Source organism: Glutamicibacter sp. PAEs-4, from assembly GCF_051161755.1.
Taxonomy (GTDB): domain Bacteria; phylum Actinomycetota; class Actinomycetes; order Actinomycetales; family Micrococcaceae; genus Glutamicibacter; species Glutamicibacter nicotianae.
Genome location: NZ_CP195017.1, coordinates 3,091,690 through 3,205,519, shown reverse-complemented (window position 1 = coordinate 3,205,519; position 113,830 = coordinate 3,091,690). Strand labels below are relative to the sequence as shown.

103 protein-coding genes, 3 pseudogenes and 2 riboswitches (2 of these 108 running past the window's edge) are annotated in these 113,830 nt (G+C 61.9%); of the genes and pseudogenes, 59 read left to right on the top strand and 47 right to left on the bottom strand.

What is annotated here, in order from left to right; translation table 11 throughout:
• On the bottom strand, positions 1-118 hold the 5' portion of the coding sequence (locus ACR9WD_RS15095) for a GntR family transcriptional regulator (RefSeq protein ID WP_434922378.1). 419 nt of this gene lie to the left of the window's left edge; 118 of the gene's 537 nt are visible here — the first part of the coding sequence; the start codon lies at positions 116-118; its stop codon lies beyond the left edge, outside the window.
• A 32-nt stretch (positions 119-150) separates the two neighbouring features.
• On the opposite strand from ACR9WD_RS15095, the gene ACR9WD_RS15090 reads away from it, so the two are divergent.
• Both ACR9WD_RS15090 and ACR9WD_RS15085 read left to right on the top strand, forming a co-directional pair.
• Entirely contained in the window at positions 151-285 is a 135-nt protein-coding gene (locus ACR9WD_RS15090) for a FeoB-associated Cys-rich membrane protein (RefSeq protein ID WP_434922377.1), read from the top strand.
• Positions 286-415: 130 nt separating this feature from the next.
• On the top strand, positions 416-970 hold the full coding sequence (locus ACR9WD_RS15085; protein WP_141356144.1) for a type 1 glutamine amidotransferase domain-containing protein: 555 nt from the start codon (positions 416-418) through the stop codon (positions 968-970).
• Positions 971-1,326: 356 nt separating this feature from the next.
• Here the strand turns inward: ACR9WD_RS15085 and ACR9WD_RS15080 are convergent.
• Together ACR9WD_RS15080 and ACR9WD_RS15075 are read right to left on the bottom strand one after the other, a co-directional pair.
• Positions 1,327-1,793: pseudogene (locus tag ACR9WD_RS15080) on the bottom strand (DUF4383 domain-containing protein).
• Between the two features lie 222 nt (positions 1,794-2,015).
• Entirely contained in the window at positions 2,016-2,810 is a 795-nt protein-coding gene (locus tag ACR9WD_RS15075) for a YsnF/AvaK domain-containing protein (protein WP_434922376.1), read from the bottom strand.
• A gap of 420 nt (positions 2,811-3,230) precedes the next feature.
• Between ACR9WD_RS15075 and ACR9WD_RS15070 the strand changes: the two genes are divergently transcribed.
• Both ACR9WD_RS15070 and ACR9WD_RS15065 read left to right on the top strand, forming a co-directional pair.
• A complete protein-coding gene (locus ACR9WD_RS15070; RefSeq protein ID WP_434922375.1) occupies positions 3,231-4,316 on the top strand; it encodes a carboxylate-amine ligase in 1,086 nt (361 codons plus the stop codon).
• Positions 4,288-4,932, top strand: a complete 645-nt coding sequence (locus tag ACR9WD_RS15065) for an MFS transporter (protein WP_434922374.1) — start codon at positions 4,288-4,290, stop codon at positions 4,930-4,932. Before ACR9WD_RS15070 ends, ACR9WD_RS15065 begins: the two co-directional genes overlap by 29 nt.
• Positions 4,933-5,430: 498 nt before the next feature.
• On the opposite strand, the gene ACR9WD_RS15060 is transcribed toward ACR9WD_RS15065, so the two are convergent.
• Entirely contained in the window at positions 5,431-6,261 is an 831-nt protein-coding gene (locus tag ACR9WD_RS15060) for a hypothetical protein (RefSeq protein ID WP_434922373.1), read from the bottom strand.
• Between ACR9WD_RS15060 and ACR9WD_RS15055 the strand changes: the two are divergent.
• From ACR9WD_RS15055 to ACR9WD_RS15035, 5 genes and pseudogenes are all read left to right on the top strand, one after another.
• Positions 6,206-7,378: pseudogene (locus tag ACR9WD_RS15055) on the top strand (ATP-binding cassette domain-containing protein). The gene ACR9WD_RS15060 and the pseudogene ACR9WD_RS15055 overlap by 56 nt on opposite strands.
• Positions 7,375-9,036, top strand: coding sequence for an amino acid ABC transporter ATP-binding/permease protein (locus ACR9WD_RS15050; protein ID WP_434922372.1), 1,662 nt, complete (start codon positions 7,375-7,377; stop codon positions 9,034-9,036). Before ACR9WD_RS15055 ends, ACR9WD_RS15050 begins: the two are co-directional and overlap by 4 nt.
• A gap of 570 nt (positions 9,037-9,606) precedes the next feature.
• Entirely contained in the window at positions 9,607-10,614 is a 1,008-nt protein-coding gene (gene sbnA / locus ACR9WD_RS15045; protein ID WP_434922371.1) for a 2,3-diaminopropionate biosynthesis protein SbnA, read from the top strand.
• On the top strand, positions 10,611-12,239 hold the full coding sequence (locus tag ACR9WD_RS15040; RefSeq protein WP_434922370.1) for an FAD/NAD(P)-binding protein: 1,629 nt from the start codon (positions 10,611-10,613) through the stop codon (positions 12,237-12,239). The genes sbnA and ACR9WD_RS15040 overlap by 4 nt, the downstream gene beginning before the upstream one ends.
• Positions 12,236-13,654, top strand: a complete 1,419-nt coding sequence (locus ACR9WD_RS15035; RefSeq protein ID WP_434922369.1) for an alanine racemase — start codon at positions 12,236-12,238, stop codon at positions 13,652-13,654. Before ACR9WD_RS15040 ends, ACR9WD_RS15035 begins: the two co-directional genes overlap by 4 nt.
• A 152-nt stretch (positions 13,655-13,806) precedes the next feature.
• Here ACR9WD_RS15035 and ACR9WD_RS15030 read toward each other — a convergent pair whose 3' ends face one another.
• Genes ACR9WD_RS15030 through eat form a run of 5 tightly spaced genes read right to left on the bottom strand, consistent with a single transcriptional unit; the run spans position 13,807 to position 19,729 of the window.
• On the bottom strand, positions 13,807-14,607 hold the full coding sequence (locus ACR9WD_RS15030) for a 3-oxoacyl-ACP reductase (RefSeq protein WP_073706995.1): 801 nt from the start codon (positions 14,605-14,607) through the stop codon (positions 13,807-13,809).
• Between the two features lie 55 nt (positions 14,608-14,662).
• A complete protein-coding gene (locus tag ACR9WD_RS15025) occupies positions 14,663-16,063 on the bottom strand; it encodes an aldehyde dehydrogenase family protein (protein ID WP_073706994.1) in 1,401 nt (466 codons plus the stop codon).
• A complete protein-coding gene (locus ACR9WD_RS15020) occupies positions 16,060-16,830 on the bottom strand; it encodes a gamma-glutamyl-gamma-aminobutyrate hydrolase family protein (RefSeq protein WP_223308810.1) in 771 nt (256 codons plus the stop codon). Before ACR9WD_RS15020 ends, ACR9WD_RS15025 begins: the two co-directional genes overlap by 4 nt.
• Positions 16,831-16,849: 19 nt before the next feature.
• On the bottom strand, positions 16,850-18,241 hold the full coding sequence (locus tag ACR9WD_RS15015) for a glutamine synthetase family protein (RefSeq protein WP_434922368.1): 1,392 nt from the start codon (positions 18,239-18,241) through the stop codon (positions 16,850-16,852).
• Between the two features lie 51 nt (positions 18,242-18,292).
• Positions 18,293-19,729 carry an ethanolamine permease gene (eat, locus tag ACR9WD_RS15010; RefSeq protein WP_073706993.1) on the bottom strand — a complete coding sequence of 479 codons (1,437 nt, stop codon included), beginning with the start codon at positions 19,727-19,729 and terminating at the stop codon, positions 18,293-18,295.
• A gap of 228 nt (positions 19,730-19,957) precedes the next feature.
• Between eat and ACR9WD_RS15005 the strand changes: the two genes are divergently transcribed.
• Both ACR9WD_RS15005 and ACR9WD_RS15000 read left to right on the top strand, forming a co-directional pair.
• Positions 19,958-20,629, top strand: a complete 672-nt coding sequence (locus tag ACR9WD_RS15005) for a FadR/GntR family transcriptional regulator (RefSeq protein WP_223308809.1) — start codon at positions 19,958-19,960, stop codon at positions 20,627-20,629.
• 231 nt (positions 20,630-20,860) lie between these two features.
• Positions 20,861-21,073 (top strand): annotated as a pseudogene (locus ACR9WD_RS15000) (IS110 family transposase); the annotation flags it as partial.
• Positions 21,074-21,090: 17 nt separating this feature from the next.
• On the opposite strand, the gene ACR9WD_RS14995 reads toward ACR9WD_RS15000, so the two are convergent.
• Entirely contained in the window at positions 21,091-22,758 is a 1,668-nt protein-coding gene (locus ACR9WD_RS14995; RefSeq protein ID WP_434922367.1) for an alkaline phosphatase D family protein, read from the bottom strand.
• Positions 22,759-22,865: 107 nt separating this feature from the next.
• Between ACR9WD_RS14995 and ACR9WD_RS14990 the strand changes: the two genes are divergently transcribed.
• From ACR9WD_RS14990 to ACR9WD_RS14980, 3 genes are all read left to right on the top strand, one after another.
• Positions 22,866-23,312 (top strand): polyketide cyclase / dehydrase and lipid transport, encoded by a 447-nt coding sequence (locus tag ACR9WD_RS14990; protein ID WP_434922366.1) that lies wholly within the window; start codon positions 22,866-22,868, stop codon positions 23,310-23,312.
• An 886-nt stretch (positions 23,313-24,198) separates the two neighbouring features.
• Entirely contained in the window at positions 24,199-26,508 is a 2,310-nt protein-coding gene (locus ACR9WD_RS14985) for an AAA family ATPase (RefSeq protein WP_143181080.1), read from the top strand.
• A 13-nt stretch (positions 26,509-26,521) separates the two neighbouring features.
• Positions 26,522-27,712, top strand: coding sequence for an McrC family protein (locus ACR9WD_RS14980; RefSeq protein ID WP_434922365.1), 1,191 nt, complete (start codon positions 26,522-26,524; stop codon positions 27,710-27,712).
• A gap of 385 nt (positions 27,713-28,097) precedes the next feature.
• Here ACR9WD_RS14980 and ACR9WD_RS14975 read toward each other — a convergent pair whose 3' ends face one another.
• Together ACR9WD_RS14975 and ACR9WD_RS14970 are read right to left on the bottom strand one after the other, a co-directional pair.
• Positions 28,098-29,075 carry a hypothetical protein gene (locus ACR9WD_RS14975; RefSeq protein WP_073706987.1) on the bottom strand — a complete coding sequence of 326 codons (978 nt, stop codon included), beginning with the start codon at positions 29,073-29,075 and terminating at the stop codon, positions 28,098-28,100.
• Between the two features lie 1,126 nt (positions 29,076-30,201).
• Entirely contained in the window at positions 30,202-30,867 is a 666-nt protein-coding gene (locus ACR9WD_RS14970) for a hypothetical protein (RefSeq protein WP_434922364.1), read from the bottom strand.
• Positions 30,868-31,031: 164 nt separating this feature from the next.
• Between ACR9WD_RS14970 and ACR9WD_RS14965 the strand changes: the two genes are divergently transcribed.
• The 6 genes from ACR9WD_RS14965 to ACR9WD_RS14940 all read left to right on the top strand — a co-directional run bounded on the left by ACR9WD_RS14965 (position 31,032) and on the right by ACR9WD_RS14940 (position 39,654).
• Positions 31,032-34,184: a DUF3427 domain-containing protein gene (locus ACR9WD_RS14965; RefSeq protein WP_190264130.1), complete on the top strand. Its 3,153-nt coding sequence runs from the start codon at positions 31,032-31,034 to the stop codon at positions 34,182-34,184.
• Positions 34,185-34,258: 74 nt separating this feature from the next.
• Positions 34,259-35,356, top strand: coding sequence for a nucleoside hydrolase (locus tag ACR9WD_RS14960; protein WP_434922363.1), 1,098 nt, complete (start codon positions 34,259-34,261; stop codon positions 35,354-35,356).
• A gap of 116 nt (positions 35,357-35,472) precedes the next feature.
• Positions 35,473-36,279 carry an ECF transporter S component gene (locus ACR9WD_RS14955; RefSeq protein WP_434922362.1) on the top strand — a complete coding sequence of 269 codons (807 nt, stop codon included), beginning with the start codon at positions 35,473-35,475 and terminating at the stop codon, positions 36,277-36,279.
• A gap of 7 nt (positions 36,280-36,286) precedes the next feature.
• Entirely contained in the window at positions 36,287-37,045 is a 759-nt protein-coding gene (locus ACR9WD_RS14950) for an energy-coupling factor transporter transmembrane component T family protein (RefSeq protein WP_190264127.1), read from the top strand.
• Positions 37,042-38,436 (top strand): ABC transporter ATP-binding protein, encoded by a 1,395-nt coding sequence (locus ACR9WD_RS14945; RefSeq protein WP_190264126.1) that lies wholly within the window; start codon positions 37,042-37,044, stop codon positions 38,434-38,436. Before ACR9WD_RS14950 ends, ACR9WD_RS14945 begins: the two co-directional genes overlap by 4 nt.
• A gap of 144 nt (positions 38,437-38,580) precedes the next feature.
• Entirely contained in the window at positions 38,581-39,654 is a 1,074-nt protein-coding gene (locus tag ACR9WD_RS14940; RefSeq protein WP_434922361.1) for an alkene reductase, read from the top strand.
• Between the two features lie 85 nt (positions 39,655-39,739).
• Here the strand turns inward: ACR9WD_RS14940 and ACR9WD_RS14935 are convergent, their stop codons facing one another.
• The 4 genes from ACR9WD_RS14935 to ACR9WD_RS14920 form a co-directional block, all read right to left on the bottom strand.
• Positions 39,740-40,402: a GntR family transcriptional regulator gene (locus ACR9WD_RS14935; protein ID WP_073706979.1), complete on the bottom strand. Its 663-nt coding sequence runs from the start codon at positions 40,400-40,402 to the stop codon at positions 39,740-39,742.
• A 123-nt stretch (positions 40,403-40,525) separates the two neighbouring features.
• A complete protein-coding gene (locus tag ACR9WD_RS14930) occupies positions 40,526-41,518 on the bottom strand; it encodes a transketolase family protein (protein ID WP_434922360.1) in 993 nt (330 codons plus the stop codon).
• Entirely contained in the window at positions 41,519-42,403 is an 885-nt protein-coding gene (locus tag ACR9WD_RS14925) for a transketolase (protein ID WP_434922359.1), read from the bottom strand.
• Positions 42,404-42,456: 53 nt separating this feature from the next.
• Positions 42,457-43,794: an MFS transporter gene (locus ACR9WD_RS14920; protein ID WP_434922358.1), complete on the bottom strand. Its 1,338-nt coding sequence runs from the start codon at positions 43,792-43,794 to the stop codon at positions 42,457-42,459.
• 245 nt (positions 43,795-44,039) lie between these two features.
• Between ACR9WD_RS14920 and ACR9WD_RS14915 the strand changes: the two genes are divergently transcribed.
• Positions 44,040-44,813, top strand: coding sequence for an SDR family NAD(P)-dependent oxidoreductase (locus tag ACR9WD_RS14915; protein WP_434922357.1), 774 nt, complete (start codon positions 44,040-44,042; stop codon positions 44,811-44,813).
• Positions 44,814-44,917: 104 nt separating this feature from the next.
• On the opposite strand, the gene ACR9WD_RS14910 is transcribed toward ACR9WD_RS14915, so the two are convergent.
• The 7 genes from ACR9WD_RS14910 to ACR9WD_RS14880 form a co-directional block, all read right to left on the bottom strand.
• Positions 44,918-45,757 carry a transporter substrate-binding domain-containing protein gene (locus tag ACR9WD_RS14910; RefSeq protein ID WP_073706974.1) on the bottom strand — a complete coding sequence of 280 codons (840 nt, stop codon included), beginning with the start codon at positions 45,755-45,757 and terminating at the stop codon, positions 44,918-44,920.
• A gap of 68 nt (positions 45,758-45,825) precedes the next feature.
• Positions 45,826-47,364: an ABC transporter ATP-binding protein gene (locus ACR9WD_RS14905; RefSeq protein WP_434922356.1), complete on the bottom strand. Its 1,539-nt coding sequence runs from the start codon at positions 47,362-47,364 to the stop codon at positions 45,826-45,828.
• Positions 47,357-48,208 (bottom strand): ABC transporter permease, encoded by an 852-nt coding sequence (locus tag ACR9WD_RS14900; protein ID WP_423299311.1) that lies wholly within the window; start codon positions 48,206-48,208, stop codon positions 47,357-47,359. Before ACR9WD_RS14900 ends, ACR9WD_RS14905 begins: the two co-directional genes overlap by 8 nt.
• A complete protein-coding gene (locus tag ACR9WD_RS14895; protein WP_254589369.1) occupies positions 48,201-49,154 on the bottom strand; it encodes an ABC transporter permease in 954 nt (317 codons plus the stop codon). Before ACR9WD_RS14895 ends, ACR9WD_RS14900 begins: the two co-directional genes overlap by 8 nt.
• A 1-nt stretch (position 49,155) precedes the next feature.
• On the bottom strand, positions 49,156-50,700 hold the full coding sequence (locus tag ACR9WD_RS14890; RefSeq protein WP_434922355.1) for an ABC transporter substrate-binding protein: 1,545 nt from the start codon (positions 50,698-50,700) through the stop codon (positions 49,156-49,158).
• 216 nt (positions 50,701-50,916) lie between these two features.
• The gene (locus ACR9WD_RS14885) at positions 50,917-52,200 is read right to left on the bottom strand and encodes an MFS transporter (protein WP_434922354.1); all 1,284 of its coding nucleotides are present in this window, start codon (positions 52,198-52,200) and stop codon (positions 50,917-50,919) included.
• A 74-nt stretch (positions 52,201-52,274) separates the two neighbouring features.
• Positions 52,275-52,877: a very short patch repair endonuclease gene (locus ACR9WD_RS14880; RefSeq protein ID WP_434922353.1), complete on the bottom strand. Its 603-nt coding sequence runs from the start codon at positions 52,875-52,877 to the stop codon at positions 52,275-52,277.
• Positions 52,878-52,994: 117 nt separating this feature from the next.
• On the opposite strand from ACR9WD_RS14880, the gene ACR9WD_RS14875 reads away from it, so the two are divergent.
• Positions 52,995-54,056, top strand: a complete 1,062-nt coding sequence (locus tag ACR9WD_RS14875; RefSeq protein ID WP_434922352.1) for a 2,3-butanediol dehydrogenase — start codon at positions 52,995-52,997, stop codon at positions 54,054-54,056.
• A gap of 59 nt (positions 54,057-54,115) precedes the next feature.
• Here the strand turns inward: ACR9WD_RS14875 and ACR9WD_RS14870 are convergent, their stop codons facing one another.
• From ACR9WD_RS14870 to ACR9WD_RS14860, 3 genes are all read right to left on the bottom strand, one after another.
• On the bottom strand, positions 54,116-54,790 hold the full coding sequence (locus tag ACR9WD_RS14870) for a hypothetical protein (protein WP_434922351.1): 675 nt from the start codon (positions 54,788-54,790) through the stop codon (positions 54,116-54,118).
• Positions 54,787-55,197, bottom strand: a complete 411-nt coding sequence (locus ACR9WD_RS14865; protein ID WP_038993038.1) for a DUF4383 domain-containing protein — start codon at positions 55,195-55,197, stop codon at positions 54,787-54,789. The genes ACR9WD_RS14870 and ACR9WD_RS14865 overlap by 4 nt, the downstream gene beginning before the upstream one ends.
• 424 nt (positions 55,198-55,621) lie before the next feature.
• The gene (locus ACR9WD_RS14860; RefSeq protein WP_434922350.1) at positions 55,622-57,016 is read right to left on the bottom strand and encodes a cryptochrome/photolyase family protein; all 1,395 of its coding nucleotides are present in this window, start codon (positions 57,014-57,016) and stop codon (positions 55,622-55,624) included.
• 313 nt (positions 57,017-57,329) lie between these two features.
• On the opposite strand from ACR9WD_RS14860, the gene ACR9WD_RS14855 reads away from it, so the two are divergent.
• Positions 57,330-58,706 (top strand): NAD-dependent succinate-semialdehyde dehydrogenase, encoded by a 1,377-nt coding sequence (locus ACR9WD_RS14855; protein WP_434922349.1) that lies wholly within the window; start codon positions 57,330-57,332, stop codon positions 58,704-58,706.
• A 145-nt stretch (positions 58,707-58,851) separates the two neighbouring features.
• On the opposite strand, the gene ACR9WD_RS14850 is transcribed toward ACR9WD_RS14855, so the two are convergent.
• Positions 58,852-59,175 carry a hypothetical protein gene (locus tag ACR9WD_RS14850; protein WP_434922348.1) on the bottom strand — a complete coding sequence of 108 codons (324 nt, stop codon included), beginning with the start codon at positions 59,173-59,175 and terminating at the stop codon, positions 58,852-58,854.
• Between the two features lie 623 nt (positions 59,176-59,798).
• Here ACR9WD_RS14850 and ACR9WD_RS14845 point away from each other — a divergent pair.
• Complete coding sequence (locus ACR9WD_RS14845; RefSeq protein WP_434922347.1) at positions 59,799-60,140, top strand: glutamate-cysteine ligase family protein; 342 nt, start codon at positions 59,799-59,801, stop codon at positions 60,138-60,140.
• Entirely contained in the window at positions 60,116-60,871 is a 756-nt protein-coding gene (locus ACR9WD_RS14840) for a carboxylate-amine ligase (RefSeq protein WP_434923219.1), read from the top strand. The genes ACR9WD_RS14845 and ACR9WD_RS14840 overlap by 25 nt, the downstream gene beginning before the upstream one ends.
• A gap of 105 nt (positions 60,872-60,976) precedes the next feature.
• Here the strand turns inward: ACR9WD_RS14840 and bcp are convergent, their stop codons facing one another.
• The 3 genes from bcp to ACR9WD_RS14825 all read right to left on the bottom strand — a co-directional run bounded on the left by bcp (position 60,977) and on the right by ACR9WD_RS14825 (position 64,647).
• Positions 60,977-61,453 carry a thioredoxin-dependent thiol peroxidase gene (gene bcp / locus ACR9WD_RS14835; RefSeq protein ID WP_434922346.1) on the bottom strand — a complete coding sequence of 159 codons (477 nt, stop codon included), beginning with the start codon at positions 61,451-61,453 and terminating at the stop codon, positions 60,977-60,979.
• 398 nt (positions 61,454-61,851) lie between these two features.
• The gene (locus tag ACR9WD_RS14830; RefSeq protein WP_038993046.1) at positions 61,852-62,109 is read right to left on the bottom strand and encodes a DUF4235 domain-containing protein; all 258 of its coding nucleotides are present in this window, start codon (positions 62,107-62,109) and stop codon (positions 61,852-61,854) included.
• 15 nt (positions 62,110-62,124) lie between these two features.
• Entirely contained in the window at positions 62,125-64,647 is a 2,523-nt protein-coding gene (locus tag ACR9WD_RS14825; protein WP_434922345.1) for an ATP-dependent DNA ligase, read from the bottom strand.
• A 156-nt stretch (positions 64,648-64,803) separates the two neighbouring features.
• Here ACR9WD_RS14825 and ACR9WD_RS14820 point away from each other — a divergent pair, with 156 nt between their 5' ends.
• The gene (locus ACR9WD_RS14820; protein WP_434922344.1) at positions 64,804-65,778 is read left to right on the top strand and encodes a Ku protein; all 975 of its coding nucleotides are present in this window, start codon (positions 64,804-64,806) and stop codon (positions 65,776-65,778) included.
• Between the two features lie 4 nt (positions 65,779-65,782).
• Here ACR9WD_RS14820 and ACR9WD_RS14815 read toward each other — a convergent pair whose 3' ends face one another.
• Positions 65,783-66,955 (bottom strand): alcohol dehydrogenase catalytic domain-containing protein, encoded by a 1,173-nt coding sequence (locus tag ACR9WD_RS14815; protein ID WP_434922343.1) that lies wholly within the window; start codon positions 66,953-66,955, stop codon positions 65,783-65,785.
• A 56-nt stretch (positions 66,956-67,011) separates the two neighbouring features.
• Complete coding sequence (locus ACR9WD_RS14810) at positions 67,012-67,170, bottom strand: hypothetical protein (protein ID WP_434922342.1); 159 nt, start codon at positions 67,168-67,170, stop codon at positions 67,012-67,014.
• 244 nt (positions 67,171-67,414) lie between these two features.
• Between ACR9WD_RS14810 and ACR9WD_RS14805 the strand changes: the two genes are divergently transcribed.
• Positions 67,415-68,509 (top strand): hypothetical protein, encoded by a 1,095-nt coding sequence (locus ACR9WD_RS14805; protein ID WP_434922341.1) that lies wholly within the window; start codon positions 67,415-67,417, stop codon positions 68,507-68,509.
• A gap of 39 nt (positions 68,510-68,548) precedes the next feature.
• Here ACR9WD_RS14805 and ACR9WD_RS14800 read toward each other — a convergent pair whose 3' ends face one another.
• Complete coding sequence (locus ACR9WD_RS14800; protein WP_434922340.1) at positions 68,549-69,565, bottom strand: SDR family oxidoreductase; 1,017 nt, start codon at positions 69,563-69,565, stop codon at positions 68,549-68,551.
• Between the two features lie 311 nt (positions 69,566-69,876).
• Between ACR9WD_RS14800 and ACR9WD_RS14795 the strand changes: the two genes are divergently transcribed.
• Positions 69,877-70,143 (top strand): DUF7218 family protein, encoded by a 267-nt coding sequence (locus tag ACR9WD_RS14795; protein ID WP_434922339.1) that lies wholly within the window; start codon positions 69,877-69,879, stop codon positions 70,141-70,143.
• Positions 70,144-70,167: 24 nt separating this feature from the next.
• Complete coding sequence (locus ACR9WD_RS14790; RefSeq protein WP_190264111.1) at positions 70,168-70,323, top strand: hypothetical protein; 156 nt, start codon at positions 70,168-70,170, stop codon at positions 70,321-70,323.
• 197 nt (positions 70,324-70,520) lie between these two features.
• Here the strand turns inward: ACR9WD_RS14790 and ACR9WD_RS14785 are convergent, their stop codons facing one another.
• On the bottom strand, positions 70,521-71,129 hold the full coding sequence (locus ACR9WD_RS14785) for a CBS domain-containing protein (protein ID WP_434922338.1): 609 nt from the start codon (positions 71,127-71,129) through the stop codon (positions 70,521-70,523).
• Positions 71,130-71,326: 197 nt separating this feature from the next.
• Between ACR9WD_RS14785 and ACR9WD_RS14780 the strand changes: the two genes are divergently transcribed.
• The 5 genes from ACR9WD_RS14780 to ACR9WD_RS14760 all read left to right on the top strand — a co-directional run bounded on the left by ACR9WD_RS14780 (position 71,327) and on the right by ACR9WD_RS14760 (position 72,720).
• Complete coding sequence (locus ACR9WD_RS14780; protein WP_073706958.1) at positions 71,327-71,536, top strand: hypothetical protein; 210 nt, start codon at positions 71,327-71,329, stop codon at positions 71,534-71,536.
• A 40-nt stretch (positions 71,537-71,576) separates the two neighbouring features.
• Complete coding sequence (locus ACR9WD_RS14775) at positions 71,577-71,783, top strand: hypothetical protein (protein WP_073706957.1); 207 nt, start codon at positions 71,577-71,579, stop codon at positions 71,781-71,783.
• 3 nt (positions 71,784-71,786) lie between these two features.
• A complete protein-coding gene (locus tag ACR9WD_RS14770; protein WP_434922337.1) occupies positions 71,787-71,993 on the top strand; it encodes an isochorismatase family protein in 207 nt (68 codons plus the stop codon).
• On the top strand, positions 71,906-72,262 hold the full coding sequence (locus ACR9WD_RS14765; protein ID WP_434923218.1) for a cysteine hydrolase family protein: 357 nt from the start codon (positions 71,906-71,908) through the stop codon (positions 72,260-72,262). The genes ACR9WD_RS14770 and ACR9WD_RS14765 overlap by 88 nt, the downstream gene beginning before the upstream one ends.
• A 119-nt stretch (positions 72,263-72,381) precedes the next feature.
• Positions 72,382-72,720, top strand: a complete 339-nt coding sequence (locus tag ACR9WD_RS14760; protein WP_434922336.1) for a hypothetical protein — start codon at positions 72,382-72,384, stop codon at positions 72,718-72,720.
• A gap of 79 nt (positions 72,721-72,799) precedes the next feature.
• Here ACR9WD_RS14760 and ACR9WD_RS14755 read toward each other — a convergent pair whose 3' ends face one another.
• Both ACR9WD_RS14755 and ACR9WD_RS14750 read right to left on the bottom strand, forming a co-directional pair.
• The gene (locus tag ACR9WD_RS14755; RefSeq protein WP_172511655.1) at positions 72,800-73,255 is read right to left on the bottom strand and encodes a DUF421 domain-containing protein; all 456 of its coding nucleotides are present in this window, start codon (positions 73,253-73,255) and stop codon (positions 72,800-72,802) included.
• Entirely contained in the window at positions 73,255-73,791 is a 537-nt protein-coding gene (locus ACR9WD_RS14750; RefSeq protein ID WP_434922335.1) for a hypothetical protein, read from the bottom strand. The genes ACR9WD_RS14755 and ACR9WD_RS14750 overlap by 1 nt, the downstream gene beginning before the upstream one ends.
• Positions 73,792-73,975: 184 nt before the next feature.
• Here ACR9WD_RS14750 and ACR9WD_RS14745 point away from each other — a divergent pair, with 184 nt between their 5' ends.
• The 11 genes from ACR9WD_RS14745 (at position 73,976) to ACR9WD_RS14695 (ending at position 88,299) form a co-directional block, all read left to right on the top strand.
• Complete coding sequence (locus tag ACR9WD_RS14745) at positions 73,976-74,626, top strand: 4a-hydroxytetrahydrobiopterin dehydratase (protein WP_434922334.1); 651 nt, start codon at positions 73,976-73,978, stop codon at positions 74,624-74,626.
• A gap of 145 nt (positions 74,627-74,771) precedes the next feature.
• Positions 74,772-76,010, top strand: a complete 1,239-nt coding sequence (locus tag ACR9WD_RS14740) for a M20 family metallopeptidase (RefSeq protein ID WP_434922333.1) — start codon at positions 74,772-74,774, stop codon at positions 76,008-76,010.
• A gap of 64 nt (positions 76,011-76,074) precedes the next feature.
• Positions 76,075-77,544 carry an MFS transporter gene (locus ACR9WD_RS14735; protein WP_434923217.1) on the top strand — a complete coding sequence of 490 codons (1,470 nt, stop codon included), beginning with the start codon at positions 76,075-76,077 and terminating at the stop codon, positions 77,542-77,544.
• A 76-nt stretch (positions 77,545-77,620) separates the two neighbouring features.
• Positions 77,621-77,733, top strand: a riboswitch (SAM riboswitch).
• Positions 77,734-77,787: 54 nt separating this feature from the next.
• Positions 77,788-78,366, top strand: a complete 579-nt coding sequence (locus ACR9WD_RS14730; protein ID WP_434922332.1) for a hypothetical protein — start codon at positions 77,788-77,790, stop codon at positions 78,364-78,366.
• A 260-nt stretch (positions 78,367-78,626) separates the two neighbouring features.
• Positions 78,627-80,360 carry an ABC transporter ATP-binding protein gene (locus tag ACR9WD_RS14725; protein ID WP_434922331.1) on the top strand — a complete coding sequence of 578 codons (1,734 nt, stop codon included), beginning with the start codon at positions 78,627-78,629 and terminating at the stop codon, positions 80,358-80,360.
• Positions 80,361-82,445, top strand: a complete 2,085-nt coding sequence (locus ACR9WD_RS14720) for an ABC transporter ATP-binding protein (RefSeq protein ID WP_434922330.1) — start codon at positions 80,361-80,363, stop codon at positions 82,443-82,445.
• Positions 82,446-82,557: 112 nt separating this feature from the next.
• Entirely contained in the window at positions 82,558-83,469 is a 912-nt protein-coding gene (locus ACR9WD_RS14715) for a LysR family transcriptional regulator (RefSeq protein WP_434922329.1), read from the top strand.
• 121 nt (positions 83,470-83,590) lie between these two features.
• Positions 83,591-84,640, top strand: coding sequence for an FUSC family protein (locus tag ACR9WD_RS14710; protein ID WP_434922328.1), 1,050 nt, complete (start codon positions 83,591-83,593; stop codon positions 84,638-84,640).
• 132 nt (positions 84,641-84,772) lie between these two features.
• Complete coding sequence (locus tag ACR9WD_RS14705; RefSeq protein WP_434922327.1) at positions 84,773-86,122, top strand: SH3 domain-containing protein; 1,350 nt, start codon at positions 84,773-84,775, stop codon at positions 86,120-86,122.
• Positions 86,123-86,325: 203 nt separating this feature from the next.
• On the top strand, positions 86,326-87,096 hold the full coding sequence (locus ACR9WD_RS14700; protein WP_121867492.1) for a CPBP family intramembrane glutamic endopeptidase: 771 nt from the start codon (positions 86,326-86,328) through the stop codon (positions 87,094-87,096).
• Positions 87,097-87,099: 3 nt separating this feature from the next.
• Positions 87,100-88,299, top strand: coding sequence for an MFS transporter (locus tag ACR9WD_RS14695; protein ID WP_434922326.1), 1,200 nt, complete (start codon positions 87,100-87,102; stop codon positions 88,297-88,299).
• 42 nt (positions 88,300-88,341) lie between these two features.
• On the opposite strand, the gene ACR9WD_RS14690 is transcribed toward ACR9WD_RS14695, so the two are convergent.
• The gene (locus ACR9WD_RS14690; RefSeq protein ID WP_434922325.1) at positions 88,342-89,175 is read right to left on the bottom strand and encodes a hydrolase; all 834 of its coding nucleotides are present in this window, start codon (positions 89,173-89,175) and stop codon (positions 88,342-88,344) included.
• Between the two features lie 190 nt (positions 89,176-89,365).
• On the opposite strand from ACR9WD_RS14690, the gene ACR9WD_RS14685 reads away from it, so the two are divergent.
• Positions 89,366-90,670 (top strand): MATE family efflux transporter, encoded by a 1,305-nt coding sequence (locus tag ACR9WD_RS14685; RefSeq protein WP_434923216.1) that lies wholly within the window; start codon positions 89,366-89,368, stop codon positions 90,668-90,670.
• 88 nt (positions 90,671-90,758) lie between these two features.
• On the opposite strand, the gene ACR9WD_RS14680 is transcribed toward ACR9WD_RS14685, so the two are convergent.
• Positions 90,759-91,394, bottom strand: coding sequence for a GntR family transcriptional regulator (locus tag ACR9WD_RS14680; protein WP_073706942.1), 636 nt, complete (start codon positions 91,392-91,394; stop codon positions 90,759-90,761).
• A 124-nt stretch (positions 91,395-91,518) separates the two neighbouring features.
• Between ACR9WD_RS14680 and ACR9WD_RS14675 the strand changes: the two genes are divergently transcribed.
• From ACR9WD_RS14675 to rraA, 6 genes are all read left to right on the top strand, one after another.
• On the top strand, positions 91,519-92,838 hold the full coding sequence (locus ACR9WD_RS14675) for an MFS transporter (RefSeq protein ID WP_073706941.1): 1,320 nt from the start codon (positions 91,519-91,521) through the stop codon (positions 92,836-92,838).
• Positions 92,839-92,871: 33 nt separating this feature from the next.
• Complete coding sequence (locus ACR9WD_RS14670; RefSeq protein WP_073706940.1) at positions 92,872-94,092, top strand: alpha-hydroxy acid oxidase; 1,221 nt, start codon at positions 92,872-92,874, stop codon at positions 94,090-94,092.
• A 56-nt stretch (positions 94,093-94,148) separates the two neighbouring features.
• On the top strand, positions 94,149-94,742 hold the full coding sequence (locus ACR9WD_RS14665) for a DUF308 domain-containing protein (protein ID WP_073706939.1): 594 nt from the start codon (positions 94,149-94,151) through the stop codon (positions 94,740-94,742).
• A gap of 38 nt (positions 94,743-94,780) precedes the next feature.
• A complete protein-coding gene (locus tag ACR9WD_RS14660; RefSeq protein WP_223308794.1) occupies positions 94,781-95,074 on the top strand; it encodes a hypothetical protein in 294 nt (97 codons plus the stop codon).
• A gap of 90 nt (positions 95,075-95,164) precedes the next feature.
• Positions 95,165-96,676, top strand: coding sequence for an amino acid permease (locus ACR9WD_RS14655; RefSeq protein WP_434922324.1), 1,512 nt, complete (start codon positions 95,165-95,167; stop codon positions 96,674-96,676).
• An 83-nt stretch (positions 96,677-96,759) separates the two neighbouring features.
• Positions 96,760-97,236 (top strand): ribonuclease E activity regulator RraA, encoded by a 477-nt coding sequence (rraA, locus tag ACR9WD_RS14650; RefSeq protein WP_434922323.1) that lies wholly within the window; start codon positions 96,760-96,762, stop codon positions 97,234-97,236.
• Positions 97,237-97,252: 16 nt separating this feature from the next.
• On the opposite strand, the gene ACR9WD_RS14645 is transcribed toward rraA, so the two are convergent.
• Positions 97,253-97,561: a hypothetical protein gene (locus ACR9WD_RS14645; RefSeq protein ID WP_038993088.1), complete on the bottom strand. Its 309-nt coding sequence runs from the start codon at positions 97,559-97,561 to the stop codon at positions 97,253-97,255.
• Between the two features lie 112 nt (positions 97,562-97,673).
• Positions 97,674-98,243, bottom strand: a complete 570-nt coding sequence (locus ACR9WD_RS14640; protein WP_038993089.1) for a CGNR zinc finger domain-containing protein — start codon at positions 98,241-98,243, stop codon at positions 97,674-97,676.
• A gap of 114 nt (positions 98,244-98,357) precedes the next feature.
• Between ACR9WD_RS14640 and ACR9WD_RS14635 the strand changes: the two genes are divergently transcribed.
• From ACR9WD_RS14635 to ACR9WD_RS14620, 4 genes are all read left to right on the top strand, one after another.
• Positions 98,358-99,335, top strand: a complete 978-nt coding sequence (locus tag ACR9WD_RS14635) for an EamA family transporter (protein ID WP_434922322.1) — start codon at positions 98,358-98,360, stop codon at positions 99,333-99,335.
• A gap of 131 nt (positions 99,336-99,466) precedes the next feature.
• On the top strand, positions 99,467-100,990 hold the full coding sequence (locus tag ACR9WD_RS14630) for a GMC family oxidoreductase (protein WP_434922321.1): 1,524 nt from the start codon (positions 99,467-99,469) through the stop codon (positions 100,988-100,990).
• Between the two features lie 154 nt (positions 100,991-101,144).
• Positions 101,145-101,597: a MarR family winged helix-turn-helix transcriptional regulator gene (locus ACR9WD_RS14625; protein ID WP_121867485.1), complete on the top strand. Its 453-nt coding sequence runs from the start codon at positions 101,145-101,147 to the stop codon at positions 101,595-101,597.
• Positions 101,594-102,622, top strand: coding sequence for an FUSC family protein (locus ACR9WD_RS14620; protein ID WP_434922320.1), 1,029 nt, complete (start codon positions 101,594-101,596; stop codon positions 102,620-102,622). The genes ACR9WD_RS14625 and ACR9WD_RS14620 overlap by 4 nt, the downstream gene beginning before the upstream one ends.
• A 16-nt stretch (positions 102,623-102,638) precedes the next feature.
• On the opposite strand, the gene ACR9WD_RS14615 is transcribed toward ACR9WD_RS14620, so the two are convergent.
• Positions 102,639-102,962 (bottom strand): 4a-hydroxytetrahydrobiopterin dehydratase, encoded by a 324-nt coding sequence (locus ACR9WD_RS14615; RefSeq protein ID WP_084084043.1) that lies wholly within the window; start codon positions 102,960-102,962, stop codon positions 102,639-102,641.
• A gap of 162 nt (positions 102,963-103,124) precedes the next feature.
• On the bottom strand, positions 103,125-104,627 hold the full coding sequence (gene cycA, locus ACR9WD_RS14610; RefSeq protein ID WP_434922319.1) for a D-serine/D-alanine/glycine transporter: 1,503 nt from the start codon (positions 104,625-104,627) through the stop codon (positions 103,125-103,127).
• 319 nt (positions 104,628-104,946) lie between these two features.
• Positions 104,947-105,045: riboswitch (glycine riboswitch) on the bottom strand.
• A gap of 422 nt (positions 105,046-105,467) precedes the next feature.
• On the opposite strand from cycA, the gene puuE reads away from it, so the two are divergent.
• A complete protein-coding gene (puuE, locus tag ACR9WD_RS14605; RefSeq protein WP_038993093.1) occupies positions 105,468-106,394 on the top strand; it encodes an allantoinase PuuE in 927 nt (308 codons plus the stop codon).
• A 408-nt stretch (positions 106,395-106,802) separates the two neighbouring features.
• Here puuE and ACR9WD_RS14600 read toward each other — a convergent pair whose 3' ends face one another.
• The 5 genes from ACR9WD_RS14600 to ACR9WD_RS14580 all read right to left on the bottom strand — a co-directional run bounded on the left by ACR9WD_RS14600 (position 106,803) and on the right by ACR9WD_RS14580 (position 111,818).
• Positions 106,803-108,032 carry an amidohydrolase gene (locus tag ACR9WD_RS14600; protein WP_434922318.1) on the bottom strand — a complete coding sequence of 410 codons (1,230 nt, stop codon included), beginning with the start codon at positions 108,030-108,032 and terminating at the stop codon, positions 106,803-106,805.
• A 56-nt stretch (positions 108,033-108,088) separates the two neighbouring features.
• The gene (locus ACR9WD_RS14595) at positions 108,089-108,763 is read right to left on the bottom strand and encodes a hypothetical protein (protein WP_434922317.1); all 675 of its coding nucleotides are present in this window, start codon (positions 108,761-108,763) and stop codon (positions 108,089-108,091) included.
• A 118-nt stretch (positions 108,764-108,881) separates the two neighbouring features.
• Complete coding sequence (locus tag ACR9WD_RS14590) at positions 108,882-111,128, bottom strand: heavy metal translocating P-type ATPase (RefSeq protein ID WP_434922316.1); 2,247 nt, start codon at positions 111,126-111,128, stop codon at positions 108,882-108,884.
• Positions 111,129-111,191: 63 nt separating this feature from the next.
• Entirely contained in the window at positions 111,192-111,506 is a 315-nt protein-coding gene (locus ACR9WD_RS14585; RefSeq protein WP_083515604.1) for a heavy-metal-associated domain-containing protein, read from the bottom strand.
• Positions 111,507-111,566: 60 nt separating this feature from the next.
• A complete protein-coding gene (locus tag ACR9WD_RS14580; RefSeq protein WP_434922315.1) occupies positions 111,567-111,818 on the bottom strand; it encodes a metal-sensitive transcriptional regulator in 252 nt (83 codons plus the stop codon).
• A gap of 174 nt (positions 111,819-111,992) precedes the next feature.
• Between ACR9WD_RS14580 and ACR9WD_RS14575 the strand changes: the two genes are divergently transcribed.
• Both ACR9WD_RS14575 and ACR9WD_RS14570 read left to right on the top strand, forming a co-directional pair.
• Positions 111,993-113,135 carry a lipid II:glycine glycyltransferase FemX gene (locus ACR9WD_RS14575; RefSeq protein ID WP_121867478.1) on the top strand — a complete coding sequence of 381 codons (1,143 nt, stop codon included), beginning with the start codon at positions 111,993-111,995 and terminating at the stop codon, positions 113,133-113,135.
• A gap of 13 nt (positions 113,136-113,148) precedes the next feature.
• Positions 113,149-113,830: the 5' portion of a carbamoyl-phosphate synthase gene (locus ACR9WD_RS14570; protein WP_038993102.1), read on the top strand. Its footprint extends 593 nt past the window's final position; the window shows 682 of its 1,275 coding nt (coding positions 1-682); its start codon is at positions 113,149-113,151; the stop codon falls past the right edge of the window.

Genomic DNA, 113,830 nt, shown 5'->3' with positions numbered 1-113,830 from the left:
CCGGGGTGCGGGACACGCCAAAGCGTTCGGCCAAAGCAACCTCGCGCAGGGCGTCTCCGGGCTGGAATGCGCCTTGCAGCAAGTCGTCCTTGAGCTGGGCATGAACTGCGCCGTGCACTGACCGTGTCGGAAGGCGATATTGGAATCCTGGTGGACAGCTCCATCACGGTCATCCTCTACACCATCCTCGCGCTGGCCGTTGCATTCACCGGCATCAAGCACATGCGCGAGAAGAAGAAGGCCAAGGCACTGGCCGAAGAGCAGGGCCAGCCGGCCAACGCCTGAGCATCCTATGCCCTGCGCAGCAGGCAACGTCCCCCATTCGCAGCCGGCAGCTTGATGCTTCCTGAGTGCGGCTTGCCTTCGTTGGTTGCGCAAAGCACAGTGGGCAGTGGTCGATGAAAGGAGCATGAATATGCCAGATCTAGCAGGCAAGAAAGTCCTTGCGGTAGTTTCCAACCGCGGAGTCGAGCAGGATGAGCTGAAGAAGCCAGTGGAGCACTTGCGCCAAGCCGGTGCTGAGGTGGTGATCGCGGCCCCAGAGGCCGGCCAGGTCAAGTCGCTGGTTGGCGATTGGGATCTGGGGGAGGTCTTCGAAGCCAGCGAAGCACTGGCGGCAGTGGACGAGCAGGATTTCGACCTGCTGCTGATCCCCGGCGGAACGCTGAATGCCGACAACCTCCGCTTGGACGCCGACGCCCAGCGCATTGCCAAGTCCTTTGCCGGTTCGGGCCGGCCGATCGCTTCCATCTGCCATGGGCCATGGCTGCTGGTGGAAACCGGATTGGCCAAGGACAAGACCTTGACCTCGTACACCTCGATCAAGACCGATGTGGTCAATGCCGGCGGCACCTGGAAGGACGAACAGGTTTTCCGCTGCCCGGCGAACGGCTACGTGCTGATTACCTCGCGTAATCCGGATGACCTCGACGCGTTCAGCAGTGCCATTGCCGAGGAGCTCAGCTCCTAGCAATTGGCGGCCAGCCGGTCCAGCCGCCGTCCGAGCCAGCTTTCCGGACGGCGGCTTGGCTGTGCTGGGACCAGAGCCCGGCATCCAAGTCCTTGGTGATCCAAGGGCACGGAACCGCCGTCGAGGAAGAGCTGAGTATTGAAATCTCCCCGCAAACAGCGGGTGTATTCCGCTGCCCCAGCTGGAAATCCGGCGACAGCGAACTCGCCTGGATTCCTGAATTCCGGGTGTCTGGCGGTCTCGGCTTTTCGAACCGTTGCGTGTAGCGAAGGCGCTGAGGGCTTTGCCATGAACTGCATTGCCGAAGCGGGCACCCCTGCATGCCGGGGTGCCCGCTTCGGCAATTCATCGTCTGGTCATGCCGCGTACGGGTCCCGAGGCTGTCCGGCCGCCTTCCGGGAGAGGAACAATCCCAAGGCAATCATGAGCGCACCGAGCCCGAGATGCAGCCAGTTATCCGCATCATTCAGGGAAATGCGGTTGGCTGCACTGTCGAAATCAATGACCAGCCCGTAGACCCACAAGACCAGATAGATGATTCCGCTGCCGATGAGGTAGCTGCGGGAAGCAAGCAGGTCCGAGCCATCAGGTAGCCGGCGACACCGAAGAGCAGATGCACGGCATTGTGCAGGTACGAGACCTGGAAGATTCCCAGCAACTTGGCCTCGGAGTCGTGGCCGGCACCTGAGAGCGATGCGTAGTTGGTGGTGATTCCAAGAATGAATCCGAGGACGCCGACCAGGAAGAACACGATGCCGACCGCCACCGCGGCCTTTTGCACCAGCGGACGTTCTTCTATGACAGGATCTTTTGGATGTTCCATGATCTTGCTCCTTCACTCTGGCTGTTGCGATCGGAAGGAAACGCTGGACCGGCATGCTGGCCGCCGTCATGCTCTCCACGCTAGAGGATTGCCAGTTGGATGGCACGCGAATCTTCCAGTACCTAGGGAACGTCCAGCAATGGCGGTGCGCGGATCGGGGCGGAATCCGGCGCAAGCCTGATTCCGCCCCGATCACTGCTGCGTGCAGGTTCGGCTCCGGCGCTAGCGGGTCTGCCGGCCGCCTTCCCAGCCCTCGGCTTGCGCCTGTTCCATGCGCAGTTGCGCTTCGCGGCGCTCTTCCTCGGTGATTGCTTCCTCTTCCAGGCTGACTCGCTCGACCGGATCAACAGCCTTCTTTGCAGCGGGGCGTTCCTCGTCCAAGGCCACCTTCTGCTCGTCCCCAGCCAGTTCGCCGCTTGTGCCGGCGGCTGCGGCATCCGTGATGGGCTCGCGCTCATGCCGCGCTTCCCCATGGCTTAACGGCACGGTGGTTGCCGCATCCCGGGTGACCACGTGCTTGCGCAGGCGTACTTTGCCGGTTTCCACGCCTTCGGTACCCACCTGCGGCTGCTCCTCGGAACGGACGGCAGAGGACCTTGGAGCGCCGGCTCCCGGACCGCGCACGTCTTCCCGCGAATACTCGGCGCGGGCATCGGTGTCCGGGACGCCCGGCTGCACGGCGGCCTGGTCCGCTTCATGATAGGACAGGCTGTAGTAGTGGTAGAGCTCCTGCTCCTGCTCTGGCGTGAGCTGGCCCTCGGGGTCGATGTTCGGGGCGTCCTTGACGGTCTGCTTGTCATAGGGCACCGAGAGCGTATCGCCTGCGACGGTCGCCTGGCTGAGCGGAACGAAGCTCTCGGAGAGGCCGAAGAGTCCGGTGCGGACCGTCGCCCATTCCGGATGCCCGCTGCGGTCATCAAGGAAAATCTGGCCGAATTTGCCGATCTTCTGGCCGTCGGGGCCAATGACGGTGCCGCCAATTGCGCTGAGTTCCTGAAGCTGTTCTGTGCTGATCATGGCTCTGTCCTCCTGCTGCGTTCGACTTCGGATCAATCCAGTAATCTCGATCCGGCTGGCCAGTAGCCGGCCGGGTGAAGCTGCGCCTCCAATTGGGCGTGACAGCCCGCAACTCTGCGTCTTCCGGTGCTTTGCCGAGCCACGGTGAATCGATCGTCGCACATTACGCATGCGCCCGCGCCGGGGCTTGTACTTGCATGGCCGCAAGCTCGGTAGCAGCTGTGAAAAGCAGGCAGCAGGTGCCCGGGGCAGCCATCGGGCGTAGGGCCAGGAGGGTGAACGGGTGCCTGTGGACAGCCGCGTGCGTCGCTGCGGCGAAGCTGGAAAATCGCTGGGTTTCGTGCCTGGAACGGCCGTCCCGGCTAGCTGCGGTCTAATGTTCAGTTCGTACTGCTGCCCAGGGAAGGCGAATCAGCATCCATGAACAGGACCTTTGGGATCGAGGAGGAATTCTTCCTCGTGGATCCGGCAACTGCCGCCCCGGTGCCGATGTTCGATCCGCTCAGCTCCCAGCTGCTTGGCCTGGAACTGCCGGGCACCACGGTCCACCGCGAACTGCTGGCCAGCCAGCTGGAAATCGTCACCGGAATCTGCGCCTCCGCGGACGAAGCCCTGGAAGCGCTGGTGCGGCGACGCGCCGCCATTGAGCGGATATGCCGCGAACACCAGGTGCTTCCCTTTGCTTCTGGAACGGCGCTGCAGATCCCGAGCAGTACGGAGTTCACCAAGGGCCAGCGCTACGCGACCATTCATGAGTTCGTCCCGGGGATCGCCCGCGAGCATTTCATCAACGGGCTGCACATCCATGTGCATATCCCGGATGCCGCAGCCGGAGTCCGGGCGCTGAATGCCTTGCGCGGCTGGTTGCCGCTGATGGCGGGAATTGGCGCGAACTCTCCCATCTGGAACGGGGAACTGACGGGTTTCGAGTCATGGCGGACGGTGCACTACCGCAGATGGTCTGCGACAGGCATTCCGCCGGCTTTTGCGACAGTGCATGAATACCAGCAGCGGGTGGTGGACATGATTGCTTCCGGGTCGCTGCTCGATCCGGGCCACATTAGCTGGGTCGCCCGCTTGTCGGTGAACCATCCGACCATTGAAGTCCGCGCTGCGGACACGCAGATGACAGCCGGCGAATCCGTGGCCCTGGCCCTGCTCATCCGGGCCATTGTGGATACCGCCTCGGAAACTGACGGCACTGCCGTCACGGCAGCATCCGAAGTGCTTGACCTGCGCCTGTGGCAAGCGGCGAAATCGGGAGTGGAAGGCACTTATTTCGATAGCGAATCCAGGACCTCCGTGCCTGTCAAGGCCGTGATCCAGCGGGCGCTCGACTATACGGGCCGGGCATTGCATCGCAATGGCGATGAACAGTTCGTAGCCAATTACCTGGACTCGCTCGCCAATTTCGGAAATGGAGCCACGCGCCAACGCGAGAGCTGGAACCAGGGCGGTGCGAAGCAGGTAGCTGCTGATGCCGCCAAGCTGTTCGCGCAAGCCTGACAAGTACGGCCGCCGAGCGGTACTGATCGTCACACTGGTCCTGGTGGGCCTGCTGCCCACCTACGCAACCATCGACGTGTGGGCTCCGATTCTCTTGATCTTCCTGCGCATCGTCCAGGGCTTCTCCGCCGGTGGCGAGTGGGGCGGCGCGGCATTGATGGCAGTTGAACACGTACCTGATGATGCCCGCGGCAAGTTCGGCGCCTTCCCGCAGCTCGGGGTTCCGGCAGGCATGCTGCTGGCCTCCGCGGTCAGCGCGATCATTGCCGCTGTGGTCACCCCGGAGCAATTCAACGCCTGGGGCTGGAGCATTCCGTTCCTGCTCAGCTTCGTGCTGATCCTCATCGCCTACTTCATCCGCCGGCGCGTGGAGGAGTACCCGGTCTTCGAGGAAATGGCCAAGACGAAGCAAACCGAGCAAACCGAGCAGACCGAGTCAGCCCCGCTGTCCACGCTGTTCAGCAAGCATCCGAAGAAGGTCATTCAGGCCACCTTGGTTTTCATGAGAAACAACACGGCAGGCTACATGCTCACCGGCGGTTTCATCCTGGGCTACGCGACAAACAAGCTGGGACTGCAAGCCGGAGACCTTCTGAGCATCATCACCATCGGCTGAGTGCTGCTGCTGGTCTGGATCTTCCCGCTGTTCCTGCTCATCGAGACCCGGAACCTGGTCTGGGTTAGCGTGTCCCTGGTGGTCTTCGGCGCGTTCTTATGCTTCTCCTATGGCCCGTTGCCAGCGCTGTATGCAGAGTTTTTCCCGGCCCGCATCCGCTTGAGCGGTTCTTCGATCAGCTATGCCCTGGGCTCGGTGGTTGACGGCGCATTTGCTCCGACCATTGCCGTGGCGCTGGTGGGCAAGTTTGATGCCACTGTTGCGGTCTCCACGTACCTGTCCATCTGGGTGGGCGCTTCGCTGATCAAGACGCTGACTTTGAAGGACCGCACCGGTGCGAATTCGTATCCGCATGACCGGGCATGCAGCGGCGAACGGGCGAGGATGCAGGGCCGGAACAACAGTGAATGGCTGTGGCGCCCGGCGCCTGCGCACCGCACGGAGGCTGGGCCGTCCAGCCCGGGCCGAACGTATTGCCAACCTCAATGCGCTATACGGCTAGCCCACATGCACCCATGGTCGGCGTTGCAGATTAGGTTCTGCTTCGCGCAGGACCTCACGGGTCAGCGGAGCGATTTCTCCTTGTCCAAGGAAGATGAACTTGGCCAGGTTCAGCAATGGATTGCCTTCGGTCCAGCGGAAGTAGATATGCGGCATGACCTCATACTGGTCCCGGATGGCCATGGACAATGCGGCAATGGCTGTTGATACCGAAGGCGCGGTTGCTTCAAGTACCCATTGGCTATGCCGGGTGACGCCGCGAACGTCAATGTCCTGCGCAAAATCGGAGTAATCGCTGACCCGGACTTCCAGGAAGACCACAGGTGCATGCACGGGAATGTGGCTGGCGAGAATCGCATGCTCGTGTTTATGCACGTAGCGTTCCTTGGACGTGTTCACCGGTTCGTGGGCGATCAGGCGAATCAGCCCATCGCTGGTGGCCTGCTGGATGATGTCCTGCGCTTGGGTGTCGAACATGACCGAGGTGGCTCGAAGCTCAGTGGAGCGGCGGAACCTCGACAGCAGCGACACCAGGAGAACTGCGGCAATGAAGAAGGCCGCAATTTTCAGGCCGTCCGGGCGTTCAACGCGGTTCGCGATGGTGGTGTAGATGAACACCAAGCTGACACAGGAAAAGAGAATCGTCTTGCCTCGTTCACGCTGTCGACGAGCAGAAATCGTTACCGCTATCGCCACGTAACTCACGAGAACCAGCACGCCGGTGGCATAGGCAGCGCCCTGCGCATCAACGCTTGCCTCGAAATGAACCGTGATGCCCAGGGCTACCAGGACGACCACGAGTACCAGCGGGCGCACCGCGCGTTTCACCAGGCTGTCCTCCGCCTATGTCGAGGCCCTGCAGAACATCGAGCTGCTGCGCGCCTTCGGGGCCGCCGAGCGCCAGGCGGCCCGCTTCGCGCGGGAAGCTGACGGCCTGGCGGACTGCACCATGCGCCAGCTGCGCCTGTCCCTGGTCGACACCGCGCTGGGCGCGTTGGCCATGCAGCTTGGCACCGTGCTGGGCTCTCTGGCCGCCGGGCCCGCTGGGCCGCTGGGCACGGCGCCTGCGGTCATGGTGCTGCTGCTCGCCCGGGAGTGTTTCCGCCCGGTGCAGGACCTGGGCACCTACTGGCATGCCGGCTATCTCGGCCTCACCGCGGTTGACGGGCTCGACCGGCTACTCGGCGCGCAACCGATGGGCGAAGGCCGCCACAACCAACCAGCCACGACCGGATCCATCGAGGTCCAGGGCGTGTCCTACCTGTATCCCGGGGCTTCCACGGGCCTTGCCGGGTGCACCTTCCATGTCGCGCCGGGCCAGACCCTGGCGATGATCGGGCCGTCGGGCTCGGGAAAGAGCACCCTGGCACGGCTGCTGGAACGATATATCGATCCGGACGCGGGCACCATCCGCATCGGCGGCACCGACCTGCGGGACTCCACCGCGCCGGTCAGGGCGCGCAGCGTGGTGGTGCTCCCGCAGGATCCGGTGCTCTTCGCCTGGACCGTGGCCGAGAACCTGCGGCTGTACCGGCCCGAGGCGAGCAACGCCGAGCTGGAAGCCGCCGCGCGCACCGCGCGCACCGCGCGCATCGACGAAGCCATCACCGCCCTTCCCTAGGGGTATGGCACCGTGCTTGCGGAGAACGGCGAGCAGCTTTCCGGCGGCCAGCGGCAACGGCTCGCGATTGCCCGTGCGCTGCTCTCGCCTGCCCCGGTGCTCGTGCTCGACGAGGCCACGTCCGCGCTCGACCCCGGCACCGAGCGGCAAGTGGTCGATTCCCTCGCCGAAGCCACCGGTGGCCGCACGGTCATCATCATCGCCCACCGCGCCTCGGCCTGCGCCCATGCCACCGGCTGGATGGCGCTGCGTGGCGGCCGGATCGCCGCCACCGGCACCGGGGCACCCGCCGATGGCGCCCTATCGAGGAGGCAAACCCCATGAGGACGATGCTGCGCCTGCTGCCGCTCATCGCCACGCGGCGGGGCCTTGTTCATCGAGACCGTCGCGTGGAGCGCTGCCACCCAGGCCGCGGTGCTCGGGATCGCCCTGGGCCTGGCCTGGATGGGCGGGCAGCTGCTGGCCGGCCAGGACTTCCCGATCGCCCCGCCGGGGTCGCCCTGGCCGGATTGGCGATCTTCGCCGCGCTGGCCGCATGGCGGGAATCCTGGGTGTCCCACGACCTCGCCTACCGGCTGATCGCCACGCTGCGCGGCCGCGTCTTCGATGTGCTGCGCCGTTCGCTGCCCGCCCGCACCGAGTACCGGCGCACCGGGGACCTGTCAGCCACCGTGGTCGCGGATATCGAGACCCTGGAATGGCTCTATGCCCACACCGCCGCCCAGGCGCTCAGCGCACTGCTGGTGCTGGGCATCAGCACCGCCGTCTCGCTGCTCCTGAGCCCGCTGCTGCTGGTGTGGATCCCGCTGCTGCTCATCGGCGCCATCGTCCCGTGGCTCACCGCCCGCCGCGCCCGGCAGGACGGCACGCTGCTGGCGCAGGGGTCCGCCGCCCTCCGCTCGGAATTGCTCGATACGCTGCGCGGCCTGCGTGAACTGGCCGGCTCCGGGGCGCTTCAGCAGCAGCTGGACCGGCTTAGCGGCAGGACCCGCAAGCTGGCGCGCACCCAGCTGCGCGAGGCACCCCGGCTCGGGGCCGAACGCGGCATCAGCGACGCCGCCCACGCCCTCGCGGCCCTGGGCTGCATCCTCATCATCCTCCTGGACCGCACCGCGATCGCGCCGCAGGACATCCCGCTGGCCATCACCGTGGCGGTCGCCGGCCTCGGGCCGGCAGCCCAGATCGCCGACCTGCTGCGCAACGCCGGCACGCTCAGTGCCGCCACCGAACGCATCACCGGCGTCCTCGAGCACCCGCCCTCCATCCGGGGCACCGGCAGCTGGAGCTCCGGCGGACTAGTGCAGGAGCCCGGGTTGGTGTTCGATGGCGTCGGCTTCGCCTACGCCGATGGCCGCCGTGTCCTCGACGGGTTCTCGATGCGTGTCAGCCCAGGGGAGATCGTCGCACTCACCGGGGCCTCGGGCGCGGGCAAGACCACCGCCGCCCGTCTTGCGCTGCGCATCTGGGATCCGGATGAGGGGAGCATCCGGATCGACGGCGCTGATCTGCGCGGGCTGCCCGACGCGGACCTGCGCCGGCTGGTCTCCGCCGTGCCGCAGTCCTCGCCGTTGCTGCGAGGCACGATCCGCTCGAATATCACCCTCGGCAACCCTGGCGCCACCGATGCCGCAGTCCGCCAGGCCGCATCCGCAGCCGGCCTGCTCGATTCTGCTGCAGGGATCCCGGGCGGGCTGGATACCCCGGTGGGCGAGCACGGGAGCGGCCTGTCGGGAGGCCAGCGGGCCCGGGTTGCGATCGCGCGGGCCTTGCTGGGGAACCCGCGCGTGCTCATCCTCGATGAACCCACCGCTTCGCTCGATCCGGATGCCGACAACGCCGTCATGGATATCCTGAGGCAATCCCGGGACCGTGCGATTCTCCTGGTCGCCCATCGTCCCGCGACAATTGCCCAAGCCCACCGCACGGTCCAGCTGGGCAGCGACGGGCGGGTGCAGGACCTTTCTCCGCTCGGCGGCAGATGAGCCGCTGCGCTCGTCGGAGAGGGGCAATATTCGAAGCTGGGATCGGTGCCCAAGCAGCTCTCCTGGTCTTCTGCCGGGGCCTCGCACAGTGATTAGGGGAGCTTCGGTACCCGGAGGAACTCCGTTTGGGCGGGCTGGTTGGTGCAGGCCTGGGCTTCGGTTCGCCGGAAACCCGCGCCAGGTGCGAGACCGCATTTGAAACGGTATGGCGGGGATTGCTGGCAGTCCCATCCCACTGGATTCTCCCTGTGCTGCGTGATGCTTCCTGGAGGATTAGGTTGTCCCGGAAGCGTCCCGCAATGCTGGAGTCCTTCAAAGCCGGGTAGCTGAATCTGCTGGCGGCGCATCCAGGGTTGCGCGGTTGCTCTGTTGCTCTGTTGGTCCCATGTCCGGCAAATATCCGGCGACACTCGCTGGGAACTCCAGTGAATTCGCTTTGAGCCTGCCAAGGAATCCTTGAATATCCTAGGCAGTTCGGCATTGCGCACTTAGACTTGCCGAAAATGCGATGAAATGGATTAAATCCCTAATCGCGCATGAAGAGCAGTTTTCCGTAATTGCCACACCTGAATGCGAGCGACGAACATGGATAGTGCAGGAACTCTTAGCCCGTTCAATTCCCCTGTCGTGAAATTGGAACGCCTTTTCGACAGTCCGGATATCGAAATATTTGCCAAATTGGATTTGCTGCAGCTCTCGGGCAGCACCAAGGAACGCACTGCAGGAAGCCTGATTGAATCCTTTATGGAATCCGGCCAGCTGCAGCCCGGAGGGATGGTCATCGAATCAACCTCCGGCAACCTGGGTATCGCCTTGTCTCGGCAATGCGTGGTGCGGGGCATCAAATTCGTGGCAGTAGTCGACGAGAACGCCAACAAATCCGCCTTGGACATCATGCGCGCTTATGGGGCCGCCGTTGAGTTGGTAGTCAACCAGCCCGATGGGAACAAGCTGGCTGCCCGCCGGCAGCGGGTGCAGCAGCTACTGGCCCAGAACCCGGGCGCAGTGACCACCAATCAGTACGGGTCCCCTGATAATCCCAAGGCGCATTACTCATCCACCATGCCCGAAATCGTGGACGCGCTGGACGGAAAAGTGGATATGCTCTTTGTCGCGACCAGCACCACGGGCACAATTCTCGGATGCCAGAAGTGCATCCGGGAGCATGGCTTGAACACCAAGCTGGTCGCCGTGGACGCATTGGGATCCGTGCTCTTTGGCGGAGAATCCGGGAACCGCCGCTTGCCCGGTTTGGGAGCAGGCATCGTTCCGGAGCTGGCCTTGCAGGCCGAACCCGATCATGTGTTCCGCATCCGCGAGATTGACATGGTTCGCGGCTGCCGAATGCTTGCCCAGCGTGAGGGAATCCTGGCTGGCGCGTCTACCGGTGCCATCGTTTCCGCCATGAGCCAGATGCTGCCGGAGATTCCTGCAGGTTCGCGGGTAGCCTTCCTGGTCCACGACTCCGGAGTTCCTTATCTGCATAGCGTCTATGACGATGATTGGGTACGCGAGACCTTGGGCGAAGAACCCGAGGCAGACGGCACGGCGAACCTTGTAGACCAGCAGGTGCGATGACACGCATTGCAATGATCGGCGGTGGGCCGAAGTGCTTATATGCGTTGCTTGAACTCAACGATTCGCTGCCTCCGCATCTATCCGGAGAATTACAAGTGGATGTTTATGATCCCTACCCGCCCGGGGCCGGGCGAGTATGGAACACCGCGCAACCGAGGGAACTGAAACTCAACGTCAACCCGCGCATTATCGACGCGTCCTCCAACTTGTGTTCCCAGGATTTCAACCGATGGCAGGAGGCAAGGAATATTGCTTCAGCTGATGGATCTTTCCCTGCCCGCGCGCTGGTTGGGGAATACCTGCGTGAGCAGTTCGAACGGCTTGCAGAACACGGGTCCCTGCCAGTTGCCCATCGTTCTTGCGTAGTCGACGGAGTGGCGCGAAAAGGACCGCACTGGGAGGTCCGTACCGTGCACGGTACAGAACTCTATGACGAGGTAGTTCTTGCTACCGGGCATGGCTTGGGCGGCTATCGGGCAGAGGATTCACCGCGCGGTTCAATATCGGCTGCAGCGTTGACCGTAGAACATGACCAGGCTGAAGACGATACTGTGCTGGCCGGAAGCAAGGTTGTGATCAAGGGAGCCGCGCTGACTGCCTACGATGTCGTGTTGCGATTAACCGAGGGACGCGGGGGACGCTGGGAGACCACAACTTCAGATGGTTTGGAATTCCTGCGCTATATTCCAAGCGGAGAAGAACCTGTTTCGATAACCATGACATCTCGCAGCGGCATTCCCATGACACCCAAGCCCAACACCCGACCTGCCAGCGTAGACGAAGTCCTTGATGGCTATCGAGATCAGGTGCGCCAGTGGGGGATCGAACGCCATGGAACGGCAACAGGTGGAAAGCTTCTGCATCCGGGGTTGGATGAGCTGTGGCAGATCCTGCTGTCCTGTGCGATGGAATGCGCCAAGGCCAGCGGTTCGGAGACTGACCAGGATGCCTTGTGGAAGACCTTGCGGGATGGAAAATTGGAACAGATGGCAGAGAGGACATCCGCTGCCGAACAGCTACGTGCCAGCGTGCGCATCAATCATGGCTTGGCGGCTCCCAGCACACAGTGGGTATGGGGAACCGTTTGGTCGGGTCTGTATCCGCAGCTGGTTGACGCGCTGACGCGGATCAGCTGGAATGCGGATGAGCGAGAGCAATTCAAGACCCTTGCCGCGAATCTTGAGCGGATGGCCTTCGGCCCGCCTGAACCTACGGCCCTGAAGCTGCTGGCGCTCTTCGAGGACGGGCTATTGCACCACGAGCAATCCGATTTATCGGTTTTTGCTGGAGCAGACCTCACGATAGATGCTGTCACCGCGCCTGCCGGGGTGCTCTATGCCTCGTCCTCTGGAGGTGACAGCGCGTCCAGCTTGTTCAGCGATCTACTCGCCGAGGGCGAGGTGCAAGTTCGAGCAGGGGAGCGTGGACTGCTCACTGATACCGACGGCACTTGCCTGGACTCAACTGGCGAACGCAACGAGTCCCTCACGGCACTAGGCCGTCCAACAGAAGACCCCACGTTGGGTCATGACACCTTGAATCGTGGCTTGCACCTTGAATACCGAGGTTGGGCACGTCGCATAGCGCGGCAGGTGGCCGCCTCCCAACAGAAAGTAGCCCAGTGACTCAACCCCTGATGCACGGAACCATTCCGTTGACGGCACGGCTCGAACCGTGGATGGATTCCCTGATTGCAGATCCAAAGCTCTGCCAGGAGCTGATCAAGCAGTACGGTTCTCCATTGAATCTGCATGATTACTCTTCGATGAGCCGGAACATCGCTGAGCTGCGGGAGGCAGCAGATGAGCACGGGATTGATTTCGAGATTTATCTGGCACGCAAAGCCAACAAGACCCTCGGAGCAATTGACCATGCTGTAGCCGAAGGCTGCGGAATTGATGTGGCCAGTTTCAATGAGCTGGACCAGTGCCTCAAGCGGGGAGTGCCAGCGGATCGGATCATTGTCACCGCGGCAGTGAAATCCGTGGCCCTGCTGAGGCTTGCGGTGGAACATGGTGTCGTTCTGAGCCTGGACAACTTGGATGAGACGGCAGAGCTGCAAGCGATTGTGCAGGAGTCCGGGAAACCTGCTGCCGTCGCACTGCGCCTGGCATCGGATAACCCATCCATCCCGCCGACGCGATTCGGTTTGCGGGCTGGAGAATGGCTCACTTTCCTGGATCAGGCGGATAAGCCTGAAACCCTCAAAGTTGAAGGAATCCACTTCCATCTCAACGGATATGACGGTGGGCAACGAGCGCAACTGGCCTTGGAAGCGCTGGCGCTGATCGATGCGCTGCGGGACCGCGGGCACGACCCAAGCTTTGTGGATATGGGCGGAGGCATTCCGATGTCCTACCTGGATGACGGAAAGCAATGGGCAGGGTTCTGGGAAGCGCTCGCCGAACTCCCCGAGGGCGATGAGTCATTGACTTGGAAATCAGATCGTCTGGGAGCCACGGGGCCTGAAGCCAGTATCGCTCTGTACCCGTACCACCAGAAACTGATCCGCGGCGAATGGTTGCGGAAAGTTCTGGCAACAGAAGAAACCACTACTCGAAGGACCGTCGCCCAGATGCTTATCGAGCGGGGGATCCAGCTTCGCTGCGAACCGGGGCGTTCACTTTTGGATGGGTGCGGACTGACGCTTGCTGAAGTGGCCTTCGTCAAGAACCGCAGCGATGGAGCACCAATGGTTGGCCTGCATATGAATAGAACCCAATGTCGTTCAACTTCCGCCGACTTCTTGCTGGATCCGTTGCTGATTCCCACAGGGCCGAAAGTGCAGGATCGGGCGCCATACGAAGGATTCCTGGTGGGTGCCTATTGCATTGAAGAAGAATTGATCCTGCGCAGGCGGTTCGAGTTCCCGGCAGGTGTGGCCAAGGGAGATCTCGTCGCTTTCCCGAATACCGGCGGGTACTTGATGCACATTATCGAGAGCGCTTCGCACCAGTTGCCGTTGGCGAAGAACCTCGTCATTGATGGCGTTGATTGGATCCTCGACGGCGTCGATACTGCTGACTTGCTCGTGGGGTAAAAGCACCGTGCTGACAGCCGGCTAGAACTGGCTGATCCCGCGCCACAGGCAATCCGCCGGGAATAGTGACAGGAAAGCCCCGAAAGCAAAAACACTCCCCTGTATGTGGGCGAATGCCAGATCCAGGGGAGTGCTTGAGTGGGTCCTATCCCTTACAGCGGGGTCACGTAGGCTCCAGCGATGCCGCCGTCCACCAGGAACTGGCTCGCGGTGATGAAGGAGGAATCGTCGGAGGCAAGGAAGGCTACCGAGGCCGCCAGTTCATCCGGTTCTGCGAACCGACCAAGCGGCACATGCACCAAGCGGCGCGCGGCGCGCTCCGGGTCCTTGGCGAAGAGCTCCTTTAGCAGCGGGGTATTTACCGGGCCGGGGCAAAGCGCATTGACCCGGATGCCCTGCCGGGCGAACTCGACACCGAGTTCGCGGCTCATGGACAGCACCCCGCCCTTGGAAGCCGAGTAGCTGATCTGGCTAGTCGCCGCACCCATGACAGCGACGAAGGAAGCGGTGTTGATGATGGAGCCCCGGCCCTGTTCCTGCATGTACGGCAGCACGTGCTTACAGCAGTAGTACACGCTGGTCAGGTTGACCTCCTGGACCTTGCGCCAGGCGTCGATGCCGGTATCCAGGATGGAAGCGTCGTCTGCCGGGGAAATCCCCGCGTTGTTGAATGCAATATCCACCGAACCGTAGGTCGACTTGGCTGTGGCGAACAAGTTCTTGACGTCTTCTTCATTGGTAACATCGGTGCGGACGAAAAGCCCGCCGACTTCTTCGGCGGCTTTCTGGCCGATTTCCTCGGCGCAGATATCGCCAATGACCACCTTGGCGCCTTCATGGGCCAAGCGCTTGGCCGTGGCCAGGCCGATGCCGGAGGCGCCGCCAGTAATAGTGGCGACTCGTCCGGCAAGCCGATTGGTGACCAAGCCGTTGTACGGGGCAGTTTCGCTCATTTGATGGTTCTCCTTGCTAGTGATTTGTTTTAGTTGGATGATGCTTTGCGGTAAATCAGCTTTCGGTGTCAATGAAGACGTTCTTGACCTCGCTGAAGGCTTCGAGGGCATCTGGTCCCAGCTCGCGGCCGAGTCCGGATTTCTTGTAGCCGCCGAAAGGAGTGGAATAGCGCACCGAGGAATGGGAGTTCACCGACAGGTTCCCGGCCTCGACCGCGCGGGCCACGCGCAGGGCACGGCCCACATCCCGTGTCCAGATGGATCCGGATAGCCCGTACTCCGAGTCATTGGCAATGCGGATGGCATCGGCCTCGTCCTCGAATGGGATCACCGCGACGATCGGGCCGAAAATCTCTTCGCGCAGGATCCGGTCCTGCGAATCTTCGGGAACCACGACCGTAGGCGGGAACCAGAAGCCCTCGCCCGGGGGAACCTTGCCCTGGTAGGCGATATCCTTGCGGCGATTTCCCTGCTCATCGAGCAGGAAGGAAGACACCGTCTGCAATTGCTTGGCGGAGACCAAAGGGCCCATCACCGTAGCTTCGTCGCTCGGATCCCCGACAGTAACCGCCGCGACAGCCTGGGTGAATCGCTCCATGAACACATCCAGAACGCTGCGCTGCACCAGGATCCGGGAGCGGGCGCAGCAGTCCTGTCCGGCATTGTCGAAGACACCGCCCGGTGCCTGGGCGGCTGCCTTGTCGAGGTCGGCATCGGCGAAGATGATATTGGCGCTCTTGCCGCCCAGCTCCAGGGTGACACGCTTCAGCTGGTCCGCGCATCCGCGCATGATGCCCTGGCCCACTTGGGTGGAACCGGTGAAAACAACTTTGCGGACGTCAGGATGGGTGACAAAGCGCTCGCCGACTACCGAGCCCTTGCCCGGGATGACGGTGAAGACACCCTCGGGGATACCGGCCTCGCGGGCCAACTCGCCCAGGCGGATGGCGGTCAAGGGTGTCAGTTCCGCTGGCTTGAGCACGACAGTATTGCCCGCAGCCAGTGCTGGGGCGAACCCCCACCCCGCGATCGGCATGGGGAAATTCCATGGAACGATGATCCCAACGACACCCAGCGGTTCGTGGAAGGTAACGTTCACTCCGCCTGCGACGGGAATCTGCTTGCCGAAGTTCCGTTCCGGGGCTGCTGCGTAGTAGTTCAGCACATCCCTGACGTTTCCGGCCTCCCAGCGGGCGTTGCCGATGGTGTGCCCGGCATTGAGCACTTCCAGCTGGGCCAGATTCTCCAGATCGCGGTCTACTGCGGCCGCGAATCTGCGCAGCAGCGCGGCGCGCTCAGCAGGAGCGACCTGGCTCCAGGCGGGAAAAGCCTCGGAGGCCCGGGCAATTGCGGCATCCGCCTCCGCGGTATCAGCCAGCGCGACATCCTGGACTGCTTGCCCCGTCGCCGGGTTGATCACGGTAAAGGTGTCTTTCACTGCGGTATCAGTGCTCATAGCGCTTCCTGTGGTGTCGAAATAGATTTGCTGGTGGCGTAGTCATGCGCAGCCTGGACGAAAGCCTGCATGAGCCGGATATCTTCCAAGTTCTCTTCCGGGTGGAATTGCGTGCCCAGAACCCAGCCTCGGGCCTGCGGCATTTCAACGATTTCCACCGTCCCGTCGCTGGCGCGGGCGGTGACCTCCAGACCTTTGGCTACCTCCTGCAGGGACTGGTGGTGGTAGCACGGAGCGCTGGCCTGGTTGCCCAGGATCTGCTCCGCCAGAGAACCATGCGCGGTGGTGAAATCCACTGTGCCGAAGACGCCAGGAGCTGGCTGGTACTTTTCGGCAGCATCCGGAAGCAGATCGGGCAGGTGCTGGTTCAGGGTTCCGCCTTGCTGCACGTTGAGCACTTGGGCGCCACGGCAGATGGCGAACAGCGGAACGGCCCGCTCCAGCGCGGCGGCGGCCAAAGCCATGTCGTGCAGGTCCCGCTCCGGCTGTGCCGCCGTGCGCGGGTGCGGTTGATGCCCGTAGTTAGCAGGATCCACATCCACGCCGCCGATGACTATCAGCCCATCCAGGACGTCCAAGACGGAGGCGTCGGTGGCAACCGGTGGCAGGAGCATTGGCGTACCACCGGCCGCAACCACTGACTTGATGTACTTGCCCGGGACAATGGCCGCGGTACTTTCCCAGACACCCCATTTGGCTTCCTGCCAGTAGGTGGTCAGCCCGATGCGCGGCCTGCGCTGCGTTGCTGGGTCCGATGGATAGTTCACTTGTAGTTGTCCTTCGTGATCAGTGGCGTTCGAAACCACGGGAAACTTCCCAGTCGGTGACCGCGGCGTTAAACTGCTCGATTTCCACGTCCGCGTAGCGGGTGTAGTGTTCCACTACTTCCTTGCCGAAGATTTCTAAAGCGATTTCCGAGTTCGCGAAGAGCTCTCGGGCCTCGGCCATGGTTTGGGGCACATGCTGGGATCCGGAGTCGTAGGCGCTTCCGGTCACCATCTCGGGCAGTTCAAGCTTCTTCTCCATGCCATAGAGACCGGCCGCCAGCATGGCGGCCATGGCCAGGTACGGGTTGGCGTCCGCTCCCGGCAGGCGGTTCTCCATGCGCGCGCCGTATCCCTTGCCTACCAGCCGGACCGCGCAGCTGCGGTTGTCCAGGCCCCAGGCAACTGCGGTAGGTGCGAAGGACCCCTTGGCGAATCGCTTGTAGGAGTTGATATTCGGGGCGTAGAACAGGGTGAACTCCCGCATCGTGGCCAAGACTCCGGCGATGAAGTGGTTGTACATTTCCGTGCGTTCTCCGCGGGCTTCGTCCCAGAAGGCCAGCGAGCCATCAAGCTTGCGCAGCGACATGTGGATGTGGCAGCTGGAACCTTCGCGCTGGTTGGGCTTGGCCATGAAGGTGATGGATTGCCCGCGCTGCGAGGCCATGTGCTTGGCCGAGAGCTTGTAGAAGGTGTGGTTATCGCCTGTGGTGAGCACGTCGTCGTATTTGAAAGCGATCTCGTGCTGCCCGAAGTTGCACTCGCCCTTGGCCGATTCGACGATCATACCCGATTCGTACATGGCGTTGCGGATATCGCGCAGTAGCGGTTCGACGCGCATTGAGCCCAGGATCGAGTAGTCGACGTTGTGCTGGTTGGCAGGGGTGAGGTCCCGGTAGCCGCGCTGCTGCGCATCTTCGTAGGAGTCGTTGAAGATCAAGAACTCCAGTTCCGTACCTGCCATGGCGCGCAAGCCCAACGCAGCGGCTTTCTCCTGCTGCGCCTTGAGCAGGGACCGCGGGGCCACTGGAACCGGACGTCCGTCCGTGGTGGCCAAGTCGGTCTGGATCAGCGCCGTGCGTTCCAAGTACGGAACTGGGCGGATGGTGTCGTAATCCAGCACGAACTCCATGTCGCCGTAGCCGGTGTCCCAGCTGGTCAGCGAATAGCCTTCCACGGTGTTCATTTCGGTATCCACTGCCAACAGGTAGTTGCAAGCTTCGGTGCCGTGATTCAGCACGGTGTCCAGGAAGAACTGGGCATGGACGATTTTTCCCTGGAGCCGGCCCTGCATGTCGGTGAAGGCGAGAATGACCGAATCATAGACTCCGGTGCGGATGCCCTCGGTCAACTGTTCAACGCTTAGCATGCGTTCGTTCTTGGAGGCCTTGACGAGTTCTTGGATGTCTTGCATGGAGAATGTTCCTTCGATTGTCGGGGATTGGTTCTGTGGCCTGGGACCGGTTTACTTCAGGGCATTTTCTTCGGACTCCAGGATGGCGAATTCTTCTTCGGGCGCGCTGGCAACCAGGCGATGCCTGCTATAGAACCAGAAGTACGCGAGTGCCAGGACGAAGACTCCTGCGGTGATTCCTGCGGCGAGGATGTCCACGACGAATGTTGCGATGAGGGCAATGACAGCCAGCACCAGCGCAATGGAAGTGGTGACGATACCGCCCGGGGTGCGATACCCGCGGGGCAGGTCGGGTTCCTTGATCCGCAAGACAATGTGGCTCAGATTCAGCAGCACGTAGGAGACGGTGGCGCCGAAGACTGCGATATTGATCAGCTGGTCGCCATTGCGGATGACTGCTGCCAGGATGAATCCGATGGTGCCTGGAACCAGCAGGGCCACCCATGGTGTATGGCGGGAGCCGGTCAGCGAGAGAACCCGGGGCAAGTAGCCGGCACGGGACAAGGCGAACAGCTGCCGGGAGTAGGCATAGACGATAGAGAAGAAGCTGGCCACCAATCCTGCCAGGCCCGCATAGTTCACGAAGTTCGCCAGCGCTGAATTCTGCCCGTAGGCTTCGCGCAGCGCCTCGGGAAGTGGGGAACCGGAGACGCTCATGGCTTCGGCTCCCGCGACTCCGGGCACCAGGATGAGCATGGCAGCACCGGAGAAGACCAGGAAGATTACTGCGGTAATGATGCCCTTGGGCATATCGCGTTTCGGGTCTTGCGATTCCTCGGCGGCCAGTGGGACCCCCTCTACTGCGAGGAAGAACCAGATGCCGAAGACCAGCGCGGCAAGGGTTCCGGAAATGCCGAACGGCATGAAGGCTGAGGAGCCGGCCGAACCGTCTGGCACGATGTCGAAGAGGTTGCTTGGCTCAAAGTGCGGTATCAGGCCAAAGACGGTGACTACCAGCGCCACAATGGCGATAGCGGTGATGCCGAACATCAGCTTGAGTGCTTCGCCTACGCCCCACATATGGATGCCGATGAAAACAATGTAGGTGATCAGGTAGACGGGCCACGAATTGGTCATCCCGAACAGGCCGAGGGCCTCGATGTAGCCGCCGATGAAGGTGGCGATAGCGGCAGGGGCCACGGCGTACTCGATGAGCACTGCCATGCCGGTGGCGAAACCGCCCAGTGGTCCCATGGCCCTGCGGGCGAAGCCGTAGCCCGCACCGGCTGTGGGTAGCGTCGAGGACATTTCTGCCAGGCCGAACACCATGCAGGTGTACATGATGCCCATCAGCACGAAGGCAATGAGCAATCCGCCCCAGCCGCCAGCGGCCAAGCCGAGATTCCAGCCTGAAAAATCACCGGAAATGACGTAGGCAATACCCAAGCCGGCAAGCAGGATCCAACCTGCGGCGCCTTTCTTGAGCTGCCTATGTCGTAGATAGTCTTTGTCGACCGATGCGTAGTCGATGTGTGAATTCTTGGTCATGTGAGCTTCCTCGGTCCATGAGTCCTGAATCTAATGGACTGAAATCAGTCCTTTGCATGCGCTCAACTGTGGCAGGGGTCACGGAGCAAAGTCAATAGGTTAGTTTGAAAATTGAGCTGGTAAGAGAAAATGAAAGGTGTTTTCTTGAACCAAATTGTGTGCCATTCTTAGATCATGGCCGAAACTAAACCATTGGATTCCCGGGATGGGATGAGGTTCCTTGGGCAAGTGCGCCGGGGAAACGTCTTCGAGGAGACCCTCGGGCAACTGTTGCGCGCCATGAGGCTAGGCGTCTTCCCTCCCGGCGAAAAATTGCCTGCGGAGAGGGAGCTTGCCGAGGCCCTGGGTGTTTCACGAGCTACATTGCGCGACTCATTGGCGGAATTGCAGAGCGCAGGCTACTTGCAGGTCCAGCGAGGTCGCTACGGTGGAACGGTTGTTGCTGCTCATCCGAATTCGCATGAGAATCCATTGGATGATTCGGACCGTGCACGCATTGAGGATGTGCTTGCATTCAGGTCGGTCGTGGAACCTGCCGCAGCTGAATTGGCCGCGGGGGCATCGCTCACTGCAACCCAGCGAAATAATTTGATGCTGGCGCACGAAGCCGTCAATTCGGCCGACGCGACGAACTACCGGCCGCTGGATGCCCGGCTCCATGTCATGATCGCCGATTTGTCAGCTTCGAGCATGCTGGCAAAAGCGGTTGCAGAGGCGCGCGACGCAACCAGCGAGCTGCTGGATCGGATTCCGTTCCTGAAGCCGAATATCGCGCACTCCAGCCGCCAGCACGAGGACATCTTGAACGCCATCCTCCGCGGCGATGGAGCCAGCGCAAAGAAGCTGATGCAAGAACATCTTGATGGCACTGCGACTCTCTTGCGCGGTTTCTTGGACTAATTGTTGCAACTGTGCGGCAGTTGCGAAGTTCTGGATTTTTGCCTTGAGGTCGCCTCGGGATCCGTGATCGTTCTACGCAGTAATGCGTTCCATGCATGGATTTGCCGAAAAGCGATGAAATGAATCGATTCCCTGTTTCACATGAAAATCAGTTCTGCTGGATCTGATACTCCTGGAGGCGAGCAATGACTAAGGAAAGCGCAGGAACTCTTAGCCCTTCAATTCACCCGTCGTATCGATGCGAAGCTAAAGAAACATGGAGCTCAACGGCATAGCGCATAGGCGGCGGCCATGATGGATGCGTTAGACGAGCAAAGCGTCATTACTAACGGTACCGATGCAATCGGGTTAGTCATTCCGCCGATGGTTCGGCAGCTGTTTTTCTTGCACGCCAAGCGTGCTGACGTCGCCACTCACCTCGAAGCCATGGTGGAGACCCACCCCGATACCTGACGGTCGCGTCATTTCTCGCGCGGTTCGATCGCTGCCACTACGACGGTTTCCAGCCTTGGGTGCAGGTGGTCTCCGTGCTCAACCACCCCCGTGACCCAGCTGACCACCAGCCCGTCTTCGGTGTCCTGAAGGATGGCTAGGTTGTTGTCGAACCACGGCCCCTTGATGCCGTTCCATCGAAAAGGCGGGTCTGGCACATGTGCCCTGCGCGCCATCCAAGCCCCGAACGGAACGGCCGGCCCCAAGGCCAAGGCTGCGGCAAAGTAGCGCATCAACCGGGGCAGTGGGTTGCGGATGGGCGAACACACAGCTTGCAGGATCCTGCTCCCGTTCTCGCGCTCGACTTCGGAAACGTAGGAGAAGTGCACGTCGCCGGAGAGGAACGTGACGGACTGCGGAGCGGGGCCGCGCTGCCCATCGGCGACCTCGGTGGACCACCGGGCCACGTCCTGGAAGCTTTGTTGGAACGCCGCCCAATGCTCAAGGTCCACGGCCCGGCGCAGTCGTTCCCCGAGCCACGCCCGAACCTGGCCGCGTTCCCCTGAGGAGTAGACCTCGTTCCACGCTTCCACATGATGCAGGCCCATGGGCAGCAGGAAGGGCAATGAGGTAGCGACCAGCAGGTGGCGGAATCCGCCTTGCATCTGCTCGTCGAGCCACGCATTTTCCGGTGGATCGAGCAGGGCACGCGCTTCGGTGTCGAGGGTGCGGGAGGCACGGGAGTCCACCACGATCAGCCGCACCGTATCCCAGTCGCGGCAGTAGCTCCAGCGGTATTCTTCCGGTGCAGCATCGACGCGCTCGGCGAACCGGTCCAAGTCGGCAGTGATGTCCAATTCGTCGAGGCCGGTGTGGGCCGCGATGCGTTGCCACAGTGGATCTGCAGCCCGCTCGTCGGGGGAGAGATTGCCGAGGTGCTGATAGATCCAATATGAGCCGAGGCCCGCAACAATGCGTTCGTGCCACCAGCTGGTCTGCTCCATGTCCTGCTTCCAACTGCGCGAGGAGTTCCAATCGTCGCGGATGTCGTGGTCGTCGAAGATCATGGCGCTGGGCAGGGTGGAAAGAAGCCAGCGGTTGGCCGGGTCCGACCAAGCCAACCGGTACAGGTGGGCGTATTCCGCGAAGTCCTTCAGCTCAGCCCCGGGTTCGTCCCTGATATCGCGCCGGCTGCGGATGAACTCGCGCATCTGGTCACTGGTGGAGTCCGCATAAACCTGATCGCCGAGGAAGAGCATCAAATCCGGCCAGGGTCCGTGCGCCGGGCCCGCCATGGATAGGGCATAGGCGCGCATCGCGTCAACACCGTGCTTGCGGTTGCCCGCCGCGTCGTGCGGGATGCTGGTGCGGCAGGACCCGAAGGCCAGCCGTGGATTCTTGGCGGGGTCGATGGTGGCGATCATGGAATCGGGGAAGCCATCCTCGCGCGGCCAGATCGCTGTCCCCTGAAAATGCACGCTGTAGGGATTGACGCTTCCAACCTCCAGCCCCGTCACCTCAACTAACGCATAGTGGTGGCCGTGGGCACCAAAAGTCGGCGCACTCCATGTGCTTTCACCGCAGCGGATCTCGACGGTGCCAGACCGAGCTGTCTCCACCCAGATACTGGCGGAGGTGGCATCCACGTGGCGGAGCATCGGGCCAAGTACAAGGTCCTGATCGTTTCGGTGGCTCATCGATTTCCCTTCCTGATGGTGCAGGTCAACCAAGAATGGCACAACAACATCGTTGCGGATAGGCCCGGCTGCCGGGCACGGGATCAGATGCTGCCTAGGATGGGCTGATGAGTCCATCCCCGTATCTGCAAACCCGCCGCCGCTTCGTGGCTGCCGCGCCCCGAGAGATCTTCGAACTGCTCAGGGATCCGGCCATGCACCCGGTCATCGACGGCTCCGGAACGGTGCGGTCCTCGAACGCCAAGGGAAGCAAGCTCAACCTGGGCAGCGAGTTCGGCATGCAGATACGTTTGGGGGTCCCGTACCGGATCAGCAATACCGTGATGGAATTCGAGCAAGACCGGCAGATCGCCTGGCGGCACTTCAGCGGGCATGGGTGGCGCTACGAGCTGGAAGCTGTCGGGTCTGGGACAATGGTCAGCGAAACCTGGGACGCGAGCCGGGTGCGGCACCAATGGCTGCTGAGGCTGATGGGCTTCACCCGTAGCACCGGTCCCAATTTGGAACGCACTCTGGAACGGCTGGTCGCGCAGTTCCTCGACGCCACCGGGTAAGGGCCTTTTGCCCTGAGCAGCTCGTCGATGACGAGTGTGCCTTGCCGAGTCGCCGGATGGGCGCAGCACGACAGGCTGAATGCCGCAGCTGGTCTTTCAAGCGTGTTTGGACGCGGTGAAACCACCATCGATGCCATGTTCCATGCCGCAGACTAAGAGGAACTCTAGGTTTGAGACTTCGCACGATTCGGCCATGTTGCGCAGCAGAACTTGCACAGCAATGCCGCTGGAGTGCTGGTGTTTTTCGAATTGGACTACCGTGCGGCACTGTGGAGTGAAGAAAAGCCGGGGTGGCCTACCGGGCGCCATCCTGGCCAAGGCAGGCATTGTTTTTGCCGGGGATGAGGAAGCAGCCATCGCCGTGGGGCCAAGCGACGACCCTATGGAGTTGGCGGGTCGGATCGCCGAGCTAGGACCATGACAAGTCATCATCAGGCTGGCCGAAGCCGAGGTGACCTTCGTCCTGGCACTGGAATCGTCCGCATCTTCCAAGGTCTCGATCAAGGTTGGGGCGCTCGAAGCACGAACAGCGAAGGGTTCAAGTTCGCACGGGTGCATCACGGCTCATTTGGACTTGGACGCTCCAGAGTTGAGGGTTACCAATGTTCAGTGAATAGCGATAGCCGAGAGTCGGAATCTACCTAAGTTGGAATCGTGTGCGAAGCGGTCATCGGAGCAGAATCCGCCGCAGGTAGCGACGTATTCGACTTGCCGACCACCGATCCAGAGTGGTCGAGACATTAGAACGGCATGGAACCTCCTAGTCGTATTGATTTGGCTCACGCACACCGTAACCGATGCTCCGCGTTCTCGCTGAGCCAGCTGTTTCCCTGCCATATAGTGTTTCTCAAGACCGCAGCGCCAAGCTAGTAACCAGGGAGACATCTTGAATGAGTTCAGTGCCGATGAATCGATGATGACGAACCGAAGGGGGCCCGCGCCAGAACTGGAATCAGCTGGCCAAATGATCCTCGAACGAGGCCTGCGTGGTGAACCTTCTCCATTCTGGAACCAGACGACGTGGACTGAACACAACGCGACGGAACTGCTCCGCAGGACTTTCGACAACTATGACGGTGGCACGGGCAATTTCTTGGTCAAGCTGCAAGCCCAGCTGGAAGGGGCCGAAACCGCCGTTATTGTTCTGGCTGCCGAGCTGATGACCCTCACTCAGCTGCCGCTCGTCAATGTTAGGAGTGATACCAAGCAGGACCACATCGAATTGATTCTGTCTTGGGTGAATGCCGATACGCAGATACCTGATGAAATCCTCAAGGGGATGAAATCTTCTGGGGCTTTCAACGGCGGGCGGGGCTACAGCAGCCGGAAATGGCATAATTTCGTTTGGCTTGCCCGCTTCGTGCTGCAGGTGCGTGCGCAGCCCCAAAAAGTATTGGAAGAAGCTCTGGCTGGCCCGGATGCATTCGGCGCAATCACCGACGCGGTGGACGATCGGATACAAGGTGTCCGTTTTGCGGTCGAATACATGATGTGGCCGAACTTCTTCGAACCGGTGGTTAGCCAGAACCATCGAAAATTACTTCTCGAGGCATACGCCTGGGAAATTGGCGGTCAAAGTGGCTCGGATCAACGATCAATTGCCAACGATCTTGCTGCTATCCACAAGATCCACAATTCCAAGGCAGGCCACCGTGTTGATTGGTATGGAGAACTATTCATCAACGACTGGCTGAGGAAGTCGTCGACGAAGGCAGGACAGAGGGCCTGGCTGGTTCGGCAACAGCAGGGGAGCCAGCAGCTCTTAGACGACTGGTTGGATCGCGGGGAGATCTCTCTGCAGGCGACTCACCTCGGCGAAGTGGAACCGGGAAGTACTTTGCCACAGATTCAGCGCGCCGTGGAATTGGGGTATGACCACGTTGATTATGCGGAACGGAAGCAAAGCGCCCACGCATTCCACCGATTCCTGACCTTGATGGGGGTGGGGGACGTGGTATTCACCCGTCGCGGTGATGAACTATTTGTTGGAATCGTTGAGTCCGAAGTCCGTTTTGTTGCTGACGAGCCGGCGCATCTGGCCTGCGACGTGGACTGGCAACTAGTAGAACTCCCTGCTGACCGTGCAGGTAAGCTCGTCCTTGGAATTTTTGACGAACGGGGACCGTTTGTTGACGCGACGGCGGCACTATCTGACTTGACGGTTTTTCTCTCCGAAACCGGCGAAGCGGAAGAATCCGAGGAACCTGAAATCCCGATTGCACAAGAGCCCGCCACGCAACCTGAACTCCTGTCCGAGATTGACCAGACGTTTGCCGCTTCAATCCACATCGAGAGGGATCAGCTGCAAGAGGTCGTGGAGATGTTGCGTACTCGCAGACAAATTGTTCTTTATGGCCCACCGGGAACGGGAAAGACCTTCCTCGCGGGCAAACTTGCCAGGTTTTTGGCGACGGGGGAACACTCTGACCATGTCCAGGTCGTCCAGTTTCACCCTTCCTACGCCTATGAAGACTTCTTTGAAGGCTATCGTCCGTCTGCCGCCGACAACGGCCAATTGGGATTTGCTTTGGAGCCTGGACCACTGCGACGCATTGCGGCAGAAGCATCAGCAGAGGGGAACCGGAACAAGCCTTTCTTCTTGATAATTGATGAGATGAATCGCGGCAATCTGGCCAAGATCTTCGGCGAGCTTTACTTCCTGCTTGAATACCGAGACCAGAGCATCAACCTTCAATACAGTCCCGGATCGACATTTAAGCTTCCACCGAATCTATTCATCATTGGAACAATGAATACCGCGGATCGATCGGTAGCGATGATCGATGCGGCCATCCGCCGTCGTTTCGCCTTCATTGAGTTGCATCCCCAGGATGGCCTAATTGAGGGAATGCTCGATCGATTCCTTCAGGCTACGGGGCAACCTTCGTTGCGGGCTGATCTGCTCAGGGCGTTGAACTTGGAAATCGAAGGAACGGACCGTGATTTGATGATCGGTCCGTCGTACTTCATGGGGAATCATGCCGAGAGTGATGTTGGCTTGGAACGGATCTGGAAGTACGAACTCTTGCCCTTGCTGGAGGAACACTACTTTGGACGATTCAGTCGAGACGAAGTACGCAGTCGGTTCGGTCTGTCCAGCATCCGCAAGAAAGCCAGGAAGCTCGTCGCGAGCGATGAAGACCGCGAAGTTTCTGCCGTCGAGTCGACAGTAGTAATTGAAGAAGGCTTGAGCTGACGTGTGTACACCCATGACATTTCACGAGCTCGAAACCACACCTCGATCCGTGGAACTAAGCGAGGACGACGCTGAAATGCTGCGGGCCTCGAAGTTGGTTAATGTTTCTCGTGCCTGGTGCGGCGGCTGGGACATCAGCCCGACGGGAATGGTGGGCGCCGTGCAGGTGGGGGAACTGCTGATTGAGGTTCGTCCCAAAGATAAGGTGGGCCTGAGTCGGCTGATGTTCATGCTCGGCTACGCTGCTGACCCGGGCTTTAGTGAAGCGGACACGGACGCGGTGGAGGAACCAGATTTTTTTGCGGCGATCGCACATTCTTTTGCACGACAATGCGAGAGAGCCCTGCAACGCGGGCCGCTCTCTAGCTACGTCACCGTGGAGGAGTCACTGCGAGTGCTTCGTGGCAAGATCCGTGTTGGAGACCAGATCTCACGACACCTTGGACTTCCCATTCCGTTGGAAGTCACCTTTGACGATTTCACGAAGGACATCGCCGAGAACCGGATACTTCGGACCGCAATAAGAATCGTTCTCGATCTTAACGCGGTGCCTCCTGCGGTGCGGGAACGTCTCTCGCGTTTGGACCGGAACCTCGATGGTGTGAAACTTCTCCCTCGGGTTGCTCCATGGCCGCAATGGCAAGAAAGTAGGGCCAACGCCCAATATATTCCGGCGCTTCGTATGGCCGCCCTGATCCGTGATGGACTATCTGTAGAGTCGGGCAAGGGACGCAGCAGGATGAGCTCATTTGCGGTGGACATGGCGAAGGTATTTGAAGATTTCGTGACGACAGCGATAAAGGAGTCCATGCGTTTCTTCCCGGGGACTGTTCACGCTCAGTTCGAAGCTCATTTGGATGAGCCCAGACAAGGGGAAAGACCACGTACGACCATGTACGTTGATGCCGTCTATTGCGAGGCTGGCATACCCCGGGTTGTATTCGACGCCAAATACAAAGCTTCACAGTTCGGTAGCTACTCAAACGCAGATGAGTACCAGATGCTTGCGTACTGCACTGCTTTGGACGTGCCGAGGGCATGGTTGCTTTATGCAGGTGCTGGAAGCCCCAGAATCGTGAAAGTCAGAAATACAAACAAGGAAATCGTGCACTTTCCGTTGGACCTGTCATTGAGTCCAGAACGGCTGTTGGAGCGGGTGCAGAATGTCGCTAACTTGGCCCATGCTCGAAAAAATTCTGTATAAGTCACACACTTTTCCATGACGTCGTGGTCAGTATCTTGGTGGCGCAACTCTTCGAGACCTTCCCAAGGCTTGCGATTGGGAGTCGCAAATCGAAAATTACAAGAAGGCCGAGAACTGACGTGGCGGACTCTACCGACCGTTTACCTGATCGCCTAGACAATCGGCGAGTAGGGACCGGCGGTCGTCGACGAAAGCCAGCTGCATGCCGGTCCGGGGATCCGCATCCGGGACGCGCTAGACATGCTCAATCGATGACCAGCAGGCGCGCAGTCCACCACGGATCTAACGCAGAGCCCTCAGCCGCAACGGGAGCCGGCGCCACGAGGTTTGAATGGCCGCCGTATGGGGGAAATAGCCGAGGAAAAGGTCGGCCAGTAACGCCATGTTATTCAATTGGGGCTGACAGTTCCTTGAATTCAGGGAACCAAACTCGGATCATTGCATCACGGCGACCGCCCGAAAGCTTCAGGTGACCGGAAGCTTCGTCCAGAAGATCCATAAGATCATCGAAGCTTTCCGTATCCGTGACGTACCGAGGCGAAAATCCTGATCGCTTCAGGACCCTCATCCCCTTGCTTCTCTGCTGAGTTACCTGCCCCATTCTCGATTCTTCGTCGTTTACAAAGACCACGCCGCTGTCGATTTTGATCGGTGGATAAATGTACATATCGTCGCAGAATATGACGATGTCTCCACACTTGTACGCGTCGTCGGCGTTCTCGATTTGCATGACGTCAAGGTTGAAGCCGGTGGGTCTCGTTGTGCCGGTGAGGATCTCGTCCTGCTCTTCTTCCGTTAGGTCTGCGTCGTACCTCGTCACCAAATACACGTTCTCGACCGCCCATGGGAAGCCTGTAACCAGTGGCTTCGACGTGTTGACTCCGGTGATTCCGGATATTGCTTTCCCTTCTTTGTACAGACGCTTGAGATCTGCCAGCTTCTCCTGGGTTATTTTCATTCCATGGTCATCGATCTCGCGGAGAACAAACTCCTTGACGCTTCTACGATTTTTTATGCTGTCAGTAACGATGATGGCTTCAGAGGATCGCGCAGAGCTTGCGGAGGCATTGGCTGATCCGACGATAGCGTGCTTGTCTGTCGCAATTACTTTGGCATGAAGGCGTTCTGAGCTGTAAACCTTGACGCCTCGGTCGATGTATCGCTCGATTGCGAATGGGCTGGTGGCTCGTGAAGATACATTGTTGGCCCGTGCATTGACCAGCAGTACATCGCCAGCCTTGAGTGGTAGTCGGTCCGGTGCGTCGTTCCCCAGGAATGCAATCGCGGCGTGAATCTTGCCGGAGCCGTCAACAATTTCGGTGATGTGCGGCCAAACATCTTCTGAGTAGAAATCCATTTTCATGGTTTCTATCCAAGCACCTGGAACGGCATGTTCGTGCACCGACTTACGTTGTAGCCGGAATTCTTAGCTGGCCGCGGGATGGCCTGCGATACGGTCCGTCCAGCGGCATTACCCGGATGTTGCGCGCCTGACCAGTATGGGGAAATGACATTCATCGGCTCGGTCAGCGACGCGGTCGTTATTCGCATGTTCGGAAGCAGTCAGGCCGCTGATCGCTGTATCGTCAGGAACTAGCGGTCTTCGAGGAGACTCCCGAAGAGTCTCTGGGACGGCACCTTGGCTTTAGGGTACTTGAGGCCCACGGTTTCGCGGGCGAATTGCGACGGGCTAACTTCCAACCAGCGGTTTTGATCCACGTCACCTCCATACTTTATGCCCCTCGTATCGCGTAGACACCATTTCGCTTTAGTAACCTTGCTTCTCGCTCTGAAGATAACCACATGGTCACATTTGGTGCCTACTGGCCACCATAGATCTGGTGGCTCGAAAGCTTGCCGATCCATGTGTCTTCCTCACAATCGTCCAAGCTGCGATTCGAGCCGACTCGACCCGCCGCCCAGTCCTGTCGATGTGGCTAAGAATTGCCATAACTTCTCGGGGGAACGGCAAACGAAAGTTCTCTCCGAGTTGCCCGGTGCTCTAGTGGATTATCTGTTGGTGCTCATCCATTGAAATGATTTCAGCGCCCTCGAAATCGGACCGAAGCTGCTGGACTCGACTTGGAGGTAGAGGAGATTCGAGACTTGCTGCAGGCGCCAGTTCGGCGCCCGGCAAAACGAAATGGCCATCGTGCGGCAGCGTGACCAATCCTGGGATCGGAACAGGCGTCAGTTGATATTCTGTCCGTGCAGGCCGGCTTATGGTTACTTACGCAAGATGGTGTAGATTCTATGGTTGACATTGATCTGAAGCGGCTCGTCGCTCTTCCGCAGTCTTCGCATGTACGCAGCGCCCACTCCAATAGTTCCGGAACGAGACCCATTGGGCCGCCAAAGGACATCGACGTGCACACCATCGAGGACGACCTGGAGCTTGGTAGTCACATCAGGAAATGCATGTTTGGCTTCGAAAGGAATACGAAGTTCGCTCCGCATGCGGTCCTTGTCTGTCACTGGTTGCGACTGGACTATTGATTCGGCAGACGAACCATCAATGGGTTCTGTGTAACCAACGATTGACGCTGATTACGCGGGACCTTGTAGTTCGACAAGCCATGGCGCTTATGGAGGCCGTTGCCTACGTCGATATTGGCAAATGGTGCCACCCTCTCATTATCAAACAGATGACGGCGATGCCCGGGATCGATGCTGGTGGCAAAGGCAGCGAGCATGGACTGTTCACGAGTCGAGACCTCGTCGCAAGATGCGAAATGCACGTACAACTGATCAAGACTTTCAAGAGTCTTTAACCACCAGCCACCAGCGTGTGGTGCGCGAGCGCCCAACTTGGTCGAGTAGTACTGTCCAACTCGGGTCCGGATTGAAGTGCCAGCCATGCCGATGTAGAGGACTGGTTCGTTAGGGATCCAGAAGCGTCCAATCCGTTCGGTCAATGTGCTTGGCGTCGCGAGAACGCCATCAACGGATGTCCTGGGACAGACTGACAATAGATCGGTGTAGGCCGACGCCGAAGGAACATAAATATCTCTGTTCACGCGTGTGGCCTCCGCATCGACGGACCAACTGACACAGTAAACACCCGGAACGTTTGGAAGAGCCAGCTCGCCCCATTGGACCACGCCGGATGGATTTAGATCTGCAGCGGCAAAGAGCTTGCGAATAGATAGTGGCACGTTGATAATTTATCGCAAGATTCCTGCCTCGCGGTCTAATCTCGATCGTAACTACTGCAGTTTCACTCCTATCCAGTTGAAACAGTGCTAACGGGGAGTGCAATAGCCACGGAGTGCAATCTTCAGTGCCGCAAATCGTCCTATGAGTCGAGTAACCTGGCAACATGGACATCGGGGAAGAGCTAAATACGTTCGACTTGGGTGAAGGAATCTTCGAGATTCTTATTACCGACCACCTAGCAGGGCGACTTCAGGCATTGTCCGGCTACAAGCGGACAGTGGAACCGATTGTTCCCGAGAACGCCCCGGGTGAACTGGCCCGCTTTCTTGGGCGCGCGATTGAGAAGCGGTTGGGCGCGCTAACGCCGGATCAAATGATTGACCTGTCCAACCAGATACTTGACATGGTTGGTCATTCACAGGATGTTCTACCGGGCCCGAAAAAACTTTTGGAGTTGCAACGCGACGATGCAATTCGGATGCGGTCATTCAAACGACCGCAGACCTCGCTAAGCTCGGCTGCCCTACTCACGAATAGCCGCGAAGACCCGCAACTGGCTGCCGAGCTGAGAGCCGAGTTATCTTCGGCCGATCGAGTCGATCTGCTGTGTGCCTTCATCAAATGGGAAGGTCTGCGGTTGCTTTCCGATTCGCTGGAGACACTCAAGGATTACGGCATTCCGATCCGGGTCATCACCACAACATATATGGGTGCCACCCAACGTCACGCAATCGACGAATTGGTTCGCCGTTTCGGTGCCGAAGTTCGCATTAACTACGAGACCAATGCGACCCGGCTTCACGCCAAGGCCTGGATGTTCCACCGGAATTCAGGGTTTGACACTGCATACGTTGGAAGCTCCAACCTGAGCCGACCGGCACTGCTCGACGGCCTTGAATGGAATGTTCGACTCTCTGGCGTGGCAACTCCAAGTCTGTTGCAAAAATTCTCGATGACCTTCGACAGCTATTGGGAGGACGACGCCTTCGTTCCATACGATCCCGATACTGACGCAGAGCGACTTGACGCTGCACTGAAACGGGCGGGCGGAACGACGGCGGAACGAATGCTCGGATCCACCGGGCTGGAAGTGCTTCCGCTGCTGCACCAAAAGGAAATGCTCGAAGAACTCGAAGCCGCCCGCACAAACCGCAACGAGCACCGAAACCTGGTGGTTGCTGCAACGGGGACCGGCAAGACCGTACTCGCGGCGCTGGATTACGAGCGACTGTGCGAAGCTGCTGGCCGGGACCTTACCCTTTTATTCGTGGCTCACCGCAAGGAGATCCTAGAGCAATCGCTCAAAACGTATCGCAAGGTACTGGGGAAGGGCTCCTTTGGCGAGATGTTCGTGGATGGACAAAAACCGGAAGCCTGGAAGCACGTGTTCGCCAGTATCCAGTCCTTAGCCGCTTTCGGACTTTCCAGGATCGACCCGCAGGCATTCGATGTGGTGGTGATCGATGAATTCCACCATGCCGAAGCATCTTCATACCGCAAGCTCATTGAGCACCTGAAGCCCATCGAACTGCTGGGACTCACTGCAACACCCGAACGTGGCGACGGCGTCAATGTGGCTGACACCTACTTCGGCGGTCGAATTGCCGCGGAACTGCGCCTGTGGGATGCCTTGGACGCAGACCTCCTGGTTCCTTTCCACTATTTCGGGGTGGCAGACGACGTCGACCTCACCGCAATCGAATGGAAGCGCGGTTCCTACGACCTGGAACAGCTGAGTAATGTTTACACAGGTAATGACATGCGCGCACTGAAGATCATCAACGAACTGCGCGACAAGGTGGTCAGCACGTCCGCGATGCGTGCACTGGGTTTCTGTGTCTCGGTCCAACACGCGCATTACATGGCCAAGGTTTTCAACGAGGCAGGAATCCCTTCGGTAGCGGTGTCCGGAATTTCAAGCACCGAGGAACGCGAGGGAGCGCTAGCCAAACTACGTGCCCGTGAACTGAACTGCATCTTTGCCGTCGATCTTTTTAACGAGGGCCTCGACGTTCCGGAGATCGACACCATTCTTTTGCTACGTCCCACTCAGAGTTCCACGATCTTCCTGCAACAGCTCGGCCGTGGACTCCGGCGCGCAGACGACAAGGCAGTACTTACGGTATTGGACTTCATCGGCCAACAACGTCGGGAGTTCCGTTTCGATGTGAAGTTTCGTGCCTTGCTGGATGTTCCGCGCAAAAAATTGGAGCACATCATTGATGACGGTGCGCCCGGACTTCCCTCGGGGTGCCAGCTAATGCTCGACCGCGTGGCGCGCACGATCGTGTTAGAGAACATTCGATCTCAGTTAAAGCTCAACAAGCCGGCATTGGTAAATGAAATTAAGTCGCATGGGCTGACTGCCATGGACGACTACCTCGCCGCGTCCGGACGAGATGTCAAAGATATTTACCGCAAAACGGGAGATTCGTGGACTGAATTGGTTCGTCGAGCAGGACTGATCTCATCGCGTTCTCCTTGGGAAGAAGAGCTGAACCGAATCGGTGTCGACCAACTAAATGAAGAACATGAACTTCTTAAACGGGTAACTCGTTTCCTCCATGTTGACGATGCAGAGCGCGCTGATGCGTACTCGGCGCTGCTTTCAACTAGCGCCCCACGTTATGCCGACTTGGAACCGCGAGTGCAAATATTTGCTCGGATGCTGTTCTATACCTTCTGGGATAACGGTGGCGGGTTTGAAACCTACGACCAGGGACTAGATCGCATTCGTGCAAACGGATACCTGGTTGAAGAGCTGCGAGCTGCCTTTGCGAGAGGTGTGGACCGCGGAGCGCACGCACCAAGGGGACTCCCGCTCGGACTGCAGCATATCCCGCTGTATTCGCATGCCACATACTGGCGCTCTGAGATTCTAGCAGCACTTGAATACGGATCGTTGGAACTTGGCAAGGGAGTCAACCACCGTGAAGGGGTCGCATGGTGTTCACAGGCAAATACCGACGCGCTCTTCGTAACGCTGGACAAGGACGAATCCGTCCACAATCCAAATACCCTATACAAGGACTATGCGATCAGCCCGCAATTATTTCACTGGGAATCACAGAACGCCACCAGCCCAACCAGCCCTACCGGCAAACGCTACTTGAACCGCAAAGAGCATGCTTCGCATATCTTGCTTTTCACCAGAGACGCCGCGAGGGACATTGACGGGCTGGTATTGCCGTTCACATGCTTGGGCACAGTCGATTATGTGAAACACGAAGGTTCCAAACCCATCGCCATCACGTGGAAGTTGCATCGAGAGATGCCGGTCAGCGTATTCACATCAGCGAATGCAGTTGCTCGTTGAGAATGTGGCGGTTATTTCCATGACAGTGAGAACTATCTGCTTAGATCTTTGCAGTGAGGAAGATGAGGAATGACGTGCCGGGAAAGCTCGAAATTGCAGACGAGGCCTACCAACGGCCGTCGAGTCGACTCCTGATCGACTGCGACACCGGGATAGATGATGCCTTGGCGCTGGCGTACCTCTCCTCGCTCGACCATATTCGGATAGAAGCTGTCACCTGTACTCCGGGCAACATCGATGTCGGGCAGGTCGCAGCGAATAATCGTGCCTTGCTTACGCTCTGCGCAAAGTCGGACATTCCAGTGCTCATTGGTGCGCGCGAACCGCTAGAAATTCCTTTGGTGACTACGCCGGAAACTCATGGTCCGCAAGGCGTTGGCTACGCGACCCTTCCAGACCCAATGTACCCAGAGCCCATGGCTCTCGACGCCATCGATTATTGGATCGAAGCTGCAAGGGGCAACCCGGGCGAACTGACTGTCCTCCTCACCGCGCCACTGACCAACTTCGCCCTTGCGCTTCGCCGCGAACCACGACTTCCCTGGTTGCTGCGCAGGGTAGTAATCATGGGCGGTGCCTTCTACTACCAGGGCAACACCACGCCTACGGCCGAATGGAACACTCACGTGGACCCGCATGCCGCAAAGGAAGTCTTTGCTGCGTACACTGCTGCCGCTGAAGAAGGATTGGATTCCTCGAAATTGCCGATTGTCTGCTCTTTGGACACTACGGAGCGCTTTGAAATGCAGCCCGACTTTCTGAAAAAGCTCTCCAGTGAATCTGGATGCGCTGAACCGGAAATTGTCCAGGCTAGCGATCCAGAAGGGACATTAAGCAAGTCCTCGAATCCACTGGTGCGCTATCTCTCCGACGCCCTGCGTTTCTACTTCGAATTCCATCGCCAATACGACCAAGGTTACATCGCTCACGTGCACGACTTCTTTGCCGCTGGCGTTGCCGCCGGCACGCTGGACTACGAGACCCGCCCCGCAACGGTGGACGTAGAAACAGATTCACCATTGCTCTTTGGTACGACAGTGGCTGACTTCCGCGGGCTGTGGGGCAAACCGGCGAATGCACAAGTGGTCGTGGCAAATAATCCCGAGGCGGGATTTGACGAGCTGGTCCAACGACTCGGCGCGCTGGCAAGAAAACTCAATGAGAATTCCTGAGCGCAAGCAGGTGGGCTAGACTCGTCTACCGGGTCGAGGTGACATAGACCCGCCATTCGCGCGTTGCGGGAGCAATCCTGCGCGCAATTAACTCGTATCCCCAGGATTGCCTCATCATGTCACCGAATCTTCTCTTGCCCGAAGCATCGCCGACCCAGCTCCTGCGCCGCCGGGTGCTCGGCGCCGCTGGAACCCTGCTTCTCGTTGGAACCTACCTGTTTCTGGTCATCACCCAACCAACGGGAATCGTCGAAGGGCTGGGCCAGGGAGTTGCTCTGGCAACTTTCGCCTCCTACCTGATCGCTGCCATCCTGCTGCTGCTCGCAGTCCTGCCGGATCTGCCAGTTTCTGCCCTGACGCTGATCCCGGTCGCCCTGGCACTGAACATCATCCTGGGCCAATTCGTCGGATCCGTCATGGTCCCGCTCTACCTGGATTCCATCGGCACCGTATTGGTGGGCTTCCTGGCCGGACGCCGTGCCGGAGCCGCCACCGGTGTGCTCAGCACGCTGATCTGGTCGCTGTTTGCACCTACCGTATTGCCATTCGCAGCCGGAGCCGCGCTGGTCGGTTTCCTTGCCGGAACTGCCGCCCGCTACGGCGCCTTGCGCCGGCCATACCTTGCCCCAATCGCAGGTCTGGTTTCCGGCGTCTTGGTTGGCGTTATCTCATCCCCAGTGGCTGCCTTCGTCTACGGAGGAACCTCGGGAGTCGGTACCGGCGCCGTGGTTGCGGCCTTCCGCTCCATGGGTGATTCGCTGCTCTCCGCGGTTACCAAGCAGGCCCTGATCTCGGATCCGGGAGATAAGGCCATAGTCTTCCTCATCGCGGCACTGCTGGTCTTCGCCCTGCCGAAGCGCCTGAGCGGTTCCTTCGAATTCATCCGCCGCTACAAAGTGTTGGGCAAGAGCGGAAATAAGTAGTACACCGATGAAGCGCCGCATCACCGGGTTGCACCCTTTTACCGTGCTTTGCCTCGCCTTGTTCACGGTTGCCGTAGCCACGGCTGCCAACGTATGGTGGCTGAGCTGCGCGGTGATAGTCCTGTGCATGGCCATTGGCGCGGTGGCCGGCAAAGCCCGCAACCTCGCGGCGCTCAGTAGTGCAATCATGCTTCCAACCCTGCTGTCCTTGCTAATGATCCATGGACTGGCATCCCGGGATTCGTCTCCGGTGATCGCAGCGTGGGGACCATTAAGCCTGACCCTTGGGGGAGTGGAAATTGCCACGGCCCTGGCTTTGCGTACCGCAGTACTGGTGGTGGTCGGCTTGCTCTGCGGCTTGCTAATTGACAGGCACCAGCTGGTGGCAGCCATCGATTTGTCTCCGGCTCCACCACAGGCGGGGTACCTGCTGGCGTCCACGCTGTTTCTGCTTCCGCAGATGATGGAAAAGCAGCATGCCATTGGGGAAGCACAGGCCTTGCGGAAGACGGGAACCAAACGGGGCTTAGCGGGTTGGCTCCAACGCCTGCGGTTGCGGGCCGTGCCTCTCGTGCTTTCCTCGGTGCAAGATGCCCATGACCGTTCGGTGCATCTGGCGGCCCGCGGTTTCCCAGCCCGCGGCGAGCACAGCAGATTGCGCCAGGTCGCAGACTCACAGATCCAGCGGGCAGTTCGCTGGACGGCCCTGCTGTGTTCGGTGCTGGTGCCCGTGGTGATTCTGGTGCCACTTGGGGGAGCCTCATGATGGACATGAAACACCGTGGTTCTTCAGGAAGCACGGCAACACTGCACCTCAGCCTGGGAAGCTTCCGCTACGCAGACGCGGATCGCGATACCTTGCGCGCAATTGAGCTGGGATTATCTCCGGGGTCCCTGACTATCATTGCGGGGGATTCGGGTTCCGGGAAGTCCACATTGGGCGGGGTACTCGCCGGCATGCTTCCGAGGCAGGGAGCCGACAGCTGCGAGGGAACGCTCATCCTAGCGGGTCAAAGAATTGATTATTCTGCGGAGCATTCATCACGAATTGACGTCGCCGGCTGGGCCAAACATGTTGGCCTGTTGCCGCAGGATGCCAGCCTCTACCTGTCCCGGATTCGACAGACTGTTGCTGAGGAACTGGTCTTCGCCCGGGAGAACGAAGGAATGCCCCGCGAAGAGATGGCCGAGCTCATCTCCGAGCTTTCAGCACGGCTGTCCATGGAGCATCTGTTGGAACGCGATCCTGCCAAGCTTTCAGGAGGCCAAGAACGCTTGGTCGCCCTGGCGGCGCTGTCAGCAGCCATGCCTTCCATCATCGTGCTGGATGAACCGCTGGCAGGCTTGGATTCCAAGACAACCGAAGCAGTGACGGAGATGATCACCCGGCTGCGTGCCGCCGGCACCGCGCTAGTGGTGTTAACCCGCACCACTGAAGCATGGGAAGCCGAAGCAGATGCCCTGTGGAATTTGGTGGACGGAACTTTGCGGCCTGCGGCTGAAACCGCCAGAACTACTTCGTTGTCTTCCAGCCCGACTCGAGCATCCGCCGCACTAGCCTCCGCAAAGCCCCTGTTGGCCTTTGCCGGAGTGCACCTCGGATACAAGGGCGCGAGTGCCCCGGTCATCTCCGACCTCGATCTCGAAGTCCGTGCAGGAGAATGCGTGGGGCTGGCCGGTGCCAATGGAACAGGCAAGACTACCCTGCTGAAGACTGCCGCGGGGCTGCTCAAGCCAAGTGCCGGCAAGATGCGGGTGGCAGCCGATTCCGGGATGCTCCTGCAAAATCCGTCGGACCAGCTCTTCGAGCGAACGGTAATCCGGGAGATTGCCTTTGGCCTTCCCAAGAAGGGCATTCAGCGCGCCCGGGTGCCACGAATTCTTGAGCAGCTGGGTTTGGCATCCTATGCCCAGACCCATCCTTATGAGCTGCCGGCTTCGGCCCGACGGCTTGTTGCCTTGGCTACCGTGCTGGTGCGCGAACCGCAGTTGCTCCTGCTGGATGAACCAACCGAGGCGCTGGATTCGGCGGGGCTTCAAATCTTGAACGAGGTCATCGATTCGGTGCTTGAACGCGGGGGAGCGGTGCTGTTCTCTTCCCATGATGAGCAGTTCATGGCGCGCACTGCCGATCGGGTGCACAGAATGCCGCGATAACAGCGGGGAAACTGCTCACTGGACCTTGTTCAACAGACTGCCCTGGCCGTTAGCCAGCTCATATTTCCAGCCGAACTGGAATACCTCCACGGAAATCCTAGTTGGACTATGCAACTACAAATTCCACTTCAGGAGTCTTATCCCATGGATCTGTTTTCGCCCCTCGCCCTCGGGGACCTCAAGCTCTCCAACCGTCTGGTCATGGCGCCGCTCACGCGCTCCCGATCTGGCAAGGATGGCGTGCCCAATGCCGATGTAGTCGAGTATTACCGCCAGCGCGCATCGCTGGGACTGATTGTCAGCGAAGGCACCTACCCTAGCTTTGCCGGCCAGGGTTTCGTCCGCCAACCAGGCCTGGTCACCGAGGAGCAGATTGCCGGCTGGAAGAAGGTCACCGACGCGGTGCACGCCGAAGGCGGCCTCATCGTCGCCCAGGTCATGCATGCTGGCCGCGTCACCCACCCGGAAACCACCGGTGTCGACTACGTCGAAGCACCCAGTGCCATCGCGGTTGAGGGCGAGTCGCGCACCTACACCGGAAAGCACGCCTACCCGGTTCCGCATGCACTGGGTTCTGAAGAACTCCCACGGATCATCGAGGAATTCGTGACTGCTTCGCGCAACGCCATCGCCGCCGGATTCGACGGCGTGGAGCTTCACGGTGCCAACGGCTACCTGTTGCACGAGTTCCTGGCACCTTCGGCCAACACCCGCACCGATAACTATGGTGGCTCCCCGGAGAACCGGGCCCGCTTTGTCATTGAAGTAGTGACCGCGGTTGCCAACGCCATTGGCGCCGGGAAGACCGGCCTGCGCATTTCGCCGGAACACAATGTCCAGGGTGCGCTGGAAAACGATCGCGCGGATGTGCTGGCTACCTACACCGCGCTGGTTCGGGGCATCGCGCCACTGGGGCTGGCCAACCTGAGCATCCTGCACCATGACCCAGCCGGCGAGCTGGTCCAGTCGCTGCGCAAGGAATTCGGCGGACCGGTGCTGCTGAACACCGGCTTCGCAGAGATCACCACCTATGAGGAAGCCGCTCGCGTGGCTGCCGAAGGCTGGGGCGAAGCCGTTGTCGTGGGCCGCCCTGCGATTGCCAACCCGGATCTGGTGCGCCGCTGGAAAGAACAGCTGCCGCTGAACGAACCGGATTTCGCGACCTTCTACACCGAAGGTCCCAAGGGCTACATCGACTACCCGTTCTGGGAGAACTGATCACGCCAGCTGAATAGCAATGCCAGCGGCTCCGTCCAACCTGTATTGGATGGAGCCGCTGGCTCTTGCAATATTTGTGGTGGCCCTACGAGCCCATCAGAGTCTCGGCGGCAATGCGCATATGCTCGGAGATTTCCGCGCTAACCGCGGCGCTGTCGCCAGCCTCGATGGTGTCCACCAGCTTGAAATGGCGTGCGACATCCATATTGCGCACCCCACGTTCGTAGCCGCCGAACATGATTGACATGCGGATGGAGCCCTCAAGCTGCTCCCACGCATGCAGCAGGGTGTCATTCTCGGACAGCCGGCACAGAGTGCGATGGAATTCAAGATCCGCTTCAATGCGATCCTCGATTTCATCGTCCGTGAGTTGCTCCATGTTGCTTACCGCGGCGCGCAACTGCGCGAGAGCGTCCGAAAGGTCTTCGCGCTGAAGCAGTGTCGTTGCCGCCAGAGTCTCCAGTGAGGCCCGGACCGCGAAGATGTCCTGGATTTCCTTGTTGTCCAAGTGGCGAACTGACAGTCGTCCGCGTTCTCCAGCGGAGACCAAGCCCTCCTGTTCCAATTGGCGCAGTGCTTCTCGCAGGGTGCCACGGCTGATTTGCATGGAGGCTGAAAGCTCGGTTTCCACCAAGTGGGTTCCCTGTTGCAATTCGCCGGTAGTGATGGCCCGGCGCAATGCGATCAATGCCTGCTCGCGCAGGCTCTTCTTGCGAAGGCCTACCAAGGAAGAATCGGCGATGGCCATGGAACACCCCTAGTAATTGGAAATCAACTGTCGATTGTTAACTGTTGATCTTAGCGCCTTGGGCGGGTGCAGTGCGAGCACTGCGCCCGCCCAAGGCAGCACATCAAGATGATCAGGGCCCATCTAGTCGAGCTCAGCCAGGACCTTGGCGACGATCGCGCTGATCGACAACCCGTAGCGGTCATGGAGTGTCGGCAAAGCTCCTGCGTCAAGGAACTCGTCAGGCAGGCCGATGGGAACGACCTTAGAGGAAACCCCGCCGCGGATCATGGTGGCAGCCAGTGTCTCGAACAACCCGCCAATGACCGAGTGGTTCTCCAGTGTGACCACCAGGCGGTCCCCGGCCACCTCCTTCAGAACCGTTTCCGAGTCGAAGGGCTTGATGGTGGGGGAGTGCACCACGGAAACATCTACGTTGTGCCTGGCCAGTTCCTTCGCGGCATCCAGCGCGCGCATGGTCATCAGACCGCTGGATACGAAGACGACGTCGTTTCCACCGCGTAGTACTTTTGCCTTGCCCAATTCGAAGCTGTAGTCGTATTCATCCAAGACGGTAGGCACCTTGCCGCGCAGCAGGCGCAGATAGGTTGGCCCTTCGCAAGCTGCTAGCTGCGGCACCGATTGCTCGATATCCACCGAGTCGCAGGGATCCACAATGGTAAGGTTCGGCATCCCGCGGAAGATGGCAATGTCCTCGGTGGCCTGGTGGCTCGGGCCGTAGCCGGTGGTCAGCCCTGGCAGACCTCCCACGATATTCACATTCAGGTTCGGCTCGGCAATATCCAAGCACAAGAAGTCATAGGCTCGTCGGGCAGCGAACACCGAATAGGTGGAAGCAAAGGGGATCATGCCGGTTTCGGCGAACCCCGCGGCCGCTCCGAACAGCAATTGCTCGGCCATGCCCATCTGGAAGAAGCGTTCAGGGTGCTGCTGGGCGAAGATGTGCATGTCCGTGTACTTGCCTAGATCGGCGGTCAGGCCCACGATGCGCGGATCCTTCTCGGCCGCCTTGGCCAGGGCATGGCCGAAAGGGGCTGGCGCGGTCTTCTGGCCGGGCTCTGCGAAGGAGGCGATCATGGCCGAGGTTTTCAGTCGTGGTTTGGCGGTGGCAGACATTTAGGAGTTGCTCCCTTCGAAGCCTTCAGTGAGTTGGTCGCGGCAGATCTGCCATTCGTTGTCTTCAATGCGCATGAAGTGGGCTTTCTCGCGGTTTTCCAGCAGTGGAACGCCACGGCCTACCTTGGTGTCGCACAAGATGACCGACGGGCGCGAGGTGAGGGCCGCTTGGGCCGCGATGTTGTCGAAAGCCTGCAGCAGCGCTCGCGGGTCATTGCCGTTGATCCGCTGGACGTACCAGCCGAAAGCTTCCCATTTCTCGGCGACCGGTTCGGTGCGCAGTACCCCGGCCGTAGCACCATCGGCTTGCAGGGCATTGATATCCACCATGGCAGTCAGCTGGCCCAGCTGGTGGTGGGCGGCACCCATGGCCGCTTCCCAGGTGGAGCCCTCATCCAGTTCGCCATCGGAGAGGAAGTTGATCACCCGCTGGGTCCTGTTCTGGTGGCGCAGGCCCAGGGCCATGCCGACCGCGATGGACAGGCCGTGCCCCAGGGAGCCTCCGGAGATTTCCATGCCGGGGGTATAGGTGGACATCCCGGACATCGGGAGCCTGGAATCGTCCGAACCGTAGGTTTCCAGCTCTTCCACCGGGATGATGCCCGCTTCGGCCAGCGCGGCGTAGAAGCCGATGGCGTAGTGGCCGGTGGAGAGCAGGAAACGGTCGCGGTCTTCCCACTGCGGTTCTGCCGGGCGGAAGTTCAGCTGGTCCGCGTAGACGGCGGCGAGCATGTCCGCAGCGCCCAACGCCTGCCCTACATATCCCTGGCCCTGCACTTCGCCCATATTCAGCGAGTGGTGGCGGATGCGGTACGCGGCGTCGCGGACCCTTTCGGTGCGCTGGTCCAAAGTCAACGTTTGATGTTCGGTGGCTGCGATTGCCATAGGTCGTCCTTTCGGGAATTCAACGGGTCGGTGTTCGGGGTTGCTGCCCGGGGTCAGGCGCAGCTTTTCTGCGGATTCGCGGCGATGGCCTGGTCGGCCAGACGGCGTTCGCGTGCGCCCCAGGTTTCCTTGGTGACCAGTGCCGCCCACAAGCCGATCAGCGCGTAGCCGATGAAGAGCGCGGCCGGGCCCATCCAGCCGAACTGCATGAAGAGCAAGGTGGTGATGAACGGTGTGAAACCTGAAACCATGGCTGAGATTTGGTAGGCCAGCGATGCGCCGGAGGAGCGGGTCTTTGCTTGGAAGAGCTCTGGGAACCAGGCACCCTGGGCGCCGGCCATGGAGTTCTGGCAGATCGCATAGGAGATCACGATCGTGGCGATGATCATAAGGAACGAGCCGGTATTGACCATCAGGAACATTGGAATGCCGAAGAGCGCGGCAAAGGCGCAAGCGAACAGGTAGACAGTGCGCCGTCCGACGCGGTCGGTGAGCCGGCCCCAGCGATAGGTCGCGAAGATGCCAACGGCCGAGGCGATGCTCAGAGCGGTCAGTGTTTGCCAGTTCGCCGCCAAGCCTGTGGTGTGCAGGTAGGAGATCATGTAGGTGATGGAGACCGCGTAGCCTGCGGTCTCGGCAATGCGCAACCCGATGCCGCGCAGGATATTGCGCCAGTCGGTGCGGATGACATCCATAATCGGCGATTTGACGATCTGCCCTGAATTCTTGACATCGTCGAACACAGGCGACTCCGGGACCTTCGAGCGGATGACCAGTCCAACGATGACCAGCAGGATGCTGGCAAGGAATGGAACACGCCAGCCCCAGTCGCCAGGCAGTTGCACGCTGAGCAGGAACACCAGATTGGCCAGCAGCAATCCTACTGGGAATCCGGACTGGACGATCCCGGTGAACCTACCCTTTTGCTTCCATGGTGCGTGTTCATAGGTCATCAGGATTGCCCCACCCCATTCAGCGCCGAAGGCCAGTCCTTGGACGATGCGCACAAAAACCAGGAGCGCTGGAGCGAGCACGCCAACTTGCTCATAGGTGGGCAGTAAACCGATGAAGAAAGTGGCCAGGCCCATGACGATCAGCGAAGTGACAAGTACCGGCTTGCGCCCGATCTTGTCACCGAGATGGCCGCCGATAATTCCGCCGAGCGGCCGGGCGGCGAAGCCTACGCCCAGGGTGGCGAATGATGCCAGCGTTCCGAGCAGTGGGTCGGTGCCCGGGAAGAATGCGTGGCCGAAATACAGGGCGGCAGCGGTGCCAAAGCCGATGAAATCGTAGGTTTCAATGGTGGCTCCAACGCTGGAGCCTATCGCGACGCGCTTGGCGTCCTTGGTGCCGTGGATCGGGCCACGCATTTCTAGAGTTTCGCTGCTCATGGGTGGCTCCCTTCGTGAGTTGTTGGATACGGGCAACTTTCATTGTTGACAGTCAACACTAATAGAAGTGTGAGCGACTGCACAAGGTCTGTCAATAGAAAATTTAACAGTTGACTGTCAACAGTAAACAAAACTATCGTGGTGTGCACCACAAACTCCTGGTGCGCTTGTCCAAGGCAGGGCACCATAACCACTAAGTTCGCCTCATTGTTATTAGGGCGAGCCGAATTGAAAGCAGGAATCCGATGAAACAAATCCAGCGCACTGCTGTACTGACAGGTGCAACCTCGCCCCAGGGGATCGGCATCGAAACCGCCCGGCACTTAGCCCGGGAAGGCTGGGGCATAGCGATTCTGGATCTGAACCACTCCGTATCCGAGCGCGTAGCCGCGGAGATTGCAGAAGAATTTGGCGTGCCAGCATTCGGCCACGAGATCGACGTCGCCGACGAGTCCTCGGTCGCCACGGCGCAGGCGGCAGTGGCAGCGCGCGTCGCCGCACAGGAGCTTCCTCCCACCGGCGCCGTAGTGAATATCGCGGGTATTACGTCCCCGGTGGATTTCCTGGATACGACTTTGGATATCTGGAACAAGATCATGAACGTCAACGCCACGGGCACGTACTTGGTTACCAAGGCATTCCTGCCGGAAATGATCGACAGTGGATGGGGACGAGTAATCAACATGTCCTCCGTGTCAGCCCAACGTGGCGGCGGCGTCTTCGGCAAGGTTCCTTATTCCTCGGCGAAAGCGGCAATCCTCGGTTTCACCAAGGCGCTGGCCCGTGAGATCTCGGCCAGCGGCGTCACCGTCAACGCGATTGCACCAGGCGCTGTAGATACCAATATCCGTGTTGGCAGCACCGACGAGCAGGAAGCGGCCATTGCCGCGGGAATCCCCATTGGGCGCACCGCAACCACTGGAGAAGTCGCATCGGTCATCGGCTTCCTGGCATCCGAAGGTGCTTCCTACCTCACCGGCACCACTATTGATATCAATGGTGGCAGCCACATGCATTAGCAGTTCGAGGTCCGGGCAAGTTCGAGGAAAAGAGGAAGCCAGCGGCCACGCTCCGATAAATTTCGGGTCGTGGCCGCTGGCTTATTGTCATGTTCTGGCGGCCGTTACCCGAACCAGGGCTTCTCGGCCGCGGCGAGCGTCCCGTCGTTCTTGGCCATGTTCAGCCACTGGTTCACGTACTCCTGGAACTCGTCATCACCCAGCGGCAGCAGGTAGGCCTTCTGGGAGAAGTTGAACGGCTTGTCCGGGTGCACTGCGCACAGCTCGGGATGCTCATTGGCCACCCACCGGGTTTCCGAGGCATCGGTGGTCATTACATCCGCCCGTCCGGCAATGATCTCATCGAAGATCTTGTTGTTGTCCTCGAAGCGGATGATTTCCCCGTCGGGATAATTCGCGTCTGCGAATTTCTCGTTGGTGCCGCCGATCGGGGTGATGGAACGGACCCCGGGCTGGTTGATTTCCTTGATCGTGTCGTACTTCTCCACGTTCTCGCACAGGGTGATGGGTGTCTTGCCCTCGTCCAGTGTGGCTTCGCTGTAGTAGGCCTGCTGGGCACGTTCCATGGAAATGGAAACCCCGCCTACTGCCATGTCGCACTTGGAGAGGAAGTCCGGCATCAAGTCCTTCCATGAGGTCTGGATGAACTCGGGTTCGACGCCCATGGACTCGGCAAGATCCTTGGCCATCGTGATGTCGATTCCCGACCATTCCCCGGTTTCCGGGTCGAGGTAGGTGAACGGCCGGTAGTCCCCGGTGGTGCAGACCTTCAGCGTTCCGGCTTCAATTACGCTGGCCAGCCGGGTGCTGTCGGAAGCTGGCTTCTGGTCGTCGCCGGATTCCGGGGCTGGAGCCGAACAGCCTGAAAGGAACAAGGCCGCGCATAGGAACAGCAATGGCAACCGGCGGGTGATGGACGGATTCTTCTGTGAACTGTCGGTCATAGTCCATCAATCTATAAGCCGTCCGAATCAGGGCACAAGACTTCCGGGTTTTCTTGCGGAAGCGGAAATCAGCTGGCGGAAGGAACCGCAGCGGTGATGTCCAGCGCGGCCACGAGGTCCTTGCTGTGCTGGTGTTCCGGGTCAGCCAGGAAATCGTCGAGGGGGCGATGCTCCACCAGCTCGCCCTCGTAGAACACTGCCACGTCATCACTCACATAGCGGATCACGTCCATGTCGTGGGAGATGACCACGAGGCTCAGCCCCATTTGCTCGCGCAAATCAAGCAGCAGGTCGAGGATGTGGCGCTGGGCTACCGAATCCAGTGCCGAGGTGGATTCATCGCAGATCAAAACCTGCGGCTCGGTCAGCAGCGCACGTGCGATAGCCAGTCGCTGGAGCTGGCCGCCTGAACACTGGCCCGGCCTGCGATCCAGCAATTGCTCGGGCAATCCCACCTGGGCCATGGCTTGCGCCATGCGCTCGCCGGCCTGGATTGCCGGCAGCCGGTGCACCGCCGCGCTCATCGAAGTGCGGATGGTAAGCCGGGGATCGAAGGAGGAATACGGTTCCTGGGCAATGACCTGCACCCGGGTTGCTTCGCCATTATGGTGCGCATGAATGATCCGACCGGTGGTTGGCTGTTCCAACCCGGCCAGCAGCCTGGCAAAGGTGCTCTTGCCGGAACCTGAGCGGCCCACCACCCCCAGGACTTGGCCACCGTGCAGGCGCAAGCTCGTGGGGTTCAATGCTGCCGGGCCTTTTGCGCGGCGCGTATAGTTCTTGCCCGCGTCCACCGCCTCGAGCAAGCATGCCGAATCCGTCGCACGGAGCGTGCGCAGAGGAGGCAAGCTGGCTTCGACCAGCTCGCGTGTCTTGGAGTGGCGGTCTTTGGAGAAGATCAGCGCGGTAGGGCACTGGTCCACAATCTGACCGTCGCTGACTACTACAACGCGATCCGCGATGTGCTGGATGCTGGCGATGTCATGGGTAACGAACAGGACGCCTACGCCGCGCTCCTGCTGCTTCCGGCGCAGCAATTGCAGCACCTCGGACTTGAGGATCGAATCCAAAGACGATGTCGGTTCATCGGCCAGGATGAACTCCGGATCAGCGGCTAGGGCGATGGCAAGCATGGCGCGCTGGGCCATCCCGCCGGAGAGCTGGTCCGGGCGTTTGCCGGCAATCTGCTTGGCGGGAGACAGGCCTACTTCCTCGAGCAAGGACAGCACTCGATCCTCATGCTGGCGGGCTTTGCCCCAGCCGTGGGCTCCCAAGGCCTCGAGCAGGTGCGCGCGGATGGTCAACCGCGGGTTCATCACGCGCTTAGGCTGTTGGAACAGCATGCTGATGCGTCGTCCGCGGACCGAGTCCATGGCTTTCTCGTCCAGCTGGTCAAGACGCTGGCCATCAAGCAGGATCTTGCCCTCAGCACGCAGCTGCTGGGGCAGCAGGCCGATAATCGCCTTGGTGAGCAGCGTCTTGCCGGAACCGGAACGCCCTACCACCGCCACCAGTTCCCCGGCTCGCAAGGCGCCACGTGCCTCGGAAAGCAACCGCTGATCGCCGGAGCTGACCGAGAGATCAATGAATTCAAGTTCTCTAGCCATGGATTTCCGCCTTGGCCTCGGTAGCAAGCACGTCCTGCCCGCCCAGCACGTGGGTGATGCGATTGCCCAGCAGGGTAACGCAGAAGCTGACCAGGAAGATGGCTGCGCCCGGTGCAATCATGCCCCACGGGGAGCGGATCGCATGAGGCTGGGCCTCGGCCAGCATCGAACCCCAGTCGGACTGCGGCGGCTGGACCCCGATGCCCAGATAGGACAATGAGCCGAGCAATACGAGCAACAGGCCGAAGCGCAAAGCGGCCTGGGCCAGCACCGGACCCGCGACGAAGGGCAGGACATGATGGCGCAGGATGAACCAGCGTGAAGCGCCCACATGCTTGGAGGCCTCGACATGGTGGGTGCTCAATGCCTGGGCCGCCATGGAGCGCACCAACCGTGCCGTGGGGGTCCATGCCACGACGCCCACGGAAAGCACCATGGTGGAGAATCCGGGACCCATGACCGCGATGATCAGCAGTGCAATCACGATTTCGGGCAGCGCGAGCAGCAAGTCGTTCACACGCAGGAAGAGCTCATCCAGCCACCCGCCGCGCACCGCGCTGAGCAGGCCCAGTGCGGTGCCCACCAGCAGCGAGAACAGCGTGGTGATCAGTGCTACCGATAGCGAGAACTGTCCGCCGTGCAGCACCCGGCTCAAGGTGTCGCGGCCCAGGGCATCGGTGCCCAGCAAGTGGGCCAGGCTGGGTGCCTGCAACCGGTCCGCCAGGCTCTGGGCGTTGGGATCATAAGGGGAAATCCACGGGGCGGCGATGGTCAGGATGACCACTGCCAGCAATATGAACGCGGGAGGGGAAAGCAGGATTTCCCTGGAATGATTCCTAGCCATGCCGTACACCAATCCTCACATTGGGGTCACTGATCTTGTGCACCAGGTCAACGATTCCGGTCACCACAACGGCACAGGCCACGACAACCACCACGCCGCCCTGGGCTACCGGGATATCAGCATCAACGATGGAGTCGAAAATCAGCCTGCCCATGCCGGGAATGGCAAAGATGACTTCCACGATGACCGACCCGCCCAGCAACCCGGCAAACCAGACACCGACCATGGTCCACAATGGCAGCAGTCCGTGTGGAACCACATGGCGAACCAAAGCCTGGGTGCTGCTCAGCCCGCGGGCACGAGCCGCCAGCACATGTTCGGAGTCCAAAGCCTGGCACACCCCCGAGCGCACCGCGACGGTGAAGAAGCTGATGGGGCGCAAGGCCAGAATGAAGACCGGGAGCACCAACGAGGCAGGGGAATCGAACCCGGCCGAGGGCAGCAGCGAGAAGCGCACCGCGAAGAGCAGCACCAGCAGCGGAGCCAGCGCGTATTCAGGGATCGCAATGAGCGCATGGGTGATGGAGGTGATGAGCCTATCTGGCCATTGCCCGGCGCGGGTTGCCGAAGCGACGCCCAAAAGGATGGAGGCCACTATGGCCACCAGCAGGGCGCTGCCGGCCAAGGATAGGGTGACGCCAATGGCCGGGAGCACCTGGTCGGCTACCGGGGTGCCACTGATATGCGAGATGCCCATGTCTCCGGTGGCGAACCGGCCCAGCCACCTTCCGAATTGCACCAGCATCGGGTCGTGCAGGCCGAATTGCTCTGCGTAGGCCTGCACTGTTGCCTCGTCGGCGGCCCCAATGTCCATGCGGGCGCGCAGCAAGGAGCGCACGGGGTCCCCGGGGGAAACAAAGGGGACCAGGAATACCGCGAAGGACGAAAGCAGGACTGCTGCGCCGAGTCCCAGGACCCGGCGCAGCATGGTGGCAAGAGGAGACACGCTAGCTGGTCTTCGCCAGATCCTTGGTCAGCACGTAGCGGGTCAGCGGGTCCTGGACGTAGCCCTGGACCTTGGCTCCCACGGCGTCAATTGCCTGCTCGTTGACCAGCCAGACGTTCGCGGCGTCTTCGGCGAGGATATCGCCTGCCTTGCGGTACAGGTCGTGGCGCTTGGTTTCATCCTTCTCCACCAGTGCCTGGCCGACCAGCTTGTCATAGTCCTCGTTGCAGTAGTGGCTCAGGTTGTAGCCGCCCTCGCAGGTGTAGTCGGACTGCAGGAAGCCGATCGGGTCGGCGATGTCGATCATCCGGTTGCGCTGGCTGAGGATCATGTCGTACTTGCCGGCCAGCACATCGGGCTCCGCGGCGCCGTAGGACTTGGTCACTACGTTGGCCTGCAAACCGATCTGCTTGAACTGCTCCTGGATGATGGCGCCTACCCCGGCGAACTCCGCGCGTTCGGTGATCGCAATGATTTCCAGCGGCTTCTCCTGCTGGTATCCCGAGGCTTCCACCAGCTTCTTGGCTTCTTCGATATTCACCTGCGGTACGGCCAGGTCAGGGTTGGCCCAAGGCTCGCTCGGGGCAAAGGGGCCGGTGGCAGGCTGCGCAGCGCCCTCGTAGATGCTCGCGGCCATGGCCGGCAGGTCCAAGGCCATGGTGGCGGCCTTGCGCAGCTCCGGGTTGTCGAATGGAGCGCGAGAGTTGTTCAGGTACAGGGTCGAGGTGCGAGGAGAATCGGCCTTCAGCACGCTGATCTTCTCATCGGCTTCCAGGGTAGCCAGGCTGGTGGCCGGGATGGACATCGAGATGTCCGCTTCGCCGGTCTGCACCTGGGTGGCACGGGTGGCGCCTTCGGTGATGTAGCGGATTTCTCCGCCAGCCAGCTTCACTTCGCCGTCCCAGTAATTCTCATTGCGGTCCAAGGTCAGGGACTGCCCGGCTTTTTCGGAGACCGGGGCGAAAGGCCCGGTGCAATGATTCATCGGATCGATGCCCTTGCCGGTGTACGCGGCAGGGGAGAGCACACCTGCGTTCACGCTGGCCATGCGGTAGGGCAGCAGCGGATCCGCGCCGGGGGTGGTGACCCGCACGGTATCAGCGTCGAGGGCTTCAACCTTCTTGATGGTCTTGGGGTTCACCGCACGGGCCGGTGCGGTCGCCTTGAGTACATGGTTGAGTGAAGCGGCTACGGCCTGGGCATCCATGATGGTGCCATCTTGGAATTCCACGTTCTTGCGCAGCTCGAAGTCCCATTCGGTGTCCGAGGACTGCTTCCAGGAGGTAGCGAGCATCGGTTCGACGGTTTCGGTTCCCTGATCGTATTTGGCCAGGGTTTCCAGGCAGCCGGCGATGGAGAGCACGTAGGCGTCGTCGCTTTCCAGCGCCCAATTGGAGACCGGGGCACGGAAGTTGGCCACGACTACCCGGGCCTCCGGGTCCGCTGCTTTCTCCGGAGCGGAGCTGGCGGAGGTGGAGCTGCAGGCGGCCAGCGCGAGGGCAAGGGCCGCGAATCCTGCGGCAGCGCTCAATCGTCCAAGTTTCATGGAAATCCTTCGGCATTACGTGATGGATTGGCATCTAATGCAATAGTGCCTTGGTAAGCGTACCCTAATTAGCGGCCTTGTCTTGCTGATAATTACCCCGCTTGAAAACCGGAAGGAAAGCACGCGTGCAGCGTTCTGTAAGAGTTGAAGCTGAGTAGTGCAAAGTTGGGGTGCCGTATGGAAATTTTTCGCAGATTAAGCGTCATGTGTCGCAGTTCATGCACCCTGGGCAAGGACACCTGAGCGTCGCACGAGTAATGCGGCGAGCCAAGCAGCAAGGCCCAAGGGGAGCATGAGGAAAAGCCAAGGCAGGAAGCCGGGGATGAGATCCTGGCCGGCCTGCGCCAGCAGCCACCCGACCAGCATGTTCCCCACCAGCACAGCCAGGCCGCCGCAGCTGGCGAGCAGGCCGAAGTAGGATCCAGTGGCGCGGTGCCCGGCGAATTTTGGAACCAACGACAAGGCCGTGGGATGCACGCTCATATGCCCCAAAGCCAGCAGAGTGACCGCGCACAGAATGCGGATCGGACCAGTCTGCTCGCCGAAGGCAGAGGCCGGGAGGAACGCCAGCACGCCAAATCCCAAAACGCTCGAGAAGTACCCGCAACGCAGGGTCGCCGCCGCGCCGATCCGTGCAGCGATCCAGGCGACGGGCAATTGCAAGCCCAAGGTCAGTACAGAGATCCAAGCGAATACCAGTCCCAGCCACTGGGTGGGCATGCCAGTGCGTTGCAATTCCAGGGGAATGGCCAAATAGAGCTGGTTGTATGCCAGCAAGTCCGAGGCATGCAAGGCGCAGAACGCCACGAACTTCCGGTCCGCAAGGCAGCGCCGCAGGCTGCCGGGCTGGTGCTTCGGCTGTTCCGGGCTTTCCGAGCGATCGCGCGAATAACTGTCCGGGGCGGGACGGCGCAAGGCTGCAGCGAGGAACAATCCGATGGCGATGAAGAACAGCGCCCCGAAGCCTGCAACTGTTGCGAACCCCCAGCCCCACAGTGCAGCCCCGACCAGCGGTCCGGTCACGGCGCCGATCTCTCCGGTAATGCTCAGCCAGGCAAACAGGGAGGCCCGTTTGGCTCCTGTGGCCTGGCCCCTGTCGCGCGCGGTCTGGGCCGCGCCCACCAGGATGCTCAGGCCAGGGGAGAAGAGCGCTCCGCCGAATCCGGTGAGCAATGTGCCGAGGATAAATAGCCAGAGCTGCGGGTCGCCCAAGGACAGCGAGGCTGCCAGTGTGGAGAACCCCGCGGCGCGTACCGCGCAACCAATGAGAATCATGCGCCGGGCGCCGAAGCGATCGGCCAGGCTGCCTCCGGCCAGGAAGAGCCCTTGCTGGGCGAAGGTCCGGACACCCAGGATCAGGCCCACCGCGGTACCTGCCAGCAGGAAGTCGTTGGCTAGCACTACAGCAAGGAAAGGAACCACAGCGTAGAAACCGATATTGAACAGCGTCTGTGTTCCCAGCAGTACCGGGACTTCGAAGCGGGACGTGCTGTTTTTCATGGACCTCGGGGAACGTGTTGGTTCGGCTAACCGCTAGCGGCGGCCTCGATATCGGCAGGGTGGACTCTCCGATCTTAGCCAACGCCGGTGCCCTGGGGCGGATCCTGCGCGGTGGCGCCGCGCTGTGCGATGCGGACGGGGCCGAGGAAGCTTGCTGCCCTGCGCAGGACGTCATCCATGGTTTTCAGTTCGCACTCCCAGAGCGTCAGTGTTTCCCAGCCAAGTGCTTCGAGGTCCCTGCGGTTGCGTTGGTCCCGGGCGATATTGGCATCCAGCTTGGGATTCCAATAACCCGTATTGGATGCGGGGCGGCGCTGGCCCACCGGGCAGTCGTGGCCGTGCCAGAAGCAGCCGTTGACGAAGATCGCCTTGCGCCGGGCACTGAAGACGAGGTCCGGGGAACCGGGGAGCTTCCCGCCCCGCAACGGGATCCCGGGATGCAAAGAGCGCAGCTGGGCAACTTGCTGTGCAGGCAGGATGCCGTGCACGCGGTAACGGTACCCGGCGGCATGCAGCAATCGGCGCAAGGCCAGTTCCGGCCCGGTGTTCTTGCTGGAAATGCGCGACATGAGCCGCGAACGCTGCGCCGCCGACATGATGTCCATAGTCCATTGTGCGCCGCTAACCAGGCCGTGCGTTGCTGGCTGGGCATTGACTGGATGGCTTGCTGAGGCCATCGGGTGAAACCTCTTGCAACGGTTCTCAAATCCTGGCGGCCGCAGTAGCTTGGGTGTTGGAAGCACCGATCGGCATTGGGCCGGTCGGGAACAGGCAGGAAGATTCGAGGGGGAGCCATGCGAGCAGCACGGTACTACGACCAGAAGGACATCCGGATCGAAGACATCGATGAGCCGGTGCTGAAGCCCGGAACGGTGGCCATCGATGTTGCCTGGTGCGGCATCTGCGGCACCGATCTGCACGAGTACCTGGAGGGCCCGATCTTCATCCCGCCGGCCGGGCATCCGCACCCGATCTCGGGGGAGAGCGCGCCGGTGACCATGGGCCATGAGTTCTCCGGAACCATTACCGCCCTGGGCGAGGGCGTCACCGGCCTCAAAGTCGGCGAGAACGTCGTGGTGGAACCCTACATCATCCACGAGGATGTGGACACCGGCGAAGGCCAGCAGTACCAGCTTTCCCGGGACATGAACTTCATCGGCCTGGGCGGCCGCGGCGGCGGGCTATCGGAGAAAATCGTCGTGGAACGCCGCTGGGTGCACCCCATCGGCAAGATCCCACTGGATGAAGCCGCGCTGATCGAGCCGCTGTCCGTGGCCCACCACGCCTTCGTCCGCTCGGGCGCCCAAGCCGGGCAGGTGGCCATCGTGGGCGGGGCCGGCCCGATCGGCCTGCTGACCGCAGCGGTGCTCAAGGCCAAGGGACTGACGGTCTACATCTCGGAGCTCTCCGAGGCCCGCAAGGCCAAGGCACGGGAAACCGGGGTTGCCGACGAGGTTTTCGATCCCAGGGATGGGGACGTGGCCGAGAAGGTGCGCGAAGCTACCGGTGGCCGTGGTGCGGATGCCGGATTCGAGTGCTCCTCGGTCCCGGCGGTGCTGGACATGCTCCTGGATGCGGTGGCGCCCGGCGGGGTGATCGTCAACGTCTCGATCTGGGGGCATAAGCCGGCAGTGGACATGCCCAAGCTGGTGCTGAAGGAAATCGACCTGAGAGGCACCATTGGCTACGCCAATGACCATCCGGACACCATTGCATTGGTGCAAAGCGGCAAGCTGGATCTGGCACCGTTCATCACCGGGCGCATCGGACTTGATGAGCTTATTTCCGAAGGCTTTGACCAGCTGATCAACAACAACGAGGAACACGTGAAGATCATCGTTGATCCGCGGGCCTAGCCAGCAGTCCTCGGCTATGGGGGCCAGCCGGATAACTGGCACTGGCCCCCGGGCTGCGGCTAGTGGTGGTGTTCTGCCTGTTTCATCTTTTGAATGATTCCCGGGTCGATGTCTCCCGAATGATGAATGCCGTGTTCGGAATGAGGTACCGCCAGTTCTCCGGCGGACGAGGCTGCCAACCCCAAACTGGCAACCGCCGCAACCGCAACTGAACTGGCAAACATGCCTCCAAGGACAACTAGGCTGCTGGACCGCACTGCCCGGTGCGGAAGGTTCTTCCGCCGCTTGCGCTGCCACATGAAGACCGACAGCACCGACAGTTCAAGCAGCAGCAAGGAACCAATGGTGAGATCCAGATTCTTCGCTCCCTCCGGGAACCCCCAAAGACCGGCAAGAATGCTGGCCAAATGCACGGAGGAGACGAGCACCAGGCAAGGGACGGCGAGATTCACGGCAGGGGCCGCTGCCTTCAGCAGGCTGGCCACGGCGTAGACCAGCGCCATGCCTGCCCACACCGCGGATGCTATCGCGCCGAGCCACGCCCACCATGGTGCCGGGGCGGACCCGATCCCGAACGTCGATGCCAAGCTGGCGCAGGAAGCCACGGCCAGCGCCGCGACTCCTAGACCAGCGATCCCGGCGTATAGGCCGCCGAAGGCAACGGAGCCCGCAGTTGCATCTCGCCCTTGCATGTCAGGTTCGGTGGCAGGGGCCGTCGCCTCGTGGGAATTCATGACCGTGCAGTATGGGCTGCTGGAGTCCGGTCCTGGGACAGGCCTACCGACAGCAGGACAAGTGCGCTGGCCAGGTGCAGGACGTTATCTGCACCGTTCAGGGCAATAATGTTCAATGCTGTCGACGCCAAGAAGAGCCCCAAAATGCCAACGAGGAGATAGACGGCGCCCACCGTGGTGTTGGCGAGCTTGGCAGCACGTACTGATCCGAGCCCTGCGATGAGCAGTGCTGCGCCGATAGCCAGGTGGATGACATTGTGCAGTGGATTGACCTCGAAGATGATCAACTTCCCGCCCTCTGTGGCGAAGAAATCCACGCCGGCAGTGACAAGGAATCCGAGCAGGCCGACTAGGAGATACACGGCTCCGAAAATCGTTGCGAGCAAGCGGTTAGGCGAAGTGCGCATTGCAATCAGTCCTTCCTGGGACACGGATTCTGTTCCGCGTCGAGTACTGCGGGTTCCGGGAGGAACCCTGTAATGGTTCTTCGGAGGAAAATGGCAAGCGGATTGGTCTTGGCTGGACTTATTTGCAGGCATTGGGCGCGAGCGAAGCCGCAGGCAGGCAGCGGATCAAGGCAACGAGCGGCACGTGGACGATTATCGTCCAGCCGCTGGCTTCATCTTCCTGCTGGCTGGTGCCTCGGGAAATAGACGGGACCGAGGCATGGCGCTGCTGAGTAGTCTCGCGACGCGATCCCCGGTTACAGCCGAACGCTGGAATGATTTATCCATTGGACGCTGGCCGTAGCTTGACGTCCATCAGGTGACGCAGCTGCCCTGACCCGGCGGCCCGGAACGTGCCAGCGCGCCGAGGCCGGCGAGGAGTTCTTCAGCTTGCATCGCGTCGGAGTTTCATCTGCTCATAGGCGTCCAAGGCATCGAGACGTGATTGCTTCAAGTCCACGATGGGCTCCGCGGCTAGCGGTGCGAATCGGGAGGCATAGCTTCCTTGCGGGTCGAATTTCTTGGCCTGCAATTCCGGATTGAAGACCCTGAAATACGGCGCAGCGTCCGCGCCGCTGCCGGCAACCCACTGCCAATTGGCGGTATTGCAGGCAATGTCCGCATCCACCAAGGTGTCCCAGAACCAGCGCTCGCCGACCTTCCAATGCAACTGCAGGTTCTTGACCAGCAGGCTGGCTGCAACCATGCGCACCCGGTTGTGCATCCATCCGGTCTTCCAGAGTTGCTGCATGCCCGCGTCAACCAGTCGAAAGCCCGTCTTGCCGCGCTGCCAAGCAGCAACGTGGGCTGCGGTTTGCTGATCGTCCTCGGGCCAAGACCAGTCGAAGTAGTCGAATTCTGCACGCAGGTTCCGCTCGGGAAGCTGCGGGTGGTGGTAGTACAGATGCCAGCAGAAGTCCCTCCAAGCCAGCTGGCGCCGCATTGCGGTGGCTCCTGCTGCAGCTTTGGGGCTCTCGGCGGCAAGCCGGCCCAAAGCATCCCACATCTCGTGCGCACTCAGATGCCCCCAGCGCAGGGCGGGGGACAAGGCCGAGGTTCCGTCCAGGTCGGGACGGTCATGCTGCTCCGGATAGTCTTCGGCAATTGATTCCAGGACCTCTTCGAGCCGTTGGCGCGCAGGCGCTTCGCCGGGTTCCCACCGCTCTGCCAATCCTGCAGTCCAATCCGTTGTTGCCGGCAGCAGTTCGAGTTCTTCCAGTTCGAGACCGGAGGGGATTGCCGATTCGGTCACGTGATCTTGGGCTGTAGGTGCTGGGAGTGGGGGCCTGATGGTGCTGTCGCGCAGGGCATTGTAGAAAGGTGTGAAGACCTTGTAGCCGGTTTCGTTCTTGGTCATCAGTTCCCACGGTTCGTGCAATAGCGTGCCGGGATAGCTGTGAGCTTCGAGTCCGAGGTCGCGTAGTGCGGTTTTGGCTTGGGTATCCACCTCGCGTTCCGGTTGACCATAACGACGGTTCCAGTGAACAGCCCCGGCCTTGGTTTGCTTGGCCAAATCCGTGATTTTTTCGTCCGCTGAACCTTTGGACAGGACAAGCGGAATGCCCAGTTCCACCAGTGACGCCCGCAGGCTTCCCAACCCCTGGTGCAGCCACCACTTGGCCGCACCACCCAATGGGCGAATGCCCGGGGAATCCTCGTCAAGAATGAATACCGCGATCACTGGTCCTGCAGACAAGGCGGAAGCTAACGCCGGATTGTCTGCGGTGCGCAGGTCATCACGGAACCACATGAGCTGGACTGGCGGTGGCGAGTGGTTCATTTGAGTGCTTCCCTTTCGATGCGCTAGTCAGGTAGTTAGCTTAGCTAATTTGATCCATGCACGGTTCCAACCTGTGTCGTGCGTCGGAAATTTCGGGCGCTGAATCATGTTTTCCCTCGTCAAGACAGTGGCAGAAACCTTGGGCTTGCCTGTGCGAGGGTGACGGCAGTGCCCGACACGGACTCGGCTGAGTACAGCTGAATCACGGCTGCAATGAATACTGGTCATCCGGCGGCATCTGCTTGCCAAACGCCCAGGCATTGCTGGCAGACTGGGCTGTGGACACTAATCGATGCGAAATCCAAGGAGCGGCATGAGCATGTATGCGGTAACCAACCCTGCCACCGGCGTCGTCGAGGCAACCTACCCGACCGCCACCGATGAGCAGATCCAGGAAGCCATGGCCAAGGCGCATAACGCCTACACCCAGTGGTCGGTCTCCGCGCTGGAGGAGCGCGTCGCCCTGCTCGAGCGCGTGGCCGACATCTATGAGGCACGAGCCGAGGAACTGGCCGCGATTATCACCCGCGAAATGGGCAAGCCCATCAAGCAGGCGCTGGGCGAAATCGGCATCGTGGCGGCAATCTACCGCTACTACGCCAAGAACGGCCCGAAGTACCTGGAGGATGAGGAGCTGGAAATCGCCTCCGGCGGCACGGCGCTGGTGCGCAAGGAAGCAGTGGGCGCGCTGCTGGGCATCATGCCGTGGAACTTCCCGTACTACCAGGTCGCCCGCTTTGCCGGACCGAACCTGATGAACGGCAACACTATCCTGCTCAAGCACGCTCCGCAGTGCCCGGAGTCGGCGCTTGCCATGGAAGAGATCTTCCGCGAAGCCGGTGCGCCTCAGGGTGCGTACGTGAACATCTTTGCCACCAATGAGCAGGTCGCGGACATGATCGCGGACCGCCGGGTGCAGGGCGTCTCGCTGACCGGTTCGGAGCGCGCCGGCGCTGCCGTGGCGGAAATTGCCGGACGTAACCTGAAAAAGGTCGTGCTAGAACTCGGCGGCTCGGATCCATTCATGGTGTTCGAGGACGCAGACGTGGCGCGCACCGCCAAGCTGGGCATGCGTGCACGGTTCGGCAACACCGGGCAGGCGTGCAATGCCGCCAAGCGCTTCATCGTCGACTCCTCGGTCTACGAGGACTTCTCCAAGGCACTGGTGGAGCAGGTCTCCGGGATCACTGTGGGTGACCCGTCCCAGCCAGAGAACTTCCTCGGCCCGCTGTCTTCTGCCGCTGCCCGCGATGGCCTGGCCGCCCAGGTGCAGGATGCCATCGACAAGGGTGCCCAGGTGCTGGCTGGCGGCAAGCCGATCCAGGGCGATGGCGCATTCTACGAACCGACCGTGCTGGCCGGGGTGACTCCCGAGATGCGCGCGTTCTCCGAAGAGCTCTTCGGCCCGGTCGCCGTGCTCTACAAGGTGGACGGCGAAGAGGAAGCCGTGGCCCTGGCCAACAACACCGACTACGGGCTGGGAGCTTCCATCCACACGCAGGACATGGAACGCGCGCAGCGCGTGTCACTGCAGCTGCAAAGCGGCATGGTGGCCATCAATGAGCCATCCGCTTCCTACCCTGAGCTGCCTTTCGGGGGAGTGAAGCGCTCGGGCATCGGGCGTGAGCTGGGCAAGTACGGCATGGATGAATTCATCAACCACAAGCTGGTGAAGATCGCCGGCCGCTAGCCGTCCGCAAAACGACAACGGTCCTGCCTCCCGTAAATCGGAGGGCAGGACCGTTCTCGTTTTGGCGCCTTAGGCTGCAATCGGTGCCTAGCGGTATGGCGCAAGCCGGCCATTCCCGGCTGAAGTACGTCGCGCAGTTCGGAATTTATCTGCGCAGCATTGTCATTTGCACCTGTTCTTTCGGTGTGAAGTCCGGAAGGGCGTTTGCAACAGCAGTGTGCGCCCAGTACCGGACTCGGAACTCCAGCATGCCGTGTTCCTCGGCTAGCTCGAAAAGAGAGCAGATCGGGTGGTGCGCCGGAGTTTCTTCAACTATTTCGAGAGCATCATTTGGTGGCGAGACGTGAATGAAACGAAGCCGCTCACCCTGGTTGTCGAGTATTGCCACCAGCACAGGGCAATTGTGAACGGAAACGAGACCCATGACATCGTCAACCGGCTCGTTGATTTGTCCATTGATCACCGGCATTCCCTGGATCCATCCATGCTCGCTCAGATGGGAGCGTCCCTCTCGGGATCCCAGAAGTTCCGCGACACGTTCAGCAGTTTTCGACCTGACCATATGTCCTGACATTGGTACTACCTCCACTTTGTTCGTAACTTTCGAGTTATCCCCAGAAGTCACGCCACTTCGCAGATTGCGGGTTGGCTTGCTGGCAGGGCATAGTTCGCCGTCAATGAGAAGCGGAGTGTACTTCAAGCGTAGGGTATTGGGCTTGGGCGTGGGCGGGGAAGCAATCCGCACCCAGCCTATTGCCAGCCCCAGTTTCCCTACTAGTCAGTAGCTGGTTGGCAGGTTCCGCAATATCATCCGAACTTCGCCGGATTAACGCGGGCGAGGACCCTGCAGCGCATCAATTCCACATCCGGAACTGTTGCAGCCTTCGTGTTCGATTCATGTCGGATTGATGGGAGGTCCATGGGAATCTCTGCCTCAACCGGGTGCATCCAAGGCATGCGAACTAATGTTTCAAAAACCGCACGCGCAATGGCGCAAACAAGTGATGCGGATGGTCCTGTGGCGAACTGGAAATTCAACGCTGGCCAGTTGCTAGCTTGGCGCCGATGCAAACCAATTCAGGGAGGCATGAGATGAGTACCTTTGGCATTGAAGAAGAATTCTTCATGTTGGACGCAGAAACGGGATTGCCTGCCAGTGCGGATCATGAGCCGTTCCGGCAATCACTGGATTCGCAACGCGACGGGGAAGTGCAAAATGAGTTTCTAGCTTGCCAAGTTGAACACGCGAGTTCCGTCTGCGAAGACCGGGACCAGGCGTTGCGGGAGTTGGGAAGCTTTCGCAGGGCCCTGGCAAGCAAAGCGGCCTCTAGCGGCCTGCTGGTCGCGGGCATAGGCGCCGCGCCCATGATTGCCCAGCAGTCTCCGGAATTTACCGACAACGCTAGGAAATTGGCAAATTTATTTCAGGAATAGCTGCAGAGCACTACATGTGCGGTTTGCATGTCCATGTCTCCATCCCTGATTCGGAAGCCGGCGTTCGTGCACTCAACTTCTTGCGTGGCTGGCTGCCCTTCCTTTGCGCATTAGGTGCAAACTCACCATATTGGCGAGGAGTTGACAGCAGCTTTTCATCATGGAGAACCATTCATTACCGGAAGTGGTCTGTCCAGGGAATCCCGCCATGCTTTGCAGACTTCCGGGACTACGAGACGCGACTTGCGCGCATCAATGGCACCGCTGCTGTGCCCGACCCCGGGCATATCGGATGGTCAGCACGGCTGTCGGAAAAGTACCCCACAATCGAAATTCGTGTTGCGGATTCGCAGCTCAGAGCACAAGATTCGGTATTGCTTGCCGTGCTCATGCGGGGACTGGTCGAGACTGCCGTGGCCGGTGTATTCGAAGCTGTCGAGTATCTTCCCGAAGTCCTGGATCTGTCATTGTGGCAAGCGGCCAAGAATGGCATCACCGGAGGGCAAGTGGATACGGGCACCGGCGCATCGATTGCGGTGAAGGAATTGGCTCGCAGGCTGCTGCGTATTGCCGAAAACGCACTGCGAGATCATGGGGACTACGACTTCGCCGTAATTTCCCTGAGGAATATGCTGGAGACGGGCAATGGCGCGGTCCGCCAGCGAGCTGCATTCGACCGTGGCGCTTTCATGCATCTTTTGGCCAACGCCCATGCCGAAATGCAGATATAGCTTGACAGTCCCAGCGCGGCCGGCGGAGCGCAGCCGGGGCCAGGCGAAGCTGGCCCCGGCTGAAGCATCACTGCTGGTGCAGGAGAGAACCAGGTGTGAAATCCTCTAGATTCCCAGCGAGTCGCGGAGTCGGGCTACATGTCCCGTGGCATCCACCGAATATTCGATTTGCTGGATGCTGCCATCTTCGTTGATGACTGCAGTGGAGCGCAACGTGCCCACGATCGTTTTTCCACCGATGGTCTTTTCGCCATAGGAGCCGTAGGCTGCCGCAACTTCATTGCCAGGATCGGAAAGCAGCGGGAAGTTCAGCGATTCATCGTTGGCGAAGGCCGCAAGCTCTTCCGGTGTGTCCGGGGAGATGCCCAGGACGGAGTATCCTGCCGCTTGCAACGAATTGAGGTTGTCGCGGAAATCGCAGGCCTCGGTGGTGCAGCCTGGAGTTGCGGCCTTGGGGTAGAAATAGACGATAACCTTCTGCCCTGAATAGTCGGAAAGGGAAATCGTTTCCCCCTTGGCGTCCTGCAGGGAGAAGTCGGGAGCTGGCTGGCCTGCGGCTATGGGAGAGGACTGGACGGGCATGGATCCCACTTTCGTATAGTGATATTTTCTTTTCATTCTAAGCTGGTGATTGCCCAGATGCCAGAGGAATCGGTGTTTTTCCGCGAGTTGAATCGCTGCACCTCGGCGGCCTTGCTTTACGGCATCCTCGAGATTGCCGACCTGTCCGAAGCTGTTCTTGCCTGCCATCGCAGATCTCCATGCGTATTCGCTACGGCTGAGATCTTTCGGCGGGGAATATGAACCGGCCGGCCAGATGATCACCGTTCGTTTCCCAAGGGGCTTCAGGCATCCGCGATTCATCACGGTGGTGGATGCACCGGGGAAACTTTTCCGCACGACCGGAAACCACCGGGTCGGGCAGCTGGGCAACAGCTGCCCGACCCGGTGCATCGGGGTACCGGCCTGATTGCGGCCAGCTACCGGCCCGCGGCCTTGGCTTCAAGGGAACGCGTCCACCGTTTGGCCAACGCCTGGATGGCAGAGGCGCTTGCACCTGAGATCACGGCGAACGCGAGCACCTTGCCTACGGCCGCCTGCTGCTGCTTCTCCGGGTTGGCCAGTGACGGCGGTTCTTCGCCCATGGCCTTGTGCCAGATCCCGGAGACGAGCTTGGCGCCAAGCCAGCCTGCGCCGAGCGAGACCAGGGTTCCGAAGATCTTTGCCAGCAATTTCATGTTTTGCTCCTTGTCTTAGCTGTCATTTGCGGTTCGGTTTCCGGAAGGATCCGCTGTTTCCCAGTGGACCTCATCCGGATGCTTGTCGTCGCGCCAACCGCGCCACACTGGATGGCGCAGAAGGCGCTCCGAGGTCAGTTCGCTGTATCGGACTTCTGCCACATATTTCGGGCTCACCCAGCGGGCATCGCGCCGATGCGCTGCCGGAATGTCCTTGGCCGGGGGAGTTTTGCGCTCGATCTTCTCAAGCCGTTCGCGGATCTCGGCAAGTTGCGTGTCGCTGAATCCGGTGCCCACCCGGCCGGCGTACTCCAAACCGCCATGTCCCGGAATGGCCAGCAGCAGCGACGCCAGGCTGCGGCTGCGCGACCCCTGCCCTGGCCGCCAGCCAATCACCACGGCTTCCTGATGCAGCTGGTGCTTGAGCTTCAACCAGCTGCCGCTGCGCCGGCCCAGCTCGTATGCCGAGTCGCGTTCCTTGGCCACCACGCCTTCCAGGCCTAGCTCGCGGCTGGTCCCGATGGCTTGTTCCAAGGTCCCGGTGTGGGCCGGGGGAACCTGCACGTACTGGTGGTCGATATCCAGGCCCGCAAGCCGCTGGCGGCGTTGCTCGTAGGGCAGCGCAGTCAGATCCTCTAGCCCGGCGCCTTTGCCGGCAGGCAACTGCAGCACGTCGAAGAGCATGTACTGGATCCTGATGGCCGAGGCCTGCTTCGTGCGCTTCTTGCGCTGGTGGGACACCCGTTGCTGGAGCAGCGAGAAATCTGGGCGGCCTGAAGGATCCAGGGCAACGATTTCCCCATCCACTACGGAGCGGTCCGGCAGCAGCGAACCGAGAATTCCAAGTTCCGGGAAGTCGCCGGTCAGGTCATGGCCGTTGCGGCTGATCAGTTTCGTTCCGCCGTCACCTACTACTGCAATTGCGCGGTAGCCGTCCCACTTCATTTCAAAGCTCCAGTCCTGCTCGATGCAGATGCCGCTGGCCGTGCCAGGCACGGCCAGCATGGGGCGCAACGGTTGGCCCGACAGGTCAGCCGCGGACTGCTTGGCGCTGGGCTCGCGAGCATCGTCCGGTCCTGCGCCACTGGAATCAGCGGGCGCCCCGCCCTCGGCTGCCGAAGGCTGGTCCTTGGCCAGCTGAAGCAGCCAATTGTCCTTTCCGCCCATCCCTGCGGCGTGGATCAGCACGAAACGCCGTGGCACGCCGCCCAGTCCTCCTGCTGGATCACCGGTGAGTACCGCGATGACTTCTTTGTTTCCGCGCCATTTCTCGATAACGCACCGGCCCGAATCCCAGATCGATACTTCCCCGGCGCCGTATTGCCCCTTCGGGATGCTGCCTTCGAAGCTTGCGTAGGATAGTGGATGGTCTTCGGTCATGACCGCGAGGCGCTGGACTCCGGGTTCCAGCGGAGGGCCCTTGGGCGCTGCCCAGGAGACCAGCACTCCCTCGTGCTCCAGGCGGAAATCCCAATGCAGCCGGCGGGCATGGTGTTCCTGGATGACGAAAGACAACCCGGTGCCTCCATTGCCGGACTGGACGGACTGTGCCTTCTCAGCTTTCCCGGATTGCTCCGGCACCGGTTCGGGTGTCAGCGCCGCATCGCGCTTGGAGCGGTAGGCCGCCAGGCGATCCGGGTCCTGCCGTTGCGCCGAGGCCAGTTGCGCCAGCGGTTCTATTCCATCGGCAATGCGCTCCAGCACCTCGTGGAAGTCCAGCTGCTCCAACCCCTGCGCTTCGATTTCCTGCCAGGTCCGCGGGGCGGCGACGGTGGGCCGGGCGCGGCCGCGCAGGGAATATGGGCAGACAGTGGTTTTCGAGGCGTTGTTCTGGCTCCAGTCCATGAGCACCTTGTTCTCGCGCAGCGAGCGCTTCATGCTGGCGAGAACCAGTTGCGGGTGCTCCTTCTCCAACGTCGAGGCCAGTTCCTTGGCCACCTCGTTGACCTGGTCGGAGGTGTATTTGCCATCCAGCCCGGCATAGAGGTGGATGCCCTTGGAACCAGAGGTCACCGGGAAGCTGGGCAGCTCCATGCCGTCGAGGATCTCGCGGCAGATCAGCGCGACTTCAGCGCACTGCTCCAAGCCGGCACCGGGACCGGGATCGAGGTCCAGAACCAGCCGGTCCGGGTTGGCAGGTTCCAGCGACGAATCGAAACGCCATTGGGGAACGTGGATTTCCAGCGCCGCCATTTGGGCCAGCCAGGCAAGCACCGCCTCGTTATTGACCAGCGGATAGGTATTGAGATGGGTCTTGTGCTGCAGCTTGGCCGAGGGAATCCAACTGGGGGCGGAGTCTTCAAGATCCTTGCGGAAAAACACCTTGCCCGGTTCTTCGGCAGTGCCCACCCCGTCCACCCAGCGCTTGCGGGTAGCGGGGCGCCAGGCGGCATGCGGGATCAGCACCGGAGCCACTTGCTGGAAGTAGTCCATGACTTCTCCCTTGGTGGTTCCGGTCTGCGGGTACAAGATCTTGTCCAGATTGCTGACCTTCAGCGTGTGCCCCGCGACTTTGACGGTTTGCTCCCTGCGTGCCATGCGCTGTCCTTTGCTTTTCCGTATGGGGCCAATCTTCCCGAGCAGTGCCGGGGAATCCAGCGTTCCAAGCAAGCTTTGCGTTTTGCGCTGCTGAACCTCCGTGCCGCCTGCCAGTATCCTCCGGCCAGTGACGCGCGGCCTCAAAGATGCTTCACTATGCCCATGCGAGCTATCTGGACTGGATCAATTGCCTTCGGCTTGGTGAACGTGCCGGTCAAGGCCTACGGCGCCACCGAAGACCACGACATCGACCTGCACCAGGTCCATGACAAGGACGGCGGACGGATCCGCTACGAACGCCGATGCGAAGTGTGCGGGAAGAAAATCGCCTACAAGGATCTGGACAAGGCCTATGAAGACGGGGAACGGACCATTGTGCTCACCGATGAGGACATGGACGCTCTGCCTGCGGAGAAAAGCCGCGAAATCGAGGTGGTCCAGTTCGTTCCGGCAGACCAAGTTGATCCCCTGATGCTGGAGAAGAGCTACTATCTCCAGGCGGACTCGAAGTCGCCCAAGGCCTACGAGCTGTTGCGCCGGACACTGGAAAACACCGAGAAGCTGGCGGTGGTGCGCTTTGCCCTGCGCCAGAAGACCCGGCTGGGCATCTTGCGTGTCCGGTCCAAGGTGATGGTGCTGCAAGCGGTCATGTGGGCGGACGAGCTGCGCGATGCCGAGCAGGTGGCACCGGAGAAATCACCACGGATCAGCGAGCAGGAACTGAAGATGTCTGCTGCCCTGGTGGACCAGTACAGCACCGACTTCACCCCGGAAGAATTCCAGGACGACTACCAGCTTCAGCTGCAAGCGCTGATCGAAGCGAAAATCGAGCAGGGCGAGGAACTGGATACCGAAGCGACCTTCGGCTCCGAGGAGCGCGGCAGCGACTCCGGAGAAGTCATCGATTTGATGGAAGCGCTCAAGCGCAGCATCGAGGGCCGGAAGTCAAAAGCCGGGAGCAAAGCGGCGAGGAGCAAGGAACCACCAGCCAAGAAAGCGCCGGCGAAGAAATCCGCGGCGAAGAAAACGGCTGCTGCCAGGAAACCAGCCAAGAAGAAGGCGGCGGCAAAGGAGGCCTCCCCCTCGCCACACAAGAAGAAGGCCTCCGGTTCCGGGAAGAAAAGTGCCTAGCTCGCTACGGCTTGAGCACCACCTTGATGCACGCATCCTGCTTCTTCTGGAAGGTCTCGTACATCTTCGGACCGTTCGAGAGCGGCTGCTCGTGCGTGACCAGGTCGTCCAGGCCTAGCGGATCGGTTGCATCCTCGGCCAGCGGCAGCAGCTTCCGCGTCCATGAGCGCACATTGCATTGGCCCTGGCGGATCTGGATCTGCTTGTCGAACAGCTTCACCATCGGCATCGGTGTGGCGGCCCCGGCATAAACGCCGCTGATCGACAGGGTGCCGCCACGCCGCACCGCATCAATGGCCGAATCCAGCACGCTGGTGCGGTCCGCGGAGACGTTCTCCATGGCCAGCTGCGCGGCCTTGTCCGGCAGCAGCCCGGTGGCTTGCTGGAACATCGAGGAGACCGGGGAACCATGGGCTTCCATGCCCACTGCATCGAGCACGGCGTCGGGGCCGCGCCCGGTGCGCCCGCGCAGTTCGCCCACGGTGTCCTTGGTGAAGTCCAGGGTTTGGATCCCGTGGCGCTCGGCCATGGAGCGGCGTTCGGCTACCGGGTCGATACCCAGCACCTCATAGCCCAGGTGGCGGCCGATGCGCGCGGCGAGCTGGCCCACCGGTCCGAGCCCGTAGACCGCGAGGGTTCCGCCGTCCGGGACGCTTGCGTACTCCACGCCCTGCCACGCGGTGGGCAGGATATCGGAGAGGAACAGATAGCGGTGGTCGGGCAGCTCGTGGCCAACTTTCACGGCACCATAATCGGCATGGGGCACGCGCAGGTATTCGGCCTGGCCGCCGGGAACCTGTCCATAGAGTTCGGAGTACCCGAAGAATTGGGCGCCCTTGCCGTGCTTGCGCACCTGGGTAGTCTCGCACTGCGACTGCAGGTCATGCTGGCACATCCAGCAGTGGCCGCAGGAGATGTTGAACGGGATGACTACCCGGTCGCCCACCGACAGCTTGGTGATGCCGCTGCCAACTTCCTGGACAATCCCCATGGTTTCGTGGCCCAGCACGTCGCCAGCATGCATGTAGGGGCCAAGCAGCTCATAGAGATGCAGGTCTGATCCGCAGATCGCGGTGGAAGTGACCTTGATGACGATGTCTGAGGGGTCCTGGATCACCGGATCCGGGACGTCGCTGAATGCGATCTTTCGCTTGCCTTGCCATGTCAATGCCTTCAAATCATTCTCCTCCGTGCTTCGTTTCCCGTTATGGACAGCAGTCAGTCGGTGTTGAACTAGTCGGTGTCCACCGCGTCTGGGTCCTGGTCTTCCGCCGGCTGCTCGAAAGCATCCTCATTGCTGCCAACCGGATTCTGCTTGTCCTTCCCAGCGTGCTCATCGCGCAACGGAGGGTTCCCCTGGCGCGTCTCTTCTTCTGGCTGGTTGGAGTCCATGGTCTTTCCTTCCTGTACCAGATGGGCGATGGCACTGACCCTGCCACACCGGGCCGCAGGCAACAAGGGAAGTTTGATGGGCATTGCCTGTGAGTCAGGAATCCGCGGAATCCCGGCGATCAAGGGTGCAATGCCGATGCTGGTTCCTGCAAGGTTGCTGAACGGCACTGCATGCCCGGGCACGACTTCCTAGGGTGTGCTGTGGGAGCGGCTCAAGCTGCTGCCGGAGAGCTGCGAGGTGCTGATGAGCGAGCAAGAGCCCGAGATGCGCACGGTGGGACTAATTGCCGACCCCGGCATAGCCGATACCATGGCCAATCGGGTAGCTGCGCGGTTGGAATGGGTCTTGGAAAAGCTGCAGGAGCAGGAGCTCCGGTGGGACGTGCAGGTGGCCCCGTTCTCCCTGCCATTAGGGGAGAGCGGACGGGTGGCGTTGAATGACAAGGTGCCGAAGCTGCGGGAGAAGCACGGCTGGGACTTCATCGTATACCTGACCGATGCACCGCACTATGTGCAGAACCGGCCGGTGCGTTCGGTGATTTCCGTCGAGGATGCTTCGGCCGTGCTTTCCATGCCCAGCCTCGGGATGGCCCGGCCGCGCACGGTGGCACGGGAACTGGCCGAACTGGTTAGGGAATTGGCTACCGGCAAGCAGCCCGCCCCGCCGCCCACCCCGCTGGGCCGGGCAATGAGCGTGCACGCCAGCCGGCAGGACGGGCAGAACGAGCAGAACCGCATCACGAGCATCGAGGGCCTGCGCGGGCGGCTGCTGCTGGTCGCCGGAATGGTGCGCAGCAACCAGCCGTGGAAACTGGTGCCGCGGCTTTCCTCCGCGATGGCAGGTGCGGTGGCCACCGGAGCCTTCGGCGTGTTCTACACGAGCATCTGGTCCATGGCCGACTACCTGCCCGCTGCGCGGCTTTCGCTGATCACGCTTTCGAGCATTCTGATCCTCACGCTCTGGCTGCTGCTGCACAACCGGCTGTGGGAGAGACCCCAGGGCAACCGCCGCCGCGAGAGGATGGTTATCTACAACGCGGCCACGGTGCTCACGGTCGGGTTTGCAGCGACGGCCATGTACCTGCTCTTATTCCTGGCGCTGCTGGCGGGTGCACTGATTGTCATTGACCAGGAATACCTCGCCTATCAGCTGCGCCACGACGTGTCGCTGGCCGAATACGTCAATCTTGCCTGGCTGGCATCCTCGCTGGGAACCATGGGCGGGGCCATCGGCTCCAGCTTCGACGAGGTCAAGGAAGTCCAGCGCGCTACCTTCAGCCAGCGCGAGTACGAGCGGAGGAACATGGAATTCACCATCAGCAAGGACGAGGTGGATTGATCCCCGGACCCCTATCCGCCCGGGGACAAATACAAAGTCCTACGGCTGGTTCTTCCCGCCGTTGACGTGCACCGTCGATCCGACAACATACGAAGCCTCGTCGCTGGCCAGGAACACATAGGCTGGAGCGAGTTCCACCGGCTGACCTGCCCGGCCCAGCCAGGTATCGTGGCCGAACTTCGGCAACGCCTCGATGGGCTGGCCATCCGAGGGCTGTAGCGGAGTCCAAATGGGACCGGGAGCCACCGCATTGACCCTGATTCCCTGCTTGGCAGCCTGGGAGGCCAGCGTCTTGGTGAAGTTGCTGATCGCCCCCTTGGTCGAGGCGTAGTCCATGAGGTGATCCGAGGGGTCGAAAGCCTGGATGGACGTCGTATTGATAATGGATCCGCCGGACGGGATCACCTTCAGCGCATCCCGGCTCAGGGCGAACATCGCGAAGATATTCACATCGAAGGTCGCCTCGATCTGCTCATCGCTCAAATCCTCCAAGGACTCGACACTGATCTGTTTGCCGGCGTTGTTCACCAGGATGTCCAGTCCGCCGAGCGCGGCCACCGCCTCGTCGACCAGCGAACCGCGGTACTCGCGGTCGCGCAGATCCCCGGGCAGCAGGTGCACCTCGACGCCGGCGTCTTCCAGGAGCCCGGCGATGGCATCCGCATCCGGCTGCTCCGCGGGCAGGTAGGCCAAGGCGACGCTGGCCCCTTCGCGGGCGAAGGCAATCGCCACTGCCGCTCCAATGCCCGAATCGCCACCGGTGATCAGCGCACGTTTTCCGGCCAGCCGGCCCCGTCCCTGGTAGCTGCGCTCGCCGTGATCCGCCTTCGGCTTCAACTCCTGATCCAGGCCGGGCTCCGGCTGGCGCTGTTCGGGAGGGCTGATCTTCTCCTTGCCGGCACGCTCGGTTCCAGCGGAATCGCTGGTGCGCCGATCCGGATGGCTGCCGGTGCCCACCGGCTCATCTGCTGTGCCGTGATCCGGCAACCCGGTGCTGCTCGAATCGCTGGCAGAGCCTACTGGCTCATTGTGGTGCGGGGGATTCTTCCCGGGCATGGCTTTTCCTCCTGCAGTTGCTGGAAGACGCCGTCGCGAGAGCGCCAACGGCGTCAGGGGCACCTCCCAGTGTTCTTCGCGGGGCACCGGCGGTGAATAGCACGGTGCCCACTTGGCGGCAACGGCCAGAGTGCTTTCGGGCAAGCATCAGCTTCGCGGCTGCTGCCAGAAAATGTGCTATCGACGAAGTCTGGGATCCAGCGCAGAGTTCGGGTGCTCCCCTGTCGCCCGTGGCCGCAAATAGCTAGCGTGGGACGCACAGTGCTGGTTATCCGAAGGCCAGTTGGCGACGGGTGAGAGGGAGGAAACCCATGGCAGGCAAGGGCAAGAGCCGGATCAAGGATGCGGAACTCTACGAGGAGCTGCGCGAGGAGGGGAACTCCAAGCAGAAGTCGGCGCGCATCGCCAATGCCGCCGCCCGAGATGGCCGCTCCGCGGTGGGCAAGCGTGGCGGCAAATCCGGGGACTACGAGGACTGGACGGTCGAGGAATTGCAGGACCGGGCCAAGGAAATCGGGGTTGAGGGCCGTTCGAAGATGCGCAAGGCCGAGCTCATCGATGCCCTGCGCAATTCATAGCCGATCGCCACGACAGGAGAAGCAATGAGTGACCGAGACAAGCCCGAGAATCTGGCACGCACCACGCAGCCGGATGGCGAAGCAGAACCCGGCGGCGAGCGTGTGGCCCGCCGGGGGAGCATCAATGAGAATACTGCGGATACGTCTGAGGAAAGCGAAGACCGCTTTGATGCGGGTTGAGCTTTCCTTCCAGGAAAGGATGAAGACATGACGGACAAACCGATTAATAGGACTCATGGCCGTCGGCCCGGCCTGTGGCTCACGATTGTGGGCGGGCTCGTGGCCGTAGGATTCGCCATCTACGCGCTGCTCGCGGCGCCTGACAGCACCTCGGGGCCACTGTGGATCGTGGCAGGCTGGGGCGCATTGCTCTTCATCTACGGCGTGTACCGCCTGGTTCGGGGGCCAAGCTCGTTGGATGACCCGAGGGGAGGCACGGACGCCAACGGGCGGTGACGCGGCAACTGCCGTGAAAAATCGCCAAGGGCAAGAACAGGGCTTCCGGGAAAACCGTGGTTTGCCCGGAAGCTCTTCCTTGTGCTGCCGCCGTCGGCAGGTCCTGGTCTGGTCCTAGTCTTGGGAAATCCCTTCGACCAGGCTTCCGGTGCTCTGCTCGTCGTAGTAGCGGGAATGTCCGCCTGGGCGAGCATTCCCACCAGCGTATGCCCGTCGATGACGGGAAGCCTGCGCACCTGGTGCTCCTGCATGGTGCGGATGGCTTCCTCGATGGAATCGTCGGCGCCAATGGTTACCGGCTTGCCCTGGGCATAGTCGGCGACCTTGGTGCTGGAGGTGACCACGCCGTCGGCTACGGCGTTGATGACGATATCGCGGTCGGTGATGGTGCCGGCCAGCCGGTCATCCTTGCCGCAGATGGGTAGCATGCCGACCTGCAGGTCCTTCATCAGCTGGGCTGCGACCTGGATCGAGTCCTGTTCCTTGACGCATTTGGCTGGCGAGGTCATTAGTTCCTTGGCTGCAACCATGATCGTGCTCCTTTCGCGTTTTCCTGCGGGACGCCCCCACGCTCCAGCACCGCAAGCAGGCCTACAACCATTGCCAGCGTCCTTGCAGGCTCGCCCGGGGTGAAGCTGGCAACAGCCGATTAACCATGTACGCGGGGCACGCTTCACTGGTATTCGGTTAGAGGACCGTATCGGATCAATCCGGAAGGACAAGAACCATGGGACTCATCGACAAGGCCAAGGAAGCCATTGCCCACGCCGCAGATCGGCTGAAGGACCCGGACCAGGATTTGGTGGAGAAAACCTGGCCGCTGGGCCAGCCGGATGACGAGCACGTTCCCGCCCCGGCCCACGAGGCCGAGGGCATCGACCCGGATCTGGATGATTCGACCGAAGACCAGTACCGCGAAGATGACGAGGAACGCTAGCCGCAAAGGGGAACACTCAGCAGAAGACAGGAGAGAACCAATGCAGACCTGCGATTTGTGCGGAAACGACCAGGACCCGCTGTTCATGCTCAGCAGGGATGGGCGTTCAGGCCAATACGACAGTTTCGAATGCGCCATCCAGGACATGGCCGAGCGGTGCGCGCACTGCAATTGCGCCATCCTGGGCCATCCGGTGCGCCAGCAGCAGGACGTGTTCTGCTGCCAGCACTGCGCGGCGCACAGCTGAGCCATGGATGCTACGGATTCCACGAGCGACTTCAGGCACCCGGCCCTGCTGCTCATCGATCTGCAGCGCGGCTTCTTCGCAGACCCCGGGCTGACCGCATGGAGGCAGCAGATCACGGCCAACTGCAATCGACTGGCCGCGGCGGCGGCACGGGCCGGGGTGCCGGTGATCAGCGTGCGCACCGTGCACAAGGACGACAGGTCCACCTGAACGCTGAAGATGCTCGAGGATGGCCAGGGCTACTCTTCGAAGGCACGGCGAAAGCCGGGTACCTGGAGGAGCTGGAGCTGGCCGGGGCCATCGAGGTGGTCAAGCGCCGGGACAGCGCCTTCTGGAACACGGAGCTGACGACGCTGCTGCTGCAACGCCGCGCCAGTTCCCTGGTGCTGGCCGGGGTCGCCACCGATACCTGCATCCGGGCTACGGCATCTGACGCGTTTGCCGCGAACCTCCCGGTTGCGGTCGCCACCGATGCCTGAGCGTCCCCGGACCCGCAGGCAGGGCAGAACGCACTGGACTACATGAGCACCCAGCATCGGCAGAAGCTGATGGCCACCGAAGAAATCATTTCCCTATGGACAATGCAAGAGGAGCGCAAATGTCACTGAACAATGAAGAATTCGAGAATGTGCGCAAGGACCAGGACATCGACGAGCCGCTGGATGGCCGCGACAGCCAACCGGCTGAAGGCTCCTCGGATGCGCCTGCGCAGCTGGATGCGGATGACCCGTTGCGCGGGGCAGAGGGCATCCTGGACCAAAGCGACGAGGACCCGCTGCTGCTGAATCCCGAAACCACGCTGGTCGAACCGCTGGACGAGGAACGCGCTGTCGATGACACGCAGCTCGATGAACCCGAAGAGTTTGAGGACCTCGGGCTGGATGCCGAGCGCAGCGCCAACCTGCCCGATCAGCGTGAGATCCCGGAAGAGCAATAGCGGACCGAGCGCACAAAGCGAGCGGTGCCAACCTATCTGGTTGGCACCGCTCGCTTTCTCGCATTTCTGGCAACTGCGCTCAGGATCGGGACTGGGCTTCCTGGGTGAAGAAGGAGATCTTGCCACTGGCTTCCAGTATCGCCAGCCGGATGCTGCTGTAGTTCTCGATGCCTGCTTGGCGGGCCAGCATGCTCAACTCATCCAGGCCGATGCGCTCAGCATGCAGCGCCTTGCGGTCAAGCACCCCGTCGCGCACCAGCACAATGGGCCGGCCCTGCATCAGCTTGCCCAGCTTGGGCCATCGCATATTTGCATAGTTCAGGATTGCCGCGAGCACGATCATGGTAAAGGCAGCCAGCAAGCTGCCGACCAGCGAACGGTCTTCCATGGTGATGCCTTGCTGCACCAAATCGCCCAGCACCACGAAGAGCACCAGCTCGAATGAACTGAGCTCGCCGAGGGTGGACCGTCCCGCGGCGCGGGTGGCCAGCCACAGGATGATGAACGCGACGGCAGCGCGGATGACGATATCCATCAGGGGATCCTCCAGGTTCTGATCTCTAGTTCCGTTGTATTGCCATTCACCTCGATGCCCAGCACCCCGCCGCTGCTCGGGGACCACTGATCCGAGGCGCGGCCGGTGAGCGTGGCGACCATTTGCCTGGACCCTGGCACCGGGGCCACCTCGAATTGGATGGTGCCACCTGCGCCGCTTGCTACGGACTCGGGTTCGGGAAAGGCCGAGAAGTCCTCGAAGAGCATCAGGTAGTCCTCGTTCAGCTCCAGGGTGATGGTCTCGGGCAACGGCTCGGCAGCGGTGATTTCAATCCTCAGCTCGATTTCATTTCCGGCTCTGATCACGGTGGGGAGCTGCACTTCGGCCGTGAAGCTGTCGCCGTCCTTCACCACGCTCTTCTCCTGGGCGAACAGGCCGAGCAAGGCAGCCACGACGATGGCTGCAACCGCCAGGAATGCGGCACGGCGCAGCCGCCGGCGCTTGCGATTGCTATGCGCAGATTTGATGTCATCCAACGTCGAATCATTGATCTCGGCTTGGAAGATGTTCAGCATGGAATTCTGGCCTCCTTGCGCTTTGCCATCGAGGCTAGGCCGTCCCGCCCGAGTACGGACAGGTGGCGCATCAGTTCACAGGAGACATCCAGATCGCTGGCACTGATGGAAACCTGTGCATTCAGGAAATCTCCTTGAGCTGGAGCGGCACCGGTGCCATCGTGTTTTGAAGGAGGAGATACGCATGAGCAGCAACGACATACTCAGTGACCAGCAGATCAGCGACTATCTTGAGGACCTGCCGCATTGGCGGGAAATCCCCGGCGGCATAGCCGCCGTTTTCCAGACCAAAACAGCGGCATCCGCCATCGAGCTCTTCAGCGATATTGCCGGGGCCGCCGAAATGGACAACCACCACCCGGACGTGGACTGGCGCTACAACCGCGTCTTCGTCACCACTACTTCCCATGACGCCGGAGGGCGGGTGACCACCCGGGATATCGCCCTGGCAAGCAGGATCTCCGAACAGGCCCGCGCACTTGGCGCCACCTCCCGTCCGGAACTGATCCGCACGGTGGAAATCGGCATCGATACAGCCGACCCGCAGCAGGTCGCCGCGCAGTGGGCCGCCGGCCTGGGATACCAGCAGCAGGAGGACGGCAGCCTGGCCGACCCGAACCACCGGTTGCCTGCCATCTGGTTCCAGAAAACAGAAGATCCCAACCCTAACCGGCTGCACCTGGATGTGTGGGTCCCGTTCTCCGAAAGCCAGCCGGTACTCGAAGCGCTGGACAGCGAAAGCACGGAACTTGATAGCCAATACGCGCCCAGCTTCACCGTGGCGACGGATCGGCAGGGCAACAGGTTCTGCATCTGCACCGAGCAGGACCGCTAGCACCGCCGGCGCTCGCCGAATTTGCCGAATATTGCATTAAACCGGTTGTTGGACTGCTTGGCCAGCCGGGGGATAGATTGAAATCACCGGAGCCAGCTGGGCCATGTCGGCTAACCGCAGCTCGGCGCGAAAAGAGGGGGACCCAGTGGGCACTGCACAGGAAATCACCGCTTCGATCGAGGAACAGCTGTCATGGCAAGAAGAGCTCTACAAGCATTTCCACCGCAATCCCGAGCTGGGGCTGAAGGAGCATGAAACCTCGGCGCGGATCTGCGAGGAACTCGAAGATCTTGGCTATGAAGTCCAGCTGATCGGCGGCACCGGAATCGTTGGGGTCCTGCGCAATGGCGAGGGCCCGGTGGTCTTGGCCCGCGCCGACATGGACGCGCTGCCGGTCACCGAGGACACCGGGCTGGAGTATTCCTCCGAGGTTCCGGGCGCCATGCACGCCTGCGGCCACGACATGCACATGGCCACCCTGCTCGGTGCGGCAAAGTACCTCGCCGGAAACAAGGAAGCCTGGTCCGGCACCTACATCGCCCTGTTCCAGCCGGCCGAGGAAACCGCGGCCGGCGCCAAGGCGATGGTGGAAGACGGGCTGGTGGACAAGATTCCCAAGCCCCAGGTGGCCTTGGCGCAACATGTGATGCCTGCAGAAGCCGGGGTGATCGGGACCACCGCCGGGCCGATTCTCTCTGCCGGGGATTGCCTTCGGATCACTGTGCATGGACGCGGAGCCCATGGCTCGATGCCGCACAACTCGATGGACCCTGTGGTGCTGGCCTCCTCCATTGTGCTCAAGCTGCAGACAGTGGTTTCCCGCGAAACCCAGCCCGGGCACTTCGCGGTGCTCACCGTCGGGTCGCTGACCGCGGGCACCACCGCGAACATCATCCCGGACCGCGCTCAGCTGCTGCTGAATATCCGCACCTACGAGCCAGCCATCCGCCAGCGCGTCATCGATTCCATCCACCGGATTGTGCGCGGCGAATGCCAGGCTGCCGGCTCGCCCAAGGAACCGGAGTTCGAGTTCTACGACCAGTTCCCGCTCACCAGCAATGACGAGACGGCCAACGCCAAGATCACCGCGGCTTTCGAAGCCCATTTCCCCGAGGGACAGGTCTACCATGCAGACCCGGCCACCGCCTCGGAGGACTTCAGCACCATTCCGGATGCCTTCGGCATTCCCTATGCCTACTGGACGGTGGGCTGCATGGATCCGCAGAAATACAAGGATGCGGTGGCCGCGGGAACCGTCGCCTCCGATATCCCGGCCAACCACTCGCCGTTCTTCGCACCGGTGATCCACCCAACCCTTCAAACAGCAACCAGCACCCAGGTGGTGGCCGCACTGGCCTACCTGGGCACCGGAGCACAAGAGTAGGGAGCAGACGATGTCCGCAGCACCGACCACGGGCGCCACTACCTAGCAGCCCACCGACAAATGGCTGCTGGGCATCGTCCTGGCAGTCATCAACTTCTGGCTTTTCGCCCAGACCCTGCTGAACGTCATTCCCGGGATCCGCGGCCAGCTGGGCGTCGAAGAAACGCTGGCCAATCTGGCGGTGTCCATCACCTCGCTGTTCTCCGGCATCTTCATCGTGGTCGCCGGCGGGCTGGCCGACCGGATGGGCCGGGCGAAAGTCCTTTACCTGGGCATCTGGCTTTCCATCGCCGGCTCGCTGCTGATCGCCGTGACCCCGGAGAACCTGGGCGGGCTGACCAGCGCCATGCTGCTGGGCGGCCGCGTGGTCCAGGGCCTGTCCGCCGCCTGCATCATGCCCGCGTCCATGGCCCTGGTGAAGACCTATTACGAGGGCAAGGACCGCCAGCGGGCCCTGTCCTACTGGTCCATCGGCTCCTGGGGCGGTTCCGGGTTCTGCGCACTGTTCGGCGGGCTGATGGCCACCAGCTTCCTGGGCTGGCGTTCCATCCTCTGGATCTCCATCGTGCTCTCGGTGCTGGCGCTCTTCCTGCTCAAGGGCACCCCGGAATCCAAGGCCGAGCAGGATCCGGCAGCCGAGCGCCGCTTCGACTACACCGGCCTCATCGTCTTCATCCTCATGCTGGTCTCCATCAACGTCTACATTTCCCAGGGTCCGAATATCGGCTGGCTGAGCCTGGGAGGCATCGCGCTCGTGGCGATCTTCGTGGTCACCGGGCTGCTGTTCTTGCAGATCGAGGTGCGCAGCCGCAATCCCTTCGTGAACCTGAAGCTGTTCTCCAACGGCACCTTCACCGGCGCCACGCTGTCCAACTTCCTGCTCAATGGCGCGGCCGGCACGCTGATTGTCTCGCTGGGCCTGGTCCAGGTGGCGGCCGGGATGTCCTCGCTGCAGTCCGGCCTACTGACCTTGGGCTATCTGGTGGCCATCCTTGCCACGATCCGCGTGGGTGAGAAGCTGCTGCAGCGCTTCGGGCCGAAGAAGCCGATGCTCTGGGGATCGATGTTCACCGGTGTGGGCATCCTGATGTGCTCGATGACTTTCCTGTATATCGACCAGTACATCTTGCTCTCCGTTATCGGGTTCACGCTGTTCGGCATCGGCCTGGGCTTCTATGCCACGCCGTCCACCGACGCGGCGCTGTCCAATGTTCCCGACAGCGAGGTGGGCTCGGCATCCGGCATCTACAAGATGGCCTCGTCACTGGGCAACGCCATCGGCGTGGCCATCTCCGCGGCCCTGTATGTGGCTGGACAGGCCATGGATCCGGCACTGATCCAGTCCTGGGGCCTGTTCATTGGCCGGCAGGACAATGTGGCGTTGCGCTTCGGTGGCGCCATCGGCCTGTTGTTCAACGTGCTGATGGTGGTCATCGCGATCGCCGCAATCATCGTGACCGTTCCTTCGGAGAAGCAGAAGGACAGCGAGAGGACCAAGCACGACGAGGTGGCGCCGCCGCCAATCGGGAACTGATCGAATCGCTTGCTGGGCCGGTGCTGCGCACCGGCCCAAGCCGAACTGTCGGTGGTGCCCAGTACTATCGAACCAAGCTCACGGAATCGCGGCGCTAAGTACCTGGCTAGCCGCGTGGCAACCCTCCTCATCGAGCGGGGTGCCCCAGGGGAAGAGCCGGTCCGGGAAGCCATCCCGGGCAAGTCGATCGGTGGTGCTGATCCTTCAGGATGCTGCGCCGCCTGGAACGAACGCGAGGATGCCATGGGCGCCGAACATGAATACACAACAGGGAATACGCAAGGAACCGACAGCGAGCGGAAGTGGCACAGCGTGCTGCTGGACTATCCCTTCCACGCGGGATCGAGCACCCTCCAGTCAGGGGGATTCCTGGCCTTCGAAGCCGAGAAGCAGCGAGGTGGACTGCTGTGCCTGAATCTTCCCCACATCCACGAATACGTGGCCCGCTGGATTGCCGCCGGATTCACCCCGGAACTGTACTGGGCTGTCAACGCAGGGCTGAAAGCCGCGCTGGACCATGCCCGCCGGCTCTGCAGAAATGTCGGGGACCAAGAACTCCTTGGGCGACGGCTGGAACTGCTCGGGATCACCGCCAAAAACCCGCAGGCTGGCCAGACTTATCTGCGCGTGACCGGCAAGGACCCGATCACTGGCCGAAGCATCATGGAAGAGCGGACGCGCCCTGAGCACATTGTGCAGCTGGTGCCCGAAGCCTGGGCGGAATTCCCGCGGCTGCTGGGCTTCGAACGCCCGTCCGTGGCCCTGTCCAAGTACATCCGAGGGAACTGCGCCAGCGAGGTTCCCTGCAGCGTGCAGGCGTAACCGGGGCTAGGTTTCCGGTGGATGAAAATCCGCCGGAAACCAAGCCGCTTGGCGTTAATTCCATAATCTATGATTAACGCCACCATCCCCGGAATTTTGCGGTTAATCGAGCGTTAACCACTGGTTGGCAAATATCAATCGGAAGGATGATACTAAGTGTCCAAGCGGAGCGCTAGACTGGCAATCGCTCTTCAATCACGCTGCCCTTAATCCGAAGGCCCAGCATGCAGGAGAGCGTGATGCCAGCGAGGATTTTCCACATGCTTCTCAAGCTCATCTTGAAACACTCCAAACCCTATGCCGGGTGGATCGTTGCAGTAGTCATATTGCAGCTGGCCACCACCATGGCTACGCTCTACCTTCCCAGCCTGAACGCCAAGATCATCGATGTCGGCGTGGTCAATGCCGATATCGACTACATCTGGCGCACCGGCGGACTGATGCTGGTGGTGGCCCTGATCCAGGTGGCCACCGCCGTCGCCGCCGTCTACTTCGGTGCCAAGACCTCCATGAGCGTCGGACGCGATGTCCGCCAGGCGGTCTTCGAGAAGGTCTCCACCTTCTCCGCCCAGGACGTCAACAAGTTCGGTGCCGCCACCTTGATCACCCGCGGCACCAATGACGTGCAGCAGATCCAGATGCTCACCCTGATGGCGCTGAACTTCATGATCACCGCGCCGATCATGTCCATCGGCGGCGTGATCATGGCGATCCGCGAAGACCCGGGGCTGTCCTGGCTCGTCTGGGTATCCGTGCCGCTGGTGCTCATTGTCGTCGGCCTGCTGGTCATCAAGCTGATGCCGTTGTTCCGCGACATGCAGACCCGCATCGACGGGATCAACGGCGTGCTGCGCGAGCAGATCACCGGCATCCGCGTGGTGCGCGCCTTCGTGCGCGAAGAGCATGAAACCGAACGCTATGCCGATGCCAACCAGAAGCTGACCGACCTGGGCGTGAAGGTCGGCAACCTGTTCGTGCTGATGTTCCCGGCGATCACCATGATCCTGCACCTGTCCACCGCCGCCGTGCTCTGGTTCGGTGGTCACCGCGTGGACAACGGCGACGTGGAGGTCGGTGCGTTGACCGCGTTCCTGCAGTACCTGCTGCAGATCCTCATGGCAGTCATGATGGGCACTTTCATGGCCATGATGGTCCCGCGCGCCATGGTTTCCGCCGACCGCATTGCCGAGGTGCTGGACAGCGAGCCGAGCATGCTCGACGCCGCCGAAAGGCAGATCGAGCTGCCCACCCCGGGCACCGTGGAATTCAAGAACGTCACCTTCGGATACCCGGGGGCCGAGGCTCCGGTGCTCTCGGACATCTCCTTCACCGCGAAGCCCGGGCAGACCACTGCCATCATCGGGTCCACCGGTGCTGGCAAGACCACCTTGCTGAACCTGATTCCGCGGCTCTACGACGCCACCGAAGGGGAGATCCTCATCGGCGGGGTGCCGCTGAAGGACCTGGGCCGCGACACCATTTCACGGAACATCTCCGCGGTGCCGCAGCGGCCCTACCTGTTCTCCGGAACCATCGCGAGCAACCTGCGCTTCGGCGCCCAGGAGGCCACCGAGGACGAGCTGTGGGAAGCGTTGCGGGTCGCCCAGGCCGAAGGGTTCGTGGCAGAACGCGAGGGCCAGCTGGACTCCAAGATCTCCCAGGGTGGCACCAACGTCTCCGGCGGACAGCGCCAGCGCCTGTGCATCGCACGGGCCTTGGCCGCCAAGCCGAACACCTATCTCTTCGATGATTCATTCTCGGCGCTGGATGTGAACACCGATGCCAAGCTGCGTGCCGCCTTGGCCGAACCGACCAAGGACGCCGCGGTGATCATCGTGGCCCAGCGCGTCTCGACGATTACCGGTGCCGACCAGATCCTGGTCCTGGACCATGGCGAAATCGTCGCCCGGGGAACCCACGAGCAGCTGCTCGAAACCTCGGAAACCTATCAGGAAATCGTTGCATCCCAGCTGAGCGTGGAGGAGGTGGCCTAAGTGGCGAAGAAGCAGAAGAATATAGATCCGGCGCAGCTGGATAGCGAATTGGCCGAGGTCAACGAATTCGACGCAGCGGCGGGAGCCGACGACTGGAGCGGCGGCGCCCCGGTGCGCAAGGCCGAGCATTTCTGGCCATCGGCCAAGCGGCTGATCGGGCTCATGTCCCCGTATAAGCTGGGCATGGTGCTGGTCTTCGCCCTGATCACCGTGTACGTGGTGCTTTCGGTGATTGCCCCGCGGATCCTGGGCAAGGCCATGGACGTGATCTTTGCCGGGCTGATCGGCAAGAACATCCCCGAGGGCACGCCCGCGGAACTGGTCATTGCGCAGCTGCGCGACTCCGGGCAGGACACCCAGGCCGACATGCTCTCGAAGGTGGACTTCATCCCCGGGCAGGGCATCGACTTCACCCAGCTCTCGCAGTACATCCTGATTGTGCTGTCCATGTACTTCATCGCCTCGCTCTTCTCGTGGGCCTCGGGCTGGCTGCTGAACAAGCTGGTCATGCGCGTGGTCTACAACCTGCGCAAGGACGTCGAGGACAAGATCAACAAGCTGCCGCTGAACTACTTCGACACGCGCCAGCGCGGCGACCTGCTCTCGCGCGTGACCAACGACGTGGACAACATCCAGAACGCGCTGCAGCAGGCGCTGAGCCAGCTGGTCTCCTCGATCATGACGGTTCTGGGCATCGTGATCATGATGTTCGTGGTCTCCTGGCAGATGGCGCTGATTGCGCTGGTGGCCCTGCCGCTCTCGGCAGTCGCCGCGGGCGTCATTGGCACCCGGGCGCAGAAGCTGTTCACCGCGCAGTGGAAGAACACCGGTGCGCTCAACGGCCAGATCGAGGAATCCTTCTCCGGCCACGAGCTGATGAAGGTCTTCGGCCGTGAAGAGGACATGGTAGAGCGCTTCACCGCACGCAACGAGGAGCTGTACAAAGCCAGCTTCGGCGCCCAGTTCGTCTCGGGCATGATCATGCCGGTGATGAACTTCGTTTCCTACCTGGCCTATGTGGGCATCGCCGTGGTGGGCGGCTTGCGCGTGGCCTCGGGCACCATGAGCCTGGGCGATGCCACCGCGTTCATCCAGTACTCGCGCGAGTTCACCCAGCCGCTGGGGCAGATTGCCGGCGTGGCCAACATGCTGCAGTCCGGCGTGGCCTCGGCCGAGCGCACCTTCGAGCTGCTGGATGCCGAAGAGCAGGAGCCGGACCGCGCGCAGGACACGCTGCCTGCCCGTACCGATGGCCATGTCTCCTTCGAGAACGTGTCCTTCTCCTACAGCGAAGACAAGCCGCTGATCGAGGACCTGTCCTTCGATGCGGATCCAGGCCACACGGTGGCCATTGTCGGTCCGACCGGCGCCGGCAAGACCACGCTGGTGAATCTGGTGATGCGCTTCTACGAGCTGAACTCGGGCAAGATCATGCTCGATAACCGCGACATCACCGAGCTCTCGCGCGCCGACCTGCGCTCGAAGGTGGGCATGGTGCTGCAGGATGCGTGGCTGTTCGGCGGAAGCATCATGGAGAACATCCGCTACGGCCGGCTGGATGCGACCGATGAGGAAGTCATCGAGGCGGCCAAGGCGACCTTCGTGGACCGCTTCGTGCGCGCCCTGCCCGATGGCTATGACACCATCATCGACGAGGAAGGCACCAACGTGTCGGCCGGCGAGAAGCAGCTGATCACCATCGCCCGCGCGTTCGTGGCGAACCCGTCGCTGCTGATCCTGGACGAGGCGACCAGCTCGGTCGATACCCGTACCGAGCTGCTGGTGCAGCAGGCCATGGCCGCGCTGCGCAGCGACCGCACCAGCTTCGTGATTGCCCACCGTCTGTCGACGATCCGCGATGCCGACACCATCCTGGTGATGGAGGCTGGACGGATTGTGGAGCAGGGCAACCACGAGTACCTGCTGGGAACGAAGGGCGCCTACTACCGGTTGTACCAGTCCCAGTTTGCCGGCCCGGCCGAGGACGTGGATGCGAACCCGGATACGGCTGCGGTGCCTGCTACCGGCGGAATGCCGCTGACCGATGCGCCGGTTCCCGAGCCAGGGGCGAACCTCGACTCATAGGAACTAGCGGTATCAGAGCCGCGGCTGGACTGGACCTCGGTCCATTCCAGCCGCGGCTTTTTGCATGCCCCGACCGCGCGACCCGAGGTGAGCGTGGTGCAATGGACAGGTGATGTTTAGGCAGTTGGAATACTTCGTTGCCCTGGCCCGGGAACAGCATTTCGCGCGGGCCGCCCAGGAGTGCCGCATTTCCCAGCCGGCGCTGTCCGAATCCATCAGGAAGCTTGAAGCCGGGCTCGGGGTGCCGCTGGTGCGCCGCGGGCACGCGTTCCAGGGGCTGACCGCGGAAGGCGAAACGGTGCTGCGCTGGGCCCAGCGCCTGCTGGCCGACCGCGATGCGCTGGCCCAGGAGGTGGCGGCGCTGCAATCCGGGCTGACCGGCACGCTGCGCCTGGGCGCGGTGCCCGCCGCGTCCTCCACGGTCGCGCAGCTGTCCGATGCCTTCGCCCGGGCCAATCCGAAAGCAGCGATCCATGTCCAGAGTAGCCTGCGCTCCACCGGCATCATTGCCCAGGTCCGCGACTACGAACTCGATGCGGGGCTGGTCTACGCGGATCCTGCGCAGTTGGGTGGACTGCTCGCGCTGCCCTTGTACCGTGAGGAGCACGTGCTTCTCACCAAGGCAGGGATGTTCGCTGGCGAGGGGCAGCCAACCGCCGTGGACGAGGTGCTCTCGCTGCCGTTGTGCCTGCTGGATTCCTCCATGCGCGGCCGCCAGCTGCTGGACGAGGTGCTGGCTTCCCACGGGCGCAGCGCCGAGCCGCGCATCGAGTGCGATTCGATGATCACGCTGCTGGCGCAGGTGGCCACCGGCCGCTGGGCGAGCGTAGTCCCGAAGCAGTGGCTCGAACCCCTGGGCGAGCTGCCGGGCCTTGTCCAGACGCCCCTTGCCGGTCCCCGCATCACCAGCCAAATCAGCTTGGTGATGACCGGGCACCAGCCGCTGCCGCTCATGTTACGCGCATTGCTCTCTGCGACGGGCGACCTGTATCCATCCGTAACAAAGGATCTTGACTTGGCTTGATAAGTTAGCCCGATTGAAACATCAGAAATAATGCTTGGACATGATCAAGGTGTTGATGCAACTCTGAAGTGGCAGAACCGCTCCTTTTTGCAGGAAGCTGGACGACCCGCAAGGAGCGATCATGGAGAATTTCCGGAACGTGCCGGCCAGAATCCCGAAAACGGGAATCCTGGCCCCGGCGTTGGCGTCCGCGGCGTGGCGGGGTCTTGTGCTGTCCCACAGCCCCGAGATCCGCCCCGCCCTGCGTGTCGGCTTCGGATTGGCGATTCCCGGCGCCGCACTGCTGTTGCTGGGGCGGGTGGACCTCATGGTCTACGCGGTCTTCGGTTCGGTGGTCGGAATGTACGGCCGCAGCCCGCACCGGGTGCAGCGTCTCAAGGACCAGGCCCTGGCCGGAACCATGATGCTGTGCGCCGGCATATCCGGCATCGTCATCGCGCCGTGGGGACTTGACGGATGGGCGCTGCTCACCGGAGGCATTTTCTGGGCCTGCACCAGTTCGCTGGCCGCGGACCGCTACGGGCTCAAGCCAGGCGGCTCGTTCTTCCCGCTGTTCGCCTTCGGGGCGCTGGCCAGCCTCCCGGTGGGGCAATCGCCGTCCGTGGCGGGTTTGGCGGCGTTCGTGGTCACCGCGCTGTTCTGCATTGCTGTGGGACAGACCGCCACGTTTGGAGCTGCGGCAAGCGGATATCCCGGGCATGATCCGATCGGCTGGCCGGACGCGCTGCGCCGCGCCACCTGCTACGCCAGCGTGGTGATGCTGGCAGGAGCCCTGGCCATCGGGCTGCACCTGGAACACCTGCAATGGGTCATGGCCGGTTCGGTGGTGCCGCTGGCGGCGGGCAACGCCCGTGGCCGCCTGGGCAGGGGACTGCACCGTGTGGCCGGCACCGTGGCCGGACTGGGGGTGCTGCTGGGCATCTACCATCTGCAGCTGCCTCAGCTGGCCCTGGGGCTGGTGATCATCGTGCTGATGTTCCCCACCGAGGGCTACATGACCCGAAACTACGGGCTGGCGCTGAGCTTTTTCACTCCGCTGATCATGCTGATGCTTGAGCTCGCCGACCCGAGCGTCAATGCGGATGTCCTTTGGGAACGCGCCGCGGGCAACCTGTTGGGAGTGCTCGCTGGCATCGTCGGTGCGCAGTTCTTCGATCGCAAACCCCGCTGACGAAGTACCGGATTTGGACTGGACGTTGCATGATTAACTAGGTCAGGCGTCGAATCGGCAATCTCGCTCGAACCGGGAACGGCTTTGCGCAGGACACCATCCAATCCGTGCCCAATGGAAGATTCCACCGCCGTGAAAACACAGTTCAGTTCTCCGCGACGATTCGCCGTTTCAACTGCCAGCGCACTGCTGGCCGGTGCGCTGGCCTTGGGCGGCCTGGTGCCGGCCGGCGCTGCGCAGCCGCACCCGGTTGCACAGCAAGCTGCGTCTGCCCAGCCTTCCGCGTTGCTATCGGCCCCCGGAGCACTGCAGGTGCCTGCCGCCAACCGTGTAGTGCAGATCAAGACCACCAGCAACCTGAACATGCGCTCCGGTTCCAGCACCAAGCACCGCTTCATCCTAACCATCCCGAAAAACAAGACGGTCACGGTCAAGTCCCAGGCTTCCAACGGCTGGTACCAGGTCACGTACAACAAGAAGACCGGGTGGATTTCCAATGAATACGCCAAGGTCACCAAGACCTCCGGCACCGGCAAGACGCCGAAGCGGGCGAAAAGCGTGAAGCTCTGGGTCACCCCGGAATCGACGATGAATATCCGCAAGGGGGCGGGAACCGGGCACAGTGTCGTCGGGAAGATCAGCAAGGGCCAGCCGGCCTACGCGACATCCAAGGCAGCCAACGGCTGGTACAAGATATCCACCCAGGGCAAGACTGGGTGGATCTCCGGCGCCTACGTCACAACCTGCTCCAAGGGATGCGCCATCGATGCCGGCCCGTACACCACCAACCGCGCAGGCCTGACGGACCGCTACTTCGCCAAAACTTCCGGCGCAGACCTGTTCGCCTCGGTCAAGGGCAAGAAGCGCATCGGCGACATCCCGAAGAACTCGATCGCCTATCGCGACAAAGCGTGGGAAAAGAAAGCCGGCCCGGTCTCCGGCTGGTACTACATGCGCACCCAAGGGGCAGATGGCTGGATGAAAGCCTCGGCACTGAAACGCAGCACCAATGCCAAGACCAGCAACACCGCGAAGACCACCCGGGCCACAGTACTGAAGCAAGCCAATGGGAAGCTGCCCTCCTCGATGCTGGTGGCCCTGCACTGGGACAAGGAGAAAACGCTGATCGCCGCCCCGGCCGCTGCAGACCTGGGCAGGTTGAACGCCGCCTTCAAGAAGAAATTCGGGAAGAACCTGGATATCGATCTGGCCTACCGCACCCTGGATACGCAGAAGCTCCTCTATCAGGAGCTCGGCCACTACATCGCGGCCAAACCGGGCACCTCGAACCACGGTTGGGGATTGGCCATCGACGTGCCTGAGACCTTCAACTACTCATTCAAGGGCAAGTACTACAAGTGGCTGAAGGCCAACTCCAAGAAATACAACTGGATTCACCGGAAATATCTGGAAGAATTCCGCGCCAACGGAAGCAGGAATCCGTACGCCGAAGCATGGCACTTCGAATATGCGGGCAACTGAACTCAGCAGCATGAGCCATCATGACGCATTCTTGATCTTGGATGCCTGGCCAAGATCACTGCAGAATTCCGCGGAACATTTGTCTTGGATCTCGGCCCGCTCCGCTCGTTCGCTGACCACACCTGCGAGGTCTTCGATTTCGCTTGCGTGCGTCAAACCCCAAACACAACGGATCCCCAGCCGAGGCAGATAGGCTAGGGGATATGCATCAGCTGCCTGACTACCCGAACTATCCTGTTGTTCCCCGACGCAGACAGCGTGTATTCGATGCAGGACCGTTCACCAAGGGCGACCTCTGGACCGTCATTGCCTACCTCGTCTTCTTTGTCGGCGGCGCGGCAGCCCTCATCGGCTTGATCCCCGGCTACATGAGTGCCTTCTCGACCCAGGAACAGGCGTTGTTCGGGATCAACCTGATCCTGTATGTCACCTTCTTCATTCTTGCGATGATCCAGTGCGGGGCGCAGTTCTTCGAATCGTTCAAGACCATGCGGTACTACCCCTGGGCCAAATGGCTGATGCTGCCCGGAGGCTGGTTCCTGACCATCATGGTCAACGGGATCATCGCCGCATTGACCGGCCAGGTGGTCACCAGCGAGAACCAGGCAGCCCTGGAATCCATGGCCGGAACCGTGCCGCTACCGGTCATGCTGGTAGTGACCGCGTTCTTCGGCCCCTTCGTCGAGGAATACCTGTTCCGCCATCTGCTCATCGGCAAGTTGTCGCGCAAGCTGAACGTCTGGCTGTGCGCATTGATCTCCACGGTGCTGTTCGCCAGCATCCACTTCATTGGGGCCGGCATCGGATCCTGGCTTGAAGTGGTGCCGTACTTCATGCTGGGCGTCATGATGGCCGTCGCCTACATCCTCAGCGGCAAGTCGCTGGCCTACTCCTACATGCTGCATGTCATCAACAACACCGTGGCGCTGCTGGTGGTCTACCTGATCTACCCGCTGCTTCCTGCCGGGGTCTAGGCAGTGGCATTTACCGGGCTCGAACCGAATACCCCCGCCTACCGCGGCATGCTGCTGGCGCTTTTTGCCGGGGGTGTCGCCACCTTCTCCCAGCTGTATGCGGTGCAGGGGCTGCTGCCCGTGATCGCCAGCTACTTCGAGATCACCTCCTCGCGAACAGCGTTGGCCGTGTCCTCGGCAACCCTGGGGCTGGCCTTGGCGGTGACTCCCTGGGCGATCATCTCCGACAGGGTCGGGCGCCGCAAGGTCATCAGCATCGCCCTGGTCTCTTCGGTTGCCCTGGGAATGCTCAGCTGCCTGGCGCCAAGCTTCGAGTTTCTGGTGGCGATCCGCTTCTTCGAAGGCATCGCCCTGGCCGGAGTGCCCGGTTCGGCACTGGCCTTCCTGGTCGATGAGGTCAATCCGCGCGCCGTTGCGGTGGCCAGCGGCACCTATATTTCCGGCACCACCCTGGGCGGGCTGGCCGGCCGCCTGGTTGCCAGCTTTGTCGCAGACCCTGCGGGGTGGCGCTGGGGCATCGCTGCCGTGAGCATCATGGCCGGCCTGGCGACGCTCTTCTTCCTGCTCAAAGCTCCCAGCGCGCAGGGCTTCGCTCCCATCCGGCACCAGAACTTGGGCAGCATCGCCAAGAAATTCGCGCAGGCGTTGCGCGGCAGGATGGCGCTGGTCTATGCACAGGGCTTCCTGCTCATGGGCGGATTCGTCGCCGTCTACAACTACCTGGCATTCCGGCTGGAAGCACCGCCCTACCTGATCCCGGCCTCGTGGGCGGCACTGGTCTTCCTGGCCTACCTGTCGGGGACCTACACCTCGGTGGCTAGCAGCAAGCTCGTGGCCAGGGCCGGACGACGCAATACGCTGCGCCTCAGCATCCTGCTCAGTGCGTTCGGCCTGCTGCTGACGCTGGCCGGGAACCTGGTTGTCATCATCGCCGGGCTGCTGATCTTCACCGCCGGCTTCTTCGCCGCCCACGCGGTGGCCAGCGGGTGGGTTCCGGTGCTGGCAACCGGAGCCCGCGCCCAAGCCTCCAGCCTGTACAACCTGTTCTACTACGTCGGCTCATCGCTGCTGGGCTGGCTCATCGGCATCCCATTCCTGCACTACGGGTGGGCCAGCGTGGTGCTCTGCGTGGGAGCACTGCAGGCGGTTGCCCTGATCCTGGCCTCCTTGCTGTCCAGGACGGATCCATCCCTGCGCCGGTAAATCATATTCCGCACACGGAATACTCATTTTCTTCGCAGATGATCAGGTCAGATGGTCGAATTCTCCAGATGCCCAGCGTGCATAGCGTTCGGCCGAGAACTGCACTACCCGGTGCGCATCGGCCCGGATGCAGGAAGCGAAGTTGTTGTAGAGGCGGTCGAATCTTTCCGGCGCCAGCGTCGCGGCCAAGCGCCGAACCACAGCAGCCGAGAGCGGAATCCGGTTGGGATAGCTGCGCAGGAACGTCACGTTGCCATCGGCCACAGGAAAAATCGCGTCACCGGCCAGCATGACGCCACGGCCATCGGCACCTGCTTCCCAGATGGCCACCGTGCTGCCGGGGAAGTGGCCGCCGAGCTGGATCAGCTTGATCCCGGGCAGCACGTCAAAGGGTTCGGACCAGGTAGTGATCGCGTCCGATGAATACTGGACCCACGCCTTATCCTTCTCGGCGACGAAGATCGGCGCATCGCCCAGCGCCTGGCTGTACTGCTGCTGCACCCCGTACATATGCGGATGGCTTGCCACAATCGCCGCGAGCTTTCCGCGGCTCCTGAGCCAGTCAATGATCTCGCCGGTAATCAGCCCCGGCACATCGAAGAGCAGGTTGCCATCGGTGGTCTCCACGAGCAGCGAGCTTTGGCCAATGCCGATCTCCGGAGAAGATATGGCGCTCAGCCCCGGTTCGAGGGAGGTGATGGTCAGTTGGTGCCCGGCCGCTGCCAGCTCTTCGGTGCGCACCCAGCGCTGGGTGCCGCCGGGAATGTATTGGCGTTCATCGGCGCAGATGGGGCACGGGCCGGCAGGTGGAGCGCCCGTCGGGAACTCCACGGCGCAGCCTGCGCATTGCCAATGGCCGATCTGTTCTTCTCCCATGGATGAATCCGTCTTCTATTGATGGTGATGGTTGCGTCTTGCTTGCCATCCAACCTAGTGCCAGCCCCGGATGCAGGAAAGAGGACGGCATCTGCAATCTCCGCACCCGGGACGCAAATGGTGAAACTGCACGCCGCTTCGTAGAGTTGGGGTTGTGAATCCTTCAACCCCCACCGAATCCCCGCGGAGCATGGGCCGGCAGATCCTTGCCCTGGCCGTTCCCGCGCTGGGCGCGCTGATTGCCGAGCCGCTGTTCCTGATGGCTGACTCGGCTATTGTCGGCCACCTTGGCGTGGCCGAGCTGGCCGGCGCCGCCCTGGGCACCACGGTGCTGCATACGGCGGTGGGGCTGATGATCTTCCTGGCCTACGCCACCACCCCTGCAGTGGCCCGCGCCCTGGGTGCCGGCGATCCGGGCAAGGCCATGGCCGCAGGCCGCGACGGCATGTGGTTTGCCGTCGTCCTCGGCCTGGTGCTGTCGCTGGCCGGATACTTCGGTGCCGGGAGCCTGGTGCGTTTGATGGGCGGCGAAGGGGAAACCGCGCAATTCGCCGTGGACTACATCGACTATTCGATGCCCGGCCTGACCGCGATGCTGCTGGTCCTGGCAGCCACCGGCGTGCTGCGCGGCATGCAGGACACGAAAACGCCGCTGGTCGTGGCCACCGTCGGCTTCGGACTGAATATCGTCCTGAACTTCATCCTGGTCTACTGGGCCGACATGTCGGTAGCGGGTGCCGCGCTGGGAACTTCGATTGCCCAGTGGATGATGGCACTGGTGTATTTGTGGATGATCCTTCCAAGGGTCAGGGCTCAAGGGATCTCCCTGGCACCGAGCTGGTCCGGGTTCATTTCCACCGGGCAGGTCGGCTCCTGGCTGATGCTGCGCAACCTGAGCATGCGCGCGGCCTTGCTGCTCACCGTTCTGGTGGCCACCAATGCCGGCGACCAGACGCTGGCCGCGCACCAGCTGGTCTTCACCATCTTCAGCTTCCTGGCCTTCGCGCTGGACGCTTTGGCCATCGCGGCCCAGGCCCTGATTGGCCAGGAGCTGGGCCGCGGGGATGCCGAACAGGTCCGCAAGCTTACCGGCATCATGAGCCGCTGGGGCATCTACTTCGGCGTGGCCACCGGCATCCTGCTATTTGCCACGTCGTGGGTTTTCCCGATGATGTTCACGCAGGATGAGCAGATCCGCCAGCTGACCACCATCGGGCTGTGGGTGCTGGCGTTGTCCCAGCCGTTGTGCGGCCTGGTGTTCGTCCTGGACGGGGTGCTCATTGGAGCCGGCGATGCCCGCTACCTCGGCTTGGTCGGTGTGCTGAACCTAGTGGTCTACGCACCGATGCTCTGGGTGATCCATGTCTTCGCGCAGGACGCCACCTCGGCGATCTTGTGGATCTGGGTAGCCTTCGCCCTGGGCTACATGGCGGCTCGCGGTGTGACCCTGTCGCTGCGCGCCAAGAACACCGCATGGATGCGGCTGGGCAGCTGATGGCCGGCCACCTGGCCACCCGATGCCGGTTGCTCCGGGAGCTGCGGCTCCCGGTCAAAGTCCGTTTGGCAGTCGGTGGGCTCGGCGGCTAGTGCTGGCCGAGCATGGCGGTGCGGATGGATTCCAGGTGCAGCGCCATGGCCTCGGTGGCCGCGGCTGGATCTGAATTCTGGATGGCGTTGAAGATCGCCCGGTGCTCGGCCAGCTCGTCCGATTGGGACATGTACGGCTGCATGGAAGGCAGTACGTAGTGGGCGCGGGCGGTTTGCGCGAAGCAGTTTTCCAGGCTGGCTACCAGGCGCGAATTGCGCGAGGCCGCCGCCAGTTCGCTGTGGAAGCGCTGGGCCGCATGCATGGAGGCGATGGGATCGCTGACCGACAGCTTCTCCTGGGCCTCCAGATGACCGGCCAGGGACACGACGAGCGCCGCCGAGTGCATGCTGGCCACCTGTCCGGCCACATGCGGTTCGAGCAGGCTGCGCAGCTCTAGGACTTCGTAGACATCGTTCAGCGAAATGGCGCACACCAGATAGCCCTTCTTGGGCAGGATCTGCAGCAGGCCTTCGCTGGTGAGCTGGCGCAGGGATTCGCGTACCGGGGTTTTGGAGACGTCGAATTCCTGGGCGAGGGCCGGCTCGATGATCAGGGTGCCTGGGGCGAGCTCCCCGCGGTTGATGCGTTCGCGCAAGGTGATGGTGAGCTGTTCGGAGAGTGAGCTGGCCATGATTCTCCGATTCTCCTGCGCGTAATGTAGCTACCTGATCTAGGTGCCGTTCTGGGCAACACTCTAGTCTTGGATGAAATATATTTCAGGAATCTTACGGGAACACTACTTCATCGCAAGGACTATGACTGTGCCGATCACCCAGAACCCAGCCAGCGGGCAGCAAGCGCGCAACCGGCGTCGAGCCCTGTTCGCCTCCGTCTTCGGCACGGCCATCGAATGGTATGACTACGCGCTGTATGGCGCGGCCGCGTCGGTGGTGATCGGCCCGCTGTTCTTCTCCGGGGCCGGTGGCTCGGCGGCCTCCATCGCCTCCTTTGCCACCTTCGCGGTGGGCTTCGTGGCCCGCCCGCTGGGCGGAGTGGTCATCGGGCATCTGGGGGACAAGTTCGGCCGCCGCCCAGCGATGCTGCTCTCGGTCATCCTGATGGGCGTCGCCACCGTGGGCATCGGCCTGCTGCCCACCGCAGCCAGCTGGGGCGTATGGTCCGTGGGCCTGCTGGTGCTGCTGCGCCTGATCCAGGGCTTCGGCGCCGGCGCCGAGCTGACCGGGGCAATGACCCTGGTAGCCGAATACGTGGAGCCGAAGAAACGCGGCCTCTACACCTCGCTGGTGCTCGCCACCCCTCCGCTGGGCATTGCTCTGGCCACCGTGTGCTTCTTCCTGGTCTCGCTGGCCGGCGACGAGGCCTTGCTCGGCTGGGCCTGGCGCATTCCCTTCCTGATCTCGGCGCTGCTGTTCGTGGTGGCCATCTACATCCGCAACAAGCTGGAGGAAACCCCGGACTACGCCGCCGCCATGGCCTCGGCCCGCGCCAGCCAGCAGCAGGCCAAGCTGCCCATCGTGCAGGTGTTCGCCGGGCACTGGCGCCGGGTTATCCTGGGCTTCCTGGCCATCACCGGGCACAATGCGGTGAACTACATCCTCGCGGTCTTCGCGCTGAGCCTGATGGTCACCAGCGGCATGGAACGCAGCCAGGCGCTGCTGGCGGTCACCCTGGGCTCGCTGGTCTCCGTGGTGCTCACGCCGGTCGGCGGCTGGCTGGCTGACCGGTTCGGCGCCTCCAAGGTGCTGGCTGCTGGAAACATCTCCGGCCTGGTCCTCGCCTTCCCGATCTTCGCGATGGTCTCCACCGGCGAATTCGCCTACGGGCTATTGGGCATCGCCGCCGGCTACGCACTGGTGATTCCGTGCACCTCAGGTGCCCAGGGCGCCTTCCTCACCGAGCTGTTCCCCGTTTCGATCCGCTTCTCCGGGATCGCCCTGGCCCGCGAACTGAACGGCGCCATCGTCGCCGGACTCTCGCCGCTGATCGCCGCCGCGCTGCTGCAGGCAGGCAATGGCTCCATCGTGATGCCGGCCGGCTACCTGGCCCTGTGCTGCCTGTCCTCGGCCGTGGCGATCTTCATCGGCACCCGCGCGAGCACGCGCAACCTGTACTGAACCAACGCATTTCCACCGAAGAAGGAACAACCAATGGGTAACCTCAAGCGCCAGCTGCCGGACGTCGCCGAACTGGTCAGCCTGATGAAGTTCAAGCTCCCCACCACCGATCGCCGGGCCGCCCGCCTGGCCAGCGCCGCTGACCTCTGGGATCTGCGCAGGATCGCCAAGCGCCGCACCCCCGCCGCGGCCTTCGACTATGTCGACGGCGCCGCCGGCCGCGAGATCACCGCGAGGCGCGCCCGCGAGGTATTCGACAACGTCGAGCTGCTGCCGCGCATCCTGCACGGCACCGCGCACTCGGACCTGTCCACCGCCATTGCCGGTGCGCCATCGGCGCTGCCTTTCGGCATCGCGCCCACCGGTTTCACCCGCTTCATGCACTCCGAGGGAGAAATCGGCGGATCCAGGGCTGCCCAGAAGGCCGGGATTCCCTTCAGCCTGTCCACCATGGGCACCCGCTCCATCGAGGAAGTCGCCGCGGCGGCACCGGAGGGGCGCAAGTGGTTCCAGCTCTATCTGTGGAAGGACCGCGAGAAGTCCAAGGCGCTGGTGGAACGCGCGGCCGCGGCAGGCTTCGACACCCTGCTGGTCACCGTGGATACCCCGGTAGCCGGCCAGCGCCACCGCGATGCCCGCAACGGCATGAAGATCCCGCCCGAGCTGACGCTGAAGACCGTCTTGGATGCCTCCTACCGTCCGGAGTGGTGGTACAACTTCCTGACCACCGATTCGCTGAAGTTCGCCTCGCTATCCGATACCTCGGCAGACCTGCCGACCATCATCAACTCCATGTTCGATTCCTCCTTGGACTTCGACGACCTGGAATGGATCCGCGAGCTGTGGACCGGCCAGCTGTTCGTCAAGGGCGTGCTCACCCGCGAGGACGCCGCCAAGGCAAAGGCTGCCGGTGCTGACGGCCTGGTGGTGTCCAACCATGGCGGACGCCAGCTGGACCGTGCGCCGATTGCCTTCGAAGCGCTCAGCGAGGTGCGCGCCGAAGTCGGTGAGGGCATGGAAATCATCATGGATTCGGGCATCATGTCCGGTGCGGACATTGTCGCCGCACTGTGCGCCGGAGCCGATTTCGTGCTCATTGGCCGCGCCTACCTCTACGGCCTGATGGCTGGCGGCGAGGAAGGCGTCAGCCGTGCCATCGAATTGCTGGCCAAGGAAGTGGAAGTGAATATGCAGCTGATGGGCGCTGCCAGCATCAAGGACCTGGGCGAGTCGCTGATCCGCCGCCGCCGCTGACGTGATTAACTCCGGGCGAAGTGGCGGTTAGTTCTATGAGCGGTAGAATAGAGATTGTGCCTGCACCAAAAACCACCCCAGTCCAAGCTTCAGATGTCTTCCGCCCAGTGTTCCTGCGCGGTCTGGCAGCCCTGGCCTATGCCCTGATGTCGATTTTCTGGATCGGCGCAGATGAGAAGGTCGTGACCTACTCGACGGCAGCGTTCCTCGTTGTCACTGGCGTATTCATGTGGCAGTACGTATCGGTGGAAAGCGCTCCTGAGAAGTCGCGCGCCCCCTACGCACTGGGTGCTGGACTGATGCTCATGGCTGGCATCGCAACCATCTTCGTCAGCTCGATCACCTGGGTTGGCTACGTGGCAGCGTTCGCCTTCCTGGCAGCCGGCATTGCCGAACTCGTGGTCTTCGCCAAGCTCCGCGAGGCCTTCCCGCCGTTCAGGAACCAGCTGGTGACCGGCGCGGTGGGCGTGATCTTGGCCATTTCGCTGTGCTTCAGCGGCGGCCTGGATGCACACGCATTGTTCGGCCTGATTGGCGGCGGCACCATTGTTCTCGCGGTCTTCGCGCTGATTGCAGCCTTCGGCCATCGCCACGAGATGAAGGCTGCCGCACCGGCCACGAACAATACCCCGGACCAGGGCAACAACTAGTCCTCAGGTCAGCAGCAAGAGTAGAAACGGAGTTTCTGGTGGGAAACAATAAGAAGAAGCAACCGTGGAGCCAGTCAATCAAGGGCCCACTGAGCTTCTCGCTGATCTTGGGCCTTGTCTCCGGCGTGGTCGGCCTGATCAGCTCCACCGGCGGATCGCAGAATCCACTGCGTTTCGACATCGGTTTGGCGGCCTTCGGCATCGCCTTCGTCGCCAGCCTGCTGGTCATCTCGGTGTTGACCATGGCAGCCAAGGAAAATGATCCTGACCTTGGAAAGGGCACCGGGGTCAACCGATCCTCTGCCAATCCGGACAAGAAGTTTGAAGACTGATAATAAAGCTTAGCCACGCGGCATGACGCGCTGGGACTGTCCATCCACAGATAGTCCCAGCGCGTTGTCGTTTGCCGGGTCGGCCAATCGATGCGAAACGCCTCCAGCACGCACCAAGGATTTCGAGTGAGCAGCACGAGCAACACAGAGCAGCACAGCCATACCCCATTGGGCACGCAGCTGCGGCGGCGCAAGTCCATCCAGGCGATGGCCAACGATGCGGCGGACAACGCCGGACTCGGAACGCTCAAGCGCTCGCTGGGCGTCACCCAGCTGGTCATGATCTCGGTTGGCGCCACCCTGGGCACCGGCATCCTGGTGATCCTCGGATCAGCCGTTCCGGTCGCCGGCCCGGCGATCTGGATCGCCTTCGTGCTGGCCGGCATCACCGCGCTGCTCTCGGCGGTGTCCTACGCCGAAATGGCCGGCATGGTCCCGGTCTCCGGCTCCAGCTACTCCTATTCCTATGCCACCTTGGGCGAAGGCATGGCCTGGGTGTGCGGCTGGTGCCTGGTTCTGGAATACGCGGTGTCCGCGGCCGCGGTGGCGGTAGGCGCCGGGTCCTACGTGAACCAGACCCTGGAGATTTTCGGCCTCGCCTTGCCGCAAGCACTGGCCACCGGCCCGGGCGAGGGCGGCATCATCAACCTCTCGGCACTGATTGTGGTCATCTTGGCCACCTTGCTGCTGGTCCGCGGTGCCCGTGAATCGGCCTTGGCCAATACCGTCATGGTGATCGTGAAGATCGCCATCCTCGTCTTCTTCGTGGTCGTCGCCTTCACCGCTTTCAATGCCGGCAACTTCGCGCCGCTGCTGCCCATGGGCGCCGCGGGCGTGACCGGTGCTGCCTCCATGGTCTTCTTCTCCTACATCGGCTTCGATGCCGCCTCGACCGCTGGCGAGGAAGCCAAGAACCCGCAGAAGGATCTGCCGCGGGCCATCATGATCGCTATGGTGCTGGTGACCGCCATCTACGTGCTGGTTGCCGTGGCGGCCATCGGCGCCCGGGAATGGGAGTGGTTCGCCGATTCGGAAGCCGCCCTGGTGCAAATCGTTTCAGAGATCACCGGGCAGAAGTGGATGGTTCTGGCCTTCGCCCTGGCCTCGGTGATCGCGATCGTTTCGGTGGTGCTCACCACCCTGTACGGCCAAACCCGAATCCTGCTGTCCATGGGCCGCGATGGCCTGATCCCGCGCTTCTTCGCCAAGGTCTCGCCGAGCACCCGCACCCCGGTCATCGGCACCTACGTCACCGGCGCGGTCGTGGCCATTGCCGCCTCGCTGATCCCGTTGGGCCAGCTGGCCGAAGCGACCAGCATCGGCACCCTCTTCGCCTTCTCGCTAGTGGGCGTCTCGGTGATCTACCTGCGCAAGACCCAGCCCGATATCCCGCGCACCTTCCGCGTCCCGCTGTATCCGGTGACTCCGATGCTGGGTATCGCTGCCTGCCTGTTCCTGATGTTCAATCTGGCCGGGATCACCTGGCTGGTCTTCGGAATCTGGATGGCCGTGGGCGCCGCGATCTATCTGGCCTATGGCCGGCGCAATTCGCGTCTGGGAGCGTTGGACTCCAAGGCGTATGAGGCGGAGCTGAACCTCTAAACCTTTCGTCATGCTCTGGGGTTGCGTGCGCTGAGGGCTAAGCTGTGTGGTGGACCACTATCGCAGCTCACGAAGGAAGCGACATGCACCAGGAACCGATCAGCACCGCCGACCTCTACGACCAGCATGGAGATGCGCTGCAGTCCGTCTCCTTGCAGTTCCAGGACTTTGGCGGGCGGCTGTCCTTCTACGGGCCGGCACGCACCGTGAAGTGCCATGAGGACAATGGCCTGGTCAAGGAAATCCTGAGCTTCCCGGGCAACGGCGCGGTGCTCGTGGTCGATGGGGGAGCGTCCCTGCGCTACGCCCTGCTGGGCGACATGATTGCCGAGAGTGCTGAAGCCAATGGCTGGGCCGGGGTCATCATCAGCGGCGCCGTGCGCGACCGGGCCGCACTGGCCGAACTGGAGCTGGGCATCAAGGCGCTGGGCAGCAACCCGCGCAAAACCGTCAAGCGCTCGCATGGCTCAGTGGACGAAGTCATCAGCATCGGGGACGTGAACATCCGTCCCGGCGCGATGGTGTACGCGGATATCGACGGGATTCTCGTCGAGCACTGATCGCCGGCCGGCGCCGCTAGGACTTGTCGCCGGCGCCTTCCCACTCCGCCTTGAACTCGTCGGTGCTCAACGTTTCCAGGTCCTCGCGGATCTGGACGACCAGACGTTCAGCCTCCTCGAGGCTGGAGGTCGTGATGCGCAGGACTACCGAATCGTCTTGGCGCGAATGCACGACAACCTGCGGCTCATTCGCTTCGTATTCGGCATCGCCCAAGGCTGCCGATGCCAGGGCTACAACCCAGCGGGCGGCGGCTTTCAGCGGGCCGCTCTCAGCAGCTTCGATCCGAGCCTCGTAATCATCCGAAGCGTGGGTTTCCTGAGTCATGGCCTGCCCCTTCCACTACTGCAACTGCCGGTGTCCCGGTTGTGTGTTCATCATATGGCCCGCGCAAGGCAAAAGGCGAGGAGCATCGCCCAACTCGATCCAGGCCGGACGCTCAGCGGGCGGGCAGCTGCTGGCCCGAGCGCTTTGACGCCTTGCGCGCACGGTAGGCGCGCACATGCTCGCGGTTGGCACAGTTGCGGGTATCGCAGTACAGCTTGGAACGGTTGCGCGACAAATCCAGCAATGCCGCCTCGCAGTCCTTGGAAGCGCAGATGCGCAGCCGCTGCAAACCGCCGGAACGGATCACCTCGGCCAGCGCCATCGCGGCATCCACCGCCATCCGGTCGTAGAGCGGGGTGCTGTTGGTGGTGGCGTGCAGGTGGTAGCCCAGCGATTCGCTCTTGATCAGCTGCGGCTGGGCGTTGGCGTTGCGCAGGATGGCATTGACCCGGAACACCGATTCCTCTTCGGTGCCGATCCAGATGTTCTTCAGCTGGGAACGCAGCTGGCGGATGGAACGCAGCTCCGCCTGGTTGTGCGCGCGTGAGCCGTCGAAGTTCTCCGCGTCGAGGAACTCATCGAGATCAGCGACGGTGGAGAGCATATCCACGATTTGCACCTCGGTATTCAGCAGATTCACCACGGTCTTCAGCGACGCTTCGATATCTGGGGCAAAGGTCATAATTCGTTCCTGGAGGGTGGGTGGATTGACTGCTACTCAAGCCTAACCGTATCGTCATGCTCATACCCCCATTTGCCCCTGAACGGGGCATGAAATTCTGCGCGAAAGACCCTCATGAGCGACCTGCCTACCCCCGGTGCGCCTGCAGCTTCCACCTACGCTGCGACCAGCCAGCCCAGCCAATCGAAGGGCATCTGGATTGCACTGGCCTCCTCGGCCGCCTTCGGGGTGTCGGGCTCCTTCGCCAAGGGGCTTTTCGAGGCCGGTTGGAGCCCTACCGCCGCGGTAGCTGCCCGCATGGCCGGCGCGGCGCTGGTGCTGGCCATCCCGGCGCTGCTGGCGATGCGCGGACGGTGGGTGCTGCTGCGCACCAACTGGGTATCGATTGTGCTCTTCGGACTCTTCGGGGTGGGCGCCTGCCAGCTGTGCTATTTCCTGGCGGTGCAGCGATTGGATGTGGGCGTGGCCCTGTTGCTGGAGTATCTGGCGCCGGTGCTGATTGTGCTGGTGCTGTGGACCAGGCACCAGAAGCGCCCGTCCGTGGCGACCATCGCCGGAACCCTGCTGTCGCTGGCTGGGCTGGTAGCGGTGCTCGACCTGACCGGTACGACACGTATCGATCCGATTGGCGTGCTCTGGGGACTGGGCGCGGCCATCGGGCTGACCGTCTACTTCTTCATCAGCGCCAAGGTTGATGGAGCGCTGCCGCCGATCATGCTCTCTGCTGGGGGCATGGCAGTCGGTGCGCTGACCATGCTGGCCGTGGGAGGACTGGGCATCCTTCCCATGCACTGGGCTCCCGGCACTGGCTCTTTCGCCGGCTTCGAGACCCCGTGGTGGCTGGCGCTGACCGGGCTGATCCTGATCGCCACCGTGTTCTCCTACACCACCGGCGTGATGGCCGCGAGGGAACTGGGATCCAAGGTGGCAAGCTTCATCTCATTGACCGAGGTGCTCTTCGCGGTGCTCTGGGCCTGGCTGCTGCTGGCCGAGCTGCCCGGTGCGGTGCAGCTGTTCGGCGGCCTGCTGATCGTGGGCGGAGTGGTCCTGGTCCGCATCGACGAATTGCGAGCGGCCCGGATCCGCAAATAGCCGAAGCGGCCCCAAGCGGATACTGCGCACGCGTTGCCAATTGCTGTGCGCACGATGACAATGGAAAACCTGCTGACCTGTACAGACTGGGATGAATACATTTCGCAGCACCTCAAGGTGGAGGAGTTTCCATGGGCAGCAAGTCGGTCATTGTCGTCGGAGCAGGTTCAGCAGGTGCGGTCGTCGCGCGCCGGCTGGTGGACGCGGGAGCGCAGGTGACCTTGTTCGAAGCCGGGTCCGAAGACACCAACCCGGCCATCCATGACCTCTCGCGCATGGGCGAACTGTGGCATAGCAAGGACGACTGGGATTATCACACGGTCCCGATGGCAGGGGCCGCCAACAAGCCGATGCACTTGCCTCGTGGCAAGGTGCTCGGCGGATCGCACGCGCTGAACGCAACCATCTGGGTGCGCTGCGCACCGCAGGACTACGACGACTGGGCCAAGGACTGCGGCGAGCAGTGGGCCTGGAAGAACGTCTTGCCGATCTACAAGGATATCGAGAACTTCTCCGGCGGCGCCAGCAAGTTCCACGGCACCGAAGGGCTGGTGCCGGTGGACAACGACTACGAGCTGGATGAAATCCACCAGTCGATCATCGACGCGGCAGTGCAGTCCGGCATCGAGTTCAACCCCGACTACAACGGCGAGCAGCTGGACGGCGTGTCCAAGGAGCAGATCAACGTCGTTGGCGGCGAACGCATCAACACCTGGAAGGCCTACCTCAAGCCGGTGCGCGAGCGTCTTGAGATCATCACCGACGCCGAGGTGCACTCGGTGATCCTGGAATCCGGCACCGTGGTGGGCGTGCGCTATCAGAAGGGTGGGCAGCTGCAGGAGCTGCGCGCCGATGAGGTGGTGCTCAGCGCCGGCGCCTTGGGCTCCCCGCAGATCCTCCTGCGCTCCGGAATCGGCCCGGCGGCCGAGCTCCAGGCCGTGGGTGTCGAGCCGCTGCATGAGCTGGACCAGGTGGGCAAGAACCTGCATGACCACCTGCTCGCCCCGGTCATCGCCGAAACCACCACCCGGGACATTCCTGCCCCGCGCACCGGGGTCTCGGTCTCGCAATCGCACATGTTCTCCCGCTCCCGCGCAGACCTGGACCGCCCGGACACCCAGCCGATTTTCTTCGCCGTGCCAATGTACTCCCCGGGCATGGAACCGATCGAGGGCACTGCATTCACCCTGCACTCCGGAATCGTGACCCCGCACAGCCGTGGAGAAATCACCCTGAGCGGACCTGGACTGGAAGATCAGGTGAACATCGATTTGAATGCCCTGGATGATCCGCGGGATCTGGAGGCGTTCGTGTACTCGATGAAGCAGTGCCGAGCGATGGTCCAGCAGGACGCCTTGGCCCAGGACTGGGGTGCCCGGGAGGTGTACCCGGGCAATGAGGTGAGGAGCGATGAGCAACTGGGGGAGTACATCCGCAACAACGTGGTGACCTACCACCACCAGGTGGGTACCTGCCGCATGGGCACCGATGCGCAGGCAGTGGTGGATCCGCAGCTGCGCGTCCGCGGCCTGGCCGGCCTGCGCGTCATTGATGCGTCGATCATGCCGAAGATCACCACCGGCAACACCAACGCCCCGGCCATCCTCATCGGCGAGATGGGAGCCAAGTTCCTGGTGGCAGACCTGGGGCTCTGAACGGCGGGGAGGCCAAGCCAAATCGTCCACCCGTCCCGCTGGATGGTGTTTGAGCAGAACGGGTGGGCGATGATGGCCGTCATTGCCATGTGAGATTCATCGATAAAACGCTTCTTTTTGAAATCGTTTCGAAATGAAATGATATTTTGGGGGAATGGCTGAACACCAGATTCCCCAGTTCCAATGGAACTCGCTGAGCTATCTCACTGCCCGCGCCGGACGCATCGGCACCCAGGAGCTGACCGAGCTGATGGAATCCGAGTCCTTGACCAGGCATCATTTCACCATCATCTGCGCTCTGGAGGAGTTCGGCGGCATCTCGCAGAATGACCTGGCGGCACGCTCGAATCTGAACCGTGGCCACCTGGTGGCCTACCTCGACCAGCTGTCCACTCGCGGCATCCTGGAACGCAACGTCGATCCGGAAGACCGCCGCCGCAACCTCATTACGCTGACCGCCGCAGGCAGGAAGTTCGCTGCCCGGGCGATGGCCGCCGCCGAGCACAGCGAGGCCAAGGTGTTTGGCGCCTTGGATGCGCAGCAGCAAGTCCAGTTGCGCACCTTGCTCCAGCTGGTCGCCGCCCAGGACGGGGAAGCGCAGCAGTGAAACGCCATCTGAAGGAAGTCATGCGGCGCAGCGTCATCGTGGCCCCGCACCGCCCGTCGCTCATCCCGGCATCCAAGGCGACGCTCAGCCTGGCCGTGCCGCTGATCCTCGTGGCAAGTGCTGGCCGGCTGGACTGGGCAATGTACGCCGCATTCGGCGCTTTCTGCGCGGTCTTCGGCCGCTTCGATGCCTATGCGCCGCGTTTCTGGCAGCAGCTCTCGGCAGGCATCGTGCAGCTGCTCGCCATGCTGCTGGGCACCTACTTCTCGCTCATCGATGCGCCGTTCCTGGTGCGCGCGCTGGTGCTGGCAGTTATCGGCTTCGGCGCCAACTACGTCTCGCATGCCGCACGCTGGATGCCGCCAGGACCAATCTTCGCGGTCTTCGCCGGCGGGGCCTGCCTGAGCCTGCAGGCTACCGCGGACAACTTCACCGGGGTGCTGCTGGCCGGCGGCGGCACGATGGTCTTCAGCATGCTGCTGATGCTGGGCCTCTCGCTGCGCAAAGCGAACCTGCGCCATACCCTTGGCTCCGGATTCAACTGGGCTCCCAGCGACCGGGCCATGCCGGAGTCGCTGCAGATGGGCTCGGGCGTGCTGCTCGCTGCAGTCATCGCCTGCCTGGTCGGCGACGGCCACTGGTACTGGGCCAGCCTCGGCGCGATCGCTGCGGTCACCGGCATTGATGCCTATGCGCGCGTGGCCCGCGGGCTGCAGCGCTGCGTGGGCACCTGCCTCGGGGTGGCGCTGGCTGCCGTGGTTTTCGCCTTCGATTCCCCGCTCTGGGTGGTCCTGGCCGCCGCGCTGGCCTCGCAGTTCATCATCGAGCTGGTGATCCTGCGCAACTATGCGGTGGGCATGGTCTTCATGACCATCTCCGCGCTGCTCATGGTCCACCTGGTCAGCCCGGAACCGCCTTCGTCGCTGCTCATCGACCGGATATCCATGACGGGGCTCGGCGCGGCCGCGGGTGCGGCGCAGAGCATCATCATTTCCATGATCGCTTCCCGGCGCCAGCGCAGCTGAACGGGGGAGGCGACGGCTACTGGCGCCCGGTGATCACCTGCGCGTCGAGCTTGCCGGCTTCGATGGAAATGTGGCGGGCCAATTCCAGCTCCGGTGCTGAGAGCCGCTCGGGCTGGTTGGACGCCAGGCGCAGCTCCACGGTGGTGATCCGCCAATCCAGATGCGGGTGCCGGTTGTCCTGCTCGGCACGCAAGCCCACCTGGACTATGAACTGCAGGGCAGTGCTGGCGGAATCGAAGCGGTAGGCGGCGCGCAGCCCCAAGTCATCACGCATCCAGTCGGGCAAGTCCGCCGGCACCTGGCCGGATTCGATGCGCGGCAATGGACCCGTTGATGTCATGGTTCTTTCCTCCCTGCGGCAGCTGGTCGAAGGTGGCCAGCGCTTGCTGGCTGAACCAATGATGGCATCAATCCTGCAAGCCTCAATAGCGATCCCAGCGAGCACGCAGAAAGGCCCCGGCAAGATGCCGGGGCCTGGACTGCGCAGCCGGTGCGTGCAGTGCTACTGGTGCACGTTTTCGTTGGCCCGCGGGGCAGCTTCCTGCTCGTGATTGGCGAAAGACTTCGCGTCACGGTAGGCGGCCGCTTCGTAGCGTTCATGCGCCACCTTGGCCAGGTGCGCGGCGCGCAGCTCCTGGTGCTGCGGGTTGCGGCGGATGTACAGGTAGCCGGCGCCCAGGACCAGGAACCAGGCCGGGGTGATCAGCAGGGCGGTGAAGGTATCGGCCTGGGTGGTCAGCGCCCAGATGATGAAGCCGAAGAAGCCGAGCACCACATACGGCATGAGAACTCCGCCTGGCACCTTGAACTTCGAGGCATCGTGCAGGTGCGGGCGGCGGGCCCGGAAGACCAGGTAGCTGAGCAGGATGATGGTCCACACGAACATGAAGCACAGGGCCGAGACGGTGGTGACCAAGGTGAAGGCGCCCATCACCGAGTCGCCGCTGTAGAGCAGGGCGACGCCGGCCAGCAGGAACATGCAGGAGAACATCAGCGCGTTCTTCGGGACCTTGCGTCCGGAGAGCTTGGCGAAGCTCTTCGGGGCATCGCCTTCCATGGACAGGCCGCGCAGCATCCGCGAGGTGGAGTAGATGCCGGAGTTGGCGCTGGAGGTGGCGGAGGTGAGCACCACGAAGTTGATGATGCCCGCGGCGCCGGCCAGGCCGGCCAGGGCGAACATGCCCACGAATGGGGAGTTCTCGGCGGAGAACAGGTTCCACGGCTCGACCATCATCAGGATCAGCAGGGCGCCGACATAGAAGAACAGGATGCGCACGGGAATCGAGTTGATCGCCTTGGGCAGCGTCTTTTCCGGGACCTTGGTTTCGGCTGCGGTGGTGCCCACCAGCTCGATGCCCACGAAGGCGAACACGGCGATCTGGAAGCCGGCGACGAAGCCCATGAAGCCGGTGGGGAACATGCCGCCGTGCGCCCACAGGTTGGCGAAGGAGGAAGTCGTGCCGTCGTGCTGGAAACCGGTGATGATCATGACCAGGCCGACCACGATCAGCGCGCCGATGGCCACGATCTTGATCAGCGCGAACCAGAATTCGGTTTCGCCGAAGGCCTTCACGGTGGCCAGATTCAGCACCAGCAGCAGTGCGATGCATGCCAGGGCCGGGATCCACAATGGGAGGTCGCCCCACCAGAAGGCGACATAGTGGGCGATGGCCACCACATCGGCGATGCCGGTGACTACCCAGCAGAACCAGTAGGTCCAGCCGGTGAAGAAGGCGGCCCAGGGACCGAGCAGATCGCCGGCGAAATCGGCGAAAGTCTTGTATTCGAGGTTGCTCAGCAGCAGCTCGCCCATGGCGCGCATGACGAAGAAGAGCATGAAGCCGATGATCATGTAGACGAAGATGACCGACGGGCCGGCGACCGAAATGGTCTTGCCGGAGCCCATGAACAGGCCCGTGCCGATCGCGCCGCCAATGGCGATCAGCTGGATGTGTCGATTGGAGAGCCCGCGCTCGAGAGTGGGGCCAGAACTGGTGGGACTCATGCTGGTTGCCTTCCAGGAGTGTGGAGTGGCGCCCCGAAGCTGATCTGCCTCCAAGCCGGGTTGGCTTGGAGCGCAGTCTCGCTTCGATGAACACTTCCGTTTCGGAGCAGTCCAGCGGGCTTGCCCGGCACGCTGCGCAAAGAGCAGGGACCAGGCCAGCCACGGGGAGTACCTCGAATCCGGTGCGCTCGGTGCGGCACTGTTCTTGGTCCCTCCCCAATCTGTATGTCGACCTGAGAGTTTTCACTTCGGCCCGATTACTGGGCGAAGCTTGCTCCTTCGGTGAGTGCGGCCGTGCCGCACTGCTTTCCAGATTTGCCTAGTCGTGGCGGTACGGGTGCCTGAGAGTTTCCCGGGGAGGAAATTGCTCCTACGGCGCCCGCCCATGGTGTGGGCGGGTCTCTCCCGCCACGCATCAGCGGCATATGTGGTGATTGCCATCACAGTATGCGCAGAAACCTCAACGTGGTGCAAGTCGCATTTTCACATTTTGGGCCGACGGCAACCGCGCAACCCCCGGGAACAAGAGATCACCTGCCGGAAATCAAGGATTTCTTGCTTCGTAACGAATAGCGGGCTTTCCCATGGTGCGTGCATCGGGGCCAAGGCGGTGTTGCTGCCATAGGCACGCGACTGCCGATCCAGCAGAGGGCGAGGCCGGGGTGCTTCGGGTTGGGGAGACGCTTCACAATTCACCCTCTGCGGCAGGGTGTGGCAGGATGCACAATACAAACTTCCAGTCCGGGGCCAGTCCGGTCTTCCTGCAGCGCGAGAAGCACTGCATCATCATGTATTTCCGAGCCTGCCATGCGTGCGGAGTGAACAAAGAAGGGACCATCCATGGGCGAATCTGAGCAAAAGAACGGCAATCGCGACTTCGTGGGCTACGGCCGCAAGAGCATTGACCCGCAGTGGCCCGCAGGTGCCAAGGTTGCGGTGCAATTCGTGGTCAACTACGAAGAAGGCGGCGAAAGCTGCGTTCTTGACGGAGACCCCGCTTCCGAGCATCTGCTCTCCGAAATCGTCGGTGCCGCGCCGTGGCCAGGACAGCGCAACCAGAATATGGAATCGCTCTACGAGTACGGCTCGCGCGCCGGATTCTGGCGCCTGCATCGCGAATTCACCGAGCGGAACCTTCCGGTTACCGTCTTCGGAGTGGCTGCCGCAATGGCACGCAATCCCGAAGCCGTGCAGGCCATGAACGAGGCCGGATGGGAAATTGCCAGCCACGGCTACCGTTGGCTGGAATACAAGGATTTCGATAAGGAAGAGGAACGCCGCCACATCCATGACGCGGTGAAGGTTCACACCGAAACGGCCGGTGAACGACCCTATGGCATGTACCAGGGCAAGCCTTCGGACAACACCTTGGAACTGGTCATGGAAGAAGGCGGATTCCTCTATTCGGCCGACAGCTATGCAGACGATTTGCCTTATTGGACCCAGACGAAGGAAGGCAAGCCGTTCCTGATCGTTCCTTACACCCTGGATGCCAATGACATGCGCTTCGCGACGCCGCAGGGATTCAACTCCGGTGACCAATTCTTCACCTACCTCAAGGATGCCTTCGATACCCTGTATCGCGAAGGCCAGGAAGGCTCGCCGAAGATGATGAGCATCGGATTGCACTGCCGCTTGGTGGGCAAGCCGGGCCGCATCGCCAGCCTGCGCCGCTTCCTGGACTACATTTCCGGGTTCGAGGACATCTGGGTAGCCCGCCGCGTGGATATTGCCAAGCACTGGTACGAGAACCATCTGCCGATGTAGTCGCCAAAGTAGGCAAGCACGGCCCTGCGGCGTCCAGGCGGCAGCGGTGCCGTGCTTGCCTGCCCGGCGGGCCACCAGCGGGGCGGTTGTCCCAAGCACGAGATCGTCTAGTGCCGAGCGTTCTTCGTGATCCATGGATCACGCCCGGTGGCATTCAGCAGGCTTGCCGGTCGCTTCGCCACCTCGTGACTCCGCCCCGCCAGGGAATCCCGGTACGCCAAACGAGGAGCCCAACTGGAACCAAGAAGGCCGAAGGCGCACCAATTCCTGCAGTTCGCGGCAACCAGCCCGATGGATGCCGACGGCTTCACCAGCCAATGCGAAGTGGTGGACTCCGTCGCGGCCCCGATCCCTGTCGGCTCCAAGGCCAGCGCCAGGATGGCCCCCGGGGCAAGTGGCAGTCCTTGTTCACTGCTGGCCAACCTTTGAGTACAGGGCACGCACGGCGGCCCGCACACCGGTGGCCAGCGTTGGATCGGTGATCGGGGCGAAGAACGGCGAGTGGTTGGCCGGGGGAGCCCCGGCGGCCAGGGTTTCGGCGCTGTTGCCGCCGAAGAACCAGAACACGCTCGGCACCCCGATCGCTGATGCCAGCGCGCCGAAATCCTCGCTGCCCATCACCGGAGTGCCTTGCACGACCTTCTCTGCACCGAATTCCCCGCGGAACTGCTCGGCGAGCTTCCCGGCTTCCTCCGGGTCGTTGTACAAGGGCGGGAAATTGGAGATGTCCTCGATGACCGGCTTCGGTGCTCCCGAGGCCAGTGCCTCGTGAGCAATGATCCGGCGCAGGGAATCCAGGACGGTGCGGCGCACCTTGGGATCGAAGGTGCGCACATTGATCGTGAAGACCGCGCGATCGGGAATCACATTCTCCTTCAGCCCCGCATTGAAGGAGCCGATGGTGAGCACAGCTGCCGACTGCGGGGCCACCTGGCGGGAAACAACGGTCTGCAAGCGCATCACCATGGCGGCTCCCAGCACGATCGGGTCAATTGAATGCTCCGGCATCGAGCCGTGCGAGCCCTGGCCCATCACCGTCACCCGGAAGGAATCAGCGGTGGTCATCGCCGCCCCACCCATCAGGGTGACGGTGCCCGCCAGCCCGCCCATGACATGCTGGCCGTAGACCACCTCGGGCTTGGGCGCCTTGTCCCACAATCCGTCCTCCACCATGGCCTTGGCCCCGGCAGCGGTTTCCTCGCCCGGCTGCAGGATGAAGACCAGCGTGCCCGCCCACGCATCGGTTCCCCGGGCAAACAGCTCGGCGGTTGCCAGCGCCACGGCCATGTGCGAGTCGTGGCCGCAGGCATGCATCACCGGCACCTCGGTGCCATCCTCCAGCACACCGGTAGCTTCGCTGGCATAGTCCAGGCCGGTGTCCTCGAGCACCGGCAGCCCGTCGGTATCGGCCCTGAAGGCCACCACAGGGCCTGGCCCGTTGCGCAGCACCCCCACCACTCCGGTGCCGCCGCAGCGGAAGACCTCCAATCCCGCGTCGCCCAGCCTGCGGGCCAGGAAATCCGCGGTGCGGTGCTCCTGCATGGACAGTTCGGGATGGGCATGCAGATGCTTGTAGGTGCTGATCAGCTCTGCCGCGGATGCGGCGGTGAGCTGCAAGGATGCTGGGATGCGGGTCATTTCCGGTGCTGGCCTTCCAGTCGATGCGGTGGCGGGGTAGTTGGCGGCATCCGGTCCTAGTAGACCGGGCCCTCGGGCGGATTGCCGTGCTCATCGGGTTCCCGGGCCGCGGCGATGGCCCGCTTGTCGCGCAGGAACCAGGCGATGACCGCCGAGCCGATAACCGCGATGGCGGTGGAGAACAAGCCCATCTGCGGGGAGAGCGGAACCAGCCCGAAGACCACGATCAGCGAGACCACCAGCGCAATGATGGCCGCGCGCGGGGCCTTCTGGCTGACGATGGCCTGCACGACGACAGCACCCATGACGGTGGGCAGGATATAGGTCTGAACGGTGGTGATCAGGCCGGTGGGAATGACGCTGACCAGCCAGGTGCCCATCAGCCCGACGAAGATGAACAGCGAGGCCAAGTGCACTGCGGCCGCGCCGCAGATCGCCGCCACCGAAGCCAGCTCGCCCTTGCGCGTGCCCGGTTTCACCCCGATGGTGGACTGGGCGATCATCGGCGCCGGCAGCAGCTTGTTGGAGATGTTGCCGATCATGAACGCCTGGTACATCGAGGAGGCGCCGAGGATCGGGAAGTAGGTCAGCGGTTCGACGATCCAGATGACTCCGAAGACCGCGGCCAGTGCGCCGAAGGCTGCGAGGATGCCGGAGAGCGGGATGTCCAGTCCCGAGAAGAAGACCAGATAGGCGGGGGCCGCGAGCGAAAAGGCCAGGCCGATGAGCATGGTGATCCGTCCCCAGCGGGAGGTGGTCCGGTTGGAATGGCTAGGGGATTGCAGAACGCATGGGGCGTGCCGCGCAATTTCTTGCGCGGCACGCCCCATGAGTTGTACCTAGTTCCTGCTATTGCTTTCCGAAACGGCGCAGCCGCAGCGAGTTCAGCACCACCAGCACGGAGCTGGCGGCCATGGCGGCTCCGGCGATCATCGGGTTCAGCAGGCCCAGGGCCGCCACCGGGATGCCGGCGGTGTTGTAGGCGAAGGCCCAGAACAGGTTCATCTTGATCGTGGACAGGGTCTTGGCCGACAGGTCGATTGCCTGTGTCACCTGGTGCAGGTCATTGCCCATCAAGGTAATGTCGGCTGCCTCGATGGCCACGTCGGTGCCCGAGCCCATCGCGATGCCCAGGTCCGCTTGGGCCAGTGCCGGCGCATCGTTCACGCCGTCGCCCACCATGGCCACGACCTTGCCCTGCTCCTGCAGCGTGCTGATCGCTTTGGCCTTGTCGGCAGGGAAGACGCCGGCGAAGACATCTTCTTCCTTGATGCCAACCTGCCCGGCCACCTCGGCGGCCACCGACTTGTTGTCGCCGGTCAGCAGCACGACGCGCAGGCCGCGTTCCTGCAGTTCGGCAATGGCCTTCGCGGAGCTGTCCTTGATCTTGTCTGCCACAGAGATCACTGCCTGGAACTGCTGGTCCACCGCGACCAGGATGGCGGTCGCGCCGGCCTGTTCGGCCTCGTGGAGCATCTGCCGGGCGGATTCGTCCAGCATGACGCCCTGGGATTCGAGCCATGAGGGGCGCCCGACGACCACCAGCTGGGTGCCTACGGTGCCCTTCACGCCGCCGCCTGGCTCCGCATGGAAGCCGGTGACCTCGGCCAGCGGGGCCTGGGCGGACGCCGCGGCGGCGATGGCCTGGGCGATGGGGTGCTCGGAGTGGTGCTCCACGGCTCCGGCCAGCGCCAGTGCGGTGGCCTCGTCGACGCCATCGACGGTGCGGGTTCCGGTGTGCGCCATGACGCCGGTGGTGACGGTGCCGGTCTTGTCCAGCACGATGGTGTCCAGCTTGCGGGTGTCTTCCAGAACCTGGGGTCCGCGGATCAGGATGCCCATTTGGGCGCCGCGGCCGGTGCCGACCAGCAGGCCGATCGGGGTGGCCAGGCCCAGGGCGCAGGGGCAGGCGATGACCAGCACGGCGACGGCTGCGACGAAGGCCGCGTAGGTATCACCGGTGACCAGCCACCAGGTGAGGAAGGTGAGCACGGCGATGCCCAGCACGATCGGCACGAAGACCGCCGAGATGCGGTCAGCCAGCCGTGCGATCGGGGCCTTGCCGGACTGGGCTTCCGAAACCAGCCGGCCCATCTGGGCCAGCGTGGTGTCCGAACCGACGCGGGTGGCCTCGACGACCAGCCGCCCGGAGGTGTTCAGCGTCGCACCGGTGACGTTGGTTCCGGGCTGTGCCTTCTGCGGCACCGATTCGCCGGTGATCAGCGAGGTGTCGATGGCGCTGGTGCCGGAGATGACCACGCCGTCGGTGGCGACCTTCTCACCCGGACGCACCACGAAGTGCTCCCCGATGCGCACCTGGTCGGCCGGGATCTTCACTTCCTGGCCCTCGCGCAGCACGGTGGCGTGCTTGGCGCCCAGGTTCAGCAGCGACTTGAGCGCATCGGAGGCCGAGGACTTGGCTCGGTGCTCAAGATAGCGCCCGAGCAGCAGCAGTGTGGCCACCACGCCTGCGGTCTCGAAGTACAGCTGGTGCTCGCTCATGGCCATGCCGGTATGGGCGGTCATCTGCGGATCGAGGAACAGCTGGATGGCGGAGAACAGGTAGGCGGCCAGCACGCCCAGCGACACCAGCGTGTCCATGGTGGAGGCCAGGTGACGCGCGTTGATTGCGGCCGCCTTGTGGAATGGCCAGGCGCCGTAGAGCACCACGGGGGTGGCCAGTGCGAAGGCTACCCAGCCCCAGTGCGGGAACTGGGCGGCCGGAACCATCGAGATGATGAACAGCGGAATGGTGAAGACCGCGGAGACCACCAGCCGGCGCAGCAGGTGGTTGGGCACCAGATGCTCGTGGCCGCCGTGCTCATGCTCTTCGTGGTGCACGGGGGCCTTGGCCTCGGGCTTCAACGAGGCGCCGTAGCCGGCGGCCTTGACCGTGCTGATCAGCTCGTCATCGCTGATCCCCGCGGGGACCTGGACCTTGGCGCTTTCCAACGGGAGGTTGACCGAAGCGGTCACCCCGGGCAGCTTGCCCAGCTTGCGCTCTACGCGGCCCACGCAGGAGGCGCAGGTCATGCCCTGGATGTCCAGGTCTACGGTGCGCAATTCGGGGGAGTGGGTGGGGGTTTCGGAAGTCATGATGAAAATACCTTGAACTTTCCCGCCGCCGGCGGCGGCGCGGGTGCCTGTGCCGTGCGGTGGCTAGGCGTTGATGGCTTCGACGGTGTAGCCTGCCTCGTCGATAGCCTGGCGAATGGAATCCTCGGCGAGCGCCGAGGCGGAAGTGACCTTCACGGTGGAGATTCCCTGTGCGTCCAGTGCGACGTCCACGGAATCAACCCCGGCGATCTCCTTGAGTTCTTCGGTGACCGAAGCGACGCAGTGCCCACAGGTCATGCCCGAGACCTTGATTTCGGTCTGGGTCGGGGCCGCGGCGATGTCGGTGCGCGGCTGGATCTGCAGGCCCTGGTTGGAGTTCTTTTCCGAGGAGCATCCGCAGTTGCAGTTGTGGCTCATGATCTTGCTCTCTTTCGATGAATTCTGTGTGAATTGGAAAATTGGTGCGTGGGCGCGGGCTTAGCGCACCAGGCGGGATATGGCGGCCGTGGCCTCGGCAATCTTGTCTTGCACGATGGACGGGTCGCCCTGCTCGATGGAGGACTTGGCCGCATCAACCACGCAGCGGCCGATGTGGTCATCGATGAGCTGCACGCTGACCTTGTGCAATGCCGCGTTGATGGCGGAGATCTGGGTCAGGATGTCGATGCAGTACTTGTCGTCATCTACCATCTTGGCCACTCCGCGCACCTGGCCCTCAATGCGCTTCAAACGTCGTTCCAGAGCGCTTTTGTCCGCGTGGTAGCCGTGGTGCTCGGCTGTTTCATGTGGCGTGTGGTTGGTATCCATACTTCGATAATACCCCCTAGGGGTATTAAGTCAAGTACCCCCTGGGGGTATCTTGCGTCCCCCAATCCGGCAGGGAAGCACGGTAGGATTTCACCCGTGAGCCACAACGAACTTCATGTGCGTCCGATATCCGGTACCGAGCACTCAGCATTCCTTGAGACCGCCCACGACGTCAGCTTCCTGCAGCGTCCCGAATGGGCTCAGGTCAAGGGCGGCTGGAGGGGTGAATCCCTCGGCTTCTTCGAGGAAGACGAACTGGTAGGAGCCGCACTGGTGCTGCATCGTGTGGCCCCGGTCATCAAGAAGACCCTTGCCTACCTGCCCGATGGCCCGGTTATCGACTTCGGTGCCTACGCACCGGCAGCGGTCATCCGCCCGCTGGCCTCCTACCTCAAGAACCGTGGCGCCTTCCAGCTGAAAATGGGCCCGGGGCTTGCAGTACGCACCTGGGGTGCCGCCGCCGTGCGCAAGAACCTGGGCAAGGAAGGCTTCACCCAGCTGAAGGACCTGGAAACCAAGAGCACGTCGAGCACCGCACTGGCACTGAATGACGCGCTGCTGGACCTCGGATTCACCAAAGAAGACGTGGGCCTGGACTTCGCCGCTGGCCAGCCAGAATACGTGGCCCGCGTGGCACTGCAGGATGAGCAGGGCAACCAGCTGGATAGCGAGCAGGTCATGGCCAGCTACTCCTCGACAACCCGCAACGAGACCCGCAAGGCGCTGAAGAGCACCCTGGAAATCGAGATCGGCGAAACCAAGGACATGGCACGCTTTCATGCCCTGTACAACCACACCGCCGACCGCCAGGAGTTCACCGGCCGCCCGCTGAGCTACTTCGAGAAGATGCACACCGTGCTCAACGAAGCGGTGCCGGGCTCCTGCACCCTGTACCTTGCCAGCAATGAAGGCGTGGACCTCGCGGCCGCCATTGTCATCCGCTCCTCGAACCTTGCCTGGTACCTGTACGGAGCCTCCTCCTCGGAGCAGCGCAAGCTGTTCGCCCCGAAGGCGATCATGCACCATATGGTCAGCGACTCCATCGAGGCCGGCTGCCGCTACCTGGACCAGGGCGGCGTGAGCGCAACCCTGGACAAGGAGCACCACCTCTCCGGGCTGACCAAGTTCAAGACCAACACCGGCTGCGACATCGTGCAGACCAACGGCGAATGGGACCTTGCGCTGAACAAGCCGCTGGCCTGGGCCTTCGAAAAGTACATGAACTGGCGCAAGAAGTAGGGAAAGCACCACTGTGGCAATCGATCCAACCCAGCCCTTTGTCCCCGTCATCCTCGGCGGAGATATCGGCACCTACACCCTGGCGCGCGAATTCTACGAGGCCTACGGCGTGCGCTCGGTAGTCCTGCCGGCCGCCGGCAACGGCGTCATCGAGCACTCGGTCGCCATCGAGCTGCGCCCCATCGGATCCATGGCCGACGAGGGACGCGTGGTCGCGGCCCTGGCCGAGCTGGCCGATGAGCTGAAAGCCGCGGGGGACCGGCCGCTGATGCTCTTCGGCTCGCTGGACTTCCACATCATGCTGATCGCCAAGCACCGCGCGCAGCTGGAAGGCCAGTACGTCATCCCGTACCCCGAGCTGGAAACCATCGAGGGGGCGGCGCTGAAGGAGAACTTCTACGCGCTCGCCGAGAAGCTGGGCATCGCCCACCCGCGCACGGCCGTGTACTACCCTGGATCCGAGCTGGAATCCCTGGTTGGCTCCTTCGACTACCCGGTCATCGGCAAGCCCTCGAGCTCCGCGGCGTGGATTGCCGCCAAGTTCGAAGGCAAGCAGAAGATCCACACCATCAACAGCCGTGCGGAGCTTGAAGCGCTGCTGGCAAAGATCGATGGCAGCGGCTACGACGCGGGCTACATCCTGCAGGAATACATTCCCGGCGGCGATGACGCGATGCGCCTGTGCACCTACTTCG

What these genes read in the sequence shown, in the direction of transcription:
- ACR9WD_RS15070 (WP_434922375.1), top strand. Translation starts at nt 3,231, where the DNA reads ATGAACAGGACCTTTGGGATCGAGGAGGAATTCTTCCTCGTGGATCCG.
- ACR9WD_RS14795 (WP_434922339.1), top strand. Translation starts at nt 69,877, where the DNA reads ATGGCAGGCAAGGGCAAGAGCCGGATCAAGGATGCGGAACTCTACGAG.
- ACR9WD_RS14950 (WP_190264127.1), top strand. Translation starts at nt 36,287, where the DNA reads ATGAAGCGCCGCATCACCGGGTTGCACCCTTTTACCGTGCTTTGCCTC.
- bcp (WP_434922346.1), bottom strand. Translation starts at nt 61,453, where the DNA reads ATGCCCGTCCAGTCCTCTCCCATAGCCGCAGGCCAGCCAGCTCCCGAC.
- ACR9WD_RS14965 (WP_190264130.1), top strand. Translation starts at nt 31,032, where the DNA reads ATGGACATCGGGGAAGAGCTAAATACGTTCGACTTGGGTGAAGGAATC.
- ACR9WD_RS14915 (WP_434922357.1), top strand. Translation starts at nt 44,040, where the DNA reads ATGAAACAAATCCAGCGCACTGCTGTACTGACAGGTGCAACCTCGCCC.
- ACR9WD_RS14805 (WP_434922341.1), top strand. Translation starts at nt 67,415, where the DNA reads ATGAGCGAGCAAGAGCCCGAGATGCGCACGGTGGGACTAATTGCCGAC.
- ACR9WD_RS15030 (WP_073706995.1), bottom strand. Translation starts at nt 14,607, where the DNA reads ATGAGCGAAACTGCCCCGTACAACGGCTTGGTCACCAATCGGCTTGCC.
- ACR9WD_RS14845 (WP_434922347.1), top strand. Translation starts at nt 59,799, where the DNA reads ATGAGTACCTTTGGCATTGAAGAAGAATTCTTCATGTTGGACGCAGAA.
- eat (WP_073706993.1), bottom strand. Translation starts at nt 19,729, where the DNA reads ATGACCAAGAATTCACACATCGACTACGCATCGGTCGACAAAGACTAT.
- ACR9WD_RS14900 (WP_423299311.1), bottom strand. Translation starts at nt 48,208, where the DNA reads ATGGCTAGGAATCATTCCAGGGAAATCCTGCTTTCCCCTCCCGCGTTC.
- ACR9WD_RS14675 (WP_073706941.1), top strand. Translation starts at nt 91,519, where the DNA reads ATGACTGTGCCGATCACCCAGAACCCAGCCAGCGGGCAGCAAGCGCGC.
- ACR9WD_RS14670 (WP_073706940.1), top strand. Translation starts at nt 92,872, where the DNA reads ATGGGTAACCTCAAGCGCCAGCTGCCGGACGTCGCCGAACTGGTCAGC.
- ACR9WD_RS14770 (WP_434922337.1), top strand. Translation starts at nt 71,787, where the DNA reads ATGGATGCTACGGATTCCACGAGCGACTTCAGGCACCCGGCCCTGCTG.
- ACR9WD_RS14855 (WP_434922349.1), top strand. Translation starts at nt 57,330, where the DNA reads ATGAGCATGTATGCGGTAACCAACCCTGCCACCGGCGTCGTCGAGGCA.
- ACR9WD_RS15025 (WP_073706994.1), bottom strand. Translation starts at nt 16,063, where the DNA reads ATGAGCACTGATACCGCAGTGAAAGACACCTTTACCGTGATCAACCCG.
- ACR9WD_RS14925 (WP_434922359.1), bottom strand. Translation starts at nt 42,403, where the DNA reads ATGGCAATCGCAGCCACCGAACATCAAACGTTGACTTTGGACCAGCGC.
- ACR9WD_RS14750 (WP_434922335.1), bottom strand. Translation starts at nt 73,791, where the DNA reads ATGCTGAACATCTTCCAAGCCGAGATCAATGATTCGACGTTGGATGAC.
- ACR9WD_RS14755 (WP_172511655.1), bottom strand. Translation starts at nt 73,255, where the DNA reads ATGGATATCGTCATCCGCGCTGCCGTCGCGTTCATCATCCTGTGGCTG.
- rraA (WP_434922323.1), top strand. Translation starts at nt 96,760, where the DNA reads ATGCACCAGGAACCGATCAGCACCGCCGACCTCTACGACCAGCATGGA.
- ACR9WD_RS14935 (WP_073706979.1), bottom strand. Translation starts at nt 40,402, where the DNA reads ATGGCCATCGCCGATTCTTCCTTGGTAGGCCTTCGCAAGAAGAGCCTG.
- ACR9WD_RS14810 (WP_434922342.1), bottom strand. Translation starts at nt 67,170, where the DNA reads ATGGACTCCAACCAGCCAGAAGAAGAGACGCGCCAGGGGAACCCTCCG.
- ACR9WD_RS14685 (WP_434923216.1), top strand. Translation starts at nt 89,366, where the DNA reads ATGGGCCGGCAGATCCTTGCCCTGGCCGTTCCCGCGCTGGGCGCGCTG.
- ACR9WD_RS14715 (WP_434922329.1), top strand. Translation starts at nt 82,558, where the DNA reads ATGTTTAGGCAGTTGGAATACTTCGTTGCCCTGGCCCGGGAACAGCAT.
- ACR9WD_RS14940 (WP_434922361.1), top strand. Translation starts at nt 38,581, where the DNA reads ATGGATCTGTTTTCGCCCCTCGCCCTCGGGGACCTCAAGCTCTCCAAC.
- ACR9WD_RS14945 (WP_190264126.1), top strand. Translation starts at nt 37,042, where the DNA reads ATGATGGACATGAAACACCGTGGTTCTTCAGGAAGCACGGCAACACTG.
- ACR9WD_RS14590 (WP_434922316.1), bottom strand. Translation starts at nt 111,128, where the DNA reads ATGACTTCCGAAACCCCCACCCACTCCCCCGAATTGCGCACCGTAGAC.
- ACR9WD_RS14790 (WP_190264111.1), top strand. Translation starts at nt 70,168, where the DNA reads ATGAGTGACCGAGACAAGCCCGAGAATCTGGCACGCACCACGCAGCCG.
- ACR9WD_RS14910 (WP_073706974.1), bottom strand. Translation starts at nt 45,757, where the DNA reads ATGACCGACAGTTCACAGAAGAATCCGTCCATCACCCGCCGGTTGCCA.
- ACR9WD_RS14975 (WP_073706987.1), bottom strand. Translation starts at nt 29,075, where the DNA reads ATGAAAATGGATTTCTACTCAGAAGATGTTTGGCCGCACATCACCGAA.
- ACR9WD_RS14875 (WP_434922352.1), top strand. Translation starts at nt 52,995, where the DNA reads ATGCGAGCAGCACGGTACTACGACCAGAAGGACATCCGGATCGAAGAC.
- ACR9WD_RS14600 (WP_434922318.1), bottom strand. Translation starts at nt 108,032, where the DNA reads ATGACCCGCATCCCAGCATCCTTGCAGCTCACCGCCGCATCCGCGGCA.
- ACR9WD_RS14890 (WP_434922355.1), bottom strand. Translation starts at nt 50,700, where the DNA reads ATGAAACTTGGACGATTGAGCGCTGCCGCAGGATTCGCGGCCCTTGCC.
- ACR9WD_RS14730 (WP_434922332.1), top strand. Translation starts at nt 77,788, where the DNA reads ATGGGCGCCGAACATGAATACACAACAGGGAATACGCAAGGAACCGAC.
- ACR9WD_RS14690 (WP_434922325.1), bottom strand. Translation starts at nt 89,175, where the DNA reads ATGGGAGAAGAACAGATCGGCCATTGGCAATGCGCAGGCTGCGCCGTG.
- ACR9WD_RS14785 (WP_434922338.1), bottom strand. Translation starts at nt 71,129, where the DNA reads ATGGTTGCAGCCAAGGAACTAATGACCTCGCCAGCCAAATGCGTCAAG.
- ACR9WD_RS14625 (WP_121867485.1), top strand. Translation starts at nt 101,145, where the DNA reads ATGGCTGAACACCAGATTCCCCAGTTCCAATGGAACTCGCTGAGCTAT.
- ACR9WD_RS15065 (WP_434922374.1), top strand. Translation starts at nt 4,288, where the DNA reads ATGCCGCCAAGCTGTTCGCGCAAGCCTGACAAGTACGGCCGCCGAGCG.
- ACR9WD_RS15050 (WP_434922372.1), top strand. Translation starts at nt 7,375, where the DNA reads ATGAGGACGATGCTGCGCCTGCTGCCGCTCATCGCCACGCGGCGGGGC.
- ACR9WD_RS14615 (WP_084084043.1), bottom strand. Translation starts at nt 102,962, where the DNA reads ATGACATCAACGGGTCCATTGCCGCGCATCGAATCCGGCCAGGTGCCG.
- ACR9WD_RS14990 (WP_434922366.1), top strand. Translation starts at nt 22,866, where the DNA reads ATGAGTCCATCCCCGTATCTGCAAACCCGCCGCCGCTTCGTGGCTGCC.
- ACR9WD_RS14920 (WP_434922358.1), bottom strand. Translation starts at nt 43,794, where the DNA reads ATGAGCAGCGAAACTCTAGAAATGCGTGGCCCGATCCACGGCACCAAG.
- ACR9WD_RS14880 (WP_434922353.1), bottom strand. Translation starts at nt 52,877, where the DNA reads ATGGCCTCAGCAAGCCATCCAGTCAATGCCCAGCCAGCAACGCACGGC.
- ACR9WD_RS15015 (WP_434922368.1), bottom strand. Translation starts at nt 18,241, where the DNA reads ATGCAAGACATCCAAGAACTCGTCAAGGCCTCCAAGAACGAACGCATG.
- ACR9WD_RS14635 (WP_434922322.1), top strand. Translation starts at nt 98,358, where the DNA reads ATGAGCGACCTGCCTACCCCCGGTGCGCCTGCAGCTTCCACCTACGCT.
- ACR9WD_RS14830 (WP_038993046.1), bottom strand. Translation starts at nt 62,109, where the DNA reads ATGAAATTGCTGGCAAAGATCTTCGGAACCCTGGTCTCGCTCGGCGCA.
- ACR9WD_RS14955 (WP_434922362.1), top strand. Translation starts at nt 35,473, where the DNA reads ATGTCACCGAATCTTCTCTTGCCCGAAGCATCGCCGACCCAGCTCCTG.
- puuE (WP_038993093.1), top strand. Translation starts at nt 105,468, where the DNA reads ATGGGCGAATCTGAGCAAAAGAACGGCAATCGCGACTTCGTGGGCTAC.
- ACR9WD_RS14980 (WP_434922365.1), top strand. Translation starts at nt 26,522, where the DNA reads ATGACATTTCACGAGCTCGAAACCACACCTCGATCCGTGGAACTAAGC.
- ACR9WD_RS14995 (WP_434922367.1), bottom strand. Translation starts at nt 22,758, where the DNA reads ATGAGCCACCGAAACGATCAGGACCTTGTACTTGGCCCGATGCTCCGC.
- ACR9WD_RS14885 (WP_434922354.1), bottom strand. Translation starts at nt 52,200, where the DNA reads ATGAAAAACAGCACGTCCCGCTTCGAAGTCCCGGTACTGCTGGGAACA.
- ACR9WD_RS14645 (WP_038993088.1), bottom strand. Translation starts at nt 97,561, where the DNA reads ATGACTCAGGAAACCCACGCTTCGGATGATTACGAGGCTCGGATCGAA.
- ACR9WD_RS14930 (WP_434922360.1), bottom strand. Translation starts at nt 41,518, where the DNA reads ATGTCTGCCACCGCCAAACCACGACTGAAAACCTCGGCCATGATCGCC.
- ACR9WD_RS14825 (WP_434922345.1), bottom strand. Translation starts at nt 64,647, where the DNA reads ATGGCACGCAGGGAGCAAACCGTCAAAGTCGCGGGGCACACGCTGAAG.
- ACR9WD_RS14630 (WP_434922321.1), top strand. Translation starts at nt 99,467, where the DNA reads ATGGGCAGCAAGTCGGTCATTGTCGTCGGAGCAGGTTCAGCAGGTGCG.
- ACR9WD_RS14905 (WP_434922356.1), bottom strand. Translation starts at nt 47,364, where the DNA reads ATGGCTAGAGAACTTGAATTCATTGATCTCTCGGTCAGCTCCGGCGAT.
- ACR9WD_RS14865 (WP_038993038.1), bottom strand. Translation starts at nt 55,197, where the DNA reads ATGCGCACTTCGCCTAACCGCTTGCTCGCAACGATTTTCGGAGCCGTG.
- sbnA (WP_434922371.1), top strand. Translation starts at nt 9,607, where the DNA reads ATGCGAGCGACGAACATGGATAGTGCAGGAACTCTTAGCCCGTTCAAT.
- ACR9WD_RS14780 (WP_073706958.1), top strand. Translation starts at nt 71,327, where the DNA reads ATGGGACTCATCGACAAGGCCAAGGAAGCCATTGCCCACGCCGCAGAT.
- ACR9WD_RS14760 (WP_434922336.1), top strand. Translation starts at nt 72,382, where the DNA reads ATGTCACTGAACAATGAAGAATTCGAGAATGTGCGCAAGGACCAGGAC.
- ACR9WD_RS14775 (WP_073706957.1), top strand. Translation starts at nt 71,577, where the DNA reads ATGCAGACCTGCGATTTGTGCGGAAACGACCAGGACCCGCTGTTCATG.
- ACR9WD_RS14700 (WP_121867492.1), top strand. Translation starts at nt 86,326, where the DNA reads ATGCATCAGCTGCCTGACTACCCGAACTATCCTGTTGTTCCCCGACGC.
- ACR9WD_RS14725 (WP_434922331.1), top strand. Translation starts at nt 78,627, where the DNA reads ATGCTTCTCAAGCTCATCTTGAAACACTCCAAACCCTATGCCGGGTGG.
- ACR9WD_RS15085 (WP_141356144.1), top strand. Translation starts at nt 416, where the DNA reads ATGCCAGATCTAGCAGGCAAGAAAGTCCTTGCGGTAGTTTCCAACCGC.
- ACR9WD_RS15040 (WP_434922370.1), top strand. Translation starts at nt 10,611, where the DNA reads ATGACACGCATTGCAATGATCGGCGGTGGGCCGAAGTGCTTATATGCG.
- ACR9WD_RS15075 (WP_434922376.1), bottom strand. Translation starts at nt 2,810, where the DNA reads ATGATCAGCACAGAACAGCTTCAGGAACTCAGCGCAATTGGCGGCACC.
- ACR9WD_RS14870 (WP_434922351.1), bottom strand. Translation starts at nt 54,790, where the DNA reads ATGAATTCCCACGAGGCGACGGCCCCTGCCACCGAACCTGACATGCAA.
- ACR9WD_RS14640 (WP_038993089.1), bottom strand. Translation starts at nt 98,243, where the DNA reads ATGACCTTTGCCCCAGATATCGAAGCGTCGCTGAAGACCGTGGTGAAT.
- ACR9WD_RS14820 (WP_434922344.1), top strand. Translation starts at nt 64,804, where the DNA reads ATGCCCATGCGAGCTATCTGGACTGGATCAATTGCCTTCGGCTTGGTG.
- ACR9WD_RS14585 (WP_083515604.1), bottom strand. Translation starts at nt 111,506, where the DNA reads ATGAGCCACAACTGCAACTGCGGATGCTCCTCGGAAAAGAACTCCAAC.
- ACR9WD_RS14850 (WP_434922348.1), bottom strand. Translation starts at nt 59,175, where the DNA reads ATGCCGGTGATCAATGGACAAATCAACGAGCCGGTTGACGATGTCATG.
- ACR9WD_RS14680 (WP_073706942.1), bottom strand. Translation starts at nt 91,394, where the DNA reads ATGGCCAGCTCACTCTCCGAACAGCTCACCATCACCTTGCGCGAACGC.
- ACR9WD_RS14800 (WP_434922340.1), bottom strand. Translation starts at nt 69,565, where the DNA reads ATGCCCGGGAAGAATCCCCCGCACCACAATGAGCCAGTAGGCTCTGCC.
- ACR9WD_RS14655 (WP_434922324.1), top strand. Translation starts at nt 95,165, where the DNA reads ATGCGAAACGCCTCCAGCACGCACCAAGGATTTCGAGTGAGCAGCACG.
- ACR9WD_RS14710 (WP_434922328.1), top strand. Translation starts at nt 83,591, where the DNA reads ATGGAGAATTTCCGGAACGTGCCGGCCAGAATCCCGAAAACGGGAATC.
- ACR9WD_RS14745 (WP_434922334.1), top strand. Translation starts at nt 73,976, where the DNA reads ATGAGCAGCAACGACATACTCAGTGACCAGCAGATCAGCGACTATCTT.
- ACR9WD_RS14595 (WP_434922317.1), bottom strand. Translation starts at nt 108,763, where the DNA reads ATGCTCATCGGCCTGGCCTTTTCGCTCGCGGCCCCCGCCTATCTGGTC.
- cycA (WP_434922319.1), bottom strand. Translation starts at nt 104,627, where the DNA reads ATGAGTCCCACCAGTTCTGGCCCCACTCTCGAGCGCGGGCTCTCCAAT.
- ACR9WD_RS14860 (WP_434922350.1), bottom strand. Translation starts at nt 57,016, where the DNA reads ATGAACCACTCGCCACCGCCAGTCCAGCTCATGTGGTTCCGTGATGAC.